At 70.5% G+C, this 112,901-nt stretch carries 106 protein-coding genes and 2 riboswitches (1 of these 108 running past the window's edge); of the genes, 37 read left to right on the top strand and 69 right to left on the bottom strand.

Annotated features, from left to right (window positions below):
- A protein-coding gene (locus tag ADL15_RS17550; protein WP_157441435.1) for a hypothetical protein crosses the window boundary here: on the top strand, positions 1-70 show its end. The gene continues 566 nt to the left of window position 1, outside the view; 70 of the gene's 636 nt are visible here — the last part of the coding sequence; its start codon lies off the left edge, out of view; the stop codon is at positions 68-70.
- The gene (locus tag ADL15_RS17545; RefSeq protein WP_067691750.1) at positions 58-1,494 is read left to right on the top strand and encodes a condensation domain-containing protein; all 1,437 of its coding nucleotides are present in this window, start codon (positions 58-60) and stop codon (positions 1,492-1,494) included. The genes ADL15_RS17550 and ADL15_RS17545 overlap by 13 nt, the downstream gene beginning before the upstream one ends.
- Before the next feature lie 52 nt (positions 1,495-1,546).
- Here ADL15_RS17545 and ADL15_RS17540 read toward each other — a convergent pair whose 3' ends face one another.
- The 3 genes from ADL15_RS17540 to ADL15_RS17530 form a co-directional block, all read right to left on the bottom strand.
- Positions 1,547-3,652, bottom strand: a complete 2,106-nt coding sequence (locus tag ADL15_RS17540) for an MMPL family transporter (RefSeq protein WP_067691747.1) — start codon at positions 3,650-3,652, stop codon at positions 1,547-1,549.
- A 113-nt stretch (positions 3,653-3,765) separates the two neighbouring features.
- Complete coding sequence (locus tag ADL15_RS17535) at positions 3,766-4,431, bottom strand: response regulator (RefSeq protein ID WP_067691745.1); 666 nt, start codon at positions 4,429-4,431, stop codon at positions 3,766-3,768.
- A 27-nt stretch (positions 4,432-4,458) separates the two neighbouring features.
- Positions 4,459-5,610 (bottom strand): sensor histidine kinase, encoded by a 1,152-nt coding sequence (locus ADL15_RS17530; RefSeq protein ID WP_157441434.1) that lies wholly within the window; start codon positions 5,608-5,610, stop codon positions 4,459-4,461.
- Between the two features lie 169 nt (positions 5,611-5,779).
- Here ADL15_RS17530 and ADL15_RS17525 point away from each other — a divergent pair, with 169 nt between their 5' ends.
- Positions 5,780-6,859 (top strand): inositol-3-phosphate synthase, encoded by a 1,080-nt coding sequence (locus tag ADL15_RS17525; protein WP_067691740.1) that lies wholly within the window; start codon positions 5,780-5,782, stop codon positions 6,857-6,859.
- Positions 6,860-6,916: 57 nt separating this feature from the next.
- On the opposite strand, the gene ADL15_RS17520 is transcribed toward ADL15_RS17525, so the two are convergent.
- The 15 genes from ADL15_RS17520 to ADL15_RS17450 form a co-directional block, all read right to left on the bottom strand.
- On the bottom strand, positions 6,917-7,600 hold the full coding sequence (locus ADL15_RS17520) for a 4'-phosphopantetheinyl transferase family protein (RefSeq protein ID WP_067691738.1): 684 nt from the start codon (positions 7,598-7,600) through the stop codon (positions 6,917-6,919).
- A complete protein-coding gene (locus tag ADL15_RS17515; protein ID WP_067691818.1) occupies positions 7,593-8,750 on the bottom strand; it encodes an acyl-CoA dehydrogenase family protein in 1,158 nt (385 codons plus the stop codon). Before ADL15_RS17515 ends, ADL15_RS17520 begins: the two co-directional genes overlap by 8 nt.
- Entirely contained in the window at positions 8,747-9,400 is a 654-nt protein-coding gene (locus ADL15_RS17510; protein ID WP_067691736.1) for an acyl-CoA dehydrogenase family protein, read from the bottom strand. The genes ADL15_RS17515 and ADL15_RS17510 overlap by 4 nt, the downstream gene beginning before the upstream one ends.
- Positions 9,397-10,230 carry a hypothetical protein gene (locus tag ADL15_RS17505; RefSeq protein ID WP_067691732.1) on the bottom strand — a complete coding sequence of 278 codons (834 nt, stop codon included), beginning with the start codon at positions 10,228-10,230 and terminating at the stop codon, positions 9,397-9,399. Before ADL15_RS17505 ends, ADL15_RS17510 begins: the two co-directional genes overlap by 4 nt.
- 6 nt (positions 10,231-10,236) lie before the next feature.
- A complete protein-coding gene (locus tag ADL15_RS17500) occupies positions 10,237-10,512 on the bottom strand; it encodes an acyl carrier protein (RefSeq protein WP_232344180.1) in 276 nt (91 codons plus the stop codon).
- A 34-nt stretch (positions 10,513-10,546) separates the two neighbouring features.
- A complete protein-coding gene (gene lysA / locus ADL15_RS17495; RefSeq protein ID WP_157441432.1) occupies positions 10,547-11,803 on the bottom strand; it encodes a diaminopimelate decarboxylase in 1,257 nt (418 codons plus the stop codon).
- Positions 11,800-13,179 carry a preATP grasp domain-containing protein gene (locus ADL15_RS17490; protein ID WP_067691730.1) on the bottom strand — a complete coding sequence of 460 codons (1,380 nt, stop codon included), beginning with the start codon at positions 13,177-13,179 and terminating at the stop codon, positions 11,800-11,802. The genes lysA and ADL15_RS17490 overlap by 4 nt, the downstream gene beginning before the upstream one ends.
- Before the next feature lie 9 nt (positions 13,180-13,188).
- On the bottom strand, positions 13,189-14,118 hold the full coding sequence (locus tag ADL15_RS17485; protein ID WP_067691727.1) for a ketoacyl-ACP synthase III family protein: 930 nt from the start codon (positions 14,116-14,118) through the stop codon (positions 13,189-13,191).
- A complete protein-coding gene (locus ADL15_RS17480; protein WP_067691725.1) occupies positions 14,115-14,387 on the bottom strand; it encodes an acyl carrier protein in 273 nt (90 codons plus the stop codon). Before ADL15_RS17480 ends, ADL15_RS17485 begins: the two co-directional genes overlap by 4 nt.
- Entirely contained in the window at positions 14,384-16,090 is a 1,707-nt protein-coding gene (locus ADL15_RS17475) for an acyl-CoA dehydrogenase family protein (RefSeq protein ID WP_067691721.1), read from the bottom strand. The genes ADL15_RS17480 and ADL15_RS17475 overlap by 4 nt, the downstream gene beginning before the upstream one ends.
- On the bottom strand, positions 16,090-17,811 hold the full coding sequence (locus ADL15_RS17470; protein WP_067691716.1) for an acyl-CoA dehydrogenase family protein: 1,722 nt from the start codon (positions 17,809-17,811) through the stop codon (positions 16,090-16,092). The genes ADL15_RS17475 and ADL15_RS17470 overlap by 1 nt, the downstream gene beginning before the upstream one ends.
- The gene (locus ADL15_RS17465) at positions 17,811-19,583 is read right to left on the bottom strand and encodes a fatty acyl-AMP ligase (RefSeq protein WP_067691713.1); all 1,773 of its coding nucleotides are present in this window, start codon (positions 19,581-19,583) and stop codon (positions 17,811-17,813) included. The genes ADL15_RS17470 and ADL15_RS17465 overlap by 1 nt, the downstream gene beginning before the upstream one ends.
- 115 nt (positions 19,584-19,698) lie before the next feature.
- A complete protein-coding gene (locus tag ADL15_RS17460) occupies positions 19,699-20,817 on the bottom strand; it encodes a hypothetical protein (protein WP_157441431.1) in 1,119 nt (372 codons plus the stop codon).
- A 32-nt stretch (positions 20,818-20,849) separates the two neighbouring features.
- Complete coding sequence (locus tag ADL15_RS17455) at positions 20,850-21,884, bottom strand: Gfo/Idh/MocA family protein (protein WP_067691708.1); 1,035 nt, start codon at positions 21,882-21,884, stop codon at positions 20,850-20,852.
- Positions 21,881-23,158 (bottom strand): aspartate aminotransferase family protein, encoded by a 1,278-nt coding sequence (locus tag ADL15_RS17450; protein WP_198170842.1) that lies wholly within the window; start codon positions 23,156-23,158, stop codon positions 21,881-21,883. Before ADL15_RS17450 ends, ADL15_RS17455 begins: the two co-directional genes overlap by 4 nt.
- Before the next feature lie 266 nt (positions 23,159-23,424).
- Between ADL15_RS17450 and ADL15_RS17445 the strand changes: the two genes are divergently transcribed.
- The 4 genes from ADL15_RS17445 (at position 23,425) to ADL15_RS17430 (ending at position 26,527) form a co-directional block, all read left to right on the top strand.
- Complete coding sequence (locus ADL15_RS17445; RefSeq protein ID WP_067691694.1) at positions 23,425-24,237, top strand: inositol monophosphatase family protein; 813 nt, start codon at positions 23,425-23,427, stop codon at positions 24,235-24,237.
- The gene (locus ADL15_RS17440; RefSeq protein ID WP_067691693.1) at positions 24,237-24,968 is read left to right on the top strand and encodes a sulfotransferase family protein; all 732 of its coding nucleotides are present in this window, start codon (positions 24,237-24,239) and stop codon (positions 24,966-24,968) included. Before ADL15_RS17445 ends, ADL15_RS17440 begins: the two co-directional genes overlap by 1 nt.
- A 26-nt stretch (positions 24,969-24,994) precedes the next feature.
- Positions 24,995-25,747: a hypothetical protein gene (locus tag ADL15_RS17435; RefSeq protein WP_067691692.1), complete on the top strand. Its 753-nt coding sequence runs from the start codon at positions 24,995-24,997 to the stop codon at positions 25,745-25,747.
- Between the two features lie 99 nt (positions 25,748-25,846).
- Positions 25,847-26,527 carry a response regulator transcription factor gene (locus ADL15_RS17430; RefSeq protein ID WP_067691691.1) on the top strand — a complete coding sequence of 227 codons (681 nt, stop codon included), beginning with the start codon at positions 25,847-25,849 and terminating at the stop codon, positions 26,525-26,527.
- A gap of 72 nt (positions 26,528-26,599) precedes the next feature.
- On the opposite strand, the gene ADL15_RS17425 is transcribed toward ADL15_RS17430, so the two are convergent.
- From ADL15_RS17425 to ADL15_RS17400, 7 genes are all read right to left on the bottom strand, one after another.
- Positions 26,600-27,271, bottom strand: a complete 672-nt coding sequence (locus tag ADL15_RS17425; protein WP_198170840.1) for a helix-turn-helix transcriptional regulator — start codon at positions 27,269-27,271, stop codon at positions 26,600-26,602.
- Between the two features lie 144 nt (positions 27,272-27,415).
- Entirely contained in the window at positions 27,416-28,084 is a 669-nt protein-coding gene (locus tag ADL15_RS17420; protein WP_067691689.1) for a response regulator transcription factor, read from the bottom strand.
- Entirely contained in the window at positions 28,069-29,400 is a 1,332-nt protein-coding gene (locus ADL15_RS17415) for a sensor histidine kinase (protein WP_198170838.1), read from the bottom strand. The genes ADL15_RS17420 and ADL15_RS17415 overlap by 16 nt, the downstream gene beginning before the upstream one ends.
- 1,165 nt (positions 29,401-30,565) lie before the next feature.
- Entirely contained in the window at positions 30,566-30,922 is a 357-nt protein-coding gene (locus tag ADL15_RS53005) for a hypothetical protein (RefSeq protein WP_157441428.1), read from the bottom strand.
- Positions 30,923-31,227: 305 nt separating this feature from the next.
- On the bottom strand, positions 31,228-31,527 hold the full coding sequence (locus ADL15_RS17410; protein WP_067691684.1) for a hypothetical protein: 300 nt from the start codon (positions 31,525-31,527) through the stop codon (positions 31,228-31,230).
- 612 nt (positions 31,528-32,139) lie between these two features.
- A complete protein-coding gene (locus ADL15_RS17405; RefSeq protein ID WP_067691679.1) occupies positions 32,140-33,297 on the bottom strand; it encodes a calcium-binding protein in 1,158 nt (385 codons plus the stop codon).
- A gap of 235 nt (positions 33,298-33,532) precedes the next feature.
- A complete protein-coding gene (locus ADL15_RS17400) occupies positions 33,533-34,498 on the bottom strand; it encodes a helix-turn-helix domain-containing protein (RefSeq protein ID WP_083971365.1) in 966 nt (321 codons plus the stop codon).
- 44 nt (positions 34,499-34,542) lie between these two features.
- On the opposite strand from ADL15_RS17400, the gene ADL15_RS17395 reads away from it, so the two are divergent.
- On the top strand, positions 34,543-35,373 hold the full coding sequence (locus ADL15_RS17395; RefSeq protein WP_067691672.1) for a hypothetical protein: 831 nt from the start codon (positions 34,543-34,545) through the stop codon (positions 35,371-35,373).
- On the opposite strand, the gene ADL15_RS17390 is transcribed toward ADL15_RS17395, so the two are convergent.
- From ADL15_RS17390 to ADL15_RS17365, 6 genes are all read right to left on the bottom strand, one after another.
- The gene (locus tag ADL15_RS17390) at positions 35,366-36,148 is read right to left on the bottom strand and encodes a hypothetical protein (RefSeq protein WP_157441427.1); all 783 of its coding nucleotides are present in this window, start codon (positions 36,146-36,148) and stop codon (positions 35,366-35,368) included. The two genes, ADL15_RS17395 and ADL15_RS17390, sit on opposite strands and share 8 nt — an antisense overlap.
- A gap of 88 nt (positions 36,149-36,236) precedes the next feature.
- Positions 36,237-36,452, bottom strand: coding sequence for a hypothetical protein (locus tag ADL15_RS17385; RefSeq protein WP_157441426.1), 216 nt, complete (start codon positions 36,450-36,452; stop codon positions 36,237-36,239).
- A 64-nt stretch (positions 36,453-36,516) separates the two neighbouring features.
- Positions 36,517-37,950 (bottom strand): GGDEF domain-containing protein, encoded by a 1,434-nt coding sequence (locus ADL15_RS17380; protein ID WP_067691663.1) that lies wholly within the window; start codon positions 37,948-37,950, stop codon positions 36,517-36,519.
- Between the two features lie 130 nt (positions 37,951-38,080).
- Positions 38,081-38,569 (bottom strand): GAF domain-containing protein, encoded by a 489-nt coding sequence (locus tag ADL15_RS17375; protein WP_067691661.1) that lies wholly within the window; start codon positions 38,567-38,569, stop codon positions 38,081-38,083.
- Between the two features lie 36 nt (positions 38,570-38,605).
- A complete protein-coding gene (locus ADL15_RS17370) occupies positions 38,606-39,124 on the bottom strand; it encodes a hypothetical protein (protein WP_067691658.1) in 519 nt (172 codons plus the stop codon).
- A 206-nt stretch (positions 39,125-39,330) separates the two neighbouring features.
- Positions 39,331-40,185, bottom strand: a complete 855-nt coding sequence (locus ADL15_RS17365; protein ID WP_067691799.1) for a CPBP family intramembrane glutamic endopeptidase — start codon at positions 40,183-40,185, stop codon at positions 39,331-39,333.
- 299 nt (positions 40,186-40,484) lie between these two features.
- Between ADL15_RS17365 and ADL15_RS17360 the strand changes: the two genes are divergently transcribed.
- A complete protein-coding gene (locus ADL15_RS17360) occupies positions 40,485-41,369 on the top strand; it encodes a hypothetical protein (protein WP_083971364.1) in 885 nt (294 codons plus the stop codon).
- 50 nt (positions 41,370-41,419) lie between these two features.
- On the opposite strand, the gene ADL15_RS17355 is transcribed toward ADL15_RS17360, so the two are convergent.
- Positions 41,420-42,589: a calcium-binding protein gene (locus tag ADL15_RS17355; RefSeq protein WP_067691653.1), complete on the bottom strand. Its 1,170-nt coding sequence runs from the start codon at positions 42,587-42,589 to the stop codon at positions 41,420-41,422.
- Between the two features lie 92 nt (positions 42,590-42,681).
- On the opposite strand from ADL15_RS17355, the gene ADL15_RS17350 reads away from it, so the two are divergent.
- From ADL15_RS17350 to ADL15_RS17340, 3 genes are all read left to right on the top strand, one after another.
- Complete coding sequence (locus tag ADL15_RS17350) at positions 42,682-43,239, top strand: hypothetical protein (RefSeq protein ID WP_198170837.1); 558 nt, start codon at positions 42,682-42,684, stop codon at positions 43,237-43,239.
- Positions 43,240-43,325: 86 nt separating this feature from the next.
- Positions 43,326-43,829, top strand: coding sequence for a SigE family RNA polymerase sigma factor (locus tag ADL15_RS17345; RefSeq protein ID WP_067691793.1), 504 nt, complete (start codon positions 43,326-43,328; stop codon positions 43,827-43,829).
- Between the two features lie 69 nt (positions 43,830-43,898).
- Positions 43,899-45,149, top strand: coding sequence for a hypothetical protein (locus ADL15_RS17340; protein WP_067691650.1), 1,251 nt, complete (start codon positions 43,899-43,901; stop codon positions 45,147-45,149).
- An 83-nt stretch (positions 45,150-45,232) separates the two neighbouring features.
- Here the strand turns inward: ADL15_RS17340 and ADL15_RS17335 are convergent, their stop codons facing one another.
- Genes ADL15_RS17335 through ADL15_RS17320 form a run of 4 tightly spaced genes read right to left on the bottom strand, consistent with a single transcriptional unit; the run spans position 45,233 to position 48,719 of the window.
- Complete coding sequence (locus ADL15_RS17335; RefSeq protein ID WP_067691648.1) at positions 45,233-46,420, bottom strand: ABC transporter permease; 1,188 nt, start codon at positions 46,418-46,420, stop codon at positions 45,233-45,235.
- Positions 46,398-47,078 carry an ABC transporter ATP-binding protein gene (locus ADL15_RS17330; RefSeq protein WP_067691644.1) on the bottom strand — a complete coding sequence of 227 codons (681 nt, stop codon included), beginning with the start codon at positions 47,076-47,078 and terminating at the stop codon, positions 46,398-46,400. Before ADL15_RS17330 ends, ADL15_RS17335 begins: the two co-directional genes overlap by 23 nt.
- Positions 47,079-47,137: 59 nt before the next feature.
- Positions 47,138-48,196: an HlyD family efflux transporter periplasmic adaptor subunit gene (locus ADL15_RS17325; RefSeq protein ID WP_067691641.1), complete on the bottom strand. Its 1,059-nt coding sequence runs from the start codon at positions 48,194-48,196 to the stop codon at positions 47,138-47,140.
- Positions 48,183-48,719, bottom strand: coding sequence for a hypothetical protein (locus tag ADL15_RS17320; RefSeq protein WP_067691637.1), 537 nt, complete (start codon positions 48,717-48,719; stop codon positions 48,183-48,185). Before ADL15_RS17320 ends, ADL15_RS17325 begins: the two co-directional genes overlap by 14 nt.
- Before the next feature lie 91 nt (positions 48,720-48,810).
- Here ADL15_RS17320 and ADL15_RS17315 point away from each other — a divergent pair, with 91 nt between their 5' ends.
- Together ADL15_RS17315 and ADL15_RS17310 are read left to right on the top strand one after the other, a co-directional pair.
- Positions 48,811-49,497 (top strand): response regulator transcription factor, encoded by a 687-nt coding sequence (locus tag ADL15_RS17315; protein WP_198170835.1) that lies wholly within the window; start codon positions 48,811-48,813, stop codon positions 49,495-49,497.
- Positions 49,490-51,316 (top strand): sensor histidine kinase, encoded by a 1,827-nt coding sequence (locus ADL15_RS17310; protein ID WP_067691630.1) that lies wholly within the window; start codon positions 49,490-49,492, stop codon positions 51,314-51,316. Before ADL15_RS17315 ends, ADL15_RS17310 begins: the two co-directional genes overlap by 8 nt.
- On the opposite strand, the gene ADL15_RS17305 is transcribed toward ADL15_RS17310, so the two are convergent.
- A complete protein-coding gene (locus ADL15_RS17305; protein WP_067691627.1) occupies positions 51,304-51,675 on the bottom strand; it encodes a winged helix-turn-helix transcriptional regulator in 372 nt (123 codons plus the stop codon). The two genes, ADL15_RS17310 and ADL15_RS17305, sit on opposite strands and share 13 nt — an antisense overlap.
- 120 nt (positions 51,676-51,795) lie before the next feature.
- Here ADL15_RS17305 and ADL15_RS17300 point away from each other — a divergent pair, with 120 nt between their 5' ends.
- The 4 genes from ADL15_RS17300 (at position 51,796) to ADL15_RS17285 (ending at position 54,049) form a co-directional block, all read left to right on the top strand.
- Complete coding sequence (locus tag ADL15_RS17300; RefSeq protein ID WP_067691624.1) at positions 51,796-52,155, top strand: DoxX family protein; 360 nt, start codon at positions 51,796-51,798, stop codon at positions 52,153-52,155.
- 180 nt (positions 52,156-52,335) lie between these two features.
- Positions 52,336-52,806 (top strand): hypothetical protein, encoded by a 471-nt coding sequence (locus ADL15_RS17295; RefSeq protein ID WP_067691621.1) that lies wholly within the window; start codon positions 52,336-52,338, stop codon positions 52,804-52,806.
- A 65-nt stretch (positions 52,807-52,871) separates the two neighbouring features.
- A complete protein-coding gene (locus tag ADL15_RS17290; RefSeq protein ID WP_067691617.1) occupies positions 52,872-53,429 on the top strand; it encodes a SigE family RNA polymerase sigma factor in 558 nt (185 codons plus the stop codon).
- On the top strand, positions 53,429-54,049 hold the full coding sequence (locus ADL15_RS17285) for a hypothetical protein (RefSeq protein WP_067691610.1): 621 nt from the start codon (positions 53,429-53,431) through the stop codon (positions 54,047-54,049). Before ADL15_RS17290 ends, ADL15_RS17285 begins: the two co-directional genes overlap by 1 nt.
- A gap of 227 nt (positions 54,050-54,276) precedes the next feature.
- On the opposite strand, the gene ADL15_RS17280 is transcribed toward ADL15_RS17285, so the two are convergent.
- Positions 54,277-55,845 (bottom strand): ATP-binding cassette domain-containing protein, encoded by a 1,569-nt coding sequence (locus ADL15_RS17280; protein ID WP_067691608.1) that lies wholly within the window; start codon positions 55,843-55,845, stop codon positions 54,277-54,279.
- 130 nt (positions 55,846-55,975) lie between these two features.
- Complete coding sequence (locus ADL15_RS17275; RefSeq protein WP_067691605.1) at positions 55,976-56,695, bottom strand: GntR family transcriptional regulator; 720 nt, start codon at positions 56,693-56,695, stop codon at positions 55,976-55,978.
- A 70-nt stretch (positions 56,696-56,765) separates the two neighbouring features.
- Here ADL15_RS17275 and deoC point away from each other — a divergent pair, with 70 nt between their 5' ends.
- From deoC to ADL15_RS17260, 3 genes are all read left to right on the top strand, one after another.
- The gene (deoC, locus tag ADL15_RS17270) at positions 56,766-57,461 is read left to right on the top strand and encodes a deoxyribose-phosphate aldolase (RefSeq protein ID WP_067691603.1); all 696 of its coding nucleotides are present in this window, start codon (positions 56,766-56,768) and stop codon (positions 57,459-57,461) included.
- Positions 57,462-57,673: 212 nt separating this feature from the next.
- Complete coding sequence (locus tag ADL15_RS17265; RefSeq protein WP_373873052.1) at positions 57,674-58,969, top strand: VWA domain-containing protein; 1,296 nt, start codon at positions 57,674-57,676, stop codon at positions 58,967-58,969.
- The gene (locus ADL15_RS17260) at positions 58,969-59,742 is read left to right on the top strand and encodes a peptidase (protein ID WP_067691587.1); all 774 of its coding nucleotides are present in this window, start codon (positions 58,969-58,971) and stop codon (positions 59,740-59,742) included. Before ADL15_RS17265 ends, ADL15_RS17260 begins: the two co-directional genes overlap by 1 nt.
- Positions 59,743-59,856: 114 nt before the next feature.
- Here the strand turns inward: ADL15_RS17260 and ADL15_RS17255 are convergent, their stop codons facing one another.
- The 5 genes from ADL15_RS17255 to ADL15_RS17235 all read right to left on the bottom strand — a co-directional run bounded on the left by ADL15_RS17255 (position 59,857) and on the right by ADL15_RS17235 (position 66,764).
- Positions 59,857-60,852: a ribonucleotide-diphosphate reductase subunit beta gene (locus ADL15_RS17255; protein WP_067691584.1), complete on the bottom strand. Its 996-nt coding sequence runs from the start codon at positions 60,850-60,852 to the stop codon at positions 59,857-59,859.
- Positions 60,852-63,320: a ribonucleoside-diphosphate reductase subunit alpha gene (locus ADL15_RS17250; RefSeq protein WP_067691581.1), complete on the bottom strand. Its 2,469-nt coding sequence runs from the start codon at positions 63,318-63,320 to the stop codon at positions 60,852-60,854. Before ADL15_RS17250 ends, ADL15_RS17255 begins: the two co-directional genes overlap by 1 nt.
- Before the next feature lie 133 nt (positions 63,321-63,453).
- Positions 63,454-63,662, bottom strand: a riboswitch (cobalamin riboswitch).
- Positions 63,663-63,791: 129 nt separating this feature from the next.
- Positions 63,792-64,991, bottom strand: coding sequence for a glycoside hydrolase family 16 protein (locus tag ADL15_RS17245; protein WP_067691578.1), 1,200 nt, complete (start codon positions 64,989-64,991; stop codon positions 63,792-63,794).
- A 97-nt stretch (positions 64,992-65,088) separates the two neighbouring features.
- Positions 65,089-65,841: a sugar isomerase domain-containing protein gene (locus ADL15_RS17240; RefSeq protein ID WP_067691575.1), complete on the bottom strand. Its 753-nt coding sequence runs from the start codon at positions 65,839-65,841 to the stop codon at positions 65,089-65,091.
- Entirely contained in the window at positions 65,838-66,764 is a 927-nt protein-coding gene (locus ADL15_RS17235; protein ID WP_232344178.1) for a MurR/RpiR family transcriptional regulator, read from the bottom strand. The genes ADL15_RS17240 and ADL15_RS17235 overlap by 4 nt, the downstream gene beginning before the upstream one ends.
- Before the next feature lie 69 nt (positions 66,765-66,833).
- On the opposite strand from ADL15_RS17235, the gene ADL15_RS17230 reads away from it, so the two are divergent.
- Positions 66,834-67,775 carry an N-acetylglucosamine kinase gene (locus tag ADL15_RS17230; RefSeq protein ID WP_269748352.1) on the top strand — a complete coding sequence of 314 codons (942 nt, stop codon included), beginning with the start codon at positions 66,834-66,836 and terminating at the stop codon, positions 67,773-67,775.
- A 340-nt stretch (positions 67,776-68,115) separates the two neighbouring features.
- The gene (locus tag ADL15_RS17225) at positions 68,116-68,913 is read left to right on the top strand and encodes a serine protease (protein ID WP_067691569.1); all 798 of its coding nucleotides are present in this window, start codon (positions 68,116-68,118) and stop codon (positions 68,911-68,913) included.
- Between the two features lie 102 nt (positions 68,914-69,015).
- Here ADL15_RS17225 and ADL15_RS17220 read toward each other — a convergent pair whose 3' ends face one another.
- Genes ADL15_RS17220 through ADL15_RS17205 form a run of 4 tightly spaced genes read right to left on the bottom strand, consistent with a single transcriptional unit; the run spans position 69,016 to position 72,687 of the window.
- On the bottom strand, positions 69,016-69,816 hold the full coding sequence (locus tag ADL15_RS17220) for a heme ABC transporter ATP-binding protein (protein WP_067691786.1): 801 nt from the start codon (positions 69,814-69,816) through the stop codon (positions 69,016-69,018).
- A gap of 11 nt (positions 69,817-69,827) precedes the next feature.
- On the bottom strand, positions 69,828-70,835 hold the full coding sequence (locus ADL15_RS17215) for a FecCD family ABC transporter permease (protein WP_232344177.1): 1,008 nt from the start codon (positions 70,833-70,835) through the stop codon (positions 69,828-69,830).
- Between the two features lie 41 nt (positions 70,836-70,876).
- Positions 70,877-71,893 carry a heme/hemin ABC transporter substrate-binding protein gene (locus tag ADL15_RS17210; RefSeq protein ID WP_083971361.1) on the bottom strand — a complete coding sequence of 339 codons (1,017 nt, stop codon included), beginning with the start codon at positions 71,891-71,893 and terminating at the stop codon, positions 70,877-70,879.
- 53 nt (positions 71,894-71,946) lie between these two features.
- On the bottom strand, positions 71,947-72,687 hold the full coding sequence (locus tag ADL15_RS17205; protein WP_157441423.1) for a hypothetical protein: 741 nt from the start codon (positions 72,685-72,687) through the stop codon (positions 71,947-71,949).
- A 150-nt stretch (positions 72,688-72,837) separates the two neighbouring features.
- On the opposite strand from ADL15_RS17205, the gene ADL15_RS17200 reads away from it, so the two are divergent.
- The 3 genes from ADL15_RS17200 to ADL15_RS17190 all read left to right on the top strand — a co-directional run bounded on the left by ADL15_RS17200 (position 72,838) and on the right by ADL15_RS17190 (position 75,814).
- A complete protein-coding gene (locus tag ADL15_RS17200; protein ID WP_067691563.1) occupies positions 72,838-74,010 on the top strand; it encodes an HtaA domain-containing protein in 1,173 nt (390 codons plus the stop codon).
- Between the two features lie 111 nt (positions 74,011-74,121).
- Positions 74,122-75,093 carry a WxL protein peptidoglycan domain-containing protein gene (locus tag ADL15_RS17195; protein ID WP_083971359.1) on the top strand — a complete coding sequence of 324 codons (972 nt, stop codon included), beginning with the start codon at positions 74,122-74,124 and terminating at the stop codon, positions 75,091-75,093.
- Positions 75,094-75,160: 67 nt separating this feature from the next.
- A complete protein-coding gene (locus ADL15_RS17190; protein WP_067691558.1) occupies positions 75,161-75,814 on the top strand; it encodes a biliverdin-producing heme oxygenase in 654 nt (217 codons plus the stop codon).
- Positions 75,815-76,079: 265 nt separating this feature from the next.
- Here ADL15_RS17190 and ADL15_RS17185 read toward each other — a convergent pair whose 3' ends face one another.
- Positions 76,080-77,006, bottom strand: coding sequence for a dioxygenase family protein (locus tag ADL15_RS17185; RefSeq protein ID WP_067691555.1), 927 nt, complete (start codon positions 77,004-77,006; stop codon positions 76,080-76,082).
- Between the two features lie 124 nt (positions 77,007-77,130).
- On the opposite strand from ADL15_RS17185, the gene ADL15_RS17180 reads away from it, so the two are divergent.
- A complete protein-coding gene (locus tag ADL15_RS17180; RefSeq protein ID WP_067691552.1) occupies positions 77,131-77,661 on the top strand; it encodes a hypothetical protein in 531 nt (176 codons plus the stop codon).
- Here ADL15_RS17180 and ADL15_RS17175 read toward each other — a convergent pair.
- Genes ADL15_RS17175 through ADL15_RS17160 form a run of 4 tightly spaced genes read right to left on the bottom strand, consistent with a single transcriptional unit; the run spans position 77,643 to position 80,612 of the window.
- Positions 77,643-78,683 carry an ABC transporter ATP-binding protein gene (locus ADL15_RS17175; protein ID WP_067691777.1) on the bottom strand — a complete coding sequence of 347 codons (1,041 nt, stop codon included), beginning with the start codon at positions 78,681-78,683 and terminating at the stop codon, positions 77,643-77,645. The genes ADL15_RS17180 and ADL15_RS17175 overlap by 19 nt on opposite strands.
- Entirely contained in the window at positions 78,680-79,468 is a 789-nt protein-coding gene (locus ADL15_RS17170) for an ABC transporter permease (RefSeq protein WP_083971358.1), read from the bottom strand. The genes ADL15_RS17175 and ADL15_RS17170 overlap by 4 nt, the downstream gene beginning before the upstream one ends.
- Complete coding sequence (gene modA, locus ADL15_RS17165) at positions 79,465-80,208, bottom strand: molybdate ABC transporter substrate-binding protein (RefSeq protein WP_067691546.1); 744 nt, start codon at positions 80,206-80,208, stop codon at positions 79,465-79,467. Before modA ends, ADL15_RS17170 begins: the two co-directional genes overlap by 4 nt.
- Positions 80,205-80,612, bottom strand: coding sequence for a TOBE domain-containing protein (locus tag ADL15_RS17160; protein WP_067691543.1), 408 nt, complete (start codon positions 80,610-80,612; stop codon positions 80,205-80,207). Before ADL15_RS17160 ends, modA begins: the two co-directional genes overlap by 4 nt.
- A gap of 169 nt (positions 80,613-80,781) precedes the next feature.
- On the opposite strand from ADL15_RS17160, the gene ADL15_RS17155 reads away from it, so the two are divergent.
- From ADL15_RS17155 to ADL15_RS17145, 3 genes are all read left to right on the top strand, one after another.
- Positions 80,782-81,927: a molybdopterin-binding protein gene (locus tag ADL15_RS17155; RefSeq protein WP_198170833.1), complete on the top strand. Its 1,146-nt coding sequence runs from the start codon at positions 80,782-80,784 to the stop codon at positions 81,925-81,927.
- 63 nt (positions 81,928-81,990) lie between these two features.
- Positions 81,991-83,643, top strand: coding sequence for a rhamnogalacturonan lyase B N-terminal domain-containing protein (locus ADL15_RS17150; protein ID WP_067691541.1), 1,653 nt, complete (start codon positions 81,991-81,993; stop codon positions 83,641-83,643).
- Positions 83,644-83,768: 125 nt separating this feature from the next.
- On the top strand, positions 83,769-85,421 hold the full coding sequence (locus ADL15_RS17145) for an FG-GAP and VCBS repeat-containing protein (RefSeq protein WP_067691538.1): 1,653 nt from the start codon (positions 83,769-83,771) through the stop codon (positions 85,419-85,421).
- Between the two features lie 49 nt (positions 85,422-85,470).
- Here the strand turns inward: ADL15_RS17145 and ADL15_RS17140 are convergent, their stop codons facing one another.
- Positions 85,471-86,556: a Gfo/Idh/MocA family protein gene (locus ADL15_RS17140; protein WP_067691535.1), complete on the bottom strand. Its 1,086-nt coding sequence runs from the start codon at positions 86,554-86,556 to the stop codon at positions 85,471-85,473.
- Between the two features lie 23 nt (positions 86,557-86,579).
- On the opposite strand from ADL15_RS17140, the gene ADL15_RS53000 reads away from it, so the two are divergent.
- Positions 86,580-86,750 carry a hypothetical protein gene (locus tag ADL15_RS53000; protein ID WP_157441422.1) on the top strand — a complete coding sequence of 57 codons (171 nt, stop codon included), beginning with the start codon at positions 86,580-86,582 and terminating at the stop codon, positions 86,748-86,750.
- A 43-nt stretch (positions 86,751-86,793) separates the two neighbouring features.
- Here the strand turns inward: ADL15_RS53000 and ADL15_RS17135 are convergent, their stop codons facing one another.
- The 5 genes from ADL15_RS17135 to ADL15_RS17115 all read right to left on the bottom strand — a co-directional run bounded on the left by ADL15_RS17135 (position 86,794) and on the right by ADL15_RS17115 (position 92,986).
- Complete coding sequence (locus tag ADL15_RS17135) at positions 86,794-87,681, bottom strand: NAD-dependent epimerase/dehydratase family protein (protein ID WP_067691532.1); 888 nt, start codon at positions 87,679-87,681, stop codon at positions 86,794-86,796.
- Between the two features lie 128 nt (positions 87,682-87,809).
- Complete coding sequence (locus ADL15_RS17130; RefSeq protein WP_232344176.1) at positions 87,810-89,795, bottom strand: glycosyl hydrolase family 28-related protein; 1,986 nt, start codon at positions 89,793-89,795, stop codon at positions 87,810-87,812.
- A 134-nt stretch (positions 89,796-89,929) separates the two neighbouring features.
- A complete protein-coding gene (locus ADL15_RS17125) occupies positions 89,930-91,516 on the bottom strand; it encodes a methyl-accepting chemotaxis protein (protein WP_067691518.1) in 1,587 nt (528 codons plus the stop codon).
- Positions 91,517-91,603: 87 nt separating this feature from the next.
- Entirely contained in the window at positions 91,604-91,930 is a 327-nt protein-coding gene (locus ADL15_RS17120; RefSeq protein ID WP_067691515.1) for a YciI family protein, read from the bottom strand.
- A gap of 78 nt (positions 91,931-92,008) precedes the next feature.
- Positions 92,009-92,986: a LacI family DNA-binding transcriptional regulator gene (locus ADL15_RS17115; RefSeq protein WP_232344175.1), complete on the bottom strand. Its 978-nt coding sequence runs from the start codon at positions 92,984-92,986 to the stop codon at positions 92,009-92,011.
- Between the two features lie 64 nt (positions 92,987-93,050).
- On the opposite strand from ADL15_RS17115, the gene ADL15_RS17110 reads away from it, so the two are divergent.
- From ADL15_RS17110 to ADL15_RS17095, 4 genes are all read left to right on the top strand, one after another.
- Positions 93,051-93,923, top strand: a complete 873-nt coding sequence (locus ADL15_RS17110) for a WD40 repeat domain-containing protein (RefSeq protein WP_067691509.1) — start codon at positions 93,051-93,053, stop codon at positions 93,921-93,923.
- A gap of 129 nt (positions 93,924-94,052) precedes the next feature.
- Positions 94,053-95,513: an adenosylhomocysteinase gene (gene ahcY / locus ADL15_RS17105; protein WP_067691507.1), complete on the top strand. Its 1,461-nt coding sequence runs from the start codon at positions 94,053-94,055 to the stop codon at positions 95,511-95,513.
- A 94-nt stretch (positions 95,514-95,607) separates the two neighbouring features.
- Positions 95,608-96,144, top strand: a complete 537-nt coding sequence (locus ADL15_RS17100; RefSeq protein ID WP_067691503.1) for a DUF4142 domain-containing protein — start codon at positions 95,608-95,610, stop codon at positions 96,142-96,144.
- A gap of 73 nt (positions 96,145-96,217) precedes the next feature.
- Entirely contained in the window at positions 96,218-97,867 is a 1,650-nt protein-coding gene (locus ADL15_RS17095) for a Na+/H+ antiporter (protein WP_067691499.1), read from the top strand.
- 42 nt (positions 97,868-97,909) lie between these two features.
- On the opposite strand, the gene ADL15_RS17090 is transcribed toward ADL15_RS17095, so the two are convergent.
- The 5 genes from ADL15_RS17090 to ADL15_RS17070 are packed head-to-tail and all read right to left on the bottom strand — an operon-like array spanning position 97,910 to position 103,919.
- Complete coding sequence (locus ADL15_RS17090; protein ID WP_067691496.1) at positions 97,910-99,481, bottom strand: ABC transporter permease; 1,572 nt, start codon at positions 99,479-99,481, stop codon at positions 97,910-97,912.
- On the bottom strand, positions 99,478-100,377 hold the full coding sequence (locus tag ADL15_RS17085) for an ABC transporter ATP-binding protein (RefSeq protein WP_067691493.1): 900 nt from the start codon (positions 100,375-100,377) through the stop codon (positions 99,478-99,480). Before ADL15_RS17085 ends, ADL15_RS17090 begins: the two co-directional genes overlap by 4 nt.
- Positions 100,374-100,988 (bottom strand): TetR/AcrR family transcriptional regulator, encoded by a 615-nt coding sequence (locus ADL15_RS17080; RefSeq protein ID WP_067691486.1) that lies wholly within the window; start codon positions 100,986-100,988, stop codon positions 100,374-100,376. The genes ADL15_RS17085 and ADL15_RS17080 overlap by 4 nt, the downstream gene beginning before the upstream one ends.
- A 40-nt stretch (positions 100,989-101,028) precedes the next feature.
- Positions 101,029-101,946, bottom strand: a complete 918-nt coding sequence (locus tag ADL15_RS17075; protein ID WP_067691483.1) for an ABC transporter substrate-binding protein — start codon at positions 101,944-101,946, stop codon at positions 101,029-101,031.
- Positions 101,943-103,919 (bottom strand): putative bifunctional diguanylate cyclase/phosphodiesterase, encoded by a 1,977-nt coding sequence (locus tag ADL15_RS17070; RefSeq protein WP_157441421.1) that lies wholly within the window; start codon positions 103,917-103,919, stop codon positions 101,943-101,945. Before ADL15_RS17070 ends, ADL15_RS17075 begins: the two co-directional genes overlap by 4 nt.
- Before the next feature lie 85 nt (positions 103,920-104,004).
- On the opposite strand from ADL15_RS17070, the gene ADL15_RS17065 reads away from it, so the two are divergent.
- Entirely contained in the window at positions 104,005-105,147 is a 1,143-nt protein-coding gene (locus ADL15_RS17065; protein ID WP_067691478.1) for an NHL repeat-containing protein, read from the top strand.
- Positions 105,148-105,165: 18 nt separating this feature from the next.
- Here ADL15_RS17065 and ADL15_RS17060 read toward each other — a convergent pair whose 3' ends face one another.
- The 4 genes from ADL15_RS17060 to ADL15_RS17045 all read right to left on the bottom strand — a co-directional run bounded on the left by ADL15_RS17060 (position 105,166) and on the right by ADL15_RS17045 (position 110,450).
- A complete protein-coding gene (locus ADL15_RS17060) occupies positions 105,166-105,969 on the bottom strand; it encodes an ATP-binding cassette domain-containing protein (RefSeq protein WP_067691473.1) in 804 nt (267 codons plus the stop codon).
- Between the two features lie 85 nt (positions 105,970-106,054).
- Complete coding sequence (locus ADL15_RS17055; protein ID WP_067691470.1) at positions 106,055-107,083, bottom strand: ABC transporter permease; 1,029 nt, start codon at positions 107,081-107,083, stop codon at positions 106,055-106,057.
- A gap of 7 nt (positions 107,084-107,090) precedes the next feature.
- Positions 107,091-108,113 (bottom strand): sugar ABC transporter substrate-binding protein, encoded by a 1,023-nt coding sequence (locus ADL15_RS17050; protein ID WP_067691467.1) that lies wholly within the window; start codon positions 108,111-108,113, stop codon positions 107,091-107,093.
- 141 nt (positions 108,114-108,254) lie between these two features.
- Entirely contained in the window at positions 108,255-110,450 is a 2,196-nt protein-coding gene (locus tag ADL15_RS17045; protein ID WP_067691464.1) for a discoidin domain-containing protein, read from the bottom strand.
- A gap of 351 nt (positions 110,451-110,801) precedes the next feature.
- On the opposite strand from ADL15_RS17045, the gene ADL15_RS54210 reads away from it, so the two are divergent.
- Positions 110,802-111,143, top strand: coding sequence for a hypothetical protein (locus tag ADL15_RS54210; protein WP_198170831.1), 342 nt, complete (start codon positions 110,802-110,804; stop codon positions 111,141-111,143).
- Here the strand turns inward: ADL15_RS54210 and ADL15_RS17035 are convergent.
- Positions 111,130-112,554: a glycine hydroxymethyltransferase gene (locus tag ADL15_RS17035; protein WP_067691459.1), complete on the bottom strand. Its 1,425-nt coding sequence runs from the start codon at positions 112,552-112,554 to the stop codon at positions 111,130-111,132. The two genes, ADL15_RS54210 and ADL15_RS17035, sit on opposite strands and share 14 nt — an antisense overlap.
- Before the next feature lie 20 nt (positions 112,555-112,574).
- Positions 112,575-112,665: riboswitch (ZMP/ZTP riboswitch) on the bottom strand.
- Positions 112,666-112,901 lie beyond the last annotated feature (236 nt).

Below are 112,901 nucleotides of genomic sequence, written 5' to 3'. Positions count from 1 at the left end.
GGTCTACCTGGTGAACCGTCGGGACGCCGCGGTCCGGACGCTGGAGGGCTACGCGTCATGTCCGGCCTGATCGACGCCGTGCGCTGGCAGCCCGCGTCCTTCACCGGCTCCCGGACGATCACCCAGCACCTGACGTGGGGCCAGATGCTCGTGGAACGGGACATCCGGCGGATGCCGCCGGGCACCGCCTACAACGTCACGGTGCCGGTGCTGATCCCCGCGGGGGTGGACCTGGCCATGGTGTGTGCCGCTGTCGGTGCGCTGGCCGGCCGCTTCGAGGCGCTGCGAACCCGGTTTCCACGACGGGACGGCCGGCTGGTCCAGGAGGTGCTCGACAGCGGCAGCATCCCGGTCGGCGTCTTCTCCGGTGACGGCCCGGCCGAACAGTTCGCGGCGGCCGCCCGGAACCTGGACGTACACCTCGAGGCGACGCCGTTCGACCACGAACGGGATCTGCCGATGCGGGTGCTGGTCTGCGTGCACCGAGGTGTGCCCCGGGCGCTGGTGCTCTGCATCGCCCACCTGGTGGCCGATCTGCAGAGCAGCCGCCTGGCCGCGCGGGTGCTCGCCGAGATGCTGGCCTGCCGGGCAGCGGGCCGTCCAGACCCGGAGACTCCCGAGTCGGTTCATCCCGCGGACCTCGCCGTCTTCGAGCGTTCCCCGCGGGGCCGGACGGTCAGCGACGCCGCCGTGGCACATCTGCGCCGGCAGCTGAACGCGGTCCCGCTCGACAATTTCGCCGCGATCCGGCCGGTGACCCCGGCCGAGCCCCGGTTCTGGCGCGGTGTCCTGGACTCGCCGGTCTCGGCGCCGATGCTGGGCCTGCTCGCCGACCGGTACCGCACCAGCACGGCCACGATCGCGTTCGCGGTGACCGCTGCCCTGCTGGGCGTGGTCGCCGAAACCGACCGGTGCGGTCTGCTCCTGGTCACCGGCAACCGCACCACAGCACCACAACGGGCCTCGGTCGGCACCCTGACCCAGCACATGCCGGCGGTCGTCGACCTGACCGGACCGGCCTTCTCCGACCTGGTCCGGCGCTGCTGGAGCACGGCCGTACGGACCTTCCGGCACGGCCGGTTCGACCCGGTGGACGGCTGGGCGGTGCTGGCCGAGGTCAGCCGGGAACGCGGCGCCGAGCCGGAGATCCGGTGCTTCTTCAACGACATGCGCGGGGCACCGGAGACGCCGCCGGCCGCCGGACCCCTCGACCGTGACGTGGTGGAGCGGGCCCTCGCCGAGCCGGGCTTCCGGTGGACCGACCGGCGGGCGGCCGGTTCGTCGTTCTTCATGGAGGTCGGCGACGTGCTCGACGCACCGGGACAGCTGCGCTGGACGCTGCTCGCGGACACCACCCTGCTCCCCCCGGATCTCCTGCGTGCGGTCCTGACCGGAGTGGATCGGCTGCTGCTGCGCCTGCTCGACACCGATCTGCTCCTCTCCGAGGTAGGCGAGGCCGCCGGTCTGCACCGCGGCACGGTGGCCTCGCACTGATCGCATCCGACCGGCCGGGGCGGGGCAGCGGACGCTGCCCCGCCCCGGTTTTTCATCGCTGGGTGGTGGCCGCCAACTCCGGCTCCGGGTCGGGGGTGACCGGAGCGGAGGGGACCAGCGGCCGGCCACCCAGGAAACGGGGCGCCCACCACGCGGCGCGCCCGAGAATCGCCATCGTCGCCGGGACCAGCAGCATCCGGACGATCACCGCATCGATCACGACGGCCAGCACCAGGCCCAGACCGACCTCCTTGATCGGGGCGAAGCCCCCGGTCATGAACCCGGCGAAGGTGACCGCCAGGAGCAGGGCGGCGGCCGTCACGATGCCACCGCTGCGCTGCAGACCCTCCTGGACGGCCTGGTCCGGGGCCACGCCGGCGAAGCGCCGCTCGCGGATCCGGGAGAGGACGAAGACCTCGTAGTCGGTGGAGAGACCGAACGCGATCGCCGCGACCACCACCGGCACGGTCAGGTCGATGCCGTCGAGCCGCTCACCGCCGAGCAGGCCGACCAGGTGCCCCTCCTGGAACACCCAGACCACGACACCGAGCGCGGCGAACAGGCTCAGCAGGTTGGTCAGGACGGCCTTCAACGGGATCAGCACTGACCGGGTGAAAGCCAGCAGCAGGATGAAGGTGGCCAGCAACACGATGCCACCGGCGAGCGGAAGGCGGTCCCGCAGCTGCTGCTGGTAGTCGACCAGACGGGCGGCATCCCCGGTGACCTGCACCGTGAAGGGTGCGTCCAGATCGCGGATGTCGCGGACCGCCCGGGCGGTGCCCGGATCGCTCGTCGGGTTCTTCGGGGTGGCCTGCAGGACGGTCAGCCCGCCGCCGCTGCGCCCCAGGTTCACCGCTGACACACCGGGCACCGCGGCGACCCGCTGCCGGAACTCCGCCAGTTCGGGGCTGTCGGCCGAGGCCCGGGTCACGATCGTGATCGCGCTCGGCCCGGCCAGTGCCGGGAAGTGCTCACGCAGCTGTTCGGTGAGCCGGCGGGTGGCGCTGTCGGCGGGCAACGATTTCGGGTTGCTGGTGTCCAGCCGCAGGTTGGTCGCCGACAGACCGGCGAAGATCAGGCCCGCGAGCACCACCACCAGGGTCAGCACCGGCATCTTCTGCACACCTCGGGCGACCGCAGCGAACGAGCGACCGCGCTCCTTCCGTCCCCGGGCCGGCTTGATCTTGTTGCGCAGCATCTGGAGCAGCGCGGGGAGCAGGGTGATGGCGGCGAGCATGTCGATCAGCACCACGGCGGCGCCGGCCACGCCGATCGACCGCAGGAACGGATCGGCGAAGACCACCAGACTTCCCAGGCTGACCGCGACGGTCAGCCCGGAGAAGACGATCGTCCGGCCGGCCCGCTCGGAGGCCCGTACGAGTGCCTCCGCCGGGTCCTCGGTCACTGCCCGCTCCTCCCGGAACCGGCTGACCATCAGCAACGCGTAGTCGACCCCGAGACCGATGGCGAGCATCGTGGTGACCTGGATCGAGTAGATCGACACGTCGGTGAAGAAGCTCATCACCAGCAGCGTGGAGAAAGTACCGCCGACGCCGACCAGCGCGATCAGCAGCGGCAACCCGGCGGCGACCAGCGACATGAAGACCAGCAGGAGCAACAGCAGCAGCAACGGCGCGGAGATGATCTCAGCCCGCCGGGTGTCCGAGGTGGCCTGGTTGTTGAACTCGCGGTCGGTGAGCGGCCCGCCGGAGACCACCACGGTCGCCCCGTCGATGGATGTCAGCTGCTTCTGCACCTTGTCGGCCAGCAGATCGCCCTGGTGCGCCAGTTCCACGTTCACCAGGACGGCCGCACCGTCGGTGGCGGCCGGAGCCTCGGGGCCGAACGGGTCGGTCACGTTCAGCACGCCGTCGATGGCGCGCAGCCCGGTGAGCGCGGTGGAGACCTTGCCGCGGAAGGCGGGGTCGGTGGCCGAGCCACCGGAGATCACCGCATTGATCACAGGTGGCGCCAGCTTGGCATCACCCATCGCTTTGGCGCCCTGCTGCGACTCACTCCCGGCGATGGCGCCCACGGTGGTGGTCATCCGGGCGAAGACGCCGTTGCCGACGGTAAATCCGGCCGCCGCGATCACCAGCCAGATGACGAGCACGACGGCGGGACGCCGGCGGGCGAAACGGGTAACGACACGGATCATTACAAAGCTCCTCAGGACCGAAAGATCGATGTGATCTCATCCTGGTGAAGCGGGCTCTCCAGCGAATCGCCGACGAGAGCGAAATCCGTTCTCCCCCGCGTGGGGGAGACGACTCAGTCCAGGTCCTCACCGGGACTGATCAGGCCGGCCTCGTACGAGAACACCACCGCCTGCACCCGGTCCCGCAGGCCGAGCTTGGAGAGCACGTTGCTGACATGGGTCTTGACGGTGTGGTCGCTCACCGTCATCCGGACGGCGATCTCGGCATTGGACAGGCCGCGGGCGATCAGACGCAGGGTCTCCCGTTCCCGGCCGGTCAGCTCGTCCAGCAGGGCCGGCGGCCGGATCGCACCCTGAGGACGGCGCAGCAGGTCGGCGATCACCCGCCGGGTCACCGTCGGGGCGAGCAGCGCTTCCCCCTTGGCGATCACCCGGACCGCCTCGACCAGCTCGGCCCGGCGCATGGTCTTGAGAAGGAAGCCGTTCGCACCGGCCCGCAACGCGTCGTGCACGTGCTCATCGACGTCGAACGTGGTGAGGATGAGCACCCGGGCGTCGGTGGTGGCGCAGATCCGCCGAGTGGCCTCGATACCGTCGATCGGGCCGTCCATCCGGATGTCCATGACCACCACGTCCGGTTTCTTCTCGGCCACGACCCGCAGGGCCTCCAGGCCGTCCGCCGCCTCGCCCACCACCGTCAGGTCCGGCTCCGCGTCGAGGATCATGGCGAAGCCACCCCGAACCAGATCCTGGTCGTCGACGACCACGATGCGCACCATGGGCGCCGCTCCTCGATCCGTAGCAACTCACTCGGTGGGCAGGACGGCGTTCACCATGAAGCCACGGCCATCGGGACCCGATCCGATGTTCAGCTCACCGCCACAGGCGGTGATCCGCTCCCGCATGCCCATCATCCCGTATCCCCCTCCGGCGTCCACCGCCCCGACACCGTCATCGGTCACCGTGACCAGGATGTCGTGCGGGGTGAACTCGATCAGCACGTCCACCATCGACGCCCGCGCGTGCCGGATGGTGTTGGTGAGCGCTTCCTGCACCACCCGGAAGACCGTGGCATCCACGTCGGAGGGCAGTGGCCGCTGCTGCCCGCGCCAGCGCAACGCCGCCTCCAGGCCGCCCCAGCGCGCCTCACCGAGCAGTTGCGGCACGTCACCCACCCCGTGCGCCGGGCTTGGCGGCTCATCGCTCTCCGCCGAACGCAGAGCGGCCAACGACCGCCTGAGCTGGGAGATCGCGGCCCGGCCGCTCTCCGCTATGACCTCGAAGGTCTTCTCGACCCGCGCCGGGTCGGTACGCGCCACCACCGGACCGGCCTCCGCCTGGACCACCATGATCGCGACCGTGTGCGCCACGATGTCGTGCACCTCGCGGGCGATCCGGTTGCGGTCCCGCGCGGCGGCGGTGGCCCGTTCCTCCTCCTGCCGGGCGGCGCGTTCCTCCAGCACGGCGATCCGGTCGCCGCGACCCCGGGAGGCGATACCCATGCTGTACGCCGCCACGTAGGCCATCCCCACGTACCCGAAGGTGGCCGGGTCCTCCCCCGGGACCACCAGCGAGACGACCACCCCCACGGCCTGCACTCCGATGGCGATCTGCCGCCAGGGTGACGGGCTGAGCGACGCGAACGTGTACGTCGCCACGAGCGGCCCGAACGGCAGCGGCGGCAACTGGTGCGACAGCCCGAGGATGCTGATCGCCAGGCCCACAGTCACCGTGGTGAGCAGCGGGGCCCTGCGGCGCCAGAACAGCGGCAGCGACGCGCCGGCGGCGACCAGTATGTGCCAGAACTTCCCGTCTTGGGAGAACGTCACCGGCAGGGCGGTGCCGACGAACACCGCCACGGCGATCAGCCCGTCCAGCCAGAGCGTGGCGTTGCGGGGCAACCGTTCGACCCGCAGTCGCGATCGGACGACGGCCGGAACGGGTGTGGACAACGGCACGAGCAACTCCTCGACGGGCGGAGGGCCCTCAGTATGCCGCGCCAGGGGCGTCCGGTCGGGCCCGCGTAGAGCCTGCCTTCATCGATGTCCTGTTTAGGACATCGAGGTGGAGACCGGGACGAGCGGATCGGTTGGATGGGGTTCTGTCGCAAAGAGAAGGAGGCACCACGTGGGCGCAGTCCGCGTAGCCATCGCCGGGGTCGGCAACTGTGCCGCGTCGCTGGTGCAAGGCGTCGAGTACTACCGGAACGCGAGGACGACCGACACCGTTCCCGGCCTCATGCACGTCAATTTCGGCGATTACCACGTCGGCGACATCGAGTTCGTCGCAGCTTTCGACGTGGACGCGAAGAAGGTGGGCCAGGACCTGTCCGAGGCCATCGTCGCCAGCGGCAACAACACCATCAAGATCTGCGACGTTCCCCCGTCCGGGGTCGTCGTACGGCGTGGCCCGACGATGGACGGTCTCGGCGAGTACTACCGGGAGATGATCGAGGAGTCCGACGAGCAGGCCGTCGACGTGGTTCGTACGCTGCGCGAGTCCGGGGCCGACGTCCTGGTGTCGTACCTGCCGGTGGGGTCGGAGGACGCCGACCGGTTCTATGCGAGGTGCGCGATGGAGGCGGGCGTCGGGTTCGTCAACGCGCTGCCGGTGTTCATCGCCTCGGATCCGGTGTGGGCGGCCCGGTTCACCGAGGCCGGCGTGCCGATCGTCGGCGACGACATCAAGTCGCAGGTGGGCGCCACCATCACCCACCGGGTCCTGGCGAAGCTCTTCGAGGACCGCGGCGTCCGGCTGGAGCGCACCTACCAGCTCAACTTCGGCGGCAACATGGACTTCATGAACATGCTGGAGCGCAAGCGCCTGGCCTCGAAGAAGCTCTCCAAGACCCGGGCCGTGACCTCGCAGGTGCCCCGGGAGATGGCCGCCAGCGACGTGCACATCGGTCCCAGCGACTACGTGCCGTTCCTGGAGGACCGCAAGTACGCGCTGGTGCGCCTGGAGGGCCGGGCGTTCGGCGACGTGCCCCTGCAACTGGAGTACAAGCTCGAGCTGTGGGACTCTCCCAACTCGGCCGGCGTGATCATCGACGCGGTCCGGGCTGCCAAGATCGCCATGGACCGGGGGATCGGTGGCCCGCTCCTCTCCGCCTCCGCGTACTTCATGAAGTCACCGCCCGAGCAGTACGACGACGCCACCGCCAGGGACGCCGTCGAACGCTTCATCCGCGGTGAGATCGAACGCTGATCGGCAGGTCACGGGGGGGGGGGGAGCCGGAGTCCGGCTCCCCCCCGTCGTCGTCTGTCACGGTGCCCGCTGGAGATCATGGTGGAACTCGCGGTGGTGGCAGGGCGCGGGCTCCGTTCCGGCCAGCGCCACGGCACCGCAGAAGGGGCCGGAAACGGGCAGGTCCCGGACGACATAGGCGCCGGGAAGCCGGCCGGACGGATCACGGACCACGGCCCCGTCCGCCGTACCGGTGACCGGAAGCCGTAGCCCGAGCGCCAGCCGCGCGCCGGCGGCCTTGACACATGCCTCCTTGCGGGTCCACAACCGCAGGTACGTGCGGTAGGCACCGGTGCCCGCCGCCGCGACCCGGGCGGCCTCCGCGGGGGCGAAGAAACGTGCGGCCATCCGCTGCGGGTCCAGCCCGGGCCGGGGATGGTCGAGGTCCACGCCGACCGGCCGGCCGGCGATCGCGATCAGTGCCCGGTCGCCGGCGTGCGCCAGGCTGAAGTGCAGTGACCCGCCGGGCAGGTACGGCCGGCCCTGCGGACTACGGCGCAGCGGCAGCGCAGTGGGCCCCAGTTGGAGGCGCTCGGCGAGGATCCCGTTCAGTGCGGCGTGTGCGGCGACGAAGCGGCGGCGGCCGTCCGGGTCGCCGAAGGCGGCGGCACGTCGCAGTTCACCAGGGGTGAGCCAGCGGGCGGCGTCGACGTCCCGGTCCAAGTGGACGGTCCAGACGTCGACGCCGTCCGGCTCAGTCACGGCCGATTTTGCCCTGGACGAGACCCTGGAAGGTGTTGAGTCGCTGGATGTTGCCGGTGCCCTCCATGAATTCCACACCACGGGCGTCGCGGATCAGCTTGTCCAGCATCGGCTGGGTCAGCCGTGCGCCCGGACCGAAGTACTCCAGCGCCTCCAGGGTCACCTCCTCGGCCAGCCGGGCCGCCCGCGCCTTCGCCGCCGACGCCAGGTGGCCGTTGGCCGGTTGGGCGTCCACGATCGCGGCGGCCTGCCAGATGAGCTGCCGCACCCCGTCGATCCGTCGGCCGGTCCGCTCCCAGCGCAGCCGTTCGGCCTTGGACAGCGAACTGCGCTGCTCGGCGACGTAGTCGTGCGCCGACCGGGCGATGCCCAGGGCGATCGCCGCCACGCCCGGACGTAGCCGGTTGAACATCTGCACGCCGCTCCACACCCCCCGCCGGGTGGGGCTGAGGTGGCGACCGAGTACCCGGGCGGCCGGGACCGGCACGCCGTCCAGGGTGATCGCGCTGAGCTGGGCGCCGCGCAGACCGATCGTCGGGATCGGCTCGGCCTTGAAACCGGGCGCGCCAGTGTCGACGAGCACCGCGGTGGCGCCGAGCGGGCCAGGCCGGTCCCGGGCGAAGACGACGCCGACCTGAGCCCTGGCGCCGTTGCCGATGTAGCGTTTGGCACCGCGCAGCAGCAGGCCCCCCTCACCGTCCGGATCCAGCGCGGTACCCATCGCACCCGCGTCCGATCCGTGATCAGGTTCGGTCAGCGCGAAGAAGGTCCAGGTCGGCGCGGCCAGCAGCCGGCCGTAGAACCACTCCTTCTGCTCCTGGTCGGCGAGCAGATCGATGAGCACTCCGGACAGCGAGGCGCCGGGAGACGCGAGCAACATGCCGGCGTCACCGGCGGCGATCTCCTCGGCGAACACCACCCGTTCCATGGCGGTCATACCGTCGAACCGGTATCCGCCGATGAGCGTCCGGTCCGGCAGCCACCGCTCCGGGATGAGCATGCGGGACAGGTGCCGTACGGCGGGGTTGTCCAGGCACCGGTACACGGTGTCCGGATCACGGTCCAGTTCCAGTGCCGTCCCGCGCAGATCGCGCGCCCAGTCCCGGGCGTGCACCCGAGCGGTGCCGAGCCGGTCGTCCAGTTCGATCACGGTACCCACCCCTCTCCACCGATCCAGGCGTCGGCGAGCAACTCCGACGCGTTGACCACCGCGCCCGGCCCGTCCGCGGTGAACCCGCTCGCGCCGAGCAGACGCAGCAGCATCCGGTCGGTCATGGTGATCTGCCGGTGCAGGGCAGCCAGGGACTCGGCCGGCGGTGGCGTACCGGTCAGTTGGATCTTGATCTCGATCTGTTCGGTGACCGCGTCCGCCAGGGCACCCTTGATCATTTGCTGCAGCAGCAGCGGGGTGTCGCCGACGCGGCGGTCGCCGAGGTGGGCGACCGTGGCATCGAGCAGCGCCTCGGACAGTCCGAGCCGGAGCCCGGCCAACCGGGCCAGCCAGTCCGACCAGGGTGCCGGAACGCCGGCCGGACCCGGTGCGCCCCGGTAGCGGACCGCGGCGAGCGGGCCGTCCGGTGTCTCGACCCTGCCGAGCCGTTCGACGGCGGCCGGGTCGAGCACGGCGACCGTACCCGCGGTCCAGACCCCGGCGACGTCGTGCAGCGCCGGTTCGGGCAGCACGCAGCAGCCGGACGGGCCGCACGGCAGGACCCGCTCCGGCAGTGTGTCGTGCATCGTGGTGAGCGTTGCGGTCAGCCCGTGGGCCCGGGCTGACCGCCGGGCCTGGTCGGCGTTCATGACCGCACCTCCGGCTCGGTACCGGCGAAGACCGCGACGCAGAGGGTGCCCGACACCGGGTCGTGGTCCGCCACCGCGATCGGACCCGCGGTATCCGCCCGGCGCTGGGCGAACTCGGCCCAGACGCCGGCCGCCCCCAGATCCGGCGCCGGGACCGACGGGCGTGCGGCAGTCATACCCCGCCCGGTGATCAGAACGGCGTCCGCCGGAACCACATCGTCCAGCAACGCCCCGGCCGCTGCGGGTGTCACGTCCGGGCACTGGTGCACGCTGACCCCGTCGGAGCCGGCCGGTTCGAGCAGCACCGCCACCCCGATGTCGTGTCCGGGCACCGGGTAGCGGGCCCCGGTCACCTCGTACGACATCGTCGTCTGCTCCAGGACCAGCAGCAACGCCCGGCAGCCCGGGAAGTCGCCGGAGTAGGTCCCCAGCAGCCGCAGGGCGGTGAACGGTGCCACCGGCCCCTGGTCGGACACCGCGAAGGCGAGCGGATCACCGTGTAGCAGCTCGTTGAGGTAGCAGGCGGTGACCCGGCGCGGGTCGGCGTCCGGGGTGGAGTGCGCGATGACGACCAGATCCACCGGCACCGCGAGGTCGAGGTCACGCACCAGCTGGTCCGCCATCGTGGTGAAGGAGTTCCGGCTGGCGGCCGCGTGCCGATCCCGGTCGAACCGGCGGCCGTACAGCTCGGTCATGTCCGAGAGGTATTCCTCGAGCAGCGGATCGTCCCGGTACGGCTCCGGGTCGGGGCCGAACCGGCGGGCGATCACCTGAACCGGCCGGAGCCGGCCCGTACGAGCCGGCGCCGGCGAGGCAATGGACAGGAACATCGCCGGTCAGGCCAGACCCTGTTCGAGGACATAGTCGGCGAGGGTGCCGACCGACTCGAAGTGGTGCTGCTCCAGCGTGTCCGAGTCGATCATGATGTCCAGCCGGTCCTCGAGGTGCATGAGCAGTTCGAGGACGTTCGTGGAGTCCAGGCCGAGCTCGTCCATCAGCCGGGTCTGCTCGGTGACCTGTACCGAGTCACGGTTCAGCACGGCGACGACAGCGTCGATCACATGGTCGACGACCGCGGCGCGGTCGACGGTGGCTTCCGAAGCCATGGTCATGGTGGTCCTCCTGTGTGCCGGTCGGAATGGGTGGTCAGCCGAGGATCTGCGTCCTGAGCAGGTCCTCGACGGTGTCGCGGCGGCGAACCAGGCGGGCGTGGCCGCCGTCCACCAGCACCTCGGCCGGGTGGCCGTGGCTGAGGAAGAGCACCGGTGAGGCGCTCGGGCCGTACGCGCCGGAGCGCAGCACACCGACCAGGTCCCCCGGCTGCAGCTCGGGCAGTTCCACGTTGCGTCCGACGGTGTCGTTCGGGGTGCACAGCGGGCCGGTGACGTTCCACGGGCCGGGGTCCGTACCGGCCCGGTTGAGCAGCCGCATCGGGAAGTTGCGTTTGACGAACGACCCGATGCCGACGGCCGCCATGTGATGGTTGGTGCCGCCGTCGGTCACCGCGAAACGCTCCTGCATCGACGTCTTCACGTACCGCACCCGGGTGACGTAGGTGCCGCACGGCGCGGCCAGGTACCGGCCGAGCTCCAGCAGCAACCGGGCACCGGGGTGCGCGGCGTGGAACGCCTCGACCACCGGGTTGAGCAGGCCAGAGACCGCGGCCGGGTCGAGGTCCGGTTCCCCGGTGAAGTAGCCGACGCCGAGGCCGCCGCCCACGTCGACGGCCTCCAGGACGAAGTCCAGCCGCTCGGCGAGCCGCTCGGCCAGGTCGATGATGCGGCGGGCGTTCTCGGCGATCACCTCGGGGTCGAGGATCCGGGTGCCCATGTAGGCGTGCACCCCCAGGACCCGTACCCCGGGATGGTTCTTGACCAGGTCGGCCTCGTCGAAGAGCTGCTGTTCGTCGATCCCGAACTGACGCGGCTTGCCGCCCATGGTGAGGCCGGAGCCCTTGATCGCGAAGCTCGGATTGATCCGCAACATCACCGGGGCGATACAGCCCCGCTCCCGGGCCAGCTCGTCGATCATCGCCAGTTCCCCGAACGACTCGCAGACCAGCGCGAAGATGCCCTCCGCCAGGCACGCCTCGAGTTCGGCGCGGCTCTTGCCGGGGCCCAGGAAGATGATGTCGCCCGGAGCCACCCCGGCGGCCAGCGCGGTCCGCAGCTCCACCATGGACGACACCTCAGCGCGGGCACCCAGGGAACCGAGCAGTGCGCAGACGGCTACGTTCGGGTTGGCCTTCAGCGAGTAGAACATCTCCATCGCCGGATGCAGCCGCTCGCGCAGGTCCTGGTACTGCCCGCGCAGGCTGTCACCGTCGTACACGTAGAACGGGGTGCCGAACCGCTCGGCCAGTTCGGACATCGGCACACCCTGGATCGCCACTTCGCCGGTCACCGTCGTACTCCTTCCGTCACGGCCGCCAGGCGGTCCGCGATCTCGCTGTCCATCGCCATCAGTTCGCCGGCCGTCGGCGCGATCAGGAAGCCGTACAGGCGGCCCTCGGCCGGGCCCGTGCCCGCTCGTACCAGGGCGTTCACGGTCGAGAAGTTCTGCACCACCATCCCGGCCTCGCCGGCGCCGCTGAGCAGCAACGGCCCGAGCGCGTCGCGCACCTCGCCGAAGCGCATCGGCTGCACCACGCGCAACGGGTACTGCCGGGCCAGCGCGCTCCACCCGGCCGGCACCAGGTGCTCCTGGAGCCCGATCTGGTAGGTCGACATGTTGCTGCGCGCGTTGATCTCCACAACCGGGTAGACCCCACCCTCCGGATCGAGCATCGCGTCCACCCCGACCACCCCGAGGTAGCCGTCCTGGGCCAGGCGGGCGCCGAGCACCGCGGCGCTCTGCCGCACGATCGCGAGCTGCCGCGAGGTCAGCCCAGCGGGCATCCGGTGCCCCTTGTGTACGCCGCCGGCGGTGACCGCCTCCTTGACGAAGTCGAAGTGCACCCCGCCGTCGCGGAACACGGTGAACTGGTAGTTGAGATCGATGGTCTTGTCGACCCACTCCTCGACCAGCAGCGCCAGCCGGTGATCGCCGGAACGGTCGGCCCGGCGGTGCAGCTTCCGGTGGATCTGGCCCAGGCGTGCCTCGTCCTGGATCACCAGCAGGCCCTTGCCGGACACCCCGTACGAGTCCTTGAGCACCACCGTTCGCCCGGCCGCGAGCAGCTCCCGCGCGTGTTCCACGGCCTCGTCCAGCTCTTCGACGGTCTCGCAGGTCCAGCCCACGGACTGGCGCAACCCCAACTCGGTGGCGATCCGCCGGCTGTAGATCTTGCCGTTCACCGCCTTGCAGACGGCAGCCGGCGACCCGGCCAGCGCCACCCCGGTACGCGCGGCGAGCGCTTCCTCGTCTACCGAGACCCCGTGTGGGACGAGCGCCGCCACCCCGGCCAGGGCGGACAACCGGGCGAGCAGAGCCGGGCTGTCCAGCGCGTCCTGGGTCACCGTGTGGTGCGGGTCCTGCCGGTCGGTGATCAGCAGATGCGGCAGGGCCAGCCCGAGCGCCGCCAGATAGGCCAGGTGCTCCGGGTCGGGCCGGTCCTTGAGCACCACGTAGTCGTCCGGGCCGGCGAGCAGCAGGGCGAACTCGTCCATCCGGTTCACCATCGCGTCGCCGGCGGTCAGCGCGATGCGGGGCAGGCCGAGCTCGTCACCTCCCCACCGCTGCTCCACCTCGAAGTTGCCGAGAAATACCAGTGGAGTCCGGGCGGTGCCCAGCAGAGCCGTCCGCAGCCGTCGGACGAAGGGTTCCCGTGTCGTCGTCATAACGTCCTCTCAGTGCTCGAAGACCGAGGCGGAGAAGGTCGAACCCAGCCCGACCGCGGCCATCAGGTAGTGGTCGCCGGGCCGCAGCCGGCCCAGGTCGCGGGCCGCCACGTAGTTGAGGAAGGAGTCGGCGCAGAAGCAGTGGCCGGTGACCGGCATGTTGTCCAGGAACAGGCGCTCCACGGGGATGCCGACCTTGCGCGCCACCCGCACCCAGGACACCCGGTTCACGTTGTGCGGCAACACCAGGTCGAGGTCGGTGACGGTGATCCCGGCGCGCGCCACCGCGGCGAGGATCACCTCGGCGAGCGCGTCCGGATAGCGCTGCTGGAACTCCAGGGACATCTCCGCGGTCAGGGACAGCCCGGCGTTGAACTCGCCGTGCGTGGCCGAGGCGTAGGACAGCAGCCGGTCACGCCGGCCGGTGCCGACCAGGACGGCGGCACACCCCTCGCCCATCAGCGCGGTGCCCGGGATCATCCGGGCCGACGGGGTGAACGCCTTCTCGCCGACGAAGATCAGGGCCAGCGCGTCGTCGTCGCCGTCCTCGGCGAGCAGCCGCCCGGCCAGCTCGACGGCGAGCAGGCCCGAGGCGCACGCGTGCTGGGTGACCGCGAAGGCCTGGGCGTGCCGCAGACCGAGGGCCGCCACCACGTCGTGCAGCGGATCCTCCGGATACGGCGCTATCGACTGCAGGGTCCGGGCCTGTATCACGTACCGCACCTGGGACTCGCGACCCCGCAGCTCGGACAGCTTCGCCGCGGCGTTGAGCATCAGGTCGGTGATCGTTCCGGTCGGTTCCCGCAGCACCTCGGCCAGTCCGTAGTACCTGTGGAACATCCGGACCTGGATGTCGGTCAGGCCCAGTTCCCCGGCGAGCGCGTCGATCGGCACCCGTTCCGGCGGCAGGTAGGCGGAGACCGCTTCGAGGGCGGTCATGTGCCGGCCTCCACCGGTAGGCCGCACAGGTACTCGGTGAGCGCGTCGATGGTCGGGTGATCCCAAACGATCGTCGGTTCCAGGGACACCCCGAGGTGATCCTCGATCTCGCCGCAGAGCGCGAGCGCGTACACCGAGTCGAGCCCCAGGTCGGCCAGCGGCGCGGCGGTGTCGATGGTGGCCGGGTCCCGATCGGTGAAATCCGCGACGCGGTCCTGCAGCCACGGACGGAGCTGTCCGGCGGCCCGTTGGTTCGGCGAAAAGGTCAATTCCGGCTCCTTGGCAGGTCGGGCAGCAGGCTGTTGGACAGGTCGAAGGCCCGGCCGGCGGCATACCGGCCGGCGAGTTCCGCGTGGATCGGGCCGGCCAGCGCGGCGGGCAGTGACGTGGAGGTGCCGTCCAACTCGCCGGCCAGCCGCAACAGGGCCGCCGTCACCCAGGCCGGGTCGGCCAGGAAGGTCGCGGGACGGCGCTGCTCGGCCAGCCAGAGGTTCAGGCAGGTGGCGGCGGCCAGCACCACGGTGTAGCGAGCGGTCAGGTCCAGCGCCGCCGGGTCGCCGCCGATCGCCAGGTCCGCCGGGCGCAAACCGAGCGCAGCCGAGCGCAGCCGAGCCAGTTCACCGGCGAACCGCTGCACCAGCCCGTGCAGCAGGCCAGCACCGGCCGGCATCGCCTCGGCCGCGGCGAGCAGCTGCGCCGCGAGCGGATCGGCCGCCGAGGCGATCCGGAGCCGGTCGAACGGCAGTGCCGGGAGATCGGCGCCCGGGTCGTACAGGCCGGGCGGCGGTTCCTGGCCGGTCGTCCACGAGCGCCGGGCCAGCCGGGGCAGTTGCGGGAGGACGGTGGCCAGGCAGGCGACCCGGGCCGCGTGCCCGAATCCGGCCGGTGCCAGGTCCCGTTGCAACTTCTGGAAGATGCCGTACTCACCGGTGCGCCGGTAGCTCTGCGCGCCGAGCAGCTCACCGAGCCGGGCCATGGCGCGGATGGATCGACCGGACACCACGTACTTGACCGCCGAGGCGTACGCGTTGGTGTCCTCGGGGAGCAGGTGCACGGCGCGGGCGACGGTGGTGGCCAGGCAGTCGGCGATCAGCAGGTCCACGAACGCCTCGGCCAGGGCGACACGGACCACCGGCATGGCGCCCACCGGCCGGCCGCGCAGCCATCGGTCCTCGCCGAACCGCAGCACCGTACGGAGGCCGGTGTCCAGCACGCCCAGTGTCATCGCCGGCAGCCCGGTCCGGGTCAGCTGGAACGAGCGCAGGGCGACCTCCATGGCCGAGCCGAGCGGGCCGAGGGCCACGCCCGCGTCGACCGGGCAGTGATCCAGTTCGATCCCGCCGAGCTGCACCCCGCGCATCCCGCTGCTGTGGAACCGCGGCAGGTACCGCAACCGCCCCGGGGGGAGCGCGTCCTTCTCCACGAACAGCTGGGTGTGGCTGCGGCCGCCCGGCGCGTCCGAGGTACGGCTGAAGATCACCATCGCGCTGCTCCGCTGCGCGTTGGTGACCACCTCCTTGCGGCCGGTGAGCAGCAGCTCGCCGGGCCGGCCCGGGTCGGCCCGGAAGTCCACCCGGGCGAAGTCGTTGCCGTGCGCCAGCTCGTGGTAGACGGACGCCACCCGCCGGCCGGAGAGCAGCAGCTCCGCCAGCCGTCGCTGCTGGGCCTCGTCGCCGCCGGCCCAGACGTTGACCGAGGCGATGAACGAGCTCGCGCCGTACCCGAGGCCCAGCGCGGGGTCGTGCCGGAACACCGAGCGCATCGTCCGGATCAGCCGGTCCAGTCCTGCCATCCGGCCACCCCGGGCGACCGGGACGAACTCGGCGTTGAGTCCGAAGTCGTCGAGCATCCGCTCACCGTCGGCGAACATCTCCTGCCGCTCGTCGGCCGCCAGCACGGCCCGGTTCCCGAGGGGGTTCGCCGGGTCCCACGGGTCGCCGAAGCGGCTCTCCAGATCCAGCACGGTGGTCATCACGCCTCCTCGGTGACGCCGGGGTCGAGCACGGAGGGGCGGCGGCCGGCGACCAGTGACGCGTACACCTGGTCGTAGTTGTCCGGATGGTCGGGCGCGACGCCCAGGCGGTACAGCACCCAGGTCAGCACCGCATCGAGCCACAGCCCGCCGGTCCACAGCGGATCGGCTCCGGCCTGCCGGTGGTTGTGCAGCCACAGATGCACCGCGCTCGCGCCGGCCACGCACAGCTCGTACCGGTGAGCGAGGTCATAGGCGTCCGGTTCCACGTCGTACGGCCGCGGCCGGTACCCGGCGAGGTCGGTGTGCACCTGATCAGTCGCGGTCAGGAGCGCCTCGGCCCGGGCCCAGGGGCCGCCCGCCGCACGGACCGCGACCACCGCCTCGGCCAGCCCGCGCAGCGGCAGACATCCCCGCGCACCGGCCAGCGAGATCCGGTCCGGGTCCAACTCGGGCACCGGCACCCCCAGGTCAGCCAGCGACCGTAGCCGGGCCACACCCACCGGCTCCCCGGGCCAGCCCCGCGCCAGCTGCGGGAACTGGTTGATCAGCGCGTTGCGGTTGACCGGGGTGCTGCCGTCGAAGATCCCGACGATCCGGTGGTCCCGCTCGATCTTCTGGAAGCGTCCGTAGTCCGGGATGCCGGTCAGGAAGGCGCGAGCGCCGAGCTGCTCGCCGCATCCGCTGATCAATTCATCGACGAGCTCCGGTACGAACGCCTTCAGCACCGGGGCGAGCACGCCCATCTCCTCGGTCTCCGCCGTCACCGCCCGGGTGACCAGTGCGGTGACCGCTTCGGCCAGGAACAGCATGGTGTGCAGCCGGCCCACCCCGCGCCGCAGGTACGGCACGTCGGCCAACCGCCTGCCGTAGAGCCGGCGCTCGGTCAGGTACCGCCGCACCAGGGCCAGCGCGTGATCGGCCGCGCCGAGCGACAGCGCGGCGCACGCGGTACGCGTCAACTGCAGAGCCCGCAGCACCGTCTCCAGTCCGGTGCCAGGCGCCCCGACCAGGGCCGCAGCCGGCACCGGGGCGTCGTCGAAGGTGATCCCGCTGATGTCGGCGCCCCGGATACCGTGGGTCGGCTCCTTGGGCAGGCACCGGTACGAGTCCGCCGGGAGTGTCCGCTTGTCGGCGAGCAGCACGGTGAACCCGCGCGGCCCGCCGTCGGCGTCGGTACGCGCCAGCAGGCACACCACACCGGCCCGGGTGGCGTTGTTGATCAGCCACTTCGTCCCGGTCACCCGGTACCCGCCGTCGTGCCGGACCGCCGTGACCTCGCCGGCGAGCAGGTCACTGCCGTGGCCCGGTTCGGTGAGCGCCCAGCAGACCGGGACCCCGGCCAGGATCGTGGCGGCGAGCGTACGGGCCTGCACCCGGGCGGCCTCGTCCCGCAGTGGCCGAGCCCAGACCGAGGCCCCGCCGAGGAACGTCTTGCCGTGCCCGATGGCCGTGGTCAGGTCCCGGCGTGCGATCACCCGCAGCACCTGGGCCAGGGTGTCGAAGCCGCGCAGTTCACCGCCGTACGCCACCGGCACGTAGTGCGCCGGCAGGCCGAGCTGGTCCAGGTGATCGCAGATCTCGTCCGGGAACGCCTCGATCTCGTCCGCGGCGGTGACCCGGGCGTGGTTGAAGACGACGCCCGGATCGTCCGGGTCGCCGAGCCACTCGTCGAGTTGCCGGGCCACGTCCGCGGCCAGTGGCAGGGTGGGCGCGGCCATCAGGCACGCACCCGGTCGCCGGCCCGGCGTACGGCCCGCACACCGTCGGTGAGCTGCTCGTGCTCGACGCTGAGGGCACCGGTCAGGAACAGCATCCGGGCCAGTCCACGCTGGATCTTGCCGCTGGTGGTGCGCGGCACCGTTCCGGGACGGACCAGCACCACACTCACCGGGCCGGTGCCGAACTCCCGGGACAGCACCTGGCGGATCGCGGTGACCACGGCGGCGCGGGCCGCCGGATCGAGCGACCTGACCCGGCACTCCTGTACCACGACGAGTTCCTCGTGCGGCACCTCGGCGGTGAAGGCGGCGCCGACGCCCCGGGACAGGCTCTCGTCCACGGTGCGTACCGCCACCTCGATGTCGTGCGGGTACAGGTTGCGACCGTTGACGATCAGCAGCTCCTTGATCCGGCCGGTGACGTAGAGCTGGCCGTCGCGCAGCAGGCCCAGGTCGCCGGTGCGCAGGAAGCCACCCTCCCCGTCGGCCAGCTCGTTGCCGAACACCTCCCCGGTGGCCGCCGGGTTGGCCCAGTAGCCCCGGGCGACGCTGGTGCCGCGCAGCCAGATCTCGCCGATCCGGTCCGGTGGCTGCGGCAGCCGGGTGGCCGGATCGACGATCCTGATGTCGAAATCCGGGGTGGACTCGCCGCTGCTGACCAGCTCACGGACCGGCTCGGGGTGGCCTGCGGCGACCGTCGTCACGATGTGCCGCTCCAACTGCTCGGCGTCGACCGTGAGCACCACCGGCGGGCGGCCGATGGTGGCTCCGCTGACACTGAGCGTGATCTCGGCCAGGCCGTACCCGGGGCAGACGGCCTCCGGTCGCAGCCCGGCAGCGGCGAACCGGCTGCTGAACGCGGCAAGGGTCGCCGCCTGCACCGGTTCCGAGCCGTTCACCGCACGCTTCCACCGGGACAGGTCGAGACCGGCGATCTGCTCGTCGGTGATCCGCCGCGTGCACAGGTCGTACGCGAAGTTCGGTGCCGGGGAGATCTGGATGTCATGCCTGTCGATCAGCCGGAGCCAGGTGGCGGGGCGCTTGAGGAACGTCGTTGCCGACATCCCGACGCTGCAGCCGCCCTGGGTGAGCGGGGCCAGCAACTGCCCGATCAGGCCGAAGTCGTGATACATCGGCAGCCAGCCGCCGACCCGTACGCCTTCGGTGCCGCCCAGGATCTCGTTGAACGCCCGCAGGTTCGGCAGCAGGCTCGCGTAGTCCACGACGACGCCCTTGGGGTCGCTGGTGGAGCCGGAGGTGTACTGCAGGAAGGCGATGGTCGACCCGTCGACGGCCGGCCGCTGCCACGTTGTCGTCCGTACCGGGGGGACGTCGTCGAAGGCCAGGCACGGCACGTCGGACAACCCGGACTCGGCCGCCCATTCGCGGACCGCGCCGAGGGCCGTGCCGTCGGTGACCACCGCGGCCACCTGCGCGTTGTGGGCGATGCCGGCCAGCCGCTCCCGTTGCCGGCGGTATCCGTCCGGCAGCGGTGCCGGGACCGGGATCGCACCGGCGTGCTGGACGCCGAGGAAGTTCTCCGCGAAGGCGGTGCCGGGCTCGTTCAGCACGAGCACCCGGTCACCGGGACGGATCGTGCCGGCGAGCAGCGTGGCGATCTGCCGGGCCCGGGCGGCCAGGTCGCCCCACAGCACCGTACGCACCGCGGCGTCGCCCTGCCCGGGGTCGGCGTCGAAGATCAGCGCCGGGCGCTGCGGGTGGGCGGCGGCGCGCTCCTGCAGCAGGTCGACGAACGTTTTGTGCTCGGACATCAGACGCTCCCCCGCGAGTCGGTGACGTGCCGGACCAGCGTCACGCCGCATCCGGCATATGCATAAGGCTCGATCGAGCGGGCGCTTGGGGTACCCGAACAGGTATGCCAGGAGGTCACGACGTCTCCTGCCAGCCGCCGAGCCAGCCCTGCGACACCCCGGCCAGGCCGATGCCCACCAGCGCCGTCCGGTGTTCGGCGGTCAGCCCGGCGGCGTCCGGCTCCGCCAGACCGGAGGCGATCCAGCTGGTCATCGCGGCCTGGGCGAGCCCCGCCCCGACGGCCGCGGGCGGCCAGACCCCGTCGGCCTCCCCCCGGCGGACCAGCACCGCGTCCGCGCCGAGCAGGTAGCCGGCCGCCCACACCTCCAGGGCGAGCCGCCAGTGCAGGCCCGGTGCCAGCCCGGTGACCTCGATCAGAGCGTCGAACCCGTCCACCACGTGGCTCGCGGTCACCCCGACCAGGCCGCAGTGATCGGCCCAGTACCAGCCGAACCCGTGCTCGACCGGTTCTCCGGTGCCCGGCCGCAACGGTCGCAGCAGGCACCGGCTGCGATGCAACTGCACGGTGTACGGCAGCTTCTCGCCGGAGCGGCACCGGCGCGCCAGGGCCTCCTCAGCACTCACACTGAGCTGCCAGTACTCCGGGGACAACGCCGGGGCGGGCAGGAACACCGTGGCGTGGAACCGCCCCGGATGCCCGACGATCGTCGGATCGAACCGGTGGTCGACCAGGTGCGGCACGGTTCCGACGACCGGGATGCCGGCCTCCCGGCAGAACGTCACCACCATCTCGTCGTCGTCCTTGACCTCGTCCGGGATGCCGGCCAGGTAGTCGGCCAGGTCCCGGGCCAGCTTCACCGGCATGACGAACCCTTGGGTGGGGGTCCATTCGAACAGCGACAACGGCGCGAACGGCCAGCCGGCGGTCACCGCGCGACGGACCAGGTACGAGTTCTGCGGGCTGTCCCAGTGCGAGTAGAGCGAGATGCCGTGTTCCGGGCGGGCCGCGATCGCCCGGTGCACCTGGGTGGCGAAGCCCCGGATAAGCCGGATGTCGTCCTGGAGCACCAGGTGGTGGGTGGCGCCCTCGGCGATGGAGCGCCAGGCCACCTTGGCGGTACGCAACGGGCTCGGCACCCCGTCCGGGTCCGGATCGGTCACCACCCGGGCGTCCAGCGGGGCACAGTCGAGCACCAGTGGCGGGATGCGCTCCCGCCGGCGCGGATGGTGCATGATTGCCACGCTCAGCCGGATCTCCGCGGCCGTCACCGCGCTTGCGCGGCCGAGAAGCCGGCCGGGACGACCGGCTCCCCACCACGGCCCGCCGACCGGTAGGCCGCCTCGATCAGCGCCGTTGTGGTGACGACCTCCCGCATCGGCCGGTCCCAGCCGGTGCCCGCGGCGACCAGACCGGCGAAGTCGGCGAACATGCCGCCGAACCACTCCTGGTGGGTCTGATCCCGGCTCGGCGGGGCCAGGTCGGTCCGCTCCACCCCGTGCGCCGTACGCACCTCGGCCACCCCGTCGTGCACGTCAGCGGTACCACCTGGACCGCTGAGCAGGTAACGGTTGGAACGGGTGCCGCTGACCCAGCTCAGATCGATCTCACAGGTCCCACCACCGTTGAACTCCAGGTTCAGGCGGGCGGCCAGGTCCATCCCGCTTGCCGCGTCACCGTCCGCCCACTGCGCGAGGCAGGAGACCGTACGCGGTGCCTCGCCGAAGAGCTGGGTGGCCATGTACGCGCAGTGCGTCCCGTGGTCGAGCATGATCCCGCCCTGTGCCACCGCGACGTCCCGTCGCCAGTCCGGTTGCCACCCGGGGACCCCGCGGGCATGCGAGTCGCGGGCGATCTGGAACCGGGCCCGCAACGGGCCGCCGAGCCGCCCGCCGGTGACCGCGCCGGTGAGCACCCGCATCATCGGCGAGAACCCGTAGTTGTGCGCGGGATAGAGCAGCCGGCCACGTTCCCGGGCCAGGTTGATCAGGTCGAGGGCTTCGTCGGTACGCACCGCGACCGGCTTCTCGCAGATCACGTGCAGCCCAGCGGTGAGTGCTTCTCGTTCCAGCTCGACATGGCGGTTCGGCGGGGCGCAGATGTCGACCGCATCCACCGGCTGGGCGGCGAGCAGCTCGGCCAGCGTCGCGTAGGTGACCACGCCGGGGTCGAGCCGCAGAGCCCGGGCCCGCCGCTCCGGCGACGGGTCGAGCACCGCGACGACCCGGCCGGCGGCGACCGTACGGTAGGCGTGCAGCCGGCCCTCCCCCGCGGTGCCGAACCCGATGATGGCGATCCTCATGCCGATTCCTCCTCGAGGTGCTGCGGTGCCACGCCGTCGACCAGCACGCCGCGGATGATCTCGACGGCCTGCTCGGCCAGCTCCGCGTCCACGTTCAGTGGCGGGTAGAGACGCAGCGTGGTGCCGCCCGTCATCACCAGCACCCCGGCGTCGAGCAGCGTCAGGAAGGTCTCCCGGAAGGTGCCCTTGTCCAGCGGCCGGCGGGACTGCTTGTCGGCGACCAACTCGATGCCGATCGCGAACCCGGCGCCCCGGACGTCACCGACCAGCGGAGACTCGTCGACAAGCGGTTCGAGGGCGGCCAGCATCTCGGTGCCGAGCTTGCCCACCCGGCTGGGCAGGTCCTCGTCGACAAGGACGTCGGTGGTGGTGGCGACAGCCCGGCAGGCCAGCGGGAACGCGCCGAAGCTGGACGAGCTCGCGCTCGGGTCGGAGAACGGGGCGGCGGCCATCAACTCCGCGGTGGAGATCACCCCGGTGACCGGGTATCCGGCGCCCATCCCCTTGCCGACCGTGACGATGTCCGGCACCACCTCGTCGCGCATGAAGGCAAACGGCTCACCGGTACGACCGAAACCGGTCATCATCTCATCGACGATCAGCAGCGCGTCGAACTCGGCGGCGACCGAGGCCAGCGCGTTCAGGTAGCCCGGCGGCGGCACCACGTTCCCGGACCGGCCCTGCACCGGTTCGACGACGAGAGCCGCCAGCGCACCGGTGGAGTTCTCCTTGATGGTGTCCCGCACCGTCTCCACACAGGCGTAGCCGCAGCTCGGGAACGTCATCTTGAGCGGGCAGTGGTAGCAGTTGGCGTAGGGGGCGCTGAAGTAGCCCGAGGGCAGCGGCCCGAGACCGGCCCGCGCCCCCGCGGTGAGCGCCAGGCTGCCCAGTGTCTTGCCGTGGAAGCCACCCCAGAACGACAGGAACTCATGTTTGCCGGTGACCGATTTGGCCAGCCGCAGCGCCGCTTCCACCGCCTCGGTGCCGCCGCTGTAGAGCTGAATCCGGTCCAGCGGCGGCGGCAGGAACTCGCGCAGTGCCTCAGCCATCGCCCGGCGACCGGCCGAGCCGAACGCCCCGGCCGGCGCGGTGGCCAGCTCCGCGGTGAGCGCGGCAATCAGGCGGGGGTTGGCGTGTCCGATGGAATTGACCCCGCCGGCACCCTGGAAGTCGATGATCTCGTTGCCGTCCACATCGACCAGGACCGCGCCGGAGGCGGACTCGACGCACAATTGCGACCAGAGCATGACGGCCTGCAGACCGGGTCCGATCACTTCCTGCTCAGCGGCCCAGTGCTGAGCACCACGCGGCCGGTCGGGCGAACGTCCGAACCGTCGGCCGTCGCCTGAACTTTCTGCCATCGTTCCGCCTCTCGAGTGCGGCCGATCCCCCGGTCCCGTCGACCGCCGACCGCTTGCGCCAATGCTCGGGATCCGGCGGCCGCACCGGGAGCCTCGATCGGCCACGACGAATGGGTATGCCCGGACGGCTGGCACGTCCGGGCAGCGTGGCGCCGTGAGGACGCGGTTAGCGTGGCGCCGTGACCAGCACCGTGCAGCACCTCATCGACGTGGCGGCGCAGTCCGCTGTGGACGCCGGCCGCCAGATCCGCCACCGGTTCCGCGGCCCGATCGGGACGTCCACGAAGCAGGCGGCCCACGACGTGGTGACCACGGTCGACCTCGCCGCGGAGGAGTTGATCCGGGCTGCGTTGCACGGCGCTGCTCCGCACTCGTCGGTGGTGGGCGAGGAGGGCGGCGCCACGATCGGGGCGGGCGATCCGGTGTGGCTCGTCGACCCGATCGACGGCACGTACAACTTCGTCCGGGGCATCCCGTTCTTCTGCGTGTCGATCGGCCTGCGGATCGCGGGCCGGACCGTGGGTGGCTGTGTCTACGACCCGATACACGAGGAGTTGTTCACCGCGGCGGACGGCCGCGCGTGGCTGAACGGCACACCGCTGCCCACGCGGACGTCCGAGTCGCCGGTACCACCGCTGGTGCTGTGCGACATCCCGAACGCCGGTGGGCCGCCGGCCGCCGCCGAGACCGACCTGCTGGCCGCGCTGCTGACCGCCGCCGCGGACGTGCGACGGCTCGGTTCGTCGGCGCTGGCACTGGCGTACGTCGCGGCCGGCCGCGCCGACCTGGCTGCCAACGCGGACGTCTACGACTGGGACACCGCCGCCGGCCGGGCACTGGTCACCGCAACCGGCGGCGGTTACCTGAGCCACCCCGACCCACTGCCCACCCTGCGACGGGGCAGCTTCGTCGCGTGGGCCCCGGCGTACGAGGCTCTCGGCCGCTCGGTCGGCGAGGTCCTGCACCGTGACCATTTCGAGGAGACCGTGTGATGCACGGGCGTTTTCTGTTCATGGGCGGCATGCACCGCAGCGGCACCACCCTGCTGGCCGCACTGGTCGGCACGAATCCGCGGGTGGCCGGGTTCCGGCAGACCGGCGCGCCGATGGACGAGGGCCAGTACCTGCAGACCGTCTGCCCCTACGACGAGCAGCACGGCGGTCCGGGGCGGTTCGCGTACGCACCCGGGGCGCACATGACCGAGCACCACGAGCTGGCCACCCCCGCCACCGCCCGGCTGCTGCGCGAGCAGTGGGGCCGCTACCTGGACCCCGGCCGCCCGGTGCTGCTGGAGAAGTCGCCGCCCAACCTGTTGCGCTTCCGCTTCTTTCAGCGGCTGTTCCCCGGTTCCCGATTCGTGCTGGTCACCCGGCATCCGCTGGGGGTGGCGATGAGCACCCGGAAGTGGACGCCGGCGCTGACCGTGCGGCAACTCGTCGAGCACTGGCTGCACGCCCACGACCTGGCCCGGGCCGACGCCACACACCTGGACGCGTTGCTGACCGTCCGCTACGAGGACCTGATGACGGAACCGGACCGGACGCTGGAGACCATCGCCACCTTCGCCGGCATTCCGCCCACCTTCGACGTCGGTGACCTGGACCAGGACACGAACACCCGGTACCTGCGGGCCTGGCGGCAGGGCCCGGGGGCCGACGACGACCTCGCCGACCTCGCCGAGCGGGTCGAGCGGTACGGCTACCGGCTGCCCGCGTTCGCCTGAACCCGCTCCACCGAGAGGAGAAACGGATGCCCCGGCTGCTCATCGTGCACGGCACCGGCGGACCGCAGCGTAGCGACGACTCGGTCCGCCGGGAGTGGATCAGCTCCATCCAGGACGGTCTGGTGCTGGCCGGTCACCCGGCCGTGGCACCGGACGCCACCCTGGTCAACCTCGACGCGCCGGACCGCGTACCGGTCCTCGGCGACAGCGATCCGGCCGCCGATCTCGCGCTGCTGCGGCGTTGCTGGCAGGCCGCCACCTTCGACACCGAGCCCGGTACGCAGCCCGCCGACGAGGATGCGCTGGCTGCGCGGCTGGCCTGGTCCCGATACTTCTGCGGCCTGACGGCCGAGGAACTGACCGGCACCCTGCGACAGGTCCGCGCCTTCGCCACCGGCCCCGCGGCCGCGCATCCGGCGGTCGACGACGTACGCGCGGCGCTCACCCCGGACACCGAGATCGTGATCGGCCACTGCCTGGGCGGGGTAGCTGCGGCGCTGGCCCTGGCCGGCACCGGTGCCGCAGTTCCGGCGCTGATCACCCTGGGCTCCCCGCACCCCCCGGCCGGGGAGTGGCCCACGTCCGGCCCGGTCACCTGGGTGGACGTCACCGACGTGCAGGACACCCTGGTGCTGGCGGCCAGGAGCGGTCCGGCCGGCATCACCGGAAAGGTGTCACTGGACTGCGACCCGCGACTGCGTGGCGCTCGCAACTATCTGGCCTCACCGGAGTTCGGCAAGGTGCTCGGCAGCCTGCTGGAGACCTGTCACGCCCGATGAGCCCCGGGGAGCGTGTCCGGAACGAGACACGGTCCTGGATGGGGCGTACCGTCGTCGGATTCGATGATTCGTGTGACTCCGAGTGAGAGGAGCGCGGTCATGACCGCGACGATCGTCGAACACCGTCCGCACCGCGAGTCGGCAAGCCTCCGCATCGCACTGGTAATGATCAACGACATCCTGCGGGACGGCCTCAGCGTGGCGCTCCGCGGTCTCGCCCTGACCACGTCCGTCCGTGCCTACCGCTCGATGCCGGAGCTGCTGACCGAGGCCGTCGACGAGCGGCCGGACGTGCTCGTCGTCAACGCGGCCGACGGCGTGGCGGGCATCGCAACCGCCGCACTGGTCGCACCGGGCAGCAAGATCGTCATGCTGATCCACGACGCCCGTGCCGCCGAGGCGGTGCTGGCCGACGGGGTGGTGGTGGACGGCTTCCTGCTCCAACAGGATCTGTCCGGTCGCACGCTGGAGAACGCGCTACGGGCCATCATGACCGGTGAGGTACCGATGCCCGCGGTCCTGGCACAACAGCTGCTGGCCCGGGCCGGCATCCGGCGTACGCCATCGTCGATGGCGCGCATCACGCTGACGCCGCGTGAGCACGAGACGCTGTTGCTGCTGGTGGAGGGGCTGAGCAACAAACAGATCGCCCGGCGCCTCAAGATCTCCGACCACGGGGCGAAGCGGCTGGTCGCTGGAGTGCTGCTCAAGCTCGGCTGCACCAACCGGACCTCGGCGGTGGTCACCGCCATCCGCTCCGGCCTGGTGGAGTGCGCATAGGGCGCCGGTGGACGAGTGCGGAAACCACGAAGGTGGCGGCGCCCGAGCGGTGCCGCCACCTTCGTGGTTCTCTCAGACCGTCTGCGGTACCGCAGGTTGCTCGTAGAGGCCGTGCACGGCCAACTGGATGCCGAGCTCGAGCCGGCTGCGGGCCCCGACCATCTGCATGATCTGCGTGACTTGCCGCTGCACGGTACGGGTGGACACCGCCAGCGCCCGCGCGACCACGTCGTCGGTGGCCCCGCCGGCCAGCCGCCGCAGCACGTCACGCTGCAGCGAGTTGAGCCTGCCGTGCAGGTCGCGCTGGTCCGCCCGAGCCTCGGACCAGTGGTGATGGAAGATCGTCACCAGCGTCTGCACCGCGGTGGGCGAGCGGATCGCCAGCGGTGACATGTCCCCGCCCCGTGACACGATCGCCAGGTTGCGGTCCAGCACAACCATCAGGGTCGGCGAGTGCTTGCCGCTCCGCACGTCGGCCCGGACCCCCAGGAGGGCCTGCAGCCGGGCACCCCGGTCCAGCAGTGTCTCTCCGGCCACCACCGCGCGCACCCGGGCGGAGCCGAGCCATCCGGCCCTGGGCTGCCGGATCCGGCCCGGCTCCGGTCCGGACAACAGAGCGCAGTTGGCCGGGATCAGCGCGAGGACCTCGTCCCGCGCGGATCTGATCAGCCGTGTCGCCAGGCGCCAGCCCGCACCCTCGGCCTCGATGACCTTCGGCTCCGGTTCCATAGCCCCGTCCAGCATGATCTCTCCCCCGTGTTTTGCCGTCGTGTCGCACGTACACCGGCCCGCACCAAGCGGACAGTGATGGAAACGTAGCGATCGGCAGCCTTCGCGGGTACCGGGGAATCCCTGCCTCATGACGCCGGTTTTTCACCGCCGCCCGCGCTACCCGCTTCGGTCGACGGAGCTGTTGGACCGCAGATACATGAGCACCGCCCGCACCCGCCGGTGCACGCCCTCCGTGGCGTCGATCTGCAGCCGCTCCAGGATGCTCGTCACGTACGACTCGATGGTCTTGCTGCTCAGGTGCAGGCGGTCGGCGATCGCCCGGTTGGTCAGCCCCTGCGCCATCAGTGCGAGCACCTCCTGTTCCCGAACGGTCAGGCGGTCGATCCGGCCACCCCTCCGGCGCAGGGCCATCAGCTCCTCGACCAGAGCCGGATCGATGACCGCTCCGCCGTTCGCCACCTCGCGCAACGCGGCAACCACCTGCTCGACGTCGAGGATGCGCTCCTTGAGCAGGTATCCGACGCCGCCCCCACCCGAGTTGACGATCGCCAGCGCGTACTCCGTCTCGATGTGCATGGAGAGGACCAGCACCGCGATCCCCGGGTAATCCCGCCGGATCCGCTCAGCGGCGACCAGACCCTCGGTGGTGTAGGTCGGTGGCATCCGGATGTCGACGATCACCGCGTCCGGCCGGTGTGCGGCCACCGCGTCCAGCAGCTCGCGGGCGTCGTTCACCGAGGCGAGCACGGTCATCGCGGCCTGCCGCAGGAGAGCTGACAAGCCCTCCCGGATCAGCACCGCATCGTCCGCTATGACGATCCGCACGGGATCACCGTCCGCAACGTCGTACCGATCCCGGGCCGGCTCTCCAGCTCGATCCGGCCACCGAGCGCCTCGGCGCGGCGGCTGAGATGGTGCAGGCCGCCCTCACCGGTGAGGATCCGGGGCGAGCCGGAGCCGTCGTCGCACACCTCCAGGTGCAGGCAGTGCTGTTCCTTGCGCATCCGGATCACCACCGTCGAGGCGCCGCCGTGCCGAACCGCGTTGGTCAACGCCTCCGCCACGATGAAATAGGCGACCTCCGCCACCGCACGCGGAACCAGGCGGGGCCGCCCCTCGATCCGCACCGTCACCGGCGTGTTGGCGGTCAGCACGGCCAGCGCCTCGTGCAGTTCACGCCGGCTCAGAGCGGGCGGCCGCAGTCCCCGGCTCAGCAACCGCAGCTCGGTCAGCGCCATGGCCAGCTCCGTGGCCGCCGTGTCCAGGTGGAAGTCGGCCTCGGCGGTGCCCCGCGCGGCCTTGCGCGCCATCTGTACCAGCAGCGTCGCGTTGATCAACCGCAGCTGCGCACCGTCGTGCAGGTCCCGTTCGATCTCGCTGCGCGCCCGGCTGCGGCCGTTCTGCGCCTCCTGCTCATACCGGCGTTCCCAGAGTTCGGCATCGGCCTGCCAGCCCCGCGCGTTGGCGAGCAGGGCCAGCGGTGGGATCAGGATCTGCAGGATCACCCCGGCCGCGTTGCCCACCAGCCAGGCCGCCTGCGTCGGAACGGTCAGCACCGGCACCAACGCGGCGGCACTCACCTGGAGACAGAGGAGCACGCCCGGCAGCGCGACGATCCGCTGCGTGCGCTGCCACCGCCGGATCAGCTGGACGGCGAGCCAGATCGCCACCACCGAGACCACCAGCCGTGCGGCAAGCGGAAGGTACGGCTCGGCGGCCCAGCCCGGCGAGGGGAGGCAGGCCAGGCACGGGTCGATCGGGCTGGACGGCGCGAGCTGGCCGTCGACGATCAGCACCGGCAGGCCGCCGAGCGCGACCGTCAACAGAAGGCGGTCCGACCGGGTACGCGTACGGCGGTGCGGCTGGGTGACCAGGATGACCACCAGAAGCGTCCAGATCAGCGGATGCGCGGCGGCGGCGATGCCGGTGCCCGTCACGCCGTGCAGCGGCCCGATGCTCCGCGCCAGCCAGATCATGGCGACCGCGAGGAACAGCGCGCCGGCCAGGAGGTTGGCGGCCGACCCGATCAGGATCATCCCGGCAGTGCCGTAGGAACCGACGAGAACCAGAGCGGTGGCGGCGAAGAGCGTGATCTCCGGATCACCGGACTGGATCACCCGCACCGCGGCGACCAGGCTCACACCCAACATCACACAGATCAGCAGTGCCACAGCAAAGCGCCGCAGTGCTTGACGCGCGTAGAGCCGGCTGACTCTGCCGTGCATCGGAAGCCACACCAATCGTTCCCCCCGTAGTCGGTGGCCGATGGGAGCTGACCGCTGGACGGTGATGGAACCGACAAGCGTTCACTCGGTGGTCGCGACGCGACTTCCGAAGACGATCAGTCCGTCCGGATCGGCCTCCGCTATCGACAGCAATATATAGCACTCCCGATTAATCAGGTCTGCTAATTGCATAGGAGTTTTCGCAAAACTGGTCATTGCTGACTTACGGTCGTCGCGCTCACTCAAGCACGCGAACCGGACAGTTCATTCTCCCCATTGACTGTATGACCTATCAGTTTAGAAGGTAATTCTGTCCTATTCGGATCTGCGGGCCGACAGCCGCCAGCATCCGCCCTGCTCCCACCACATGGCGTCGCGTCTCTCCGCATAGACCACCGCGTCGAGCCCCAGGCCACCCCATCAGCCGGTACCGCGCCGGTGCGGTACCGAAGCCGTCCGGTTCAACACCCGCCCCCGCATCGGAAACTGGGCCAATCCGCGCCAATGACGGCATCCCCGGCCCCCTCGTCGCCCACGACTCAGCACCCGCGAAGTCGATGGAAAAACCGCCGGGAACCCTGCCCACTTGCGCATTACGGCACTCCGGCAAACCGCTGGTTATCGCTACCGCCCCGGCTCACGGGCAGCGGTACAGAAAAACAGCTGCATAAGCAATCCCTAATGCCGACATGCACATACTTCCGAACCGGACGGCACAAATGCTCCCGAGCCGCAGGGGCAGCAACCTGAAGGACCTGCTCGCCGGCGGCCCCGACGGCGACTACTGCTACCCCACGCTGCGCGCGGCGGCCTCCCACATCACGGGGACGACAGCGCCAGCGCCCGGACGGCTCCGTCGGGACGCGCATGGACCGGGGTCGCGGGCCGGCCGCTCCCGCTGCGGACGACAAGGCGATCCTGAACTACGTTTCCGCAGTTCAGGACCGCCTCTGGTCTGGTGTTCCCGAGGGATTCGAACCCCCACCTACTGCTCCGAAGCGGCCGCCGGCACCGGGTGGTGCAGAGATGCCCGGCGCTGCCGACCGTGTCCGGCCAGGCGTTCGCCCGACCGCGACCATCGCTACCGGCCGCCGAAGATCCCGCCGAACTGGGAGGTGAAGCTGCTCAAGTTGACGCTGCCGCCACCGTTGTAGTTACCCGCGCCGATCTGGGTGTTGCCGACGTTGTTCAGCACGATCTGGTTGGTCACGGAGATCTGCACCAGGTTCTGAAGGTTCAAGCCGCCGCCCCGAGGTGCGAACTGCTGACTCTGCCGGTACGGGGCGAACGACCGGCCTTGGTTGCTCGGGCCCTGATGCGAGTAGCTGCAGCAGTTCCTCGCCGAAGCACTGGGCGCGGCGCTCGCGGGGCCCGCGAGTGCCAGGCTCGCGCCTGCGGCGATCATCAGGCCAGCCGGGTAGAGAACCGTACGACGCATGATTTTTCCTTCCAAACCCCGCGATGCGAAAGCAGCGGTGGGTGAGCCCTGATACCAGACCATTACATCTATGTCTTAAAACACATTCGGGATGAAGCTCTCAGAAGTTGCCCCGCACTCGGCCGGCCGGTGGCTCGCACCAGCGTGACCGCGACCGCGACGGCTTGATAGATGTCCGGAGCGGGTCACGCGCACCGACCATCTCCGTCGTGTCTGGACACTCGAACCGGTCCGGCGACGGCACTTGCACGAGTTCGTGCCCGAACCGCGACCGGCCAGGTGATGCCTGACCGGTCGCGTTCCGACTACCAGCCGTTGCTGATGCCACCGAACTGGGAGGTGTAGTTGCTCGATCCGGCGCTGCCGCCGCCGTTGAAGTTGACCAGACCGAGCTGCGGGTTTCCGACGTTGTTCAGCGTCGTCTGGTTGGAGTAGTTGCTCTGGCCCAGGTACTGGTAGTTGGAGGACGAGTAGGACGGGTACGACGGGTAGCTGCAGCAGAACGAGGCCGTCGTGCTGGGCGCCGCGGCGGCGGGCCCGGCAAAGAGGAGGCTCGCGCCTCCGGCGATCATCAGGCCGGCGGTGTAAAGGACAGAACGACGCATGAGATTCCTTTCAAAGTGGCGGCTTGGAAGCACCGCCGAACACGATTCTGGGCCAACAACCTGCATAAACGCCACATTTACGGACATTTGGGAGAAAGTTGACCCGCCAGTGGGACGTGAGGACCGCAACCGCATGCTCACATTCCACCTCTCGTGGAAGACACGCCCGCGGCCCAGCGGGAGCACCCTGAGGCCCCGGCCAGCCCGCGATTTCTCACGCCTGGCGAGCTGGTGCGGCGCCTGCCGCGAACATCCCGACCGGCCGGGCCATCACCCTCGCCGGGAGGCCGTGGCAGCCCCGCGACCTCTACGGCCACCTATGTCCGGGCGCCTTTCGGCCATCGAGGACTGTCGCGCCGACACGACTCCCGACGGGCGCCGCGATCCGGCCACGTGTACGCCGGGAGGCCACGGGGCCGAGGAGCCGATACGCGGAGCGGGCGCTTCACCGGGAACGCCGGGGGTCCACAGTGGGCCGTCGAGCGTCGGCCGGCTCAACCGTACGTACGATAAATGTCCTAATCGGTCTGACGCCCACGTCGTCGCCTTGCGCCGGACCGGTTTTCCTCCCGCCGGAGATCCATGACCGTCAGCACCGATCGGCCGGTCGGATCACCAGGGCTGCGGGTTCTCGCAGGAGATCAGGGTGTCGGCGGGCTTCCTGATGCAGGTGTCGTCGTCGGCGCCACCGGAGAGGGTGTTGACCCCGTAGCCGGTGTGCAGGATGTCGTTGCCGGCCTCGCCGTAGATCTTGTTGTCGCCGTCCCCGCCGTCGAGCAGGTCGTTGCCGGACCCGCCGAGGATGACGTCGCCGCCGCCGAAACCGTCGATCTCGTTGGCGGCCGCGTTGCCGACCAGGCGGTCGTTGCCGGCGCCGCCCATCAGGATCTCGATGTCGGAACCGACGGTGTCGTGCTCACCGGCAGCCCCGTCATCCCTGGACGCGCCGTCCAGGTCCACGCTGACCGGCTTGGTGTAGCCCGAGTAGTTGACGGAGTCCCGCCCCGAACCGCCGAGGAGGATGTCCGCGCCGGCGTCGCCGGAGAAGACGTCGTTGCCGGCGCCGCCCTCGACACGGTCCGCCCCGTTGGAGCCGTGGAGGAAGTCGTTGCCGTTGCCGCCGTACAAGCGGTCGTTGCCGTCGCCGCTGAGGAGGGTGTCGTTGCCGTTGCCGCCGAGGAGGGTGTCGTTGCCCGAGCGGTCGGGAGTGTCGATGCAGTCGCCGTCGCCGTACAACTGGTCGTTGCCGTCACCGGCGGAGACGTAGTCGGAGCCCTCGCCGGCATCGATCACGTCGTTGCCGCCGCCGCCGTAGATCTTGTCGTTGCCGGGCGACATGTCGCACACGTCGTCGCCGTTGAGAACGTCTCTCTTGGGGCCGCCGACGATCTTGTCGCTGCCGGAGCCACCCGTGGCGTTCATCCTCAGGTCGCTCTTGTTGACGACCGAGTCGTTGCGGTCGTACGTCTTGACGACGATCACGGTGGGCGTTTTCGTGGTCGTGCAGCGGACCCTGGTCTTGTCGCCCTTGACCTGCTTGCATCCCTTGCCGGGCCGGATGGCAACCCGGTCGTCGATGGTCACGGTGCGCCCGGACCGGGTGATGACGACCTTGTTCTGGGCCTTGTAGTCGGCGGCGAAGGAGACCTTCGTGGCGCCCGCTGTCGCGTAGCCCCAGCTTGCCGCGGCGGCTGGGCTGGCGACCGATCCGGCGGCGATGACGGTGAGAACGACGAGGCCGGCCCGCAGCGGGCCGAGCTGGTATGGCATCGAGAGCGCTCCCGGTAGGCGATTGCGCCGCAGTCTAGATGGCAAAGGATCTATGAGCGACCCCGCCCGCAGTGACCGCGACAGACAGTCCATCAAGGATTCCGGGAGTGCGGGGTGACCACGCACCGACGTGGTCTCGACAACCCCCTGCGATCAGGACTACGCCGAATCAAAGCCCGCCGAGCGGAAAGCGGCATGGTCCAGCAGACGGCTGGCCTCGCCCGGCTCATCCTGCTCAGCCGAAGGCGAGCCGGTGCGCTCGCGGGGTCGTGCCGCGCTTGCCGGCGAAGTGGTGCCGCAGCGTGTCCGCGCTGCCGAAGCCCGCCCGGGCCGCCACCGCATCCACCGTCAGATCGCTGCTCTCCAGCAACAACTCCGCACGCTGCAGCCGCTGCTCCAGCAGCCAACGATGGGGTGTCGTGCCGGTGGTTGCGCGGAAGTGCCGGGCGAAACTGCGCCCCGACATGCTGGCCCGCGCCGCCAGCCGGTCGACGGTCAGCGGCTGGTCCAGGTGCAGCAGCGCCCAGTCGAGCACCTCGGCGAGGCCGGCCGGCTGCGGCGGGAGCGGGCGTTCGACGTACTGCGCCTGGCCGCCCTCGCGGTGGGCCGGCACCACCATCCGCCGGGCGACCGCGTTGGCCGTTTCGGTGCCGTGCAGGCGGCGGACCAGGTGCAGGCTCGCGTCGATCCCGGCGGCCGCTCCGGCGCTGGTGATGATGTCGCCCTCGTCGACGTAGAGCACGTCCTCGGCGATGACGACGTCGGGATGGCGCTGGCGCAACAGGGCGGTGGCCTGCCAGTGGGTGGTCGCCCGGCGGCCGCTGAGCAGCCCGGCTCCGGCCAGTGCGAACGCGCCGGTGCAGATCGCCAGCAGGGTCGCCCCGTTGCGGTGCGCCGCGCGCAGGGCCTCGGCCAGCGCCGGTGTCAGGTCGGCGTCCTCGTCGGGCCAGGCCGGGATCGCCACCACGTCGGCGGCGACGACGCGGTCCAGCCCGTACGGCACGTGGACGTCGAAGCCGGACGTGGTCGGGACCGGGCCGGGGTGTTCACCGCAGACCGCGAAGTCGTAGGCGGGCAGGCCCTCGGCGCTGCGGTCCAGCCCGAACACCTGGGCGAGGATGCCGAGCTCGAACGCGGCGGCGCGACGGCCGACGACGGCAGCCACCCGTACGGTTGGCGGGATGTTCCGGGACCCTGGCATTCCTGCCACTATGGCACGCCGCGCGCGTCGACCAGGGTGAAGGCATGAACCTCACGAACTCCGCACTCGTCGCCTCCCCACCGGCCACCGGCGTCCAGCGCTGGGCCGGCGCTCCGACCGCGGTCCTGGACTCCGACGGGTCGGTGCTCCTGGCGTACCGGAAAAGGGGTGACGGTGACACGCTCGTCCTGGCCCGCTCCCGCGACGGCGTCGCGTTCCACACGATCGCGGAACTCAGCGCGGCTCGGCTCGGTGCCGACGCGGTCGAACGCGCCGCGCTCGTCTTCACCGGCGCGGTCTGGCGGCTCTACGTCTCGTTCGCTCCGCGCGGTGGCGGGCCGTGGCGGATCGGTCTGCTCGAGGCAGCGGCGCCGGAGCACTTCATGCCCGGACCGCTGCGGAAGATCGACTTCGGCGGCCCGCTGGAGACCGTCAAGGATCCGATCGTTCACCGTACGACGCGGGGCTGGTCCGCCTGGATCTGCGTGCACCCGCTGGACGTGCCCGGCGCCGACGACCGGATGTTCACCACGCACTGGACCTCGCCGGACGGGCTGACCTGGACGTCGCACGGGGTGGTGCTCGCCGCCCGCGAAGGTCACTGGGACGCCCGGGGCGCGCGCCTGACCTGCGTCCTGCCGGACGGGTCGGGCTATTACGACGGGCGGCGCAACCGGGCGGAGAACTGGTTCGAACGCTGTGGCCGCTTCGTTCCGGACGGCGCCGGGCCGGGTCTGACCGCGGTCGGCACGGAGCCGGTGGCGGACGTGCGCTACCTCGACATCCTGACCCTGCCGAACGGCGACCGGCGGGCCTACTTCGAGGCGCGCCGCCCCGACGGGGCACACGAACTGCGCACCACGCTGCTCACCTGACGGCCAGCTGGTGGCCCCAGGTCAGACGCAGCGCCGGGATCGTCCAGTGTTCCCGGACCGGGCGGAGCCGTTGCCGGGCCGCCCGGTGCACGGCGGCGGCGGCTTCCGCACGCATCCGGTCGCGGTCCGTGACGGCGGTCCGGATGTCGTGCCAGGCGGCCCGTTCCACGACGGTGGCCTGCTGGTGACACCGCTGCCGATGCTCCGCGACCGCTCGGAGCAGAACGAGTTCCTGCTCCACCGGGTGCAGCCGCGGGTCCCAGCCACCCCGGCCGGCCAGCGCGGCGGCGAGCGCGGTGGTCGGCAGGTCACCGCGCTGCACCGCGTCACGCACGGTCCGGTGCAGGAACCGCTCCCGCTCCGCGTACTCGGTCGGGGTCCGCGCGGACCAGGGCGCGGTGAACGCCGCCGCGGCACGGGCCCGGACCACGTCCTGCTCCGCGGCCTGCCAGGTCAGCCAGGTGTCCCCGGCGTGCTGCCCGGACTCGCGCCAGAGCTCCTGGCGGTACCGGACCGCCTCGTCCGCCCGTACCGCCGAGGCCCGGACCTGATCGGCGAACCGCACCGCCGCGGCGGCCTCGCGCCGAGCCTGCTCCCGCGCCTCGAGGTGACACCGCAGCACATCCACGACCGCCATCACCAGCTGCCCCGGCCGGTGCACGGCCTGCGGGCTCGCCAGCAGCATCGCCGCGGGGAACGCCGCCACCATCAACATCATCCAGACGATCACCGGGGTCATCGAGTCGGCCAGCAGCAGCTGCGGCACAAAGTTCACCGTCGAAATTCCTAACAGAAGATGCGAAAAAAGGGGGGCGGCCGACTCACGGCCGTCAAAAAAGCTTTGTGGTACGACGGAAGCGCGCTCAGGCGGCAGTGACCGGCGGCGCACGAGAGCCACCGACCGAAGCGGTGTTCTGCGCCGTCAAAACCCGCGCACGATCGGCGACCACCACGGCGGTCACGGTGTCGCTCACCCGCTCAGCGGGGCGACTGCGCCACAACCCGGCGACAGCCCGCAGAATCGCGACAAGAACGGGCAGGCAGCGGCTGAACACACCGCGCACCACGTCCTTGATCACGTCGTACACGGTACGCAGCGGCGATCACCCCACCCCGCCGACGCGCGCAGCCCCACCGGGTGATCTACGACTGGCCGGCCCGGATGTAGGCGTTGCTGCGTTTCACCGCGTACATCTGGGTGTCGGCGTGTGCCAGCAGCGCCTCCGCCTCGGCCGGGCCGTTGCCGAGAGCGACGCCGATGCTCGCGCCGATGCGTACCCGATGATCCTGAAGGTCGAAAGGTCTCCGCATGTCGGCCATGAGCCGGGCGGCCCGCTCGTGCACCGCGGCCGTGTCGATGTCGCCGGTGAGTGCGGCGGCGAATTCGTCGCCGCCGATCCTGGCCAGCACGTCCGACGGGCGAAGGCCGGCCGCGAGCCGGGTGGCGGCGGCGATCAGCAGCTCGTCCCCGGTGGCGTGGCCGTAGGTGTCGTTCACCGCTTTGAAGCCGTCCAGATCGATGAAGAACACGGCCACCGGCGCGTTCGGTGACACCGCGGCGAGCGAGCGCAACAGTTCCGGGCGGTTGGGCAGTCCGGTGAGGGCGTCATGGGCCGCGGCGTGCGCCAGCCGGTCCTGGTGCGCGCGCCGCTCGCTGACGTCGCGCTGGTTCGACACGATGCCCTGGACCGCGGCGTCGTCGAACGCGTTGCGCAGGGTTACCTCATGCCAGCGCCAGGTCCCGTCGTGGTGACGGGAGCGCAACTCCAACCGTGTCTGGCTGTTCGCCCCGGCGGACGTGACCTCGGCCAGCGCGGTCCGGGCCCGGTGCTGATCGTCCGGGTGGAAGAGGTCGAGGTAGTCGGAGTTCAGGAGATCGCCGGCGGCCCAGCCACTCACCTGCAGCACGGCGTCGCTGATGTGGGTGAGCCGGCCGCCGGCGTCGATGATGACCACCACGTCGGAGGAGTTCCGGACGAGCGCGCGATAGCGCTCCTCGGCCCGTTGCACGGCGAGCGCGGCCTGCTCGCCGCGGGCCGCGCTCAGGCCCAGGTTGCTGAGGCCGAAGATCGACATGACCAGGCTCAGCGCGGCCGCGACGTGGGAGTACTCGGGCAGGATCACGGATCCGGCCAGACCCAGCTGGACGGCCGTCTCGCTGACCACCGTCGCCATCGCGGTGATCAACGCGGCGGGACGCCAGGTGCGGGAGCCGGACCAGCCGATGTGCACCACGGCGATCAACATGGCGCAGGCCGGGAGGAGGAAGCCCCACCCGGCCACGAGCAGCGTCGTTCCGATCAAGGTGGTCGCGTAGCTCAGCCGGAGGACCGGGCGGGTGTGCGCGTGTCCCCCGCCCACCCGGCGCTGCCAGTTCTCGTCCCCGCTGGCCCCGAAGAGCGTGCCCAGCGCCGCGATCAGCAGCGGCGATCCGAGAACCGCGCCGTGCCGGTGCGCCCAGACCATCAAGGCGTAGATCACGGCGAAGAGCAGGGGAATGCCGAACAGCAGCGGAACGACGTTCGTCGTGGTGCGCGCACCCAGCCCCCGCGTCTGCTCTCCCGCCTTCGCAGGCATGACACGCTCCTGTCACCTCGCCGGTCCCAAGGTGATCAGGCATCCGCTGCGGAACCCTAGGGGTGTTGCCGACAAGTGGATTCGGACGTCCGGGGCGCGATCTGAGGAGTACCGGCCAGTTGACCCCGCCTCACCACCAGGCGGCCGCGGTCAGGATGCGTTCCAGGGCCGTGCCGGCCGCCTCGGCGAGCGCGGACAGCAGCGCGGTCTGCTCGGCGGTGGCACGGTGCGGAACCGCCCAATACGCGCCGATCGCTCCGAGTGGCGCGGATTTCCGGATGGGTACCATCACCAGGCTCCGCACGAAGGTGGGCCGATAGGCCAGCTGGGGAATCCGTTCGTCGATCCGGATGTCCGGGATCACCGCGGCGCACCGGTTCATCATCGCCCAGCCGCTTATGCACTCCGAGACCGGAAACCGCTGTCCCCGCCACAACGGGCTGATCGCGTCCTCATCGGCATAAAAGCACTGGTCGCCGTCGAGCAGCACGATCGTGGCGCCGTGCGAATCGGCGAGCGCACGGGCACACGTTCGCACCAGTTGCTGCACCCGCCGCAGGGTGTTCACCCCCACCAGTTCCTGAACCGTTTCGTCGAGCAACATCGTCTTGGACCGCATGTCTTGCCTTCCGACTTTCCACAGCGGGCGCCCGGTCTAGTGAGGCGGCAGAACGGCGGGCCGGCCCGCTCGCCGGATTCCCCGTGAAGCCGGCGAGGCGTGATGCTTCGCGGCGTTGTTCCGGTACATGACCTTCGGCTGCGGCGCGTCCGGTTCCGACCGGCGCGCAGGAGGGTCGACGGCCGTGCGGTCGGTGCGGTGCCCGCTCAACATCTCTACTGTCCGATCCTGATCGGCTCGAACCGGCACCGCGTGCCCCTCCGACACGGCATGCACCACGGCGGCCGGAGGCGGTGCGGGCCGGTCGACCGGCCGCGGAAGATCAAGATCAAGATCCTTTTCGGTACGGCGGAGACGGGCCGCGGCCGCACGCCACACGAACAGCAGGATCGCCGCCGCGTGCAGGACGGCGAGACTGCGGGCGACACCGGTCGACCAACCGGGCAGGACGACGGCGCGGCCGAGCAGCCAGTAGCCGATCAGGGCGAGTGCCGGGATGCCCGCGAACGCGAGCCACCGGCTGGTTGCGGTGCTCCGCAGCGGCGGGCGTCGCACAGGCGTGATATCGATGACCATGCTCCTCAGAGGCGATCGGCGGCTAGCCTACGTAGCCGCCTAAGTAAGAACCGTAACCGTGTTTGGCTCTTTCGGTAATCGCTCGCCCGGGGGGGTCCTCCGAAATCTGCCCGCCCGGTGGACGCCAGCGCGCCGCCTCGCATCGACGATGCGGGACGGCGCGCGTTCAGCCGAGCAGGCGTGGTCTATCGCCAGGTGCCCTGCTTGCGGGCGGTGCGGATGAAGTAGTAGGCGGCGGCCCCGCCGACCAGCACCGCCCAGATGCTCGCCTCGGGGCCGAAGCCGCCACCGCTGAAGAACGCCGGGCCGTGCGGCGTGCCACTGAACAGACCGCCGACCGTGGTGTCAGAACCGGAGACGGTGGCGCCGAAGATGCCCGACTCGGCGAAGTTCCAGCCCAGGTGGATACCGATCGGCAGCCACAGGCTCCGGGTGGCGACGTACGCGGCGCCGGCCAGCAGACCGCCCTCGATGGCGATCGCCAGTGCACCCCAGAAGGCGGTGGGGTCGTTGATCAGGTGCAGGCCGCCGAAGATCAGCGCGGAGACGGCCAGCGCGATCGTGCTCCCCCAACGCTCCTCGACGATGCGGAACAGCACGCCGCGGAAGAGGAGCTCCTCGATGGTGGCGACGCCGAGCATCATCCCGAACGTGGCGATCATGTCCCCGAACGAGCCGCCGTGCAGCCGGTAGCCGTTGCACATGAAGATCAGTGCCAGCGTGGCGCAGAACAGACCGATACCGATCAGCGTGCCGCGAATCAGTTGCGGTCGCATCGTGGTGCGGTCGATCTCCGGCGTACGGCGTTCCTCGAGCCAGGAGACCAACTTCGCATAGGCGAACAGCACGATCGCCATGACCGCCACCCCGGCGAGAAGACCGGTGACCGGGTTCTTCGCGGCGGTGGTCAGCAGCGGCGTGAAGAGCGCCTCGAACACCACAAAAACGACGAGCAGGAACGCCAGGCGGGCACCGAGCGGGCGCAACCAGCGGGGCGGACCGGAACGGACGGGCGAGGCCGGCGCGGTCTCGTTGCTCATCGTCATCTCCTCTGTGAGCTGCGGGAACGTCCCGCTTCAACGAGGAGAACACTATGGATTTCCGCCGCCGCGGTAGTCACCCCGAGGTAAGCAATCGGCATCCCCCGGCCGGGGGATGCCTCGTGCAGATCGCCGGTGACGGCCCGGCCTGCGCTGGTGCGCCGGCCCCGCGCTGAAGCGCGCCGAGCGGGGCCGCACCTGTGACATCCACGCGGTCCCCCGCGGTCGGCTGACCCCGGCCTGCCCCGCCGTCAGCTGCGGATGAGGGAGGTGGGTGCGGGTCATGAGAGGATTTGGGCATGGGAAATCAGCGTGTGACCGGCAGCATCGATACGCGGGTCTCCCTCGCCAAGGATCAGAAGACCGCTCCGACGACGCTTTTTGAGCTTGCCTCCGACCCCTCGGCTCTGGTTCGGGCGGCTGTCGCCGCGCGGCCGGACGCTCCGGCCGAGGCGCTGCGGCCGCTCGCACGCGACCGGGACCGGAACGTGCGGGAAGTGGTCGCGAAGAACCCCGCCTCCTCGCAGGGGAACCTGCTGCGCCTGCTCGGTGACGCGGACCGGTGGGTGCGCTGGGCGGTCGCGGCCAACCCGTCGGTGGACGCCCGGATCCGCCACGTCATGGCGAACGCTCAGGACAAGGAACTCCGTGGCCTGGCCGCCGAGATGACCCTGCTCGAGCCCGACCTGGCGGCGCTCCTGATCAAGGACGCCTCTCCCGAGGTCCGTGAGCGGCTGGCCAGCCACACCACGGATCCGGACGTCATCGTGGCGCTGCTGCGGGACCGGACCGTACGCGTACGAAAAGGTCTTGCGGTCAATCGGTGGACCAGCGCCGAACAACGGCATCAGCTGGCGCAGGACTCCTCGCCCGACGTGCGCGCCGTGCTGGTGCGGGCGCTGGAGCTGGCCGAGGAGGATCTTCAGGACCTGCTCGACGACCGGTCGGTGGACGTGCGGCGCTCGATGGCCACCTCCTCGGTCGTTCCGGAGCACATCCGGCAGGAGTTGGAGAACGACGCCGACGAGTCGGTGGCCGAGGACGCCCGGCGGTACCGCGGCGAGTCGAAGCCGGCACAGGACAAGCCGGCACAGAACAAGCCGGCACCGGAGACGGCTGCCACCCCGCGGGCCGGACACCGCAGGGCGGTCAGCACGCGCTTCCCGGGCAAGCCCACCCGCTAGGGCGGGCCACTCACGGTCGCCGCCCGCGAGGAGCGGCGACCGAAGTCGGGTCAGCGTTCGCAGTTGACCTTGACGTCCAGCTTCTTCGCGAGGCACTGGTCGCCGCCGGCGCCGTTGGCACCGCCGTCGAGCCGGTCGGCCGCGTTGGCGCCCTCGTCGGCACCCTGCAGGACGTCGTCGCCGGCGTCGCCGTACAGCTTGTCGCGGCCGGTCCCGCCCTCCAGGCTGTCGTCGCCGGACCCGCCGTGGATGGTGTCGTTACCGCCCCGGCCGCCCGCGATGTTGTTGGCGGCGTTGTTGCCGGTGAGCCGGTCGCTCTTCGAACCGCCGTAGAGGTTCTCGACGTCGGCGCCGACGGTGTCGTGCTCGCCGGACTGGCCGTCGTCACGGCTCGCGCCGTCCAGGTCGACGGTGAGCGGCGCGTCGCTGGTGCTGTAGTCCACGGCGTCGATGCCGGGACCGCCCAACAGGACGTCCGCCGCCACACACGGTCCGATCGCGCTGCCCATGTAGCAGTCGTCGCCCTGGAGCGTGTCCTCGCCGTAACCGCCGTCGAGGCGGTCCCGGCCCGGTCCGCCGAAGAGGATGTCGGACCCGAAGTCGCCATAGAGCTGGTCGTTGCCGGCTTCGCCCCAGATCGTGTCGCCGCCGCTGTCACCGTGCAGGATGTCGTTCCCGGAGTACTTGCTCCCCGCGTCCATCACGACGTCGTCGCCGTCACCGCCGTGGACGAGGTCGTTGCCTTCGGAGCCGTCGAGGTTGTCGTTGCCACCCTGGCCGTAGAGCTTGTCGGCCCCCATGCCACCGCGGATGTAGTCGCCGCGCGATCCGCCGTAGACCCGGTCGTTGCCGGTGCCGCTGTCCGCGCTCATCCGTACGTCGGTGTTGTCGACGATCGAGTCGTTGCGGTCGTAGGTGTAGACGCGGACCCGGGTCGGCGCCTTCCCGGTGGTGCAGCGGACCTTCGACGAGTTGACCTTCTTGCAGCCCTTGCCCGCCTTGACCGCGACCACGTCGTCGATCGTGACGGTGTTCCCGAGCCGGGTGATCACGACTTTGTTCTGCTTGCCGGTCGCCGCCTTGTACTGCACCTTCGTGCCCCCGTAGACGGAGGCGACACCGGCCGCGGCGGCTTGCGCCGGGCCGGCCAGCAGGCCGACGGCACAGGTCGTGGTGAGTAGTGCCAGGCCGGCGAGCGCCGGCCGGATGATGCGTGCCATGGATCCTCCCCAGGGATCCGGCGGTCTCTATGCCGCGCGGTGGCGACATCATAGGACGGTACGGTTACGGCCCGCCGCGATAGGGTGCTGGAATGTCAGCCGGGACGCACACTGTGGACACTCGTGACGGCATCGCCCAAGGGGTGATCGTGATGACCGTGTTCAGCCTGGCCTGGGTCGTCCTGGCGGCCACCGCCGCGCCGTCCACAGCGGCCGCGATCGGACTGGCGGTGCTGGGCGTGGCGGTCACCGCCGCAGTGGCGGTCACCGGGCTGCGACTGGCCACCCGGTCAGCGGCCCGCGGCACCACCCGCCGGGCCTCGGCGAGTTCGCGGACGGTGTTCGGCCTGGTCAACATCGGTCAGACGGTGCTCATTCTGGTCGCGGTGTTCGGTTTGACGAAGGCGGGTCACCCCGGCCTGATCCCGGCCGCGGTCTGCTTCGTGGTGGGGTTGCACTTCCTCCCGCTGGCCCGGGTCTTCGACGTCCGCACCTATTGGCTCACCGGTGCCTTGTTGGTCGCGGTCGCCGCGGTGGGTGCGATCTTCTTTGCGTACGACGCGGACGCCGCCCTGGTGCGCGCGGTGGTCGGCCTCCCGGCAGCCGTCACCCTGTGGGTCACCTCGCTGCTTGTCGCCCGGCGGGGCTGAAGCCGGAGAATCGGGGCGGCGGGATGACAACCGGACGATCGCCCGGTCCCGTCTGAGGTGTGATGACCCGACGGAAGGGTGACACCATGAGCGATGGCACCGATGCGGAGTACATCGAGTACGTGACAGCGCGAATACCCGCGCTGCGCCGGCTCGCGTACCTGCTCGCCGGCGACGAGCACCGCGCCGACGACCTCGTTCAGCAGACCATCACCACGCTGTATGTGAAGTGGCGGCGGGCGAGTGCCGCCAGCAACCTCGACGCGTACGTGCGCACCATGCTGGTCCGTACCTATGTCGACGAGCGCCGGCTGGCGTGGGCCCGGGTCCGGCTGTTCCGGCAGGCACCGGAGCCGCCACCGGTGGAGCACGGCGGTGTCGAGGAACGCCAGGTGGTCCGGGCGGCGCTGCTCCGGCTGCCACGCCGGCAGCAGGCCGTGCTGGTGCTCCGGTTCTTCTACGACCTGTCGGTCGACGACGTCGCCGCGTCGCTCGGCTGTTCCACCGGCACGGTCAAGAGTCACACCTCTCGCGGGCTGGCCACGCTGCGCCGCCTGCTCGGCGAACGCGAACTGGCCGCCACCAGCTGAAGCCCGGCCGGGCGGGACCCTTTGCCGCCGAGCTCAGCCCACCAGAACCGATGCGATCGAGGAGCAGTCATGCCGTCCGATTTCGATCTTCTGCGCCCTCTCGACACCGAGCCCGGCGCGCCCTCCACCGTGGATGTCCAGCGGGCGATCCTCGACGCGCGCCGCCGGAAGGTGCGCCGGAGCGCCGCCTACTCCGGTGCCGCCGCCCTGACCGTGGTCGCGGTCGCCGGCGTCTCGGTGGCCGGCGGGATGTTCCACCGGAGCCCGCCCAGCAGCACCGCCGGCCCGAAGGCGAGCACCTCCGCGACGGCCAAGCCGAAACCGAAACCCGCCTACACGATCCCCGGCACACCCGGCTGGACCGCGCCGGCCGCGACCGCGCCGACCAGTTGCACGGTGGAGCAGCTGCCCCTCCCGGGCGGCGCGCCGCAGGCCCTGGTCGGCGGGGCCGACCCGAACGGGACCTATTTCGTCGGTCGGTCCTACCCGAAGGGCGGCGGGTACCAGGCGGTCCTCTGGCACGACGGCAAGGCCACGACGGTGCCGCTGCCCGGTGACTCCGAGGAGCAGCTGACCGACGTCAACACCACGGGCACCGCGGTGGGCTGGAGCTATCACGGGAACGCGGCGCTCCCCTACGCCTTCAAGAACGGCAAGGTGTACCCGCTGGCCGGGGTGAAGGCCGGTTCGGCGTACGCGATCAACGACGCCGGCGCGATCGTCGGCGACGACGACACCCACGCGCTGCTCTGGACGTCGGTGACGGCGAAAGCGATCCGGCTGCCCCTGCCGGCCGGGGCGAAAACGGCCACCGCGCGCGACATCGACGAGGACGGCACGGTGGTCGGCACGATCGACAACGCCACGCCGTACGTGTGGCTCGCGGACGGCACCCACCACGCGCTGAAGATCCCCGACCTGGGCACCGGGAAGAAGGCCGAGGCCCGGGTCTTCCAGGTTCGCGGCGGCTGGGCGACCGGGATGGCGAACGAGCCCCTGGCCGGGCGTGGCCAGGCGGCGCCCGGCGACGGCCAGGCGGTCCTCTGGAACCTGCGGACCGGGACGGTCGCCCAGCAGGCGGGCCTCGACATGTACGCGGACGGGGTGAACGCGCAGGGCTGGCAGGTCGGTGTCGGCACCCAGGGGCGGGCCGTGCTGCTCGCCGGCGGCGCCACGGTGACGCTGCCGGGGATCGCCGACCGTCCGGCGGGCCAGCTGCACGAGATCCCCAAGACGCTCAGCGACGACGGCCGGGTGATCAGCGGCCAGTCCGACGACGAGAGCGACGTGATCAAGGCAGTCGTCTGGCGCTGCAAATAGAGCGGACCGCAGTCAAGGCGCGCTGTCAGTAACGGGGGGAAGGGGCCGGTCCGGCGCCGGTCCGGCCCCTTGGCGATGCGCCGTCACGAGGCGCTGAGTGCCTCGGTCGGGGTGAGCCGGGCCGCCCGCATCGCCGGGTAGACGCCGGCCACCACCCCGACCAGCAGCGCCCCGCTCAGACCGGCGGCCGCGGCCCAGACCGGTACCACCGGCGGCCAGCCCTGCCAGCTCGCGTACCCGAGGGTGGCGGCCACCCCGAGCACCGTCCCGGCTCCGCCACCCAGCGCGGACAGGATGATCGACTCGGTCAGGAACTGCAGCCGGATCTGCCCCCGCGGGGCGCCCAGCGCCCGGCGCAGCCCGATCTCGCGGCGCCGTTCGAGCACCGAGATCACCATCGTGTTGGCCACTCCGACGCCGCCGACCAGCAGCGACACCCCGGCCAGGCCGAGCAGCAGTGCGCTGAAGGCGCTGTCCGCGGTCCGTTTCGCGGCCAGCGCGTCGGACGGCCGGCTCACCCGGACCAGCCCCGGCAGTTGCGGGCTGACCGTGGCCGGCAGCACCGCCCGGACCTGTTCCAGGGCGGCTTCCCGGCAGCGCACGTAGATCACCGTCGGGTGGCCGTCGAACCCGAGCAGCGTGCCGGCCGCGTCCCAGCCGACGAGCACCGACTGGTCCAGGTCCGGGGCGAGCGGCACCGACGCCAGGACACCGGTCACGCTGAACCAGCGGTTGCCGATGCTGAGCTGCGGCGCGGGCCCGTCGGCCGGCAACCGGTCGTAGCCGAGCCGGGCGGCCGCCTCGGCGCCCAGCACCACGGTCGGGAACCGCGAACCGGCCGCGGTGAGGAAGCTGCCCGAGCGCATCCGCCCGTTCACCGCGGCCAGCAGGTCGGTACGACTGGCCAGCACGGTCAGGCCGGACCCGTCGTACGGATCGATCAGGTCCGAGCGGCGCACCACCGAGTGCACGTTGGCGACTGCGCTGACCTGGGTGACCGGCCCGATCCGGGCGGCCATCGCCACCGACTCGAGAGGCAGCGGCACGGTCTTGTCCCCGGTGCTCTGCGGCTGCACCCGCAGCAGGTTGCTGCCGAGCGCGGCGAGCCGATCGGCGACCGCCTGCCGCCCGGACGCCGGGATCCCGGCCACCACGACCATGGTGGCGATACCGATCGCGATGCCCAGCGCGGAGAGCACAGCCCGCAGCTTCCGGGTCCGCAACCCGACCACGCCGAGCCGCCACAGGTCACCGGGGTGCATGTGCGCCATCAACGTCCTCCACGATCCGGCCGTCCCGGATGGTGATCCGGCGGGGCAGGCGGGCTGCCACGTCACGGTCGTGGGTGATCACCGCGATCGTGGCCCCTTCCGCGTTCAGCCTGGTCAGCAGGCCCAGCACGGCCTCTCCCGTCGCCGAGTCCAGCGCACCCGTCGGTTCGTCGGCCAGCACCAGCGCGGGGGCGCCGGCCACCGCACGGGCGATCGCGACCCGCTGTTTCTCGCCGCCGGAGAGTTGGTGCGGCCGGTGTTCGCGGCGGTGGCTCAGCCCGACCCGGTCCAGCGCCTCCTCGGCCAGCGCCCGGCGGCGACGGACCGGCACCCCGGCGTGCAGCAGCCCGGTGGCCACGTTCTCGGCCGCGCTCAGCCCGTCGATCAAATGGAACTGCTGGAAGACGAAACCGATCCGGCGTCCGCGCAACTCGGCGAGCCGGCGGTCGGAGAGCGTGGTGACGTCCCGCCCCTCGACCTCCACCGTGCCGCTGGTGGGCAGGTCGAGGGTGCCCATCACGTGCAGCAGGGTGGACTTCCCGGAACCGGACGGCCCGACGATCGCGGCCAGTTCACCCGGCGCCAGGCTCAGCGAGACCCGGTCCAGCGCGATCACCCCACCCGGATAGACCCGGCTGACATCCCGGATCAACAGCACCGGAACCGGGGAGACCGATGCGGGCGAGACCGATGTCGACGGCGGCGAGACCGAGGACGTCACGACGTGGTCACCACCGGCAGGCCGTCGGTGATGCCCGGGCCACTGACCTGCACCATCCCGCCGGCGAAGGCCCCGGTCGTGGCGGCGACCAGCGAACCGTCGGTCCGCTGCACGGCGTATCCGCCCTCGGCGAGCGCGACCAGGGCACCGACCGGCACGGCCAGCACCCCCTTGCGGCTGAGCGTGGTGATCCGCACCTGTACCGGCGCCGCGTCGTACGCGGAAAGGGGTTTGTCCGGGGTGACCGTGACGGACAGCTTCGCCGACTCATCGCCCTCGGTGACGGCCCGGCCGACCGCGGTGATCTTCGCGGGTGACGAGGCGCCGTCCGGGGCGATCACGGTCACCGCCATTCCGGAGTGGACCGTCGCGGCGTCGGCCGGGCTCATCGGCACCGAGACCACCGCCGCGGTCGAGGTGATCGACAGCAGCGGCCCGGCGACCGGATCACCGGCCTGCGCGGTGACGTCGCTGACCCGGCCCGGTCCGGCGAGCACCACGACCTCACCCGGAGTGAGACTCGGCCCGGGGAGGTCACTCAGGGTCGCCCGCTGCGCGCCGCTCGGCACGTGGTCACGGTCCCGTTCCCAGCGCTCGATCGCATCGAGCAGGGAATCGTCCGAGACGTCGCGGTCCGTCGACCGCGAGGAGTAGCCGAGGGCGGCCAGGTTGCGGCGGATCTCCAGGACGTCCCTGCCGTGCAGGCCGATTTTGTCCACCGTACGAAAGAGCGGAGTGGCCCCGTAAAAAACGGTCACCGGCTTGTCGTCGACACGGTAGAGCGCCGTCCCGCGCCGGACCTTCGTGCCGACCGCGGGCAGCCTGGTGAGCACCCCGTCGCCGGTGCCCTTGACCACGCGGGCCGGTCCGAAGCCGAGTGTGCCGCTGACGGTGCGTTCGTCGGTGAGATCCATTGTTCGTACCTCAGTGGTGTTGATCTTGGGATCGGGACGCGGCGCGTCAGGCGCCGGACGGTGATGCTGGAACGCGAACGTCGCGCCCGCGCCGAACAGGACCACGGCGCCGACGACAACCGCCCACCTAAGAGGAGGCATGGCCGAACGCCTCACGCAGGCAGTCGTCCTCGATCTCACTCTGGTTGTCCGGGATCGGGACGTCCGACGAGTCGTAGGTCCACTCGCCCGGACTGGTCACGTGCACCTTGAGACCGTGCGCGCGCAGACATTTGACGTTGTCGTTCCACTGCGCGGCGAAGTTCGGGTTGAGGTCGGCGTCCAGCTCCGGCGGCTGCAGCGGCAGCTTGATCTGGCAGGCGGTGTACGCCGACTTCGGCTCCCCACTCTGGTCGAGCCGCCGCCCCGGGCCGGCCGGACCGGGCTGATCCACCGGGTTGGCCTTTACGCCGTGCGCCACCAGGCAGTCGTCATAAATGGTCCAGAGCCGGTCGCTCTCCTCGTCGCTGGTGTCCAGTCGCAGCTGCGGACGCTGCGGCGCAGTGTCCGTTTTTGACACCACCGGAGCGGTGCTGGCCAGGGTCGCGACGTCCGGGGCGGAGGGTGCCGGGGAGCTGCAGGCGCCCAGGAACAGCACCGCGCTGAGATAGAAGAGCTTAGGCATGCCGAGGACACTGGCCAGAGCTTGTCAGGATCCTGTTGTGATCCGGTAGTGCTCCCGTTCCAAGGTCGAAAGCACGCCTAGACTCCCCGCCGTGTGCGCATATGTGCTGGTCGCCGAGGACGACCCGAAGCAGGCCGAGCTCGTCCAGCGGTATCTGGAGCACGAGGGCCACGCCGTGATCGTGGTCGGCGACGGCCGGGCGGCGCTGGAGCAGATCCGGCAGAACCCGCCCGATCTGCTGGTGCTGGACGTGATGATGCCCCGGGTGGACGGCCTCGACGTGTGCCGGATCCTGCGCCGTGACTCCGCGCTGCCGGTGCTGATGCTCACCGCGCGGACCACCGAGGACGACCTGCTGCTCGGGCTGGACCTGGGCGCGGACGACTACCTGACCAAGCCGTACAGCCCGCGGGAGCTGGCCGCCCGGGTGCGCACGCTGCTGCGCCGGACCCGGCCCGCGCCGCACGCCCCGGACCCGGTGCTGCGGGTCGGCAACCTGCACGTCGACCCGGTACGCCACGAGGTGCGCGCCGACGGCCAGCCGGTGACCTGCACACCTGGCGAGTTCCACCTGCTGCGGACGATGGCCGCCGAGCCCGGCCGGGTGTTCAGCCGGGAGATGCTGCTGCGGCACCTGCACGGCTTCGACTCGTACGTCACCACCCGCACCGTCGACGTGCACGTGATGAACCTGCGCCGCAAGATCGAGCCGGATCCCCGTCACCCGAGCCGGCTGCTGACCGTCTACGGCGTGGGATACAAGATCGCCGATGGTTAGAACCAGCCTGCTGGTCCGGCTGCTCGCCCTCTCCGCCGTGGTCTCGCTGCTCTCCATCGGCGCCACCGCGTGGCTCGCGGTCCGCACCACCACCCGGGCCATCCAGCAGGAACGCGGCCAGGCGCTGACCGACGAGGCGAAGGTCTACGACGCGCTGCTCGGCTACGCGGCCGGCCACCCGGACTGGTCCGGTGTCGGCCCGCTGGTCACGAAGCTGGCCGCGGAGACCGGGCACCGGATCGCGCTGACCGGCCGGGCCCGCGAGCCGATCGCCGACTCCGCAGGCGCACTGACCGGACCCGGGGCGGCCGGCGCACTCCCCGACCAGGCCCTCGCCACCATCGACCCCCTCGCCGTCGCCGCCGACGATCCGATCGACCCGCGCGCCCTCGGCCCGTTCCGGCTGACCGCGGCCGAGACGACCCGGCTGCACGTGATCGCCACCCGGGTGCAGAGCTGCCTGCGCGACCCACCGATCGCCCCGGCGCCGGCCCCGGACGGCCAGGACCGAGTCATGATCCACAACGTCGAGATCGTCGACGAGCCGAACGGCCGGCCCCGGATCGAGGCGCCCGGCACGGATCTCAGCGCCGACACCATCACCTGCGCCGAGGGGCGCGCCGACCTGGCCGCGCCGACCGCGACCGAACGCAAGGCACTCACCCGCCTCGGCAAGCTGGTCAACGCGTGCCTGGCCCGGCAGGACATCCCGGCCGTCACCATCGGCCTGGCGAATACCTGGACCTGGGCCGACCCGGAGTCGGCGCGTACCGGCGAGCGCCGGAACCAGCCGGTCGCCGACTGCCTGACCGCCGGGCGCCGCGAGCAGCTGGCGAGTTATGTCGCCCCGGCCGCGCTGGTCTTCGTGACCACTCCCGGCACCGCCGCGACCAGCACGCTCGACCTGTCCCCGGCCAACCAGCGCCGGATCTTCACGGTCACCGGGCTGGTGCTGCTCGCCGCGATCGGGGTGACCACGCTGGTCGGGGTGCGACTGATCCGCCCGCTGCGTGCGCTGACCGCGGCGGCCGGCCGGATGCGCGACGGCGACGCGCGCGCCTCGGTCAAGGTCACCGGACGCGACGAGATCGGCCGGCTGGCGGCGGCCTTCAACGACATGACCGAGCGCCGCCGGCACGTCGAGCAGTTGCGGAAGACGATGGTCGGCGACATCGCGCACGAGATGCGTACGCCGGTGACGAACATCCGCGGCTGGCTGGAGGCCGCCGCGGACGGGGTGGTGCCGCTCGACCGCGAGCTGATGGTCTCGCTGCTCGAGGAGGCACTGCTGCTCCAGCACGTGATCGACGACCTGCAGGACCTCTCCGCGGCGGACGCCGGCGAGCTGCGCCTGCACCCGCAGCTGGTGGAGATCGCCGAGCTGCTGCCGGCGATCACCGAGGCGTTCGCGTCGGCCGCGGACCGGGCCGGCGTCACCCTCACGGTCGCCGCGCCGCCGACGTTGATCACCGCGGATCCGATCCGGTTGCGGCAGGCGGTCGGCAACCTGATCACCAACGCGATCCGGCACACCCCGGCCGGCGGCCACGTCAACATCCTTTCCGGTACGGCGGACGGCCTGCTCCGCATCGACGTACGCGACACCGGCCCCGGGCTGCCCCTCGATCAGCAGGCGCTGGTCTTCGAGCGGTTCTGGCGGGCCGAGAAGTCCCGCAGCCGGCAGACCGGTGGCAGCGGCCTGGGCCTCTCCATCGTCCGCAAACTCGCCGAGGCGCATGGTGGTTCCGCGTCGGTGAGCAGCACCCCCGGCGAGGGCGCCACGTTCACCGTCCACCTGCCGCTCGATCAGCGGGACTGATACGCCTCCCGGCTCGCCTCGATGTGCGGGACGTGCTCGATGGCCCAGCCCGCGAGGGCCAGCGCCGGCGTGATCAGGCTCTTGCCGACCGGGGTCAGCGCGTACTCCACCCGCGGCGGGACCTGGGCGTACACCGTGCGGTCGACGAGCCCGTCGCGTTCCAGGTTGCGCAGGGTCAGGGTGAGCATCCGCTGCGAGATGCCCGGGACCTGCTGGACCAGGTCGGTGAAGCGCAGCGTGCCCTGATCGAGGGTGGCCACGATCAGGAGTGTCCACTTGTTGCAGATCTGATCGAGGATCGCTCGCAGCGTGCGCCCGCCGTCGCCACGGATCATGCAGACGTGCTCGTACTCCGACATGACAGCTCCCTGTGCCTGAGGCACACGGATGTGCCTTTTGTAAGCCCCTCGATAGTGACTCATGATGTGGTCACTTACGACCGGTAACTCTCCTGGTCGTCGACGTTCGAGGGGGCGCACATGGAGATCGCGTACTGGATCCTGGCCGGATTGCTCGCGCTGTTCTACGTCTACAGCGGCGGCATCAAGGTGGTGCAGAGCCAGGACCGGCTGCGGCCGATGATGGCCTGGGTCGACCAGGTCCCGATGCCGCTGGTCCGGGCGATCGGCGTTCTGGAGGTGCTCGGCGCCGTCGGCCTGATCCTCCCGCCGCTGACCGGCGTCGTGCCGGCTCTCGCCCTCGCCGCCGCGATCGGCCTGGTCCTGATCCAGGTCGGCGGCATCGTCACGCACGTCTCCCGGGGCGAGACCAAGGTGATCGGACTGAACATCGGCCTGCTCCTGGCCGCCGCGATCACCGCCTGGCTCTGGTCCTTCTGAAAAACCCAAAAAATCTTTTGGTACGACGGCAACCTCATCAGCCGCACGAGCATGTACCCGAGTGTGATCGTCGATTCGACCCGCCTGGCCGACGGGTGCGACGACGATCCGGCGCCGGCACACCGGTTCCGGCCGGCGCCAGCCATCACTCACTTGCACGTTCCGATGAGGAGTTTTCCCATGCGCGTCCGTAACTCTCTCGTTTTCGGTGTGCTCGCCGGTGCCGCCGTCTTCGCGCTCTCGGCCTGCGACAACCAGGACCCGATCGCCGCGGGCACCACCAACACCACCCCCTCCACGGTCGCCACCAGCACCACCGGGGTTTCGAAGACTGCGGCCCCGACGAAGACGACGAAGACCAAGCCCGCTGATTCCCCGGCGGCCGACAAAGACAGCTGCCCGGTCACGGCGTCCACCCTGCAGAAGGCGTCCGGCCTGGACAAGGGCTGGAAGATCAACTCCGGCACGATCAAGTGCGACCAGAACTGGGCGACGGCCGGCCTGACCGCACCGACGCCGGAGCAGCAGGGCGACGGCGTGATGGTCTTCCAGCACCGCGACGGCAAGTGGGCGAAGAAGGGTGAGGGCAGCTCCCTCCTCTGCAGCGAGTGGGGCATGCCCGCGAGCAGCGACCTCTGCACCAACGCCTGATCATGACGACCGCGGTGACCACTGGACACCCTCCGCTAGAGTCCCCGCGGTCCGCCCGACACGGGATGTCAGCGCAGGGGGTAGAGGTAGCAGTCGGCGTGAACGATGCGGTGGAGGCCGACTTCTGCGAGTTCGTCAGGTCACGGACACAGGCGCTGCTGCGCACCGGTTTCCTGCTGACCGGTGACCGGCACCTGGCCGAGGATCTGGTGCAGGACGCGCTGTCGCGCACCCATCGGGCGCTGCGCCGGCTCGCGGACGACGGACATTTCGAGGCGTACACCCGGACGGCGATGTACCACCTGCACATCAGCATGTGGCGTCGCCGCCGGGTGGCCGAGTCGCTGCCCGGCGAGCTGAACGACGCCGCGCACCCGGACGGCGACCACAGCGACCGGGTCGATCTGCAGGTCGCCCTGCACCAGGCGCTGGCCCAGCTGACCCGCAAGCAGCGGGCCGTTCTGGTGCTGCGCTATTTCGAGGACTGTTCCGAGGCCGAAGCCGCGACGCTGCTGTCATGCTCGATCGGCACGATCAAGAGTCAGACCAGCAAGGCGCTGGCCCGTCTGCGCGTCATCGCCCCTGACCTGATCAGCTCCGCGGCGAAGGAGGAGGCAGCCTGATGGGCGACGACCTGAGCCGCCTGCGCGCGACCATGTCCGACCTGGCCGAGCACGGTGGCAGCACCGACCTCTACCAGCGCACCCTGACCGGTTCCCGCCGCCTCGGCCGCCGTCGGGCGATCATGACGACCTCCGCGGCGGCCGTCGCGGTGCTGGCGATCGCGGTGCCGATCGCGCTCGCCCAGCAGCAGGGTTCCGCCCCGCTGCCGACCGCCACGCTCCCACCGGCCCCGGCCGCCTCGCCGTCGCCGCCGCTCTCGCCCTCGGTCCCCGCGTCGCGCCCGGCATCACACCCGCCGAGCACACCACCGTCGTCGTCGACCTCGACGTCACACACCCCGTCCCACGCCGCGAACGGCTGCCCGGTCCGCACGTCCACCCTGACCAAGGTGGCCGGCCTGGACAACGGCTGGAAGCTCGACGCCTCCTCGATCAAGTGCAAGCAGAACTGGGCGACGTCCGCCCTGGTCGCACCGACCGTCGAGCAGCAGGGCGACGGCGTGATGTTCTTCAAGTACAGCCCCACCACCGGCAAGTGGACCAACAAGGGCGAAGGCAGCTCCGTCACGTGCAGCGACATGGGCATCCCACCCAGCACCGGCTTCTGCACCACCGACTAACCCCCCATCGTGTGTGAAGTTTCGGCGCGCTCCGCACCCCAACTTCACACGCAAGGCTGTTGCAGGCACTGCGTGGGGACTTTCGGCGCGCTCCGCACCCCAACTCCACACGCACGGTCGTTGCAAGCACTGCGTGGGGACTTTCGGCGCGCTCCGCACCCCAACTTCACACGCAAGGCTGTTGCGGGCACTGCGTGGGGAGTTTTGGTGCGGAGCGCGCCGTAACTTCACACGCTGGGCTGGAGGGGTAGCTCGGGCCAGGCGGCGAGGTCGTTGCGGAGTTGGCGGTCGTGGGTGGCGACCACCACCGCGGCCGGGGTGTGCAGCAGGGCGTCGGTGAGCTCGTCGACCAGGGTGATCGACAGGTGGTTGGTGGGTTCGTCGAGGAGCAGGATGTGCGGTTCGGCGGCCAGCAGCGCCGCCAGGTCCAGCCGTCGCCGCCGGCCGGTCGACAACTCGCCGACCGGACGACCGAGATCGGCCGCGGACAACAACCCGAACGCGAGATTGCCGGGAGCGCGGTCCATCCGACGCGCCGCCGGGTCCGCTGACTCTTGCGCAAGCAGACCTATGCGTACGAAATCGGCCACCCTGACCACCCCGGACCCCGGCGTGAGCCGGCCCGCGAGCACGGCGAGCAGCGTCGACTTCCCCGCGCCGTTCGCACCGGTGACCACCAGCCGCGAGCCGGACTCCAGCATCAGTGACACCGGCCCGGGCAGCCGCTCGCCGACCCGGATCCGATCCGCGGCCAGCAGCGTGACCCCGGGCCGGGCCGGCAGCTCGGGCATGGTGAACCGCTCCGGTGGCACCGGCGCGGTCACCGCGTGGTCCCGCAGCTCGTCCTGCCGGCGGTGCACCGACCGGACCAGCCCCGGCGCCCGGGTCGCGCGCTTGTGCCGGCCGGTCCCCTTGTCCGGCCGCCACCCGGTGACCAGCCGGTCCTGGGCCCCGGTCAGCGCACCGGCGAGCCGTGTCGCCTCGAGCACCTGCTGCTCGTGGAGTTGTTCCCAGCGGGCCAGTGCCGCCGCCCGGGCAGCCCGGTATCCGGCGAAGCCGCCGCCGTGGACCGCGGGCCGGCCGTCGACGGTCGGGTCGAGGTCCAGAATCGTGGTGGCCACGTCGCCGAGCAGCGCCCGGTCGTGGCTGACCAGCACCACGCCGCCCGGGTGGGAGCGCAGGTTCGCGGTGAGGAAGTCGAGTCCGGCCGCGTCGAGGTGGTTCGTCGGCTCGTCCAGCAGCAGGAAGTCGTGGGCCGCACCGAGCAGGCAGGCCAGCCGGACGCGGTAGCGCTGCCCGACCGAGAGGGTGGCCAGCCGGCGGTCCCGGTCGGTGACCGCGCTGAGGCCGGTCAGGGCGAGGTCGACGCGACGGTCGGCGTCCCAGGCGTCGAGCAGTTCGGCCGCGTCGAGGGCCCGCGCGTAGGTCTCGGCGGCGCCGGGCCGGCCGTCGGCGAGGGCTCGGGTGCTCTCGTCGAGGGCGAACAACGCGGCGCGGGCCGAGGCGAGTGCGACGTCGACGAGGGTGCCGACGGTGTGCTCCGGTTCGTACCAAAGCTCTTGGTCGGCGATGCCGAGAGTGCCGACGACCTGGACCGAACCGGCATCCGGTGGCAACGAGCCGCCGAGGATGCGCAGCAGGGTGGTCTTGCCGCGGCCGTTCTCGCCGATGATCCCCCAGCGGGAACCGGGCGAGACGGTGAGATCCAGATCGGACATCCGGGCGCGATCGGCGCGGATCCCGGTGGCAACGAGCTGGGCGCGGGCGCGCGCGGGCAGGGTGCTGGTGACGGGCATGCCGTTTCTTCCTCTGAGCAGAGGGCGGTGGGTTGACAGCGGCGAGTCACCTGCGGCGCGAGGCGCGGCAGGCCGACTCGGGTCAGCTCAGAGGTAGAACTGGTACGACACGCGGCCGAGAATACCCGGATTACTGGTGCGGTTCGACGCCGAATGCCACGTCGAGGCGGTACTTCGTGCCGTTGTAGCGGGACTCGCTCAGCTCGAGCGGCCGCCCCTCCTGGTCCAGGATCAGGCGTTCCTCGACCAGCAGCGCGGTGCCGACCTCGACGCCGAGCTCCTTGGCGTCCTCCTCGTTCGCCGGCTGCGCGGTGATCGTCGAGGTGCCCCGGGTCGGTATCCGCCCGAGCGTGACGAGTGCCTCGTGCACCGATCCGGACAGGTCGAAGTCGAGCAGCTCGTTGAGCACCCCGGGGTAACAGGCGTGCTCGAAGGCGAACGGGTCGCCGTCGGCCTGCCGGACCCGGTAGATCGCGACCACCTCGCCGGCCCGCTGCCGCAGCCGGGTCGCCTCGATCACGGTGGCCGGCCGCAGCTCGGCGCTGACCACCCTCGATGTCGGGACCTTGCCCTGCTTGCGGATCTCCTCGCTGAGCCGGATCAGGTTGTCGGCACGGCGCGGACCGGTGGGTACGGCGACGAACGTGCCACGACCGGGCGCGCGGTAGGCCAGCCCGTCGTTCACCAACTGGGTGACCGCGGCGCGCGCGGTCATCCGGCTGACCCCGAACTCGCGTGCCAGCTCCGGTTCGGAGGGCAGCGGGTCGTGGGGCCGGGCCTGCGCGATCCGCGCTCGGAGCTCCTGCTCGATACGGAAGTAGAGCGGGGCGAAGTCTGGTCCGGCGGACATGGGGGACACCATACCGATACCGACAACCTGTCTAGACAGGTGGCTGTCTAGACAGGTACGTTCCCGTTCCATGGACTTCACGGTGTCGCAGATCGCCCGCATGATCGACCACTCCATCCTGCAGCCGCAGTTCACCCTCGAGGATGTCCGCGCGGGTTGTGCCGTCGCGGCGAAATACCAGGTCGCCTCGGTGTGCGTCCGACCGTCCGATGTGCCCCTCGCCGTGGAGCTGCTGCGCGGCACCGAGGTGAAGGTCGGCACCGTGATCGGCTTCCCGCACGGTGACACCAGCACCGAGGTCAAGGTCGCCGAGACCGAGCAGGCCGTCGAGCGCGGCGCGGCCGAGATCGACATGGTGATCAATATCGGCTGGCTGCGCTCGGGTGACATCGCCGCGGTGGAGACCGAGATCAAGGAGATCGTGCGGGTGGCCGGCGAGGCACACGTCAAGGTGATCCTGGAGACGGCGTACCTCACCGACGAGGAGAAGCTGGCGGCGTGCTGGGCGGCCGAGCGGGCCGGCGCGGCGTTCGTGAAGACCTCGACCGGGTTCGCCCCGAAGGGGGCGACGATCGACGACCTGGCCCTGATGCGCTCCGCCGTCTCGGCGAAGGTGCAGGTCAAGGCGTCCGGCGGGATCCGCAGCCTGGACACCCTGCTGGCGATGGCCGCGGTCGGGGTGACCCGCTTCGGCTCGTCGGCCACCGCCGAGATCCTCGACGACCTGGCGCGGCGGCAGGTGACCTCGTACGCCCGCCGTGCCTGAATCGCGGCGGCGCAAGGTCGCCAAGACACTGACCCGACGGCGGGAAATGCGCCGCGGGCGGGAGTGCCGGCTGGAAGGCGCGCCACGAGCGCCGGAATCCGGTCGCAGCCCGGTGACTCCGGGCCCCACAAGGGCACGGACGAACCGGGAACCCCTCCCACGATCGTGAATGTTCCTTACCTTTATGATCTTGGCGCGTGATCCATAAAAGTCTGTCCATAGTGGTGGCGACTGGATTGATCAGCGCTGCCACCCTGCTCGGCGCCGCCGCCCCGGCCTTCGCCGACGAGACCGAGCCCTCCGAACCACCCCGTGTCGAGTTGGTCCTCGACGTCAGCGGCTCGATGAAAGCCGCCGACATCGCCGGCGAGACCCGGATCGCGGTGGCCAAGCGCGCCTTCAACAAGGTCGTCGACGCGTTGCCGGAGACCACCCAGCTCGGCATCCGCGTCCTCGGCGCGACCTACTCCGGCAACAACAAGAGGGTCGCCTGCAAGGACACCCAGCAGATCACCCCGGTCGGGCCGGTCAACCGGACGCAGGCGAAGAACGCGATCGCCACGCTGAAGCCGACCGGCTACACGCCGATCGGGCTGGCGCTGCGCAAGGCCGCCGACGACCTCGGCGACACCGGCTCGGTACGGCGGATCGTCCTGATCACCGACGGCGAGGACACCTGCACCCCGCCGGACCCGTGCGAGGTCGCCCGGGAACTGGCCGCGCAGGGCACCCACCTGGTGATCGACACGCTCGGCCTGACCCCGGACGAGAAGACCCGCAAGCAGCTGGTCTGCATCTCCACCGCGACCGGCGGCACGTACGCCGCGGCGAAGAGCGAGGAGGAGCTGACCGACCGGGTCCAGCAACTCGTCGACCGGGCCGCGCTCCCGCCGCCGGTGCAGCCGGCCGTGGTCACCGGCACCGCGGACTGCACGAACGCTCCGCTGCTCGCCCCGGGCGTCTACACCGACCGGGAGAAGCTCAGCGAGCACCGCTTCTACCGGGTCGCCGTGCAACCCGACCAGGAACTGCGTGCCTCGGTCAGCATCGGGCTGGACCGGGCGGTCAACCCGGACTACGGCGTACTCCTGAAAGCCTCGACCCCGGACGGCCGTGAGCTGGTCCGCGGGGTTGACGCCGGCGCCGGGCGCACCGACGTGCTGTCGGCCGGCCTGCGCTGGTCCGCCGACGAGCAGAAGGCGGACGCCAAGGCCTCGGCCGAAGCCGCCGACGACGATGCGGCCGCCGACGCGGTCGACGACACCTCGACCGACGTCTGCCTGATCGTCAGCAACTCGTTCGCCGCCGTGGCGGCCACCGCCGCGACCGCACCCGGCATGCCGGTCGAGCTGAGCATCGACCTGGTCGACGCGTCGCACGCCCCGGACGCTCCCGGCCTCGGCCGTGGCTTCCTGTTCCTGCTGGTCCTGGCGATCGCCGGCCTGCTCGCCGGCATCCTGGCCGGTTGGGTGACCCGTTACTGGGTGGCCACCTGGAGGGAGAACTGATGCGGATCAAGCACCTCGCCGTGACCGGTGCCGCGATCGTCGGCATCATGGCCGTCCCGGCACCGGCGTTCGCCGACGACCCGTCCCCGGCGCCCGCGGTGAACACCGCCGGCACCTCGTTCCTGACCGCGGTGTCGATCACCGCGAACCAGCCGGTGCAGGTCGGCGCGGTCACCGGCGACTACCTGTACTGGCAGTTCAACGCGTCCGCCGGGCAGCGCCCGGAGGCCACCGCGACAGTCAACCTGCCGGACGGCCGGACCGGCGACGAATCGTGGATCATCGAGGTCTTCGACGGACTGCGCCGCCGGCAGGCCTGTGTGGCCGGTGAGCAGAGCCCGGTGGCCACGAAGGACGCCGCGCAGGTCACGCTCGGCTGCCGGCTGCGTCAGGTCCGGTCCTGGGCCGAGCCGCAGGACGGCGACCCGTTGCCGGGCACCTACTACGTGCGGCTGTCCAGCACGCAGACGCCGGAGAAGGATCTGGGCCTGCCGCTCAAGGTCGGCCTGACCCTCGGCACGCCGGACGGTGACCTCGACGCCGACCAGGGCGAACTGGCCGCGCCGCTGGTGCCGAACAACCAGCCGGGCGCCGTGCTCACCGCGCCCGCGCCGAGCGCCTCGGCGGACCCGGACGCGGAGAAGAGCAGCTTCAGCGCGGACTGGCTGCCGGACTTCTCCGGCCGCTGGTTCTGGACCGCCGGTGGCGGCATCATCGCCGCGCTCACCGGGCTGTTCGGCTTCTCGCTGACCCGGCGCCGCCGCCGGGCCTGACGATTGTGGGGAGTTCGGGTGCGCTCCGCGCCCAAACTCCCCACACCAAGCGGAAAACCGACGAGTGTGTGAAGTTCGGGTGCGCTCCGCGCCCGAACTTCACACACTCGCGGATCAGAAGTCGTCGTCGAAGGTGACGCTGCCGCTCACGCCTACCTGGTAGGCCGAGACGCGCCGTTCGAAGAAGTTCGACAGTTCCTGTACGTCCTGCAGCTCCATGAACGCGAACGGGTTCTTGGAGCCGTAGATCGGCGCGATCCCCAGCGCCGCCAGCCGCCGGTCCGCGACGTGCTGCAGGTATTCGCGCATGTCGCCCAGGGACATCCCGCTGACGCCCTGCTCGAGCAGGTCGGCGGCGAACTGCACCTCACACTCGACCGCGTCGGCGAGCATGTCCCGGACCTGCTGCTCCATCTCCGCGTCGAACAGGTCGGGCTCCTCGCCCCGCACCTGGTCGACGACGTCGAAGGCGAACGCCATGTGCATGCTCTCGTCGCGGAACACCCAGTTGGTGCCGGACGCGAGACCCTGCAGGACGCCGCGGGAGCGCAGGAAGTAGACGTACGCGAACGCGCCGTAGAAGAACAGGCCCTCGATGCACGCCGCGAAGCAGATCACGTTGAGCAGGAACGCCCGCCGGTCCGCCTTCGTCTTCAGCTCACGCAGCTCGAAGACCGAGTCGATCCACTTGAAACAGAACTCGGCCTTGCGGGCGATCGACGGGATGTTGTCGACGGCGGAGAACGCGGCCGCCCGCTCGTCGAGGTCGGGCACGTACGTGTCCAGCAGGTTCAGATAGAACTGGACGTGCACGGCCTCCTCGAAGAGCTGCCGGGACAGGTAGAGCCGGCCCTCCGGGGAGTTGATGTGCTGGTAGAGGTTCAGCACCAGGTTGTTCGCCACGATGGTGTCGCCGGTGGCGAAGAACGCGACCAGCCGGGACACCAGGTGCTGCTCGGCCGGGCTGAGCTTGGCCAGGTCGGCCAGGTCGGAGTGGAGGTCGACCTCCTCGACCGTCCAGGTGTTCTTGATGGCGTCCTTGTACCGGTCGAAGAAGTGCGGGTACTTCATCGGCCGGAGGGTCAGGTCCATTCCAGGGTCGAGCAGCATTACTGGCATGCCTCACAGATGTCGGGGTTCTCGAGAGACGCGGCGAGCACACCGTCCGTGTCCCCGAGCAGGTTCAGGCTGAGGGTGGCGACCTGGCCGGCGCCGGACGGGTTCGCCACCAGGGTGGTGGTCTGCGCCGGGACGACGACCGGGCTGACGACCGGGCTCTTGGTGACGGCCGCGGTGGCCGTGGTGGCCTGCTGGATCCGCGTGGCCGGGCGCGAGCGCAGGTAGTACGAGGTCTTCAGCCCCGACTTCCACGCGTAGAGGTACATCGAGGAGAGCTTGCCGATGGTCGGCGCGCTCAGGAACAGGTTCAGCGACTGGGACTGGTCGATGAACGGCGCACGGGCGGCGGCCAGGTCGATCAGGGCCTTCTGCGGGAGCTCCCACGCCGTACGGAAGATCTCCCGGACGTCGGCCGGCAGCTCGGCGATCTCCTGGACCGAACCCTCGGCCCGCTTGATCGCGTCCCGGATCTCCGCGGTCCACAGCCCGCGGGCCTTCAGCTCCCGGACCAGGTACGTGTTGACCTGGAGGAACTCGCCGGACATGGTCTCGCGCTTGAACAGGTTGCTGACCTGCGGCTCGATGCACTCGTAGCAGCCGGCGATCGACGCGATCGTGGCGGTCGGCGCGATCGCGATCAGCAGCGAGTTGCGCAGGCCGTGCGCCGCGATCCGCTCCTTGACCGACGCCCAGCGCGCGGTCTGCACCATCGTGGCGCCCCACAGCTCGGGGTGCAGGTCACCCTTGGCCGCGCGGGTCTCCGGGTACGACGGGTGCGCGCCGAACTGCTCGGCGAGCGTCGCCGACGCCTCCAGCGCGGTCAGGAAGATCTCCTCCTGCACCCGGGTGGACAGCTCCTTGGCCTCGGCCGAGTCGAACGGCAGCCGCAGCGTGAAGAACGCGTCCTGCAGGCCCATCAGGCCGAGGCCGACCGGGCGCCAGCGCGGGTTCGACGCCGCCGCCTGCTCGGACGGGTAGTAGTTGATGTCGATGACCCGGTCCAGGAACGTCACCGCGGTACGCACCGTCGCGCGCAGCTTCTCCCAGTCCACGCCGTCGGCGGTGGTGTGCTCGCCCAGGTTGATCGAGCCGAGGTTGCAGACCGCGGTCTCGGCGTCCGAGTTCACCTCGAGGATCTCGGTGCACAGGTTCGACAGGTGGATGGTGTTGCCCGGCGCGCCGGTCTGGTTCGACAGCGCGTTCGAGCGGTCCTTGAACGTCATCCAGCCGTTGCCGGTCTGCGCGAGGGTGCGCATCATCCGGCCGTACAGGTCGCGGGCCTTGACCGTCTTGACGGCCTTCTTCTCCGCGTTCCGGTACGCCTCGGTGAACTCGTCACCGAAGAGGTCCGGCAGCTCGGGGGCGTCGGACGGGTCGATCAGCGACCAGTCGCCGTCGGCCTCGACCCGGCGCATGAACTCGTCCGGGATCCAGTTGGCCAGGTTCAGGTTGTGGGTACGCCGGGACTCCTCACCGGTGTTGTCCCGCAGCTCCAGGAACTCCTCCACGTCCGGGTGCCACGGCTCCAGGTAGACACAGGCCGCGCCCTTGCGCCGGCCGCCCTGGTTGACCGCGGCCACACCCGCGTCGAGGGTCTTCAGGAACGGCACGATCCCGTTCGACTTGCCGTTCGTGCCGCGGATCAGCGCGCCCCGGCCCCGGACCCGCGACCAGGCGATCCCGATCCCGCCGGAGAACTTCGACAGCTTCGCGACCTGGTGGTACCGCTCGTAGATCGAGTCCAGCTCGTCCTTGGGCGAGTCGACCAGGAAGCACGACGACATCTGGGTGTGCGTGGTGCCCGAGTTGAACAGGGTCGGCGAGCTGGGCAGGTACGCCAGCGACGACATCAGCCGGTAGAAGCCGATCGCCTCGTCGACGGTCTGCGACAGCCCGCAGGCGACCCGGAGCAGCCAGTACTGCGGTGTCTCGATCGGGACCCGCTTGGTCGGGTGCCGCAGCAGGTAGCGGTCGGCCACCGTGCGCAGCCCGAAGTACTCGAAGCGGAGGTCGTTGCCGAGGTCGATCGCATTGTTCAATTTGTCTTTGAATTTCATGACAAATTCGAGAGTGCTCTCGCTGATCAGGCCCTGCTGGTGGCCGAGCGCGATCGACTCGCTGAACGTGGTGACGCCCTGCTCGCCGACCTCCTCGGAGACCAGGTCGATCAGCAGCCGGGCGGCCAGCCGGGAGTACTGCGGCTCCTCGCCGATCAGCTCGGCGGCGGTCTGGATGGAGAGCTTGTCCAGTTCCTCGGTGGTGGCGCCGTCGTACAGGCCACTGATGGTCTTGGTGGCGACCCGCAGCGGGTCGACCTCGTCGAGGCCGGTGATCCAGCGCTCGACCGCCGTAACGATCTTGTTGACGTCGACGGGAGCCAGCTCACCGTTGCGCTTGCGCACCTGCATCACGTGCCGGCGCTGTCCCGGCACGGTGGTCTTCTCCGGCGTGAGCGTCATAGCCCTCTTCCCTCGCGAGTCAACACGGTCTCCGACCGCGCGCAGGAAGACACCATCGACCCCTCCGGGCGCAAACGCGCACAGAGATCCCTTGGCGTCGGCCGTCCCGCGCGGCGTTCGACCACCACACACGTGTGCGTGCGGCGCGCTGGCAGGTCTTCGGACTCGTGGGCGCACTGCTCGTGCCTACCGGCCATCGCTTCCCGGACCTGACGGCCCAGTGCTTGGTTGACGGCTTTCGTTCCCACTCACCGCTGCGGGGCAGTCCCGGTCTCGCACCGGGTTCCCTGTTGCCTCGACACACCCGCGAGGGCATCCCGAACCAGCTGCGATCGACACTATATATGGGTGCCGCACCATGATCGCAACGCCACATGGTGTGTCGGATCAGTCACCCGAGAAGGCAGAAAATGATCTCTAACGGATTACCGGCGGGGTGCTCGCGCACCCCGCCGGCTCATTCACAACAGGTCAGCAGGTGCCGAGATCCTGCCACTGCTCGGTCCAGCCGGGCTCCGAGCCCTGCGTCCAGTACCTGGCCTTCCACAGGTGTTTGCCCTGACCCGACGCCGGGCCGCTGGGGTCGCCGTACCGGCTCTTCTCGTGCTTCACCAGGGCACCGCCGAGATAGACACTGCCGAATGCCCATTCCGGCGCGTTCGAGCAACTGGTGGCCGGCGGCTGTGACGTCGGTGACGATGTGGGCGACGACGTAGGTGACACGGTCGGCGAACTCGTCGGGTTGGTCGGGGTCGAGCAGGTGCCCGACGAGCCCACCGTGTCGAGGAAGCCGGTGCCACCGGTCCGGTATCCGGCCGCCTGCGAGCTGACCTGAGCCGGTGACAGCACCTGGTTCTTCGCGAACAGCGTCCAGTCGATCTGCTGGACGTACGTGCTCTTGCCGCCGGTGTGCGCGGCGAGGTCGATGAACCACAGGTTCCAGTTGATGGTCATCGTCTGCCGCGGGAAGAACTTCCCGCCGTGGTCGCCGACCTGCACGCCGTCGATGAAGTAGACGACGTGACCGTTCGCCACCTGCGCCACCACGTCGTGCCAGCCGTCCAGGCTGGACCGCTGCTCGGAGTGCAGGTTGTCGGCGAACCAGGGGTCATTCCGGTACGTGTACCAGGTCGTCTGGTAGTTGATCGGCCCGGTCTCGCCCCAGCCGCCGTTCGGCAGGTACTCGGAGAAGTCCAGCTCGCTGTAGGTCGGGTCGAGATCACCGTTCAGCGGGCTGATCGTGAAGAACGTCTCGTTGATGTGGTCGCCGTCCGGCCCGCTGGCCGGCGCGTCGGTGAACTTGATCCGGCTGGCGTAGGTGCCCTCCAGGAACCGCTTCTGTGTCGAGTAGAGCTCGGCGTGCCCGGTGCCCGCCGCGGTGCCGTCGGTGTACGCGGTGAGCTGAGCCACCTTGTCACCGTTCGCGGTCGGGAACGTGATGTTCGCGGGCGACCAGTTCGCCCCGGCCACACCGGGACCGCCCTGGTAACTGCGCGGCGTCCAGCCGTTCCCGGTCAGCGACGCGTCCGCGGACGAGCTGTAGTGGAAGTCGTCGAACAGGTAGCCACAGTCGGCGGCGGCCGCGGGGGTGCCGGCGCCGAAAGCGACGATGCCCGAAGCGGCCAGCACGGCCACGGCGAGACCAGCCAATCGACGTTTGTCAATGAACATGGATAGACTCCTCCTGTCGGAGAGGGGATTTTCGGGTCACCTGGCCGACGGAGTACCTTCGGGACCAGGTGGGTGCGTGCGTCAGCGGGCTCTCTTCCTATGCGGTACGCCGGATGCGCCCGGCGTACCGCGCCTCCAGTTCTGCGTTGTGCTCCTTGCCTCCCGGCACGTTGTCGGACAGGTAGACCGGCGGGGTGATCCCCGCCGCGAGCAGGTTCGCGACCACCTCGGTGACGATCTGCTGGGCCAGCAGCGCCGCGGTGATCGAGGAGAGCGCGCCGACCGCGCCACCGCCGGGCAGCGGCAGGGTGGCGTCGCCGTACGGCGCTCCGTTGTCCAGCACCACGTCCGCGATCTCGCCGAGCTTGCGCCCGCTCGGGTGCCGGGTGGCGACACCCGCCGAGTGCTCCGCCGACGTGATCGCCACCAGCGGATGCCCCCGCTCCTTGACGAGCAGCGCCATCTCCACGACCGCGCCGTTGATCCCCGAGTTCGAGGCGATCACGAACGCGTCGTCCGGCTTGATCGGCGCCAGGTCGTAGAGCCGGTGGGCGATCTCGGTGCCGCGCTCGACCATCGGGTCGGCGAGCGCCTCGATCGGGTCACCCCCGTAGAGCACGATGTCGCGCAGCGCGATCCGGTTCGTCGGGACCAGGCCACCGGCCCGGCCGGCGATCTCCATGGCCAGCGCCTCGGAGTGGCCGCAGCCGAAGGCCTGGATCACTCCGCCGTTGCGGACCGTCGTGGTGAGCAGCTCGGCGGCGCGCCGTTTCTCGTCGGCCTGGCCGGTGCCGACCCGGTCGACGGCGGCCCGGACCTGCTCCAGGAAGTCACTGCCGGTGAGGGTCACGGTTGTCCTTTCGTACGCCCACGCTTGCGGGTCGGGATCTTCTCGGGCAGCCGGTGTGCGTCGACGGCGCGGACGGTCAGCTCCAGCGCTTCGGCGGTCCGCTCGTACGTGCGCTGAGCGACCGCCACGTAGATCAGGTCCAGGATCAGCAGCTGGGAGTGCAGCGCGGAGAGCGCGGCCAGCCGGAACGTGGTCTCCTGCACCGAGGTGGTGAACACCACGTCGGCCACCTCAGCGAGCGGCGACCGACCGAAACTGGTCACCGCGACGGTGAGCGCGCCGTGGTCCGCGGCCTCGGCCAGGGTCTCGATCACCTCACGGGTACGCCCGGAGTGCGACAACCCGATCGCCACGTCACCGGGCAGCAGCAGGGCGGCGTTGGTGAGCGCGGTGTGCGAGTCCACCCGGTGCCAGACCGGCACCCGGATCCGCTCCAGCCGGAACGCCATCTCCCGCGCCGACGTGCCGCTGCTGCCCAGCCCGAAGATCTCCACCCGGCCGGCGCCGGCGATCGCGGCCGCGACCCGTTCGACGGCGGCCACGTCCAGGCCGGCCGCGGTGCTCTGAATCGCCCGGGTGTCGGCCGCGGTCACCACCCCGAGCACGTCGATGAGCGGATCGTCGGGCGAGATGTCACCACTGATGTCGGTTTCCCAGCGGGCCTGCTCGGCCCGGCCGGTCTCGGTGGCGATCGCCACGCGCAGGTTCGCGTACCCCTTGAAGCCCAGCGTGCGGCTGAACCGGGTGACCGTCGCCGTCGAGGTCCCGGACCGTTCGGCCAGGTCGACGATGCTGGCGTGCGCCGAGGTCTCCGGGTCGGCGAGAATCGTCTCGGCGATCCTCGCCAGCGCCTCGGGCATGCCCGCGCCCTCGATCCGCAGCCGTCCCAGCAGTCCGCCGCTTTCACCGGTCACTTCGGTCATCCTTTTCATCGAGTGCTGTTGCCGATGAAAATTACGACCGTCTTCACATCTAGTCAACAAGAAATATTCATGCTTCGATCTGTTGGCATGGAGCTGGCTCTGGGCATCGACGCGGGCGGGACGGGCACCCGGGCCGTCGTCGCCGAATCGCCGGACCACGCGGCGGGTCCGTGGCGGATCGTCGGGCGCGGAGCGGCTGGTCCCGGCAATCCGATCTCGGCGGGGCCGGCCGCGCTCCTCGAGATCGCCGCCGCGATCCGGCAGGCTCTGGGTCACCGTTCCCCCGCTTCGGTACGGGCGGCAGCGCTCGGCCTGTCCGGCACCAGCGCCCTCGACGACCCCCGCACCCGTGACCGATTTAGTCAGATGTGGACGGAGCTCGGGCTGACCTGCCCGATGACCGTGGTCGGCGACGTGCTCACCGCGTTCGTGGCCGGCACCCGGTCGCCGTCCGGCGCGGTGCTGATCGCCGGCACCGGCGCGGTCGCCGCCCGGATCGACCAGCTCGCGATCGTCCGGGTCGTCGACGGGCTCGGCTGGCTGCTCGGTGACGAGGGCTCCGGGCGGTGGCTGGGCCTGCGCGCGGTCCGAGCCGCGGCCCGCTCCTTCGACTCACCGTTCGCCACCCGGATCGCCGCGCACGCCGGCGTCACCTCCTGCGACGAGCTGGTGCGCTGGGCGCAGGCCCTGCCGCTGGACGCGATCGCCGCGCTGGCCCCGACGGTCTGCGCCGAGGCCCGGCACGGCGACCCGGACGCCACCGCGATCGTCACCGACGCGGTCCGCCGCCTGCTGCGCACCCTGGACAGCCTCGACTCCCCCGGCCCGGTCGTGCTGGCCGGCAGCCTGCTCACCGCCGACACCCCGATCCGCGACGCCCTGCTCACCACCCTGCGCGCCCGCGGCACCGAGGTCACGCTGGCCGGCGACCCCGCCGAAGCCGCCGCCCACCTGGCCGCCCGCACCCAGCCGGCCCCCAGAGGCGCCTCCCCAGCCCCAACACACCCCTGACAACCAGCCCCGGCCCCGAGCCCGGCTGGCTCCCAGGGGTGCCTCACCACCCCCGACACCCCCCTCACAACCAGCCGCCCACCCGGCGCCAGACCGCGGGCCTGGCACGGCATTCGGCTGGTGCTGACGGTCCCCTCACCACCCGCGAGACAGCCGCCAGCACCAGCCGAGCCCGCACGACCGCCGCCACCGCAACGCCGGGGCTGGTTGTTTCGCGGGTGTGAACACATCGTGGGCGTGACGGTATGAGCGGTTTGGGATACCCACATTCATGGATGTGAATGCAATTCTCTCCTCAGCGCCCCACCGGGCGTATCCCCCGCGACGAGGAGAACCGAAGATGCGCAGTTGGCGAACCCTTCTGGCGAGGACCACAGCGACACTCGCCGCCGCGATCACCGTGGCCAGCATGGGCGCACTCGCCGCCCCGGGCGCGGCGCACGCCGACGCCAGCGTGGTCGGCGGCACCCGGGCGACTCTGGGTGAGTTCCCGTGGATGGTGCGGCTGTCGATGGGCTGCGGGGGCGCCCTGTACAGCTCGACCCTGGTGCTCACCGCGGCCCACTGCGTCAGCTCGACCGGTACGAACACCTCGATCACCGCCACCCTGGGCGTGGTCGACCTGAACTCGACCAGCAAGATCACCCGGAAGTCGAACTACGTCTACCGGGCGCCCGGCTACACCGGCAGCGGCAAGGACTGGGCGTTCATCCGTCTCGCCAGCCCGGTCACCGGCGTCGCCACGCTGCCGATCGCGAAGACCACCGCCTACGACACCGGCACCTTCACGATCGCCGGCTGGGGTGCCGCCACCGAGGGTGGTGCGCAGCAGCGGTACCTGCTGAAGGCGACCGTTCCGTTCGTCAGCGACACCACCTGCAACTCCAGCTCGATGTACAACGGCGAGATCATCGCGAGCAACGAGATCTGCGCGGGATACACCGCCGGTGGCACCGACACCTGCCAGGGTGACTCGGGTGGCCCGATGTTCCGCCGTGACTCGGCCAACGCCTGGGTCCAGGTCGGCATCGTGAGCTGGGGCGACGGGTGCGCACGGCCGAACAAGCCGGGCGTCTACACCCAGGTCAGCTACTTCGCCGCCACGATCGCCGCCGCCGCCACGACGCTGGGCGGCTGAACCCGAGCGTGGGGAGTTGAGGCGCGCTCCGCACCCGAACTCCCCACACACGAAGCAAAACCACCGAGCGTGTGAAGTTACGGCGCGATACCCGCCGTAACTTCACACGCTCGTTCGGCGGGGGATGACCAGCGGGGCGCCGCCGGACGGGTGGGGCAGCACCTCGACTTCGTGCTGGTACACCTCGCTCAGCAGCTCCCCGGTGAACACCTCCGCCGGCGGACCGGCCCCGCGCACCCGGCCACCCGCCAGCACATACGCCCGGTCCGCATAGGCCGCCGCCAGCCCCAGATCGTGCAGCACGACGATCACCGCCGCGCCGGAGCGGGCTCGTTCCCGTGCCGTACCCAAGACGAGCTCTTGATGCCGCAGGTCGAGCGCCGCGGTCGGCTCGTCGAGGAGCAGCACCGGGGTTCGCTGAGCCAGGACCCGAGCCAGGGCGACCCGGGCCTGTTCCCCGCCGGAGAGCGCCGGGAACGGCCGGTCGGCGAACCCGGCCGTCTCGGTCTGCCGCATCGCCTCGGCCACCGCGGCGGAGTCCTCGGCGCGTTCCGGCCGGCCGGCCCACGGGGCACGGCCCATCCGCACCACCTCACCGACGGTGAACGGGAACGACAGCGCGGCCTTCTGCGGCAGCACCGCGCGCAGCCGGGCCAGCTCAACCGGCCGATATGTCCCGATCGCCCGCCCGGCCACCGCGACGGCACCCTCGGCCGACACGTCGCCCGCCAGCGCGGCGAGCAGCGAGGACTTCCCCGCACCGTTCGGCCCGACCAGAGCGATCACCTCGCCGGGGTCGGCGTGCAGGTCAACGCCATCAACGACAAAACGCCCACCAAGCCGAACCCGCACACCGGCCGCCCGCACCCCGAGACCCCGGCCCGAGTCCGATTCCGATTCCACGCCGAACCCGCTCACCCCCAACCCCCGGCCCGCGCCCGAGTGCGGCGCAACAGCCAGAAGAAGACCGGTCCGCCGACCACCGCGGTCAGCACCCCGAGCGGCAACTCCTGATAATCAACAGCGGTCCGGGCGATCAGATCACCGAGCACCACCACGACCGCCCCGCCCAGCGCGCTCGCCGGGATCAACACCCGGTGCCCGGGCCCGGCGACCATCCGGATCAGATGCGGCACCACCAGGCCGACAAAGCTGATGATCCCGGTGAACGCCACCGCCGCCGAGGTGAGCAGCGCGGTCGCCACGATCGCGACGATCCGCAGCCGTTCGGTGTCGACGCCGAGGTGCCGGGCCGGACCTTCGCCGAGGGCGAGCAGGTCGATTTTCCGGGCCAGGACCGCGGCCACCGTGAGACCGAGCGCCGCGCACGGCAGCGCCACCGCGACCGCGCCCCACGTGGCCTGGGCCAGGCTGCCGAGCTGCCAGAACGCTATCGCCCGGACCCCGTCGTCGTCGGTCAGGAACATCAGCAGGCCGAGCAGCGCGCCGGCGGTGGCGTTCACCGCCACGCCGGTCAGCACCAAGGTCACCACTTCGGTGCGGCCGTTGGCGCGGGACATGGCGTACACGATCAGGGTGGTGATCATGCCGCCGCCGAACGCGGCCATCGCGGTGGTCCAGCCGCCGAACAGGGTGACTCCACTGACGATCGCGGCCGCCGCACCGACCGCCGCACCGGCCGAGACACCGACCACGCCGGGCTCGGCGAGCGGGTTACCGAAAACGCCCTGCATCAATGCCCCGGCACAGCCGAGCGACGCGCCGACCAGGACCGCCAGCACCACTCGCGGGAACCTGACCAGCCACAACGCGTTCTCGCCCTGCACCGCCGAGGGTTTCGGGCCAAGATCCAGGCCGAGCCGGTGCAGCACCGATCCGGCGACCTCGGCCGGCGAGATCGGGACCTGTCCGCGCCCCGCCGCGAGCAGCGCGACCACGATCAGGCCTGCGGCAAGACCCACGATCAAAACCGTTTTCCGGTACGACCTGAGCACCGCAATGTTCAGTCGCACGGGCCGTAGACCGCCTTGGCCAGCGCGGCGACAGCCTGCCCCGTGCGCGCCCCGAAGTTCAGCAGCACCCCGTCGTCCATGTCGACGATCCGCCGGTTGATCCCGGCCGGCGTCTGTGCCACCCCGGCGAGCTTGAGGAGCCCGTCCACTCCCCCGACCGAGTTCAGTCCCTCGGTCATCATCAGGATCACGTCCGGCGCCGCGTTGATCAGTCCTTCGCTGGTCAGCGGACGGAACTTCGTCAGCCCGATCGCGCTGCCGGCGTCGAGGGCCCCGATCGCCCCGATCATCGCGTCCGAGCCGGCGCCCCGGCCGCCGATCAGGTACACGCCGGCCGTGCCCCGTACGTACAAAAAGGCGATCTTCAATGGGGTGACGCCGGCCGGCGCGGTCTTGCGCGCGGCGTCGATCTCGCCCTGCACCCTGGTGACCAGGCGCTCGCCGGCCTCGGCGACACCGAGGGCGGCGGCGACCGCGCGGATGTGCTCGGGCACCGCGGCGAGGGTCTGCTCGTCGTCCACGATCACCACCGGGATGCCGGCCTGGCGCACCTGATCGAGAACGGTCGGCGGGCCGATGCTGTCGTCGGCGAGCAGCACGGTGGGGTTGAGTCTGAGGATCGCCTCGGCGGAGAGGTCGTGGCCCTGCGGGGTGACCAGCGGGAGCTTCTTCGCCGCCGGGAACATGGTCGAGGTGTCCCGGCCGATCACCCGGTCACCGAGCCCGAGACTGAAAACGATCTCGCCGAGGGAGCCGTAGAGGTTGACCGCGAGGATCCGGTCGGCGCTCGTCACGGTGACCTTGCGGCCGTCCGCGGAGTCGACAGTGGCCGGTAGCGCCGGGGTGGCTTTCGGGTCGAGCGGGGTGATGTCGGCGCTGGTCAGCTTCGCGGTGGCGACGCCGCAGCCGGCGGTGGTCGCGGCGACTTCCGGCCCGACCTCGCTGACCGCGGTGCACCCGGCCGCGCCGAACAGGAACACGGCGGCGACGACGGTTCGGCGGTTCATGCGCTTGCTCCCTCTAGCGACCGGATTCACGCGCGGCTTTCCTTCCGGCGGATTCACGCGCGGCTTCCTTTCCGGCGGCGGATCCGGCCCGCGACGGAGGCGGCGAGCAGGCCGACCAGGAACGCGCCGCCGATCGCCCACCAGTGCCCGAGCGGCGTGGCGGCGCTCGTCCTGGTCAACGCGAGATCGGCGGCCGGCACACCGGCGACCGTCGTGGCCGCGGGCGGTGCGGCGGTGGCCAGGCGTCCGGTCGGCGGCCCGACCGGCGGGGACGTCGGCTTCCCGGCCGGCGCGACCGCTGCCCCGTTGACCGGGCTCGGCGCCGCGGTCACTGCGGTCCCGGTCCTGGCGGGCGCGAACCGAACCGCGATCCGCACATCCTGGGACCGATCGCTTGTCCGCGTGTGATCAGCCCGGGTGACGATCGCGCAGCCGCGGACCGCGCAGTCCACGTCACCGATCATCTGGCTGACCCGGATCGGCACGGTGAACGAGCCGCCCGCGCCGAACGGGGTGGCCAGACCCTCCCCATAGGACGGCGGGTTCGACGAGATCCACGCGGAGGAACCCGACGAGCCGGACATGTCGGCGCCGCCACCGCACGGCGACGGGATCACGCCGGCGCCGTTGTCCAGGCAGAACGCCACGTAGATGCCTTTTTTCACGTCGTACCCACGGCCGGTGACGGTGACCGTCTGCCCGGCTCGGTCCAGGCCCTTGGTCTTGGACACCGAGAGTCGCTTCGCCGCCTGCGCGGGTGTGCCGGACAGCACCACCACCAGCAGAGTCAGCACCGCGGCCACCGTTCTCAGGCCGATGCGCACTGTCGCCCCCACCACATTCGTACCCCTGCGATCTTGCTTTTGATCATGAGGTTAGGTGAGGCTACCCTAACTGAACTCGCGACAGCGGGTCACTGCCCTATTCGGAAGGAACTCACGAGCATGGGCACATCTCACGGCTCGCATCGGGCCGCACTGTTGGCCGGCGCGCTGGCTCTCGGCGTCGCCACCTCCCTGATCGCGGCCGCACCGGCGATGGCCGCCGAGGTCAAGGTCGGCGGTGGCAGCCTCGACTGGGGCTTCAAGGCGTCGTTCCGGGCCTACGTCGGCACCGGCAACGGCACCCCGCCGATCGCCGTCAAGGACGGCGCGACCCGCAACGCCGACGGGACGTTCGACTTCCCGGCCACCGGCGGCACGTACGACGCCGCCGCGGGCACCGCGAAGGTCACCTACGGCGGGACCGTGGTCTTCTCCTACCCGCTGCACATGTTCGAGATCACCCTGGCCAACCCGACCCTGGTGGTCGACGGCGACGGCACCGGCGCACTACTGGCCGATGTGGACCTGGTGGCCAACGGTGGCAGCACCGAGCAGCACCTGGACCAGGCGGAGATCGCCACCGTGGTGACCACCGCGCCGACCGTGACCGACGGCGCCGTCTCGTTCTCGAACCTGGCCAGCACGCTGACCAGCTCGGGCGCCAGCGCGTTCGCCGGCTTCTACTCGGCCGGTTCGGCGCTCGACCCGATCACCGCGTCCGCCTCGGCGACCGTCACCGAGCCGGAAGAGCCGCAGGAACCGGAAGAGCCGCAGGAACCGGAAGAGCCGCAGGAGCCGGAGCAGCCCGGTGGCAGCAGCTCGGCCGCCCAGAAGATCACCGCGGCGGTCTCCGGCGGGGCACTCACGCTCACCTCGGCCGGTTCCGCGGTGGCGCTCTCCGCGGCCACCCCGGGCCAGACCGCGACCGGCAACCTCAACGCGGTCACGGTCAGCGACCTGCGCGGCACCAACTCCGGCTGGGACCTGGTCGGTCAGGTGACCGATTTCGCCTCCACCGGCGGGGCCACCATCCCGGCCGCCAACCTCGGCTGGACGCCGACCGCGGCGGTCGCCGGCACCGGTCTGGTCGCGGCGAAAGGCGTCACCAACGCCGTCGCGCCGGGCAGCCCGGTCGCACCCGGCACCGGGCTGGGCGCGAGCCGCACCCTCTGCAAGGCCGACACCGGGAGCAGCCTCGGCAGCTCCACCTGTGGCGCGGCGCTGAACCTCGGCATCCCCGAGTCCAGCGCAGCCGGTGAGTACAGCGCCGTGCTCACCCTGACGCTCGCCTGAGCCCCGACGCTCATCGAGCTCTGACGCTCGCCTGATTCACCAGCGGGCAAGGAACCGGACGGGAATTCCGCAACAATTCCCGTCCGGCCCGCACCCATCGTAAGGAGCACCGTGGTCGTTCGTGGCGCGCTGGCCGCCCTGTCGCTGCTCGCTGTGCTGATCCCGGCGCCGGCCTCGGCCGCTCCCAGCGGCTCGTCCGACGTGCGCTGGTCGGTGCAGCCGTCGACGGCGAAAGGACCGGACGGCCGGGACTTCATCATCCGGCGTGCCGCACCCGGCGAACGGCTCACCGACTACGTCGGGGTCACCAACCTGAGCACCCGGCCACTGGTCTTCACCGTGTACGGCACCGACGCGTACACCACCGACGACGGCTCGTTCGCGCTGCTCCCGGCCGCGCAGAAGCCGACCGACGTCGGGTCCTGGACGGCGCTGGGCGCCACGAGATACACCGTGCCGGCGAACACCCGCTTGGACATCCCGTTCTCGATCTCGGTGCCGGCCGACGCGACGCCGGGTGACCACGCCGGCGGAGTGGTCACCTCGATCGCCGAGGAACAGACCACCGCGAACGGTCAGAAGGTGCTCGTCGACCGCCGGGTCGCGGCCCGCGTCTATCTCACCGTCGCCGGCGCCGTCATACCGACATTGAAGATCGACACGGTACGACTGGAGTACGTCACCTCGGCGAACCCGGCCGACGGCGGCGTGATGACCGTCGAATACCTCGTGCACAACACCGGGAACCTGCGGCTCAGTGGCACCGGCACGGTCCGGGTGACCGGCCCGTTCGGCTGGGAGCTGGCCCGCACCGGCGGTATGGAGATCCCCGAGCTGCTGCCCGGCGGCTCGGTCACCGTGACCGAGAAGATCCTCGGCGTGCAGCCGACGGTCCGCCTGGCGGCACAGGTCTGGGTCGAACCCGCCTCGTTCGACCAGAAGCTTCCCGCGGTGTCCCGCAGCACCGGCGTCTGGGCCTGGCCCTGGGCTCTGGTCGCGGTGCTCGGCGCGGTCCTGCTCCACCTGATCGTCCGGTTCGTCCGGCGTCGTCGCGCTGGACACCGTCCCACCCCCGCAGCATGATCGAGTACGACACCGTTGTCGTGCTTCCCTCCCGCAACCGGCACAGCCAGGAAGGACGAGCCGACAGATGACCGGATTCGCCGCACGCCTCCGCAAGGCCACCATGTCCGAGCACCGCGACGCGGAGACCCGCAGTTTCATCGCCCGCCTGATGGCCGGCGCGGTCCCGCTCACCGGTTTCACCGCCCTGACCGCCCAGTACCTGGTCATCTACCGGGAGCTGGAAGCCGCCGCGACCGCGATGGCCGATCACCCGGACGCGGCCGACTTCGCCGACCCGGCCCTGTCCCGGGTCGCCGCCCTCGAGTCCGATCTGGCCCACCTGCACGGCCCGGACTGGGAGTCGTCCGTCGTGCCCCTCGATGCCACCCGCCGCTACGCGGACCGGCTGCGCGAGCACTGCCACACCTCATCGGCCCACTTCGTGGCCCACCACTATGTGCGCTATCTGGGCGACCTCTCCGGTGGCCAGCTGGTCGGCCGCAAGGTCGCCGCGACCTACCACTTGGGCGACGCGGGCACGGCGTTCTACCGCTTCGACCAGATCACCGACCCGAAGGCCTACAAGACGGTCTACCGCGCCCGGCTGGACGCCCTCGACCTCCCGGCCGCGGACCTGGACACCCTGGTCGAGGAGTCCCAGCTGGCCTTCACCCTGAACGCCGCCATCTTCCAGGAGCTGGGCACCGCCTACCCAGAGGACCTGGTCCCCGCCGCCTGACCACACCCCCACCGCTGCGTGGGGACTTTCGGCGCGCTCCGCACCACAACTTCACACGCACGGGGGCGGCGGGCGCTGCGTGGGGACTTTCGGCGCGCTCCGCACCACAACTTCACACACACGGGGGCGGCGGGCGCTGGGCGGTCCTGAGTGGGGACTGCGTCGCGTGCTGACCGGCGGGGACTCTGCCCAGGTCGTACAAAAATGGGGGTCCAGCTCTGGGTTTCCCCCTCCCGGAGCTGGACGTATTCCATCCTCCAGGCCGCTAGGCGGACGGGGAAGCGGTCGGCGAGGCCGTCGGGGGCGGGGTTCCGGGCGGCGGACCGCCGGGACCGCCGGGACCGCCCGGGCCGCCGGGGACCTCGACCGCGGTCGGGTCCACCGTGATGGCGAGGCGGGCGACGTAGCCGATGCGCGGGGTGCCGGCGATGTCGGCCATCTCCCGGGCGGCGAGGTCGTCGCCGAAGACCATGTCGGAGGCGAGCGTGATGCGTTCCATGTTGGTGACGCTCGCCTCGTAGCCGGTCGCCTCGGCGTAGACCTTGTCCGCCACCGCCTCGGGGAACGCGATCTGGGAGGTCTTGCGGATCGGCCCGGCGCCGCTGGTCGCGTCGGCCAGCGAGGAGTAGACCTCGAAGTGGATGTGCGGCCAGCGGCCGGTGTAGCAGGCCGGGAAGACCGTGGTGAACGTGACGCGGCCGAAGAAGTCGGTGACCTGGATGCCGCGCAGGTAGTTCTCCTCGGTGACACCGGAGGAGTAGAGCGAGTAGCGCCCCTCCCGGTCGCAGTGCCAGACGTAGACCGCGGCGCCGGCCAGCGGCTTGCAGTCGAGGTCGCGGACGATCACGCTGAAGACCAGCGGCACACCGTGCGCCACGCCGGTCGACCCGCCGAACGAGGGGCGGATGTCGCGCCGGACCACACCGGAGACGGTACGCACGTCGATGCCGTTGGACCCGTCGGCGGGGAACGGTCCGGCCGTCTCCGACTCGACCTCCTCGGCGCAGGTGATCTCGTGAGCTTCGGCGCTGCCGGCGAGCAGAGCCGAGCCACCGGTCAGTGCGAGGGCCCCGGTCCCGCCGATCGCGGCGAGCATCCGCCGGCGGGACATGGTGCCGAGGTCGAACGCCAAACCCTTGTCATGCACCGCGCGCACATACGCGGCGTTGTCGGTATCCGGTTCGGATGCCATGTCTGCAACCTCCTGAATGGGGCGAAGCAGGCAGCACAACATCGAAGCCTATGAATAACCTGTGGTTGATCTCCCGGCCGCCATACCGGACCGGTCATAACCCGGGGCTACACTCCCGATCCGGGTGCCGCTCGGCGAGGGCGGCGCCATCAACCTCACCGACGCCCCGCCGGCCGGCGGCACGATCACCTACCTCGCGTCCACACCGGAGCTCGACGGGTATGCGGTCGTCACCGCCCAGCTGACCGTCACCCTGCCGTTCAGCACTCCGGCACTGTCGCTGACGAACAACAAGAGCGTTTTTTCGTACGCGGAGCCGGTCCGGTTCACCGCCACGCTCGGCGACACGTGGACCAATCGCAAGGTCGAGATCTGGTCCGACCCGGCCGGCGCCGACCAGGGCGCCCGGCTGCTGGGCAGCGGCACGGTGAACGACTACCACCTGTACTCGGTGCCGCTCACGCTCACCCGCAACACCGTGGTCACCGTGAAGTTCGCCGGCGACACCCGGTTCGCCCCGCGCTCGGTGACGTCGACCGTCGGCACGAAGGTGGCGGCGAGCACCGCGATCACCAAGCACTACAAGACCGCGAAGATCGGGTCGACCGCGTACCAGTACGTGGAAGTACTTCACGTTCACGAGCTGACCGGGTAGGCCCGCGTCTCGCTGGCCTTGACCGCCGCCCACAACTCCCGGCCCGGCGCGAGATCCAGGTGCGCGGCCGCGGCCGGGGTGATGTCGGCGGCCACCACGATCGGGCCGTCCAGGCGTACCCGCAGGTTGTCGCCGTGCCGTTGGATGTCGGTGAGCACCGCGGGCCAGGTGTTGCGGGGGCTGCCGTCCGGCCGGGCCGGGTGCAACGCGACGGCCGCCGGGGGGAAGGCCACGAACGCGGCGCCGTGCACGACGTCGGTCGCGGTCAGAGCAAAACCACCTTCCAGGTGTACGACGTGACCGTCGCCCCGGCCGCGGTACAGGTTGAGGCCGACCAGCTGGGCCACGTAGTCGGTACGGGGCTGGGCGGTGATCGTGGCCGCGTCGCCCTCCTGGACCACCCGGCCGTCCTCCACGATGACCAGCCGGTCCGCGAGCACCAGCGCGTCCAGCGGATCGTGGGTGACCAGCAGGGTCGCGCCGGGATGCGCGGACAGGTGCCGGTGCAGCTCGGCCCGGGTCTCCAGCCGGGTCCGCGCGTCGAGTGCCGCGAGCGGCTCGTCGAGCAGCAGCAGCACCGGGTCGACGGCGAGCGCCCGGGCCAGCGCGACCCGCTGCGCCTGCCCGCCGGAGAGGTGCCGCGGTTTGCGGCGGGCGAAATCGGTCAGCCCCACCCGGGCCAGCCACCGGTCCGCGATCTCGTGCGCGCCGCGCCGGTCCGCACCGTGCCGCCGCGGGCCGAACGCCACGTTGTCCCGTGCGCTGAGGTGCGGAAACAGCAGGTAGTCCTGGAACACCACGCCGACCCGGCGCCGCTCGGGTGGCACCTCGGTGAGGTCCCGGTCCTCCAGGGTGACATGTCCGCTGGTCAACGGGATGAGCCCGGCCAGGGCACGCAGGGCGGTGGTCTTGCCGGCTCCGTTCGGCCCGAGCAGGGCGACCGTCTCGCCCGCGGCGATGGTCAACTCGAGGTCCAGGCGGAAGTCGCCCCGGTGCACGACCAGGTGAGCATCCAAGGTCATGGAGCGGTCAGCCACCGATCGCGCAGGCCGGCCAGGATCGTCACCGACACCACCAGCAGGATCAGGCTGAGCACCACCGCTCCGTCCAGGTCGCCGCTCTCCATGGTCTGGTAGACCGCGAGCGGCATGGTCTGAGTGATCCCCGGATAGTTGCCGGCGAAGGTGATCGTAGCGCCGAACTCGCCGAGCGCCCGCGCCCAGCAGAGCACCCCGCCGGCCGCGATCCCCGGCGCCACCAGCGGCAACGTCACGTGGGTGAACGTGATCCAGCGGGTCGCACCGAGGGTGGCGGCGGCCTCCTCGAAGCGGGTGTCGGCACCGCGCAGCGCACCCTCCACCGAGATGACCAGGAACGGCAGCGCCACGAACGCCTCGGCGATCACCACCCCGGCCGTGGTGAACGGCAGGCTGATCCCGAACGTCGAGTCCAGCCAGCTGCCGATCAGGCCGCGCCGGCCGAGGGCGAGCAGCAGGGCGATGCCGCCGACCACCGGTGGCAGCACCAGCGGCACGGTGATCAGCGCCCGGACCACCCGCCGGCCGGGAAACGTGACCCGGGCCAGCACCCAGGCCAGCGGGACGCCCAGCACCAGGCAGAGCAGGGTGGCCAGGCTCGCGGTCAGCAACGACAACCGCAGCGCCTGGACCACGCCCGGCTCGGTGAGCCGGGACAGCAGCGTTGTCCACGGGGTGCGCCAGAGGAGCCCGGCGAGCGGCAGGACCAGGAAGATCAGTCCACCGATCGCCGGCACCAGCAGCGCGATCGGGACCCGCTGCCTGGTCACGGCGCCTGGAATCCGGCTTCGCCGAGCACCTTCAGCCCGTCGGCGGAGAGCACGTAGTCGACGAACTGCTGCGCGCCGGTCGCGTTCGTGGCGTTCTTCAGCACCGCGATCGGGTACTCGTTGATCGCCTTGGCCGACTCCGGGAACTCGACAGCGTCGATGTCGGCCGCCGAGGCCTTGGCGTCGGTGCGGTAGACCAGCGCCGCGTCCACCTCACCCAGCTTGACCTTGGTGAGCGCCGCCTTCACGTCCTGTTCCAGGGTGACCGGGGTGAGCTTGACCCCGGACGCCTCCAGCGCCGTCTTGGCGGCCGCGCCACAGGGCACCGCCTCGGCGCAGAGCGCGACCTTGAGATCGGCCTTGGTCAGGTCGGCCAGACCGGCGATCTTCTTCGGGTTGCCCTTCGCGGTCGCGATCACCAGCTGGTTCTTCGCGAACATGGTCGGGCTGACGGCATCGGCGACGTCCGCCATGTTCTTCGACGCGGCCGACGCGAACACGTCGGCCGGCGCACCCTGGTTGATCTGGGTGGCCAGCGCGGAGCTGCCGGCGAAGTTGAACTTCACCGTGGTCCCGTCGTGTGCCGCCTCGAACTGCTTGCCGAGCGTGGTGAACGACTCGGTGAGCGACGCGGCCGCGAACACGGTGACCGTGCTGTTCTCCGCCGCCTTGTCATCGGACGCCCCGCTGCACCCGGCCAGGCCCAGTGCCAGCACGAGCGCTGCGATCCTGATCTTCAACTGCTTCTCCCCACAGTGGACCGCTCCACCACCACGGTGGTCGATTTGATGACCGCCACCGCCACCGAGCCGACCCGCAGGTCCAGCTCGTCGACGGCTTCCCGGCTCATCAGCGACACCAGCCGGAACGGTCCGGCCTGGATGTCGACCTGAGCCATCACGGTGTCCTTGACCACGGCGGTCACGATCCCGCGCAGCCGGTTGCGGGCCGACGAGGAATCCGAGCGCCCGTCCGGCTCGGCGGCCTGTGCCCGGACGAAGCCGGCCAGGTCGACCCCGTCGATCACCCGGTGGCCGTGCTCGTCTCGGGAGGCGGCGAGCCGGCCGGCATCGACCCAGCGGCGCACCGTGTCCGGGCTGACCCCGAGCAACTCGGCCGCCTCGCCGATCTGGAACACCGTCATATCGCTCACCTTAATCTTCCGCACTTGCCAGCCAAAATGTCATTCATCACCGGCATACTCGGGCCACTTACCGCGCTACCGACCGCACCTGCGGCTCGATCAGGTGACCCGGGTTCCGCGATCATGACCCATCATCAACTTCGACGGTCCACGACGAGAGCTGGTCTTCATGATCGAGCACGGTCCCGGCATGCCGTGGGCGGTGGCCCACGCGACCGCCGGTGACCTGGCGCGGCCGCTGCCCGCCGAGCGAACCACACCGGACGCGGCGATCGGCCGGATTCTGGCCGTGCCGCTGCGCGCCGCGGTCGCGGTCCCGGCGTTCGACACCGCGGCCATGGACGGCTACGCGATCACCGGTCCGGGTCCGTGGCGGGTCGTCGGCCGCCGGCTGGCCGGGCCCGGCGAGCCGGTCGATCCGCTGCTCGGCGGCACCGCGATCGAGATCGGCACGGGAGCGGCGGTGCCACCGACGACCGAGGCGGTTCTTCCGTACGAGGACAGCGCCCGGCACGGTGACCTCATCAGCGGCGAGCCCCGGCGCCCGCACATCCGTCGTGCCGGTGAGGACCTCCGGCCCGGTGACCTGCTGGCCGACGAGGGACGGCCGGTCACCGCGACGATGGCGGCCGCGGCCGTGCAGGCCGGTGCCGAGGAGCTGCACACCCACCGGCCGCCGGCGGTCACGCTGTTCGTCACCGGCGACGAGGTGATCACTTCCGGGCGGCCGGGGCCGGGGCAGGTGCGGGACAGCTTCACCGGCCTGGTCGGCGCGGTCACCGCACGGGCCGGTGGCCACCTGCTCCGCAGCACCCGGCTGCCGGACGACCCGGTGGCGCTGGCCGACGCGCTGGGCCGGCCGGGCGCCGAGGTGGTCGTGGTGAGCGGCTCGTCCTCGGCCGGCGCCGCCGATCACCTGCACCGGGTGCTGACGGCGCTGGACGCGACGTGGCACGTACGCGGGGTGGCCTGCCGTCCCGGGCATCCGCAGGGGCTGGCCGAGCTGCCCGGCGGCCGCTGGGTGGTGAGCCTGCCGGGCAATCCGTACGCGGGACTGGTCGCCGCCCTGACCCTGCTGGAGCCGTTGCTCGCGGCGCTGGCCGGCCGGGCCGTCGCGCCACCGGTCACCGCCGTGGTGACCGGGGAGGCCCGGTTGTATGCCGCGGGCGTACGCATCGTGCCGGTGACCGGGACCCGGATCCTGCCCGGCGCTCGCCCCGGCAGCCTGCACACCGCGGCGGCCGCGGATTCTCTCGCGGTTCTCACCGCTGCGTGGCGCAGCGGCGACCCAGCGCCACGACTGGTCCTGCCCTGACCGATTTCGGAAAAAGTCAGGAGCCCTGGGCAACCTTTCCGTCGGCGGTGGCCACCTCGAGTCATGACCCCCGATCCCCAGTTCCCCTCCTCGCACCGGCGCCCGGCCTCCCGGAAGAAGCGGAAGGCCCTGGCCGGCGGCATCGCCGCGGTCGCGGTGCTGGCCGGTGCCGGCCTGCTCGGCGGCCAGCCGTGGGCGAACGCCGCGTCGAGCATCACCTTCGACACCGGCACCGGCCTGACGTTCGCGGTGAACACCACGAACGGGAACGTGACATCGCTGAAGCACGACGGCACCGAGCTGACCGCTTCCGGTCAGGCCGCCGGGCAGTTCGAGTCCGGCTGGTCGTCCGCCACGGTCACCAGCCAGAGCTTCAACAGCGGCGCGTCGATCCTGGTCAGCGCGACGAACTCGTCGATCGGCGTGACCCAGTACTACTTCGCGCGCAAGAACGACAACACGCTCTACATGGCCACCGACATCACCAAGGCGCTGAACCCGGGTGAGGCCCGGTTCATCACCCGGCTCAAGAGCTCGCTGCTGACCACGTCACCGGTGGCCGCGAAGACGTCCGGCACCACGTCGACGGTCGAGGGCTCGGACGTGTTCGCGTTCGCGAGCGGCCAGACCGCGTCGAAGTTCTTCAGCTCGCAGCGGCTGATCGCGCAGACCCCGTTCGGCGCGAGCGGAAACGGTCACGGGGCGTACATCATCGCCGGCAACAACGACATGACCTCGGGTGGCCCGTTCTTCCGGGACATCGAGGTGAACGACACCGGCACCGCGGTCAACATCACCCACTACATGTTCAGCGGGCACCAGCAGACCGAGGCGCTCCGGCTCGGCCTGCACGGCCCGTACGCCCTGGCGGTCACGGACGGCGAGTCGCCGACCGTGCACAGCATGGACTTCCTCAGCTCGTACATCCCGGGCCTGCTCTCCAACGCCCAGCGCGGCGGCGTGACCGGCACCGCGAGCGGCTCGTGGAACGGCCTGAAGGCGACGGTCGGGCTGGCCGGCACGAACGGTCAGTACTGGGGCTCGGTCAAGTCCGGCAAGTTCGTGATCGGGCACATCAAGCCGGGCACCTACACCGCCACCCTGTACGCCGGTGAACTGGCCGTCGGCACCCCCAAGACGATCACGGTGACCGCCGCGGCGACCACCTCGCTCGCGGTCACCGGCAACGTCCCGGCGGCCGGCACGCTCTTCCAGCTCGGCACGTTCGACGGCACCCCGGCCGGCTTCCTGAACGCCGACAAGATCGAGACCATGCACCCGTCGGACAGCCGGATGGGCGCCTGGACGGCGAGCAGCTACAGCGTCGCGTCCGGCGCCGCGAAGTTCCCGATGGCCGAGTTCAAGTCGGTCAACTCGCCGATGGCGCTGAACTTCACCCTCGCCTCCGTCCCGGCCAACGGCGTCAAGCTGCGCATCGCGACCACCTCGGCGTTCGCCGGTGGCCGTCCCGCGGTCACCATCGGCAGCTACTCGTCGCCGTCGTCGGCCTCACCCGCCCCGGCCAACCTGGACTCCCGCAACGTCACCCGGGGGACCTGGCGGGGGATCAACACCACGTACACGTTCACCGTCCCGGCGAGCGCGCTGAAGGCCGGCAGCAACACCCTGTCGATCTCCACGATCAGCGGCAGCAGCGGCGCGACGTTCCTGAGCCCGAACTTCATCTTCGACGGCCTGGCCCTCGACCCGGCGTAGCCATCGATCGACGCGGAGCGGGGGTCCTTCCGGATCCCCGCTCGTTTTGTCCTTAATAGACCATCGGGCAAACAACGCAAGCAGCCATTGCGTATTCTGCGGTTCCCGACAGACCAGGAGCACCGTTGAAGTTCACCCGCAGCATGCTCGTCGCGGCCGTCGCCACCAGCACCGCGCTGGCGACCGCACCCGCCGAGGCCGCTTCCCCCGTTTCCTCCCTCGAACACCGGACCACGACGGCGCTCGCCGGCCCGGCCGAGATCGTCCGGGACGGCATCACGCTGCGGCACACCCGCACCCCGGTCCCGGCCACCCGGGTCACCGGCAAGGGCCCGACCCGGTCCGACTTCGACGGCGACGGCCGGGATGACATCGCCACGTCCGGCAGCGCCGGCGTCACCGTCGTCTACTCCTCCTCGCCGTTCCGGGATCAGCTGAGCATCGGGACCCCGCCGGGTGTCCTCGACTGCCTGTGCTTCGGCGGCGAGATGGTTTCCGGTGACTTCAACGGCGACGGGTACGACGACCTCGCCGCCGCGGCGAGCCTCGAGCCCGACGTGCAACGCCTGGGCCGCCTCGCAGGCGCCGTCTGGGTCATCCCGGGCAGCTCCACCGGTCTGCGGCCGACCGCCGTGAAGCACTTCACCCAGAGCTCGGCCGGCGTGCCCGGCAGTTCCGAGGAGGGTGACGCGTTCGGGGCCGGCATGGCCGCCGGGGACATCACCGGGGACGGGCGGGCCGACCTGGCCGTCAGCATCCCGGGCAAGGAGATCGCCGGCAAGCGGGACGCCGGCGCGGTCGTCGTGCTCAAGGGCAGCGCCGCCGGCATCGCCAGCACCGGCGCGCAGTGGCTGAGCCAGGCCACCAAGGGCGTGCCCGGCGCACCGGAGACCGGCGACCGATTCGGGTCCGGGCTGGCGATCGGCAAGATCGACAAGAACCGGTACCAGGAACTCGTGGTCGGCGCGTCCCAGGAGGACCACAACAAGGCGACCGACGAGGACCTCGACGAGTCCCTGGCGGGCAGCGGCCTGGTCACCCAGTTCTGGGGCACCGCACGCGGGGTCGCCCTCACCAAGGTCACCACGGTCAGCGGCATGCAGGTCACCAGGGCCGTCAAACAGAGCGGCACGCACTTCTGGGACCTGGGCGACCCCGCGATGGCGATCGGCGACACCACCGGCGACGGATACGGCGAGATCGTCATCGGTTCGCCGATGACGCGCGGTTCGGGCATGGTGGTCAGCCTGGCCGGTCGCCGGACCGGGCTGTCCGCCAAGGGTGCGATCGCGCTGGACCAGAACAGCAAGGGCGTCGCCGGCGCCAACGAGGACAGCGACCAGTTCGGCCGCTCGCTGGCGGTCGGGGACGTGACCGGTGACGGCCGCGCCGACGTGCTGACCGGCATCCCGAGCGAGGGGTACGGCAACGACTGGGAAGTCGGCGCCGTGGTGCTGCTCCGCGGCTCGAAGAAGGGCCTGACCGGGGTCGGCTCGCAGACCATCAACCAGGCGACGGCCGGGGTGCCGGACAGCATCGGGCGCGGCGAGAACTTCGGCTACGCGGTCGCGATCGGCAACCTGAACGGCTCCGGCGGCCTGGACGCCCTGATCGGCGCCCCCTGGGACATGGTCAACGGGAACACCACCGGTTACTCCTCGGGCTCGGTGACCCGCCTCTACGGCGGCGCCAAGGGCCTCGGATCCGGCTCGATGATCAGCGGATACACGCTCGGGGTGGGCATCGGCACCAACTTCGGACGCGCGTTGCCGTCCTGAACGCACGACTGGTGAAGGGGTCCGGCGGGTGCCGGGCCCCTTTCCCCTGTCACTTCCCGGCCCGGCCGGCGATCTCGGCGAGCACCTCGGCGGCCCGGATCGCGTCGGTCAGCGTCGGACCGTGCGGCGCACCGTCGACGATGGAGCGCAGGAACAGCGCCGCCTCGATCACCTTCAGGTCGTCGTAGCTCATCGCGATCCCGGCGCCGGGCTGGAACGCGGCGTACTCCCCGTCACCAGGGCCGGCGAAGACCGGTTCGCCGTTCACCAGCAGCTCGCCCATCCGCCGGAAGTCCCAGCTCAGCATGCCTTCGGTGCCGTGCACGGCGAAGCCGTAATGGTTCTGCTCGCCGGTCGCCACCCGGCTCGCCTCCACCACCACCCGGGCGCCGCCGGCGACGCGCAGCAGGGCCGCGAACCAGTCGTCGTTCTCCACCTCGCGCAACGGTCCGGCGCCACGCGCGTGACCGGTGGTCGCACCGCCCGGCTCGGGCCGCCGCGGAATGAAGATCGCGGTGTCCGCGGCCACCACCTCGTCGATCTCGCCGAGCAGGTGCCGGACCAGGTCGACGGCGTGCGCGCCGAGGTCGCCGAGCACGCCGTCGCCGCCGCGGGCCCGCTCGAAGCGCCAGGTCAGCGCGGCGTCCGGGGCGGCGGCGTAGTCGCTGAAGAACCGGAACCGGGCGTGCGTGACGGCGCCGATCCCGCCGGCCGCCAGGATCGCCCGGGCCCGCTGCACCGCCGGCGCGTGCCGATAGTTGAAGCCGACGCTGACCTGGCCGGGGCCGACGATCGCCCGGGCGTCGTCGGCGCTCAGCCCGACCGGTTTCTCGATCCAGAGGTGCCGGCCGGACCCGGCGAACGCGGCGCCGATCTCCCGGTGCAGGAAGTTCGGCGCGGTGATGCTCACCGCCACGATCCGCGGGTCGTCGAGCAGCGCATGCCAGTCGGTGGCCGAGGTCGCGAAACCGTAGCGGGCCGCGGCCTGGGCGGCCCGGTCCGGCACGTCGTCGGCCACGGCGATCAGCTCCGGTACGGGTAACGCCGGGTAGTGCTGCCGCACCCGGAGGTACGCCTGGGTGTGCACCCGCCCCATCCAGCCGAGACCGATCACCGCCACACCGATCGCATCCATGCCTGTGCATGGTAATCGGAACGGTGGGTGATGCGTTAGCTACGCCACGTCATTATGGAGAGACGCTGCATCTGAGCATCTCGGCGGTACTGGTCAACGCCAGGGTGCTGAACGCGATCACCCAGACGATCGCGCAGTGCTTCTACGGCTGGCAGATCGGCGAGGGCGACGCCCCGGGCAACCCGAGTGTGTGAAGTTTGGGCGCGGAGCGCACCCAAACTTCACACACTCGGGATTTCACCGAGGGTTGGCAGCCACGAAGCCGGCGATGTACTTGTCGAGCTGGTTCTCCGGCTGCCAGCCCAGGCCGGCCGCCTTGGTGAGGTCGGCCTTGCCGCGCACCCGCTCGCCGGGCAGAGCCGGGATCAGCTGGATCTCGGTGCCGAACATCGTGGCGACCTCGGCCAGCGGCCACTCCCGGCCGGTGCCGAGCAGGTAACCGTCGCCGGTGCCACCGCGGGCCACCAGGAGCAGGCCGCGGACGATGTCGTCGATGTGGGTGAAGTCGCGGGTCTGCGTCCCCGGCGACACCACGGTCAGCGGCAGGCCGGCGAGGTACAGCCGCTCGAAGATGCCGATCACGGTGGCGTACTTGCCGTTGGCGATCTGTCCCGGTCCGTAGACGTTGTAGAAGTACGTGATCGCGTAGTCCAGGCCGAACCAGTTCGAGTAGTTCTTGATGTACTCGATGTTCTTCGCCTTGGTCCAGGCGTACGGGTTGAGGTTCTCGTCGTCGCCGTCGTTGCCGAACTTCGAGCTGGAGCCGGCATAGATCAGCTTGGCGCCGGCGGTGGCGGTGAACTTGATTACCTCTTTGGTGCCCAGGACGTTGAAGTCCCAGGTCAGGTCGTGGTCCTCGAAGGACTGCACGATGCGTGAGTACTCACCCAGGTGGAACACCAGCTCGGGAGCCGGCAGCCCGTGCGCCGCCCAGATCTTGGCGAGGTCGACGGTCGACCCCTCCAGGTACGAGATCCGGGAATCGTCGATGTGGTTCTCGGGCGTGCCGGTGAAGTAATTGTCCAGCGAGACGACGGTGGCGTCCGGGAACTCGGTCAGCAAGGACCTGATCAGAGCGGTTCCGACGAACCCGGCACCACCCGTGACCAGCAGAGTTTGACTCAACGTAGTTCCCAACTCTCAAGCCGCGGCAAATCCGCCAACCAGGCTACCAAGGACGACGGCCGTACCCGAATCGTCGGGTACGGCCGCAGCCTGTTCCAAAAAAGAAACGGCCTAGTCGAAAGAAACGGTCACCAGGCAGAAGGTGCGGGCGGCGCGACCACCGGCGGACGGTCGTCGCAGGTGATCACGTTGGGGGCGAACGGCGACAGCCATCCCCCATCGTTGCCACCCAGGTCACTGAGGGTGAACTCGGATCCGCTCGGCGTGAAGTGGAACGAGCCGCAGTTGTTCACACCGACCGCGCCGACGTTGCGGGCGTCGACGTTCTCGAACGTGGCGCCACCGGCGGCCCGGGCGCTGACCACGCTGGTGCCGGTGCCGTCCACCCGGATGTCCTTGAAGTGCGCCCCGGTGATCGAGTACTGGTCCTTCACCGCCCAGTCGGAGACCAGCATGATCGCGTTGTAGGTGCTGTCCAGGAAGTGGTCGCCGGTCACCTGGATGTCCGCGTTGATGCTCTTGTCGAGCGCGAAGAACCAGATCGCGCCGAGGCCGATCTTCCAGTTCAGGTCGAACGTCCCGGCCCGGACCGTGGTGTTGTCGGCGATCCGCAGGTACCCGGCGAACGGCTCGGCCCCGAAGCGCGAGCCGGCGTGGATGCCGCTGCCCTCCCGGATCGGGTCGGCGACCAGGTTCCCCGAGACCGTGGTGTCGGTGCCGCCGTAGATCGCGATCCCGTTGGCCAGGGTGGGCGTCTGCACCGTGTTGCGGTCGAAGGTGTTGCCGCTGTTGGTGGTCTTCTCCGCCCACATCGCCAGCGCGTCGTCACCGGTGTTGCGGACGAAGTTGTCCCGGGCCAGCGACCCGGTGACCCCGGTGTGGAAGTTCAGCCCGTCGGCGATCTGGTCGACGATGATGTTGCCGAGCACCTTGACGTTCGACATCGGACCGTCGAACCACAGGCCGACCTTGGTGTGCCGGAGGTGCAGCCCGGAGATCGACGAGTCGCTCATCGCGCCGCCGATCGCGTTCACCTGGTCGGTGTCGATGCGCTCGCGCACGTCGCCCTCGATCGCGAAGTCGGCGAGGTGCACGTTCCGGCTGCCACCCTGCGCGGCGTCCTTGCCGTAGAAACCGACGCCGGTGTGCACCGAGCCGTCGGCGGCCGGCGGGTCGAGTGCCACCTCGTGGCCCTTGACCTTGGTGTACCAGTTGCCGGCCCCGGTGATCGTCACGTCGTCCACGACGAGGTGCCGGTTCACCTGGAAGACGCCCGGCGGCAGGTAGACCGCGCGGTGGATCTTCTTGGCGAACGCGATGGCCTTCTCGATGGCCGGTGCCGCGTCCCGCCGGCCGGTCGGGTCGGCGCCGAAGAGCAGCACGTTCACCCCGCCCAGGTCGACCTTCGGCGCGCCGACCAGCTCGGAGTCGAGCAGGTCGATGGTGGTGGGCGCCTGGCGGGCGGTGAGCCGGATCTTGTCGCCGGCCCGGTAGGTGCGGCCCAGCAGCAGCCGCTGCTCGTCGTAGAAGTGCGCCGGCCGGAACGGCTTGCTGATCACCGGCGCCGGCTCGGTGGCGGCCGGCACGCAGGCGCACTCGGTGATCCACCAGTCCGGGTGCAGCAGTCCGGCCTGCGGGTCGTTGCTGAACGGGTACTGGTTGTAGAGCCAGGAGAACTGCGAGGTCAGCGTCATGGTGCGCGTCCCGCCCGGTGTGCCCACCGACAGCGGCGCGGTGATCCCGCCACCGGCCGGCGCATCCGGGAGGCTGTACCGCACGGTGATCGCGTTGGCGGCCTTGGGCAGGGTGAACTCGACGTACTCCCCCGGGTCCAGGGTGACGGCGGAACGACCGGAGGCCTCGGAGGCCAGGGTGTATGCGGTCCGGTCGGGGCTGAGCACGACGCCGGTGGTGACGGCGTGCTCGGCCTCCTGCTCGGCGAACGCGACTCGTGCGCCGCGTCCGGCGACCAGAGCCGGATCAAGAGCGGCACGGGTGACCGCGGGGGTGATGGACAGTTGATGTGCAGCGGCGGCGTCGGCCGGGCCGATCGCCACGCCGAGGGTGACCAGCGGTGTGGCCAGGAGAGCGGCCCAGCGGGGCGGAGCGAACATGTCGCCGACCATAGATTTCTGTGATCTGCTCCACAAGGGTCAGTCCCAGTTTTCCGATGAATTGCTTGAATGTTTCATCGGTGATCGCATTTCTTGCGGCGGCACCACCACGGTGATGCCGCCGCCTTGCAAAATCAGAGCGTGAAGCGCTCCACGATCCGGCGCAGGTCGGTCGACATCCCGGCCAGCTGGGTGGCGGCCCGGTCGGCCTCGGTCACGCCGACCGTGGTGAGCTGCACCGACGCCGCGACACCGGTGATCGTGTCGGCGACCCGGGCGCCGGCCTCGGCCGCCTCGGTGACGTTGCGGCTCATCTCGTTGGTGGTGACGGTCTGCTCCTCCACCGCCGAGGCGATGGTGGTCTGGAACTCGTTGATCCGGTTGATGATCTCGCTGATCTCCTCGATCGCGGCGACCGCTCCGGCGGTGTCGGCCTGGATCGCGGCGACCCGCTGGCCGATGTCCTCGGTGGCCCGCGCGGTCTCCTGGGACAACTCCTTGACCTCGCTGGCCACCACCGCGAAACCCTTGCCCATCTCGCCGGCCCGAGCCGACTCGATGGTGGCGTTCAGCGCGAGCAGGTTGGTCTGCTCGGCGATCGCGGTGATCGTCTTGATCACGTCACCGATCTCGGCCGAGGACTCGCCGAGCTTGGCCATCACGGCGCTGGTGTTCGCGGTGACCTCGACCGCCCGGTTCGCGACGTGCACGGCCTGGGTGGCGCTCTCGCTGATCTCCCGGATCGACGCGCCCATCTCCTCGGAGCCGGCCGCCACGGTCTGGATGTTGAACGACATGGTGGCGGCCGACTCGGCCACCGTGGCGGCCTGCTGGGCGCCTTCCTCGGCGCTGCCGGCGCTCTGCTTGCTGGTCGCGGCGAGCGAGCCGGCCTCGTGGGCCAGCGAGTCGGAGTGCGCGGTCAGGTCGGTGACGGTCTGCCGCAGCGAGGTGGTCGCGGCACGCAGCGAGTCGGCCATGTGGCCGAGCTCGTCGCGCTGGTGCACGTCCGGGTCGCCGGAGAGGTCACCCGCGGCGACCTGGTCCAGCACCCCGCTGACCTTGCGCAGCGGCACGATGATCAGCCGGGCGACGTAGAGGGCGCAGCTCACACCGAGCAGCAGCGCGGAGATCAGCGCGATGATCACCAGGTTGCGGGTGCGGTCCACCGCGTGGTCGAAGTCCTGGCCCGCGACCATCGCCTGGTTGGCCGAGGTGATCTCCGCGGAGAGCAGGCCCTCGTAGACCTTGCGCAGGTCCCGGTTGGTCTCCAGCGCCAGCGTGGTCGCAGCCTCGGGCTTGGCCTGGAAGAGGTCGAACTCCGACTTGATCGCCACGAACCAGGTGTTGCTGGCCGCCTCGATCTCGTCGACCCTGGCGGCCGGGTCGCCGGTGACCAGCTTGCGGGCCGCGTCGAACGACGCGGTGACCTTCTCCTGCCGGCCGAGCGCCTCGGTGGCGAACTTCTTGTCGCCCTCGAGCAGGTAGCCGCGCTCGTCGTTGGCGGCGGCCTTGAGCGAGAGCGCCGCGTCGTTCAGGTTCGAGATGTACGGCGCCATCATGCCGATCTCGGCGTTCCGGGTGCTCGCCATGTCGCTGATGCCGGTCACGCTCAGCGCGCCGGTCACCACCGTCCCGGCGATCGCGACTCCGGCGACCGCGAGCACCTTGGTGGAGACCCTGCGGTCCCGGCACCACTGCCCCAGCCCACGGTTACCGGTCATGGTGTTCCTCTCCTCGTCGGTAACCGTTACTTCGGCACCGACAAGGGGATGACTGACCAGTGAGCTGGAGCAATCCTGGTGCGGATCTCAGTCGCCGAAGTAGGGCCGCAGCTCCACCCGGCCGGCCCAGGACATCGGGTGGGCGCGGGCCACCTCGATCGCCTCGTCCAGGTCGGCGCACTCGAGGATGTCGAAGCCCACGATCACTTCCTTGGTCTCGGCGAACGGCCCGTCGGTGAGCAGCAGCTCGCCGCCGCGGACCCGGACCGTGGTGGCCGCCGACGGCTGGGCGAGCTGGTTGCCCAGCACCCGCCGGCCGTTGGCGTCGTTCTCGGCCACCCACTTCTCGATGTCCGGGGCCTCGAACTCGGTCTCCGGCTCGGTGTCGGTGCAGACGAACATCATGTACTTCATCTCAGTCTCCTTCGACGGTCTTCACCCAGGTGACGAACGGCCGGACCCGCTCAGGACACCTCGAGCGAAAAAGAAGCGCTAAAAATTCGGCGCGTTGAACGGAGTGATCACCTGGACCGGCGCCGGGTGCGAACGGATCGGCCCGGGCAGCGCCCCCTGCGCCCGCAGGATCGCCCGGCAGGCGTGCCGCAGGTCGGTGCGCAGATCCTGGTGCAGCACCGCGGAGAGCCGCTGGGTACGCAGCAGGGTGAGGTTCTCCTCGTCCAGCCCGTGCGCCACGAACACGTCGTAGCGGCGGTCCTCGGCCTCGAACGCCGTGACCACCTCGGCGCTCCCGCCGGTCCGTGGCGCGTAGACCGCGCGGATGGTGTGTGTGCCCGCCAGCGTGGCCCGCACCTGATCCGGACCGGCCACCACCCGCAGACGCCGAGCGGGAGCCAGCACCGAACGGAACCCCGCCGTCCGGCGCTCGGCATCCGGCCCGTCGATCACCAGGACGTCGCCGGCCCGGTCGTGCAGCCACTGCTCGACCAGGTACGCCGCTGTCGCCCCGGCCTCGAAGTCGTCCACCCCGACGTGCGCGATCCGCTTGCCGACCGGCAGGTCCACGTTCAGCGTCACCACCGGCATCTCCAGCCGGCTCACCGCGTCGGCCACCTCCGGCGTCGGCGGGGCCAGCACCACCACGCCGTGCGAATCCGACCGGGCCAGCCGGTCCAGGATCGGGACCGGGTCGGCGATGAAGTGGAACCGGGGGCGGACCGCGATCGGTGCCAGGCACGGCAGCTCGGCGTCGAGGGCGGCACGCGCGTCGGTGCCGAGCTGCCGGGAGGCCGGCAACACCAGGTCGATCGCGAACGTACGACCGGCCGGCGGCGACCGGTCCAGCTCGGCGATCGCCTCGTGCACCTGGCGGACGGTGCTGTCCCGCACCCCACCGCGCTGGTGCAACACACGGTCCACGGTCGCCGGGCTCAAGCCGGCGCGCGTGGCGATCTCCCGGATCCGGTACGGGTGCTTCACGCCGTACAGAATGATGGGTTTTTGATGTCTCATGGAAGGTCCTTGATGTTTTCTCATCCGTTCACGTGACTAGTTGAACTCCCGTTACGCTCCCCGGGTGCGCGTGATCTCCCGCTCCACCACGAACGGCATCGAGGTTTTCGACGCCGATCTGCAGCTCGTCCACACCTTCGGCGGGCACGATGCCGAGGGCTACGCGGTCGCCTCCTCGCTGGACCGGCTGGCCCTGGCCACCGACTCCGGGGTGATCTGCGTCGATCCGGGCGGCCGGGAGCTGTGGCGCTGGCCGCAGGAGAGCCTGGGCGGCATCTGCGCCTGGTCCGGCGACGACGCCCTGGTCTGGGTGTATCTGCCGGACGCCGAGGCGGGCCGCGGCGAGCGGGACCGCTGGGTCGCCCTGGACGCGTCGTCCGGCGAGCCGCGCGTCGAGCACCAGCTGGAGATCACCGGGCAGGGCGGCCAGCAGGTCGCCTCCCCGGACGGTCGCCACATGCTGCTCGAGGTCGACGAGGGCCAGAACGGCTCCACGATCTTCCGGGCCGAAGGCAAAGACCTGCACACCTACCCGTGGGAGGACCGCTGCCTGGTCGCGATCTCCCCGGACGGCACGCAGTTCCTCACGGTCGAACACGGCCAGGAGGACGTGGCCTTCCACGCCTTCCCTGGCGGTGACGTCCAGGCCCGGGTGGCGCTCGCCGGTTTCGCCGATCTGCTCGGCCCGGACGTCAACATCGGGGAGGTGTTCCTCGAGTGGACCGGCGGTTATCTGGACGACGCGACCGCGGTCGTGGTGATCTCCGGCGAGCACTCCCGGGAGGGCGACTGGTGGCGGCACTTCCGGGTCGACACCCGCACCGGCGAGGTGCTCGGCGAGCTGGGCATCGTCACGATCGACGCATATGACCTGAAACCGCTGGGTGACGGGACGTACATCGTCACCGATTCCGACGGAACCCTCAGGCGCATGTGATCAAGGAACGGACGCGATAAAGTAGGCAGGCCCAGCCGAGAGGCGCTGCAACGGACAATGACGTCCGCCACGCTCGGCGTGGGCGTTGTGACGTAAGGGCGCCTCCTGAGAGGGAGGAGCCCTCTTTTCATGAGCGACAAACTTAAATCGGTCAATGGTCTCGACTTCGCGATCGCCGACATCAACCTGGCCGAGGCCGGCCGCCACCAGCTGCGTCTGGCCGAGCACGAGATGCCGGGCCTGATGTCGCTGCGCGAGGAGTTCGGCACCTCGAAGCCGCTGACCGGCGCCCGGATCGCCGGCTCGCTGCACATGACCGTGCAGACCGCCGTGCTGATCGAGACGCTGATCGCACTCGGTGCCGAGGTCCGCTGGGTCTCCTGCAACATCTTCTCCACCCAGGACGAGGCGGCTGCCGCGACCGTCGTCGGCCGCACCGGCACCGTCGACGCCCCGGCCGGCGTCCCGGTCTTCGCCTGGAAGGGCGAGTCGCTCGAGGAGTACTGGTGGGCGACCACCCAGCTCTTCGACTTCGGCAACGGCCAGGGCCCGAACATGATCCTGGACGACGGCGGCGACGCCACCCTGCTGGTGCACAAGGGCGTCGAGTTCGAGGCGGCGGGCGCGGTCCCGGCCACCACCGAGGACGACAACCACGAGTACTCGATCATCCTGGAGACCCTGCGGGCCAGCCTGGCCTCGGACCCGCAGCGGTTCACCAAGATCGCGTCGGAGATCCGTGGCGTGACCGAGGAGACCACCACCGGTGTGGCCCGGCTCTACAAGCTGGCCAAGGAGGGCACGCTGCTCTTCCCGGCGATCAACGTCAACGACGCGGTCACCAAGAGCAAGTTCGACAACAAGTACGGCATCCGCCACTCGCTGGTCGACGGCCTGAACCGGGCGACCGACGTGATGCTCGGCGGCAAGCTCGCGCTGGTCTGCGGTTACGGCGACGTCGGCAAGGGCGCGGCGGAGACGCTGCGTGGCCAGGGCGCCCGCGTCGTGGTGACCGAGGTCGACCCGATCTGCGCGCTGCAGGCGGCGATGGACGGCCTGCAGGTCGCCCGGATCGAAGACGTCATCGGCCAGGTCGACATCTTCGTCACCACCACCGGTGGCACCGACATCATCACCGTCGAGCACCTGTCGGCGATGAAGCACAACGCGATCGTCGGCAACGTCGGTCACTTCGACGACGAGATCGACATGGCCGGCCTGAACAAGGTGGCCGGCGTCGAGAAGATCGAGATCAAGCCGCAGGTGCACGAGTGGCGCTTCCCGGACGGCCACTCGGTGATCGTGCTCTCCGAGGGCCGGTTGATGAACCTGGGCAACGCCACCGGCCACCCCAGCTTCGTCATGTCCGCCTCGTTCACCAACCAGGTGATGGCCCAGATCGAGCTCTGGACCAAGCCGGGCGAGTACGAGAAGCAGGTCTTCGTCCTCCCCAAGCACCTGGACGAGAAGGTCGCGCGGCTGCACCTGGACGCGCTCGGCGTGAAGCTCACCACGCTGACCAAGAAGCAGGCGGAGTACCTCGGCGTCGACGTCGAGGGCCCGTTCAAGCCGGAGCACTACCGCTACTGAGGTATTAGCACCCAAATAGCGCCCTATGTCGGATTCCGCGCGGTTAATCTGCGGTTTCCGACATAGGGAGTTGGGACAGATGTTCTCGCGACGCATGGTTATCGCTTTCGGCGTGGTCGCGGCACTAGCCGCCCCCGCCACCGGTGCCGCGGCAGACGACCGGATGGCGCCACCGGCCCGCCGGCTCGACCCGGACGCCGCTTTCCTGCGCACCGCCCACCAGGGCAATCTCGCCCAGATCGCGCTCGGCCGGATCGCCGCCCGCAAGGCCACCAGCCCGATGATCCGCCGGCTCGGCGCCCGGTTCGCCGCGGACAGCGCCCGGCTGGACGCCGCGGTCCGGGACACCGCCGCATCCCTGCGCGTCACGCTGGACCCGGAGGCGAACAGCACCGTCCAGCAGGGCATCGCGCTCTACCGGACGACGGGTCAGAACGACTTCGACCAGGTGTTCCTGTCCAGCCAGGCGACGATGCACGACCGGGCCGTCCGGCTGATCCGCTCCGAGCTGACCGACGGCGACGAGGCTGCCGCCCGGCAGGTCGCGACCGGTGCGCTGCCGGTGGTCAGGCGACACCGGGCCGCACTGAAAAACGCCCAGAAGCACTTCGCCGGGACGAATCCCGGCTAAAAATTTCGACTGCTCCCGATCATGTCATCGACCTGCCACAACGACGTGATCGGGAGTAGCGAAGAATAGGTGGATGAGCCCCGAGGAGACCCTTCTTTTCGGTCTGGGCGCCATCGCGGTCATCGTGGTGGTGCACTGGATCACCGGGAAGACCGGCCTGCCCGCCGCCGTCCTGCTGACTGTCGCCGGCATCGGTTACGCCTACCTGCCCGGCGTCAACATCGAAATCGAACCCGAACTCATCCTGACCTTCATCCTGCCGCCGCTGCTCTACAACGCGGCGCTGGACTCGTCACTGCTGGACATCAGGCGCAACATGCGTACGGTGATCAGCCTGTCGGTCGCCCTGGTGATCGTCACCGCGGTCGTGGTCGGCCTCGGATTCTCATACTTCGTCGGCGGCGTGACGCTGGCTGCCGGCATCGCGCTGGGCGCCGCGGTGGCGCCCCCCGATCCGGTCGCGGCGCTGGCCGTCGGCCGCAAGGCCGGTCTGCCGAACAACCTGATCACCCTGATCCAGGGTGAGGGCCTGCTCAACGATGCGACCGCGCTCACCATCCTGCTGGTCGCCGGCAAGGTGGCCACCGGCGCGGAGCACTTCTCCTACAAGGCCACGGTCGGCGAGTTCGTGATCGCCGCGGCCGGTGGCGTACTGGTCGGCGTCGGTGTCGCGTATCTCGTGCGGCTGCTGCGGGTGCTGCGCGCCGACCCGCTCACCGCCAACGCGATCTCGCTGGTCACCCCGTTCGCGGCGTACCTGCTCGGCGAGAAGCTGCACGTCTCCGGCGTGCTGGCGGTGGTGGTGGCCGGTCTGATCATCGGCCACGACACGCCGCGGTACGCGACCGGTGCGAGTCGGCTGCAGACCAGCGCCGTCTGGCGACTGATCGACTTCCTGCTGGAGGGCATCGTCTTCCTGCTGATCGGCCAGCAGATGAAGGCCGTGCTGCAGGGCCTCGCGGTCTACAGCGTGACCACCATCGTGACCGCGGTGGGCATCACGCTCGGTGTGGTCCTGCTGCTGCGCCCGCTGTGGCTGGTGCTCACCCAGCTGCTGCCGCGCTCGTTGCACACCCGGCTGGGCGGCGAGGACGAGGACGACTCGGCGACCCCGGAGGGCAAACGCAAGGAGAAGTCGCTCAGCGGCCGGGAGTCCGCGGCCATGAGCTGGGCCGGCACCCGCGGCGTGATCACGCTTGCCGCGATCTACAGCCTTCCGGGCAACTTCCCGAACCGGGACCTGCTGGCGTTCTGCGCGTTCGCGGTGGTGCTGGTGACCCTGGTCGGGCAGGGTCTGACGTTCGCGCCGCTGGTCAAGTGGCTCGGGCTGCGGGCCAACCAGACCGACCAGGCCCGGCTGCGCAACGAGGCCCGCTCGGCCGCGGTCCGCGCCGCGCTCAACGTCATCGACGACATCCAGGGCGAGCACCACGACCACGTCGAGGACGAGGCCATGGAGACCATGCGCAAGCAGCTCCAGGTCCGGCTGGACCGTTACCGGCACCGGCTCGACGTGCTGGAACAGGCCGACTCGTCGGAGGTGCCGCCGTCGCCGCAGTATGAGGCGGCGCTGATGGTGCGGCAGGCGGTGATCGACGCCGAGCGCGAGGAGCTGCTGCGCTGGCGCGACGCCGGCCGCCTGGACGACGAGAACCTGCGCGTCCTCAACCGCGAGCTCGACCACGAAGAACTGGTCCTGCCCAAACGCGGCAAAACCCACTGAGAAAAGGGGCCCGGCAGCTTCCCCGCTGCCGGGCCCGTTTTTTTATGCGGGGATGTCCCTGCGGCGCAAGGCCAGCAGCCCGACTCCCGCGAGAGCGATCGCAATCAAGGTCAAAACCGTTTCCGGTACGACGGTGAAGGCCGCCGCGGGCAGTTGCGGCACGTGAGTGAACGGCGACACGTCCATCGCCCAGCCGGGGAACTCCAGCAACGGTCCGAAGATCAGGATCAGGAAGCTCAGTCCCACCGCGGCCCAGGCCATCGCCGCGAACCGGGGCAGCACCCCGATCAGCAGCATCGTCACCGCGCCCAGCACCCAGATCGCGGGCAGCTGCACCAGCGCGGCGCTCAGCACCGGGCCGACGTCACCGAACGTGGCACCGGCCAGCGCACCCTGGGCGGTCATCGCCAGGGCCGGCCCGATCAGCACGAAGAGCAGGTGACTCGCGGCCCAGGAGAAGCGGCTCACCGACGCGGTGAGCACCAGCTCGGCGTGCCCGTTCTGCTCCTCGTCCCGCATCCGCAGCCCGGCCTGGACCGCGTAGAGCGCGGCGATCAGCGCGCAGGTCCCGGCCGTGGTGGCGAAATACGCGTCGGTGACCGACCCGGACCCGCCGATCTTGCTGAACGCCTCGGACACGCTGCTGCTGTTCTCGGCGAGCTGCACCACGCTGGTGCCCACCCCACCGAAGACCACACCCAGCGCGGCGAACCCGGCGGTCCAGCCGAGCAGCAGCCCGCGGTGCAGCCGCCAGGCCAGGCCGAGCACCGAGGACAGCCCGGCGCCGGCGTGTGCCGGGCCCAGCCGGGACGCGAGCAGCCCGGAGCCCAGGTCGCGCCGGGTCAGCAGGGCACTCGCCACGGCCACCGTCACCACCGTGATCAGCAGAGCCAGGACCGCCGGCCACCAGGCGTTCTCCGCGTACGGAACGATCTTCTGCACCCAGCCGAGCGGCGAGAGCCAGGCGAGCCAGTCCAGCCGGCCGTCGCCGATCGCCGAGATGTCCCCGCCCATCCGCAGCACGTAGGACACCCCGAGCACCAGCACCGCGATCATCCGGGCGCCCCGGGCACTGCTGGTCAGCTGGGCGGCGATCGCGGCCACCCCGGCGAAGACCCAGGCGCTCAGGGTGAACAGCGCGCCGAACGCGACCGAGCCGGCGGCCGGCTGCCCCGAGCCGATCATCGTGCCGGTCACCAGCAGGCCGATCACCAGACCGGCCACCAGCGTGGCGAGCAGGGCCGCGGCCAGCTGCGCCCAGCGCCCGACCACGGTGGCCCGGATCAGGTCGCTGCGGCCGGCCTCCTCCTCGGCCCGGGTGTGCCGGATCACGGTGAGCAGCGCGGCCAGGCCGATCATCACCGGCAGGAACCCGGCCCGCCAGACCACCAGCTCGACGAGGCTGTCGCCGGAGAGCGGGCCGTAGAGCCCGGCGAACCCCGCGTTGGCCGCGCTGACGTGGGCGTACTGGATGCGCTCCGCGTCGCTGGCGAAGAAACCCTGGAAGGCGGAGAGGTAGAGCTGCGGCAGCAGGCCCAGCAGCAGCACCCAGATCGGCAGGATCACCCGGTCCCGGCGCAGGATCAGCCGGAGCAGCTGGCCGGTGCCGGTCATCGGGACACCTCGTCCCGGGTGTAGTGCCGCAGGAACAGCTCCTCCAGCGACGGCGGCTGGCTGACCAGGCTGCGCACCCCGGCCGCGACCAGGGTCTTCAGCGCCGGCTCCAGCGCCTCGTGGTCGACGTCGAACGCCACCCGGCCGTCCGTGCTGGTCAGGTCGTGGACTCCGGCGATGCTCGCCAGGCCGTTGACCGGGCCGGTCAGCTCGGCGCGGATCGTGGTCCGGGTCAGGTGCCGCAGGTCGCTGAGCGTGCCGGTCTCCACCGAGCGCCCGTCGCGGATGATGGTCAGCCGGTCGCAGAGCGCCTCGACCTCGGCCAGGATGTGGCTGGAGAGCAGCACGGTCCGGTCGCCGCGGCGCTTCTCCTGCAGGATCACCTCGCGGAAGACCTCCTCCATCAGCGGGTCCAGCCCGGAGGTCGGCTCGTCCAGCAGCAGCAGCTCGACGTCCGAGGCGAGCGCGGCGACCAGCGCCACCTTCTGCCGGTTGCCCTTGGAATACGTCCGGCCCTTCTTCCGCGGGTCCAGCTCGAACCGCTCGATCAGGTCGTCGCGCCGCCGCGGGTCGAGCCCGCCGCGCAGCCGCCCGAGCAGGTCGATCACCTCGCCGCCGGTCAGGTTCGGCCAGAAGGTGACGTCACCCGGCACGTAGGCCAGCCGCCGGTGCAGTCGCGTCGCGTCGGCCCAGGGGTCGCCGCCGAGCAGGCGCACCCGGCCGCCGTCGTTGCGCATCAGCCCGAGCAGGACGCGGATCGTGGTGGTCTTGCCGGCCCCGTTCGGGCCGAGGAACCCGTGCACCTCACCGGTCCGGACCTGCAGGTCGAGCCCGTCCAGGGCGGTGACCTTCCCGAACCGCTTGATCAGACCCTCAGCATCGATCGCCTCGGTCATGAGTGCTCCCCTTCGTGGGTGGCGAGCCGATCCAGCGCCTTCCTGGCCTGGTCGGCCTGTTCCGGGGTGAGCAGCGGCTGCGTGAAGATCTCCACCGAGGCGCGGACCATGCGCTGCCAGCCGGGCATCACGCTGACGTCCTCGCCGAGGACGGTGGTCAGCTGCTCCTGCATCAGGAACATGCCCATCTTCATGGCGGCGAGGACCGCGACGAACGCCTGCGGATCCTCGCTCTCGATCCCGGCCTTCTCCAGCCACAACTGGCCGCGCTCGACGGACTGCGCGAACATCGCCGTCCCGGTCGGCGAGCCGTCCATCAGCGATCGCACCAGGTACCGCTGGAGGCTCATCATGTCGGGCGGGAGCGCGCCGAGCATCTGGGTCTCGGCGAACCGGAGCTGCAGCGCGGCGACCCGGCCGAGCGCCCACTCGTCGCAGGCGTCGCGCAGCCCCTCCTTCGAACCGAAGTGGTGCCGCAGCAGGCCGGAGGAGACGTCGGCGGCCTGGGCGATGTCCCGGATGGTGGCGCCGCCGAGGCCGCGCTCGGCGAAGAGCGCGATCGCGGCGTCACGGATCCGGGCGCGGGCGGTCAGGTCGTTGTCGCTACTCACATGTGTAGGCTACTACACGCGCGTGTAGCCGCAATACCCGTCAATCTCCGGCGTTCACCGTCGCCTCGGCCACCGCGCCCGAGGTCAGGCTCCAGCGCTGCAGCAGTTCGCCGTACGTCCCGGTTTTGATCAATCGGTCGAGAGCGGCGCGCAAAGCGTCCCGCAGCGCGGTGTTGTCCTTCGCCACCCCGATCCCGTAGATCCCCGGCCGGTACTGCTCCGACGAGGCGAGCTCGTAGTACGCGTTGGTCAGCGGGTCGGTGACCAGGGCCGTGGCCGGCGGGAAGTCGAGCAGCAGGGCCGTCGCCCGCCCGGTCCGCAGCTGCAGCACCGCGTCCGCGCCGGTCCGGCCGACCACCAGGGTCATCGGCCGGGCACCGCACTTCGCCTGACCGGCCCGCAGCATCTCCTCCTGGACGGTGCCGAGCTCGGCCGCGACCGAGTACCCGCACAGGCCGGCCATGCCGGTGATCCGCTTCGGGTTTCCGCGCTGCACCAGGATCGACGACCCGGTGGCGAAGTAGTTGACGAAGTCCACCTTCTTCTCCCGGTCGGCGGTGTCGGTCATCGACGACAGCACCCCGTCGTAGGTCCCCTTGCTCACCTCGTCCAGCGCGGACGCGAAGTCGCCGAACCGCATCTCGAGCCGGATGCCGAGCACCGCGCCGAGCGCGGCGGCCAGGTCCGGCTCGAAGCCGATGATGGTGCGGCCGTCGGCGGCGAAATACTCCATCGGCGCATAGCTGGAATCGGTCACCAGCCGGATGAAACCCCGGTCCCGCGCGCTCTGCGGGAGCAGCGCACGCAGGCTCTCGTCGACGGTCACCGCGCCGGTCAGGTCCAGGCCCGCGCCCTCGGTGGCGACCGGCTCGGCGGTGGCGGAGACCAGGCCGCACCCTCCGGCGGCGAGCACGGTCAGCACACCGGCGGCGGCCAGGACACGGCGGAACGGGTTCATCGGACTGCCCTCTCGGTGAGCGGTGCGCTGCTCGGTTCGACGATCACCTTCGCGGCGACCTGCGGCCACGGGACCGGGCGGCCGTAGAGCCAGCCCTGCCCCTCGTCGCAGCCGGCCTCGACCAGCCATCGGTGGATCTCCAGCGTCTCGACGCCCTCGGCGGTGACCCGGGAGCCGAGGCCGTGCGCCAGGTCGATCACCGAGCGGACGATGGCCTGGCTCTGCGGATCACGGTCGACGTCCGCGACGAACGCCCGGTCGATCTTGATCTCGGTGATCGGCAGCCCGCGCAGGTGCGACAGGCTGGTGTACCCGGTGCCGAAGTCGTCCACCGAGATGCCGACGCCGAGCGTGCCCAGCTCCTTGATCGCGCGCATCGCGGTCTCCACGTCGCCGGCCAGCGCGGTCTCGGTGACCTCCAGGATCAGCCGGTCCGGCCGGGCGCCGGTCGCGGCGAGCAGGGCGCCGACGAAGCCCACGAACCCGGTCGACTCCAGGTTCCGGGCCGAGATGTTGACCGACAGGGTCCAGTCCTGGCCGGTGGCGATCCACCCGGCCTGGTCGTCCAGCGCGCGGCGCAGCACCCACTCGGTGAGCGGCGCGATCAGGCCGGAGTGCTCGGCGGCCGGCAGGAACTCGCCGGGCGGCAGCAGCCCGCGTTCCGGATGCTGCCAGCGGACCAGGGCCTCGACCCCGTTGATCTCCGCGCCCGGCAGCCCGACCTTGGGCTGGTACCAGAGCACCAGCTCGTCACGCTCCAGCGCGTGCCGCAGCTCGGCCTGCACCTTCAGCCACTGATGCGGGTGCCCGACCGTGCCGCCGGCGAACACCACGATGTCCTCGGCGCCGCGTTTGCCCTGGTACATGGCCGCGTCCGCGCGTACCTTCAGCTCCTGCAGCTCGGTGCCGTGCTCCGGGTAGAGCGCGATGCCGAAGCTGGCCTCCATGCTCAGCGGCACGCCGTCCAGCACCAGCTCCTCGGCGACCAGCTGCCGGATCCCGGCCAGCACGGCCACCGCCTGCTCCCGGTCCCGGCCGGGCAACATCACCGCGAACTCGTCGCCGCCGAGCCGGGCCAGCAGGTCGCTGTCGTCCAGCCCGGCCCGCAGCCGGGTGGCGACCACTCGCAGCAGCTCGTCACCGGCGTGGTGGCCGAGCGTGTCGTTGACTTCCTTGAACCGGTTCAGGTCGACGAGCACCACGGCGCCGTGCCCGCCGTCGCGCCCGGCGACCTCGAGCACCGACTCGGCCCGGCTGCGGAACGCCGCCCGGTTCGGCAGGCCGGTCAGCACGTCGTGCGAGGCCTGGTACTCCTGGCGGATCGCGTAACGCCGCAGCGACCGGGTGGTCCACCCGGCCAGCAGAGCCAGGACCAGGTAGAGCGCGGCGAGACCGCCGGCCACCCGCTCGGCGAACCCTCTCAGCTGGGCCCGCAGCTGCGCGGCGATCCCCTGGTACGGCAGGTACAGCTCGAGCACCCCGATGGACTGCCCGGTCGCACCGGCCACCAGCGGCTGCACCACCCGGATCACCTCGTGGCCGGCCCCGCCGATCACCTTCACCCGGGACTCGCCGGCCGCCGCGGCCTGGAAGTCCGGATCCGCCACCGGCAGCCCGCCGCTGGTCGAGCCGTCGTCGGAGAAGACCACCTGGCCGGTGAACCCGCGTACCCGCAGGCGCAGCACCGAGCCGTGGAAGACGGCCAGCTCGGTCGCCTCGCGCATCCCCTCGAGCTGGCTGGTGGTCAGTCCGGCGGCCATGTCCACGCCACCCAGCTTCGGGGCGACCGCCATCTCGGCGATCACCGCGGCCTGCGCGAGCCCCTGCTGGCGGCCCTGCTCGGCGGCGTCGGCGCGATATCCGCGCCACATCACGGCGCCCAGCAGCACCACCGGGATCAGGCTGGCGGCAGCGTACGTCGCGAACAGTCGCCGGCCGACCCGGGCGCCTGTCCGTCGACCTGACTGACGCATCCGCACGCGGAACTGATCGACGCCGAACGGTGCATACTGAGATTTTCGCCGCATCCCCGGCGCGCCTGACGGCGTTTGACCCGACATGCGTATCTCACAGCAGCTGCGGCTCGCGGTAACGGCCGGCGTCGCCGGTGTGCTGACGCTCCTGGGCTGGTCACCGGCGTACGCCACGGTCGGCGCCGCGTCCCGGACGCTGCCCTCATTCAACGGCTCGGTCTACGCGGTCGCGTTCCTGGGCGGCACGGTCTACGTGGGCGGCTCGTTCACCGCGGCGACCACGCACGGACGGCAGGTGGAACGGCGCCGGCTGGCCGCCTTCGACGCGCGCACCGGCGAGCTGCTGAACTGGGCGCCGACCGCGGACCGGACGGTGCGCGCGCTGGCCGCCACCGGTGACTCGGTCTACGCGGCCGGTGACTTCGGCACCGCCTCGGGGGCCGGGCGCGACGCGCTGGCCCGGTTCGACGCCCGGTCCGGGGAGCTCGGCGAGTTCGCGCACCGGGTGGACGGGATGCCGCGCGCGCTGGCCGTCGCGCACGGCCGGCTCTTCCTGGGTGGCGACTTCACCTCGGTGGACGGCGAGGACCGCACTCGGCTGGCCGCGTTCCGGCTGGCCGACGGCGCGCTCGACGAGGACTGGACACCGACCGCTGACGCGCCGGTCTACGCGCTGGCCACTTTCGGACGGCGGGTCTATCTGGGCGGGAGCTTTCATCGTACGAATCAGGTCCGATCGACCCGGCGGCTGAGCGCCGTCGACGCCGTCAGCGGCGACCTGGACCGGGATTTCCGGCCGCAACCCACAGCGGTCGTGCACGCGGTGGCGGCCGACAGCAGCGGGGTCTACGCCGGGCTGGGCGGACTCGGCGGCCGCGCCGAGGCCTGGACCACCGGCGGCCGGCAGCGCTGGTCCCGGTTCTTCGACGGCGACGTGCAGGCGGTCGCGGTGCTGAACGGCACGGCGTACGTCGGCGGCCACTTCGACCGTGCCTGCCTGACCGCGAACGTCGACAAGTTCGGCGACTGCGACGACGACAACCGGTCCCGGATCAAGCTCGCCGCGATCGACGCCGACGGCGACCTGGCCGACTGGGCGCCGCAGGCCAACGGCATCCAGGGCGTCCGGGCGGTCACCGCCAGCCGCGGACTGGGCGCCATCGCGGCGGGCGGCGACTTCACCATGGTCGGCGGGAACGCCCGGCACCGGATCGCGGCGTTCGGTTAACCACAGGCCTGTGGATAACTAGCCCTCATCCTGTGGATAACCGGTGGAGTCCGGGGCCGGGGCGGCACCCGTCATGATCGCCACGGCGTCCGACATCGAGTGCGACGACGGCGTGATCACCGCGATCCGGCGGCCCAGCCGCTGGATGTGGATGCGGTCCGCGATCTCGAAGACGTGCGGCATGTTGTGACTGATCAGGATCACCGGCAGCCCGCGGTCCCGGACGTCGCGGATCAGCTGCAGCACCCGGTTGCTCTCCTTGACCCCGAGCGCCGCGGTCGGCTCGTCCAGGATCACCAGCTTGCTGCCGAACGCCGCGGCCCGGGCCACCGCGACCGCCTGCCGCTGGCCGCCGGAGAGCGACTCGACGGCCTGCCCGATGTTCTGCAGGGTGGCCACGCCCAGCTCGCTCATGTGCCGGGCCGCCTCGGAGCGCATGTGCTTGCGGTCCAGCATCCGGAAGACCGACCCCAGCGGTCCGGCCCGGCGCTGCTCCCGGCCGAGGAACAGGTTGTCCGCGATGTCCAGGCCGGGTGCGACCGCGAGGGTCTGATAGACCGTCTCGATGCCCGCGGCGCGCGCCTCCATCGGATTGCGGAACACCACCGGTTCGCCGTCGAGCCGGATCTCGCCACTGTCCGGGATCACCGCGCCGGACAGCGCCTTGATCAGGCTGGACTTGCCGGCACCGTTGTCGCCGATCACCGCGAGGATCTCCCCGGGCATCAGCTCGAGGTCGCTGCCGTCGATCGCGACAACCCGGCCGTACCGTTTGGTCAGGCCCTTCGCCTCCAGGACCGGCACCACAGTCGAGGTGGTCATGCTGTGCCCTCCTTCGGGATGCCCGCGTGGCCCTCGCCTGCGAGATCGCCGATCAGTGCGGGTGGCTGCCGCTCGGTGCAGTCGGTCATCCCTTCACCTTCCTGATCCACTGGTCCAGCGACACCGCGACCAGGACCAGCGTCCCGATGGCGAAGCCCTGCCAGACCACCTCGACGCCGGCCAGCTGCAGCCCGTTGCGGAAGACGCCGACGATCAGCGCGCCGATCAGCGTGCCGATCACCCCGCCGCGCCCGCCGAACAGGCTGGTCCCGCCGAGCACCACCGCGGTGATCGAGTCCAGGTTGTACTCGGTGCCGACGTTCGGGCTGGCCGAGGCGAGCCGTCCGATCAGGATCCAGCCGCCGACCGCGTAGAGCAGCCCGGCCACGGTGTAGACCGAGAACAGCACCCGGCCGGTCCGGATGCCGGCCAGCCGGGCTGCCTCGACGTCGTCGCCGGTGGCGTACACGTGCTTGCCCCAGGCGGTCCGGCTGAGCGCGTAGAAGAAGAAGCCGAACAGCAGCAGCATGATGATCGAGCCGTAGCTGAGCTGGAAGTTCCCGATCGCGATGGCCTCGCCGGTCCAGGTCATCAGGCTCGGCATGTCGGTGCCGCGTACCGTCTCGCTGTTGCTGACCACCGAGTTCAGCGAGAAGAAGATGGTCAGCGTGCCGAGCGTGACGATGAACGGCGGCAGCTTGATCCGGGTGACGAGCATCCCGTTCAGCGCGCCCATCGCGGTGCCGCAGGCGAAGCCGAGCAGCAGCGCGAGCACCGCCGGCATACCGGCCTTGACGCAGAACTGTGCCATCAGGATCGAGGAGAAGACCGCTATCGCACCGGCCGACAGGTCGATCCCGGCGGTCAGGATGATCATCGTCTGACCGAGCGCGAGCGTGGCGATCACGGTGACCTGCAGCAGCACCAGCGACAGGTTCGCCGCGGCGAAGAACCGGGTGTTGACGATCGAGAACGCGATGATCGCCAGGATCAGTACGGCCAGCGGCCCGAGGACCGGGTTCGCGTGCAGCGCGTGCTGCAGGCGCAGGCCGAACGAGTCGTGCCGGCGTACGTCGAAATCAGCGGCGGTCGAAGCACCTGTGCTCGTGGACATGCGGAGTTCACCCCCAGCAGTTCTGCTTGCCCCACGTGGAGTCCTTGGCCTCCACGCCGGCCTGCGGATCGTCGGTGATCAGCTGGACGCCGGTGTCGAAGAAGTCCTTGCCGGCGGTGTTCTGCGGTTTGGTGCCGTCCTTGGCGTACTTCGCGATCGCCTCGACCCCGAGCTCCGCCATCTTGATCGGGAACTGCATCGAGGTGGCCCCGATGACGCCGTTCGCGACGTTGTCCACTCCCGGGCAGCCGCCGTCGATCGAGACGATGGTGACCTCGGAGTCCTTACCGGCCGCCTTGAGCGCCTGGTACGCCCCGGCCGCCGCGGGCTCGTTGATGGTGTAGACCAGGTTGATCGACGGGTCCTTCTGGAGCAGGTTCTCCATCGCGGTGCGCCCGCCCTCCTCGTTCCCGTCGGTCACGTCGTGACCGGCGATCCGGGGGTCGTTCTCGTCACCGATCCGGTTGGGATCCCCGTTGGGGATGCCGAACCCCTCCAGGAAGCCCTGGTCCCGCTTGACGTCCACCGAGACCTGGTTGGGGTTGAGGTCGAGCATGGCGATCTTCGCCTGCTTGCCGTCCTTGGCGAACTTGGCCTTGGCCCACTCGCCGATCAGCTTGCCGGCCTGGTAGTTGTCGGTCGCGAAGGTGGCGTCCGCGGCATCCGGTGGATCCACCGGGGTGTCCAGCGCGATGACCAGCATGCCCGCTTTGTGAGCGCGGTCCAGCGAGGGCACGATCGCCTTCGAGTCGTTCGGCGTGATCAGGAAACCCTCGGCGCCGAACGAGATCAGGTTCTCGATCGCCTGGACCTGTGCCTCGTTGTCGCCGTCCACCTTGCCGGCGAAGGTCTGCAGGTCGAGACCGGCCGTTTCGGCGGCCCGCTCGGCGCCGTGTTTCATGGTCACGAAGAACGGGTTGGTGTCGGTCTTGGTGATCAGACCGACCACCGGCTCACCGGAGCCCCGGTTGCAGGCCGCGCCGGCCAGCACCAGCAATATGCAACTTGTCGTCGCCAACAGCCTGCGCATGTCGCCTCCGTAGATCGAGGGACAACGTTGCCTTGGAGTAGACGCCCAGGCTTCGGCAATGTCAACACGGGGTTGCGTCTCTGTTGCACAAAGTGATCGCGGCCCGCCGATGGCGGGCCGCGATCCGTTACTTCAGGACGATCAGTTGAAACCGACCAGGTACGACGGCACGGTCGCCGTCCCCTGAGCCGCCGCGCCGGTGTTGTTGACGATGTGGTCGATCACGCCGTTGCCACCGAGCGACACGGTCAGCAGGTTGTGCAGCTTGACCCCGGAGTTCACCGGCACCTCGAAGCCGCGGTCCGAGTGGATGCTCGGGTTCACGTTGAAGTAGCAGTAGCTGCCCAGCGCCCACGCCTCGTGGTTGGTCACCGAGTCGGCCACCTTGTACGCCGCGTAGCCGTTGGCACCACTGCGCCAGGCCGCCTGCGTCGGCGGGTCGTACGGCTGCTCGTTCTGCAGGAAGTACGTGCGGCCGCCGTTGCCGTTCCAGATCACTTCGTACTTCTGGTAGTGCTCGACGAACAGCCCGTACGCCGTCACGTTCTGACCGTTGACGATCAGTCCACTGTCGGCCGTGTTGATCGTCCAGCCGTACGTGCCGGCGTTGCCGTGGTCGGCCCGCCACGCCCAGATGTGGTCGATGATCGTGTTGTTGCTGTTCACCAGCAGGCTGTTCGTGGCCTTGCCGGCGATCGAGCCGCCGATCCGGAAGAACACGTCCTGGACCGTGGTCGGGTTCGCGGCATGGTTGGCCGACGAGCCGTTCGGGCCGATGACCAGCAGGTTCGCCGAGTTGGTGGTGCCCGCGTCGAAGAGCAGGCCGGCGATCTTCACACCGTCCACGTCAGCCACCTGGATCGGGGTGACGCCGTTGTCCGGGATGATGGTCGCGTAGCCGAGGCCCATCACCACGGTGTTCGCCCGGGTCACGTTGATCGTCTGGTTCACGTGGTAGACGCCCGGCTGGAAGATCAGGTTCAGGCCCTGCGCGAGCGCCTGGTTGATCGTCGCGGCGCTGTCGCCCGGCTTCGCCACGTAGAACTGGCTCAGCGGGATGCTGGTGCCCGGCGTGTTGCCGTTCGCCCAGCTCACACCGGACGAGTTGGTCTGCAGGCTCGGCACGAAGACCGCGTAGTCGCCACCGGCGAGGTAGAGGTACGGCTTCTCCCGGATCACCGGGGTCTGCGCGATCGTGGTGTACGGCGGGTTGGGGAACGCACCCGACGGGGCACCCGTCACACCGACGAACGCCTGGTTCCACACCGCGTTGGTGTTCGAGCCGATCTGGCTGTTCCGGGTGAACCACTGCTGCTGCGAGTACTGCCCCTCGGAGCCGCTGATCCGCGAGTCGGCGATGTAGCCGCCGGACGCCCAGCCGTATCCGTTCGGCGCCAGGTTCAGGTCACCGTGGATGTCCATCCGGCGGAACGGCGCGGCCTGCGAGACGGCCCACCGGTTGGCGCCGCTGACCGGGTAGAGCGAGATGTTCTCCACCGAGCGCCAGAAGTTCTGGGTCGCGTTGCCCTGGAACCAGCCGGCGTCGACGGTGATGTCCCCGTTGATCCGCACGTCTTGCGGGTTCTGGCCGAGACCGATCACTGAGGTGTTGAAGCCGACCTGGATGTTCAGGCCGTTGTAGGTGCCCGGCTTGAACGCCAGCAGGTTGCGCTGGGTGCCGAACTGGTTCGTCTCCTGCTGGCTGAAGATCGCGTCGGCCTGCGCCTGGATCGTCGCGCTCGCCATGCTCGGATCGAAGACGGTCACCTGGGCGCCGAGGCTGCCACCGCCGGGAACGGTCGGGCCGGACGTGGTCGGGGTCGGTGTCGGCGAGGTGGGGTTGGTGGTGCCCCCGCCGTAGACCTTGAACTCCCACAGCGAGTAGCCGTAGCCGGTGGTCCGCTGGGTGCCGTACATCCGGACGTACCGGCCGGTCCCGTTGACGGTCAGGCTCTGGTTGCCGCCGGTCGCCGTGGTGGTCGAGTAGATCGACGTCCAGCTGGAGGCGTTGTCCGAGACCTGGATCTGGAACGCCTTCGCCGCGGCGGTCTCCCAGTTCAGCTCGACCCGGGTGATGGCGTTCGAGCTGCCCAGGTCGACCTGCAGCCACTGCGGGTCGGTGAAGGCGGAGGCCCAGCGGGTGCCGGCGTTGCCGTCGACAGCCTCACTCGCCAGGTAGGCGCCGGCCGCCTCGGTGGAGGAAGCGGTCGCGGGCTTGCCCTGCGACAACAGTGTCTCGGCGGCGACAGCGCCGGTAGTGGTGATCGCGGCATATCCAGCGACGACGACGGCGACCGTGCCGCCGATGACGCCACTCCGCCAGCGGGAGCGTCTCATGGGGTTCTCCTAGTTGGACGGGGAGGGGACTAGGTGGGTTGTTGGGAGAGCGCTCACCCGACGGCCATGACGCTAAAAGTCGTTACCGATCGATGTCCAGGATGTTGCGAGGTTCCGGAACCGGTACCGCCGTACCCCGAAATCGGACCCCGCACCGGGCCCGCCGCAACGTTTCCGCAGGTCAGATCGTCGGGCCTGCGGCCCGCGACGAAGATAGACGACCGTGATAACAGCTCTTCCGGAACCGGTTCCGCTAACTCTCGCCACAACACCCATATCGTACGAATGTGGAGCTTCACCCCAGGCGGTCACCCGCGCACCCGTCGACGGGCCGTGAGTTCCATCATGGTCATGTTGATCGGCCCACCGTCTCGGTGCCCGGCCTCACCGTCGCAACCACCCCGCCCGGCCACCCTCGCCGTCGCCGTCGCGGTCGCCCTCGCTTTCGCCGTCGCCCTCGCCCTCGCCGTCGCCGTCGCGGTCGCCCTCGCTTTCGCCGTCGCCCTCGCCCTCGCCGTCGCGGTCGCCCTCGCCCTCGCCGTCGCCGTCGCCGTCGCGGTCGCCCTCGCCGTCGCCCTCGCTGTCGCCGTCTGCGCCGGGCTGCCGCGGTTTCTGGCGGAAAGCACGAACCCGCCCGGACCGACTGAACGGTCCGAGCGGGTTCGGTGTGCGTTTCCGGTCAGCCCAGGCTGACGGTCGGGTAGAGCGGGAACGGGGCGAGCAGCTCGGAGGCCTGCTTCGACACCCGCTCGGACAAGGCCGGGTCCAGAGTGAACTTGGCCTTCGACGTGGCGTCCGGGGTGGTGCCGACGAGCACGGTGTGGATCAGCTCGGCGATCTGGTCCATCTCGGCGACACCGAGACCACGGCTGGTCAGCGCCGGGGTGCCGATCCGGATCCCGGAGGTGTACCAGGCGCCGTTCGGGTCGGACGGGATCGCGTTGCGGTTCGTGACGATGCCGCTGTCCAGCAGGGCCTGCTCAGCCTGCCGGCCGGTCAGCCCGAACGGGTGCACGTCGAGCAGCACCAGGTGGTTGTCGGTGCCACCGGAGACCAACTGCACGCCGCGCTTCGCCAGACCCTCGGCAAGGGCCTGGCTGTTGGTGACGATCTGCTGCGCGTACGTGGCGAACTCCGGCCGGCGGGCCTCCGCGAACGCGATCGCCTTCGCCGCCATCACGTGCGGCAGCGGGCCACCGAGCACCATCGGGCAACCACGGTCGACCTGAGACGACAGCTCCGGCTGGCAGAACACCGCGCCACCGCGCGGGCCACGCAGGCTCTTGTGCGTGGTGGTGGTGACGATGTGCGCGTGCGGGATGGGGTTGTAGTCCCCGGTGAACACACCACCCGCGACCAGACCGGCGAAGTGCGCCATGTCGACCATGAAGGTCGCACCGACCTCGTCGGCGATCTCCCGCATCGTCGCGAAGTTCACCTTGCGGGGGTACGCCGAGTAACCACCGACGATGACGGCCGGCTTGAACTCCTTGGCCGACTCCAGCAGCGCCTTGTAGTCGATCTGCCCGGTCTCCGGGTCCACGCCGTAGCTGCGCTGGTCGAACATCTTCCCGGAGATGTTCGGCCGGAACCCGTGGGTCAGGTGACCGCCGGCGTCCAGGGACATGCCCAGCAGCCGCTGGTTGCCGAACGCCTGCCGCAGCTCGGCCCACTCGGCGTCGGTCAGGTCGTTGATCTGCCGCTTCTCGAACTTCTTGAGATACGGCACCTCCACCCGATCGGCCAGGATCGCCCAGTACGCCACCAGGTTCGCGTCGATCCCGGAGTGCGGCTGCACATACGCATACGGCGCGTCGAACAGCGCCTTCGCGTGCTCCACCGCAACCGACTCCACGGTGTCCACGTTCTGGCACCCGGCGTAGAACCGCCGCCCGATGGTCCCTTCGGCATACTTGTCCGACAGCCAGTTCCCCATCGCCAGCAAAACCGCCGGCGACGCGTAGTTCTCACTGGCGATCAGCTTCAGCGACTCGCGCTGGTCACCGAGTTCCTTCGCGATCGCATCCGCGATACGCGGCTCAACGGACCGAACCACCTCGAGGGCAGAACGGAAAGCCACAGATTCAGCACTGAGTTCAGACACAGGACCTCCCTATCACAAAGTGAGAAGGCCCAGGCGCACGGCAAGTCGTCATCTCGACGAGGCCGCTCCCCGATGGTCAACCATCCGAACGCGCCAGTCACGGCCCACCCGAAGCATACCGCCCAGCTGCCGGGGTCGACGCCCCAACGCCCTCCCGGTCCGGCATCCAGCCGGTCCCGCTCTCCTGGAGTGGTCGGGGATCGGGCTGCTTGGTTGGGCTTTTTTGTGGTCTGTGGGGTTGGCGCGAGGGGGGGACGGTTTGGGCGGGGAGGGCCATTCGAAAACCGTCAGGCTTGATATTTTCGAATGGCCCTCCCCGCCCAAACCTTGCCTACCTGGCGGCTTCG

The sequence above is a fragment of the Actinoplanes awajinensis subsp. mycoplanecinus genome, assembly GCF_001509495.1.
Lineage (GTDB): Bacteria > Actinomycetota > Actinomycetes > Mycobacteriales > Micromonosporaceae > Actinoplanes > Actinoplanes palleronii.
This window is presented reverse-complemented; position numbering and strand designations above follow the sequence as displayed.

Coding starts and splice junctions, on each gene's coding strand:
- ADL15_RS17545 (WP_067691750.1), top strand. CDS start 58: ATGTCCGGCCTGATCGACGCCGTGCGCTGGCAGCCCGCGTCCTTCACC.
- ADL15_RS17540 (WP_067691747.1), bottom strand. CDS start 3,652: ATGATCCGTGTCGTTACCCGTTTCGCCCGCCGGCGTCCCGCCGTCGTG.
- ADL15_RS17535 (WP_067691745.1), bottom strand. CDS start 4,431: ATGGTGCGCATCGTGGTCGTCGACGACCAGGATCTGGTTCGGGGTGGC.
- ADL15_RS17510 (WP_067691736.1), bottom strand. CDS start 9,400: ATGAACGCCGACCAGGCCCGGCGGTCAGCCCGGGCCCACGGGCTGACC.
- ADL15_RS17505 (WP_067691732.1), bottom strand. CDS start 10,230: ATGTTCCTGTCCATTGCCTCGCCGGCGCCGGCTCGTACGGGCCGGCTC.
- ADL15_RS17500 (WP_232344180.1), bottom strand. CDS start 10,512: ATGACCATGGCTTCGGAAGCCACCGTCGACCGCGCCGCGGTCGTCGAC.
- ADL15_RS17490 (WP_067691730.1), bottom strand. CDS start 13,179: ATGACGACGACACGGGAACCCTTCGTCCGACGGCTGCGGACGGCTCTG.
- ADL15_RS17485 (WP_067691727.1), bottom strand. CDS start 14,118: ATGACCGCCCTCGAAGCGGTCTCCGCCTACCTGCCGCCGGAACGGGTG.
- ADL15_RS17475 (WP_067691721.1), bottom strand. CDS start 16,090: ATGACCACCGTGCTGGATCTGGAGAGCCGCTTCGGCGACCCGTGGGAC.
- ADL15_RS17470 (WP_067691716.1), bottom strand. CDS start 17,811: ATGGCCGCGCCCACCCTGCCACTGGCCGCGGACGTGGCCCGGCAACTC.
- ADL15_RS17465 (WP_067691713.1), bottom strand. CDS start 19,583: ATGTCCGAGCACAAAACGTTCGTCGACCTGCTGCAGGAGCGCGCCGCC.
- ADL15_RS17460 (WP_157441431.1), bottom strand. CDS start 20,817: ATGCACCATCCGCGCCGGCGGGAGCGCATCCCGCCACTGGTGCTCGAC.
- ADL15_RS17455 (WP_067691708.1), bottom strand. CDS start 21,884: ATGAGGATCGCCATCATCGGGTTCGGCACCGCGGGGGAGGGCCGGCTG.
- ADL15_RS17440 (WP_067691693.1), top strand. CDS start 24,237: ATGCACGGGCGTTTTCTGTTCATGGGCGGCATGCACCGCAGCGGCACC.
- ADL15_RS17435 (WP_067691692.1), top strand. CDS start 24,995: ATGCCCCGGCTGCTCATCGTGCACGGCACCGGCGGACCGCAGCGTAGC.
- ADL15_RS17430 (WP_067691691.1), top strand. CDS start 25,847: ATGACCGCGACGATCGTCGAACACCGTCCGCACCGCGAGTCGGCAAGC.
- ADL15_RS17425 (WP_198170840.1), bottom strand. CDS start 27,271: ATGCTGGACGGGGCTATGGAACCGGAGCCGAAGGTCATCGAGGCCGAG.
- ADL15_RS53005 (WP_157441428.1), bottom strand. CDS start 30,922: ATGCGTCGTACGGTTCTCTACCCGGCTGGCCTGATGATCGCCGCAGGC.
- ADL15_RS17410 (WP_067691684.1), bottom strand. CDS start 31,527: ATGCGTCGTTCTGTCCTTTACACCGCCGGCCTGATGATCGCCGGAGGC.
- ADL15_RS17405 (WP_067691679.1), bottom strand. CDS start 33,297: ATGCCATACCAGCTCGGCCCGCTGCGGGCCGGCCTCGTCGTTCTCACC.
- ADL15_RS17400 (WP_083971365.1), bottom strand. CDS start 34,498: ATGCCAGGGTCCCGGAACATCCCGCCAACCGTACGGGTGGCTGCCGTC.
- ADL15_RS17395 (WP_067691672.1), top strand. CDS start 34,543: ATGAACCTCACGAACTCCGCACTCGTCGCCTCCCCACCGGCCACCGGC.
- ADL15_RS17380 (WP_067691663.1), bottom strand. CDS start 37,950: ATGCCTGCGAAGGCGGGAGAGCAGACGCGGGGGCTGGGTGCGCGCACC.
- ADL15_RS17375 (WP_067691661.1), bottom strand. CDS start 38,569: ATGCGGTCCAAGACGATGTTGCTCGACGAAACGGTTCAGGAACTGGTG.
- ADL15_RS17365 (WP_067691799.1), bottom strand. CDS start 40,185: ATGAGCAACGAGACCGCGCCGGCCTCGCCCGTCCGTTCCGGTCCGCCC.
- ADL15_RS17360 (WP_083971364.1), top strand. CDS start 40,485: ATGGGAAATCAGCGTGTGACCGGCAGCATCGATACGCGGGTCTCCCTC.
- ADL15_RS17355 (WP_067691653.1), bottom strand. CDS start 42,589: ATGGCACGCATCATCCGGCCGGCGCTCGCCGGCCTGGCACTACTCACC.
- ADL15_RS17350 (WP_198170837.1), top strand. CDS start 42,682: ATGTCAGCCGGGACGCACACTGTGGACACTCGTGACGGCATCGCCCAA.
- ADL15_RS17345 (WP_067691793.1), top strand. CDS start 43,326: ATGAGCGATGGCACCGATGCGGAGTACATCGAGTACGTGACAGCGCGA.
- ADL15_RS17340 (WP_067691650.1), top strand. CDS start 43,899: ATGCCGTCCGATTTCGATCTTCTGCGCCCTCTCGACACCGAGCCCGGC.
- ADL15_RS17335 (WP_067691648.1), bottom strand. CDS start 46,420: ATGGCGCACATGCACCCCGGTGACCTGTGGCGGCTCGGCGTGGTCGGG.
- ADL15_RS17325 (WP_067691641.1), bottom strand. CDS start 48,196: ATGCCTCCTCTTAGGTGGGCGGTTGTCGTCGGCGCCGTGGTCCTGTTC.
- ADL15_RS17320 (WP_067691637.1), bottom strand. CDS start 48,719: ATGCCTAAGCTCTTCTATCTCAGCGCGGTGCTGTTCCTGGGCGCCTGC.
- ADL15_RS17310 (WP_067691630.1), top strand. CDS start 49,490: ATGGTTAGAACCAGCCTGCTGGTCCGGCTGCTCGCCCTCTCCGCCGTG.
- ADL15_RS17305 (WP_067691627.1), bottom strand. CDS start 51,675: ATGTCGGAGTACGAGCACGTCTGCATGATCCGTGGCGACGGCGGGCGC.
- ADL15_RS17300 (WP_067691624.1), top strand. CDS start 51,796: ATGGAGATCGCGTACTGGATCCTGGCCGGATTGCTCGCGCTGTTCTAC.
- ADL15_RS17295 (WP_067691621.1), top strand. CDS start 52,336: ATGCGCGTCCGTAACTCTCTCGTTTTCGGTGTGCTCGCCGGTGCCGCC.
- ADL15_RS17290 (WP_067691617.1), top strand. CDS start 52,872: ATGTCAGCGCAGGGGGTAGAGGTAGCAGTCGGCGTGAACGATGCGGTG.
- ADL15_RS17285 (WP_067691610.1), top strand. CDS start 53,429: ATGGGCGACGACCTGAGCCGCCTGCGCGCGACCATGTCCGACCTGGCC.
- ADL15_RS17280 (WP_067691608.1), bottom strand. CDS start 55,845: ATGCCCGTCACCAGCACCCTGCCCGCGCGCGCCCGCGCCCAGCTCGTT.
- ADL15_RS17275 (WP_067691605.1), bottom strand. CDS start 56,695: ATGTCCGCCGGACCAGACTTCGCCCCGCTCTACTTCCGTATCGAGCAG.
- deoC (WP_067691603.1), top strand. CDS start 56,766: ATGGACTTCACGGTGTCGCAGATCGCCCGCATGATCGACCACTCCATC.
- ADL15_RS17260 (WP_067691587.1), top strand. CDS start 58,969: ATGCGGATCAAGCACCTCGCCGTGACCGGTGCCGCGATCGTCGGCATC.
- ADL15_RS17255 (WP_067691584.1), bottom strand. CDS start 60,852: ATGCTGCTCGACCCTGGAATGGACCTGACCCTCCGGCCGATGAAGTAC.
- ADL15_RS17250 (WP_067691581.1), bottom strand. CDS start 63,320: ATGACGCTCACGCCGGAGAAGACCACCGTGCCGGGACAGCGCCGGCAC.
- ADL15_RS17245 (WP_067691578.1), bottom strand. CDS start 64,991: ATGTTCATTGACAAACGTCGATTGGCTGGTCTCGCCGTGGCCGTGCTG.
- ADL15_RS17235 (WP_232344178.1), bottom strand. CDS start 66,764: ATGACCGAAGTGACCGGTGAAAGCGGCGGACTGCTGGGACGGCTGCGG.
- ADL15_RS17230 (WP_269748352.1), top strand. CDS start 66,834: ATGCTTCGATCTGTTGGCATGGAGCTGGCTCTGGGCATCGACGCGGGC.
- ADL15_RS17225 (WP_067691569.1), top strand. CDS start 68,116: ATGCGCAGTTGGCGAACCCTTCTGGCGAGGACCACAGCGACACTCGCC.
- ADL15_RS17210 (WP_083971361.1), bottom strand. CDS start 71,893: ATGAACCGCCGAACCGTCGTCGCCGCCGTGTTCCTGTTCGGCGCGGCC.
- ADL15_RS17200 (WP_067691563.1), top strand. CDS start 72,838: ATGGGCACATCTCACGGCTCGCATCGGGCCGCACTGTTGGCCGGCGCG.
- ADL15_RS17190 (WP_067691558.1), top strand. CDS start 75,161: ATGACCGGATTCGCCGCACGCCTCCGCAAGGCCACCATGTCCGAGCAC.
- ADL15_RS17185 (WP_067691555.1), bottom strand. CDS start 77,006: ATGGCATCCGAACCGGATACCGACAACGCCGCGTATGTGCGCGCGGTG.
- ADL15_RS17175 (WP_067691777.1), bottom strand. CDS start 78,683: ATGACCTTGGATGCTCACCTGGTCGTGCACCGGGGCGACTTCCGCCTG.
- ADL15_RS17160 (WP_067691543.1), bottom strand. CDS start 80,612: ATGACGGTGTTCCAGATCGGCGAGGCGGCCGAGTTGCTCGGGGTCAGC.
- ADL15_RS17155 (WP_198170833.1), top strand. CDS start 80,782: ATGATCGAGCACGGTCCCGGCATGCCGTGGGCGGTGGCCCACGCGACC.
- ADL15_RS17150 (WP_067691541.1), top strand. CDS start 81,991: ATGACCCCCGATCCCCAGTTCCCCTCCTCGCACCGGCGCCCGGCCTCC.
- ADL15_RS17140 (WP_067691535.1), bottom strand. CDS start 86,556: ATGGATGCGATCGGTGTGGCGGTGATCGGTCTCGGCTGGATGGGGCGG.
- ADL15_RS17130 (WP_232344176.1), bottom strand. CDS start 89,795: ATGTTCGCTCCGCCCCGCTGGGCCGCTCTCCTGGCCACACCGCTGGTC.
- ADL15_RS17125 (WP_067691518.1), bottom strand. CDS start 91,516: ATGACCGGTAACCGTGGGCTGGGGCAGTGGTGCCGGGACCGCAGGGTC.
- ADL15_RS17120 (WP_067691515.1), bottom strand. CDS start 91,930: ATGAAGTACATGATGTTCGTCTGCACCGACACCGAGCCGGAGACCGAG.
- ADL15_RS17115 (WP_232344175.1), bottom strand. CDS start 92,986: ATGAGACATCAAAAACCCATCATTCTGTACGGCGTGAAGCACCCGTAC.
- ahcY (WP_067691507.1), top strand. CDS start 94,053: ATGAGCGACAAACTTAAATCGGTCAATGGTCTCGACTTCGCGATCGCC.
- ADL15_RS17100 (WP_067691503.1), top strand. CDS start 95,608: ATGGTTATCGCTTTCGGCGTGGTCGCGGCACTAGCCGCCCCCGCCACC.
- ADL15_RS17095 (WP_067691499.1), top strand. CDS start 96,218: ATGAGCCCCGAGGAGACCCTTCTTTTCGGTCTGGGCGCCATCGCGGTC.
- ADL15_RS17090 (WP_067691496.1), bottom strand. CDS start 99,481: ATGACCGGCACCGGCCAGCTGCTCCGGCTGATCCTGCGCCGGGACCGG.
- ADL15_RS17085 (WP_067691493.1), bottom strand. CDS start 100,377: ATGACCGAGGCGATCGATGCTGAGGGTCTGATCAAGCGGTTCGGGAAG.
- ADL15_RS17075 (WP_067691483.1), bottom strand. CDS start 101,946: ATGAACCCGTTCCGCCGTGTCCTGGCCGCCGCCGGTGTGCTGACCGTG.
- ADL15_RS17070 (WP_157441421.1), bottom strand. CDS start 103,919: ATGCGTCAGTCAGGTCGACGGACAGGCGCCCGGGTCGGCCGGCGACTG.
- ADL15_RS17065 (WP_067691478.1), top strand. CDS start 104,005: ATGCGTATCTCACAGCAGCTGCGGCTCGCGGTAACGGCCGGCGTCGCC.
- ADL15_RS17060 (WP_067691473.1), bottom strand. CDS start 105,969: ATGACCACCTCGACTGTGGTGCCGGTCCTGGAGGCGAAGGGCCTGACC.
- ADL15_RS17055 (WP_067691470.1), bottom strand. CDS start 107,083: ATGTCCACGAGCACAGGTGCTTCGACCGCCGCTGATTTCGACGTACGC.
- ADL15_RS17050 (WP_067691467.1), bottom strand. CDS start 108,113: ATGCGCAGGCTGTTGGCGACGACAAGTTGCATATTGCTGGTGCTGGCC.
- ADL15_RS17045 (WP_067691464.1), bottom strand. CDS start 110,450: ATGAGACGCTCCCGCTGGCGGAGTGGCGTCATCGGCGGCACGGTCGCC.
- ADL15_RS54210 (WP_198170831.1), top strand. CDS start 110,802: ATGTTGATCGGCCCACCGTCTCGGTGCCCGGCCTCACCGTCGCAACCA.